This window comes from Yoonia vestfoldensis, from assembly GCF_002158905.1.
In the GTDB taxonomy this organism is placed as follows: domain Bacteria; phylum Pseudomonadota; class Alphaproteobacteria; order Rhodobacterales; family Rhodobacteraceae; genus Yoonia; species Yoonia vestfoldensis_B.
Map to the genome: position 1 here is coordinate 2,067,241 of NZ_CP021431.1, position 108,531 is coordinate 2,175,771.

Here is a 108,531-nt window from a genome sequence, read left to right on the forward strand (position 1 = left end):
GCTGGCCACGCTGGATGCGGCGGGTCTGCTGGGCGCGGTCCAGCGCTATGAACAGATCGACGTGATCGCGGGGCGGATCATGTCCTTTGCGGGCCTGCGCTATTACCAGATCACCACCGATAGCGACCGGACCAAATTCATGGCCGATTGTCAGGACAAGATCACCCGTTTCACCACGCCTTTGGTGTTTTACGGGCTGGAATTCAACAGGCTGGAGGATGCGCATCTGGCAGGGCTTTTGGCGGGGAATGCCGATCTGGCGCGCTATAAACCCGTGTTCGACCGGATGCGCGCGATGAAGCCGCATCAATTATCCGACGAGCTGGAAAAATTCCTGCATGACCAATCCACCGTCGGGGCCGCCGCCTGGAACCGGCTGTTTGACGAAACCATGGCGGGGCTGGAATTCGTGGTGGATGGCGATCTGCTGAACCTGGAAAGCACGCTGAACCTGTTGACCGACCCCGACCGCAGCAAACGCGAGGCCGCGACCCATGCGCTGACGTCCGTGTTCCGCGAAAACATCAAGATCTTTGCCCGCGTCCACAACACGCTGGCCAAGGAAAAAGAGATCACCGATCGCTGGCGCAAAATGCCCAGCCCGCAGGCCGCGCGCCATCTGGCCAACCATGTCGAACCCGAGGTGGTCGAGGCTTTGCGCAACGCCGTTGTCGCGGCCTACCCCCGCCTGTCGCATCGCTATTACGCGCTGAAAGCGAAATGGCTGGGGCTGGACCGGATGCAGGTCTGGGACCGCAACGCGCCTTTGCCCATGGACCAGCCCCGCGTGATCGGCTGGCAAGAGGCGCGCGACACCGTGATCACCGCCTACGCCGGTTTCGATCCGAAAATGGCCGAGATCGCGGGGCGGTTTTTCGACAAGGGCTGGATCGATGCGGCAACGAAACCCGGCAAGGCGCCGGGCGCTTTCGCACATCCGACCGTGACGACAGTGCATCCTTATGTGATGCTGAACTACCTTGGCAAACCGCGCGATGTCATGACGCTGGCGCATGAATTGGGCCATGGCGTGCATCAGGTGCTGGCCGCCGAACAGGGCGAACTTTTGTCATCCACCCCGCTGACGCTGGCGGAAACGGCGTCGGTTTTTGGCGAGATGCTGACCTTCCGGCAGCTATTGGACAATGCCAAGACGCCACAGGACCGCAAGGTGCTGCTGGCGGGCAAGGTCGAGGATATGATCAACACCGTCGTGCGCCAGATCGCGTTTTATGATTTCGAATGCAAACTGCATGCGGCACGCGCGGAAGGCGAATTGACGCCGGACGATATCAACGCGCTCTGGATGTCGGTGCAGGCGCAAAGCCTTGGGCCGGTGTTCGATTTCGCGGATGGCTATGAAACCTTCTGGGCCTATATCCCGCATTTCGTCCATTCGCCATTCTACGTCTATGCCTATGCGTTCGGCGACGGGCTGGTGAACGCGCTTTATGCCGTATTCGAAGAAGGCGATGCCGATTTCCGCGACAAATATTTCGCGATGCTGCGCGCGGGCGGGTCCAAGCATCACAAGGAATTGCTGGCCCCTTTCGGGCTGGATGCTTCGGATCCTGCGTTCTGGGACAAGGGGCTGGCCTTGATCGAAAGCATGATCGACGAGCTAGAGGCGCTTTAGTGCCAGCGCCTCCGGCGGGGGAGTATTTTTGGAAAAAAGAAGGTGAAAGGGCGCGCTTTCAGCGCTGCGCGCCCGCCGCAAAGGCCATATCCATCATCACCTGCGTGCCGCGCGAGAATTCCAGCGGACAGGGGTAAGCGGCGGCACCGCGCAGGGAAGCGCCGAAGTTTTCGACTTGCAGGCTGTATTGGTTCACGCCGGGCCAGCGTTCGGTGATCATGCTGCTGCCATCGGTTTCCAGCGTCAGCTGCGCCATGTCAAAGATATTGGCGTTGAACGGGCAGGTCAGGCGCAGGATCCCTTTGTCGCCGTGAAAGGTCATCTGCTGGCGCGGATGCATGCGCATCGATACCAAAGCGGTGCAGGTGAAATCGGGGAAGCGGGCGGCGACCTGGGCGAAGACATCGACATCATTTTCCAGCCGCAGATCGGCATGGCTGATGCTGACAGGGTCCTGCCCGCTGACAAAGCGCGCCGCGCCAAATGGATAGACCCCGATGTCGCGCAGCGCCCCGCCTGCGGTTTCGGGCCGGTTGCGGATATTGGTCGGATCCGCGGCATTGTTATAGGTGAATGTCCCATCGACATGTGTCAGCCGGCCGATCGCGCCTTGCTGGACAAGGGCGCGCGCACGGATGAATTGGGGGTGATGCACGATCATGAAAGCCTCGGCCGCAAGCAGCCCCGCCGCATCGCGCGCGGCGATCAGCCGGTCGTAATCGGCGGCTGCCAGCCCCATGGGTTTTTCGCAAAGCACCGGCTTGCCCGCCGCCAGCGCCTTGAGCGACCAATCCACATGCAGATGGTTGGGCAGCGGGATATAGACCGCATCCACAGCCGGGTCGGCCAAGAGCGCGTCATAGCTATCATGGACCGTGATGCCGGGGGCGAAATCCGCGAAACCCGCCGCCTTGGCGGGGCTGGATGTCGCCAGCGCGTAAAGCTCGGCCCCATTGGCGGCATGGATGGCGGGGCCCATGAAACGGCGGGCGAATTCGGCGGCACCCAGGATGCCCCAGCGGATTGGTGTCATGGTCATCTCCCTTTTGGGGATGGTAGCGCTATCATCCAGCCACCGCCACGCCCCTTTCCCATCTTCCGAGCAAAAAATATCCCCGCCGGAGGCTCCGACGGGGATCATAAGGATGACGGGTTGCAGGAAAGCTCAGGCGCTTTCCAGCATGCCTTTTTCGCGCGCCAGCTGCGTCATGCGTGACTGCAGCTTTTCAAACGCCCGCACCTCGATCTGGCGGATCCGTTCGCGGCTGACATCGTAGCGCGCGCTGAGATCCTCAAGCGTGACGGTTTCATCGGCCAGGCGGCGCTGCACCAGAATGTCCTTTTCACGGTCATTCAGCACGGTCATCGCTTCGGCCAGCAGGGCGCGGCGGGCGTCCATTTCGTCATGTTCTTCGTAGTCGGCGGCGGTATTGGCGCTGTCGTCTTCGAGCCAATCCTGCCATTGCATCGACCCTTCGCCATCCGACCCGATCTGCGCATTCAGCGAGGCATCGCCCCCCGACAGGCGGCGGTTCATCGAGATCACCTCATCCTCGGTCACACCCAGATCATTGGCGATCTGCTTGACATTCTCGGGGCGCAGATCGCCTTCTTCCAGCGCGCCGATGCGGTTTTTCGCCTTGCGCAGGTTGAAGAACAGCTTTTTCTGCGCCGATGTCGTGCCCATTTTCACCAGCGACCAGGACCGCAGGATATATTCCTGGATCGAGGCGCGGATCCACCACATCGCATAGGTCGCCAGGCGAAAGCCTTTCTCGGGATCAAAGCGTTTGACCGCCTGCATCAGGCCGACATTCGCCTCGGAAATCACCTCGGCCTGCGGCAGGCCATAGCCGCGATAACCCATGGCGATCTTGGCGGCCAGGCGCAGATGCGATGTCACCATCTTATGCGCGGCCTCGGTGTCTTCATGGTCCACCCAGCGTTTGGCCAGCATGTATTCTTCTTCGGGTTCCAGCATCGGGAATTTGCGGATTTCCTGCATATAGCGGTTCAATCCGCCTTCCGGGGTAGGTGCGGGAAGATTTTTATAGTCGCTCACTGTCGTGCCCTCCGTTATGTATAAAGGCTTAACATGGATATGATAGCACTTCGGCTGGTTTCAAGTATCGGTGTTTCCTTATCGTCAACTTAATATGAACCAATCGGTTCAGTTTTACGAGTGGGCTTTGCGTGCGTTCACGCACATGGGATTGAGTATTTCAGACCTGACCGCCCATCGCGGTCAGCAGGTCCTGCATATCGGCGGGGATAACAGCTTGAAATTCAAGGAATTCCTTGCTTACCGGATGCACAAAACCCAAAGTCGCCGCATGCAGCGCCTGGCGCGGGAATGCGGCGACAGCGGCGACGCCAGCCTCGCCCAGGGCTTTCGGCGACATCTTGCGCCGCCCGCCATAGGTGGGATCGCCGATCAACGCATGGCCGCAATGGGCCAGATGCACCCGAATCTGGTGGGTGCGGCCGGTTTCAAGCCAGCATTCGATCAGTGCCGCAACCGGCGGCGTGCCCAAAGGTTCCAGGATTCGCGTGCGTGTGACGGCATGGCGCCCGGCGCTAAAGGACACGGCCTGCCGCTGCCGGTCGGTCCGGTGCCGCCCCAGCAGGGTCTGGATTTTCAGGATATTACCGGGCTCGAAACTGGTGCCCTTGATGCCGCGCAGACGTGGGTCATTGGCATCAGGCACGCCGTAACAGATCGCGAGATAGCGGCGTTCGACGGTATGGGCGGCGAATTGATCGGCCAGATGGTGATGCGCGCGGTCGGATTTGGCGACAACCAGCAGCCCCGATGTGTCCTTGTCGATCCTATGCACGATGCCCGGGCGTTTCAGCCCGCCGACGCCGGACAGGCTGTCGCCGCAATGATGGATCAGCGCATTGACCAGCGTGCCATCCGCCGTGCCGGGGGCGGGATGCACGACCATGCCGGCGGGTTTGTTGATGACGATCAGATCGTCATCCTCGAACACCACGTCAAGCGTGATATCCTGCGCGCCGATATGGCTTTCGACGGCGGCGGCGACGGTGACGGCGACCTGCGCGCCCTCGGCGATGCGGAAACGCGGATCGGTCACGACCATTCCGTCCACCGCCACAGCGCCATCCGCGATCAGCCGCGCCAGACGTGACCGGCTGAGCGCGGCATCATCAGGCACATCGCGGCCAAGCGCCTTGTCCAGCCGCGGCGGCGGGTTGGCGGCGATGGTAAAGGTGATCAGGCTCGGCCCCATCTGGTTCTCCGTCATCATCTGCGGCCTGAAAAGGGGGTGGTACCACCTGCTGGTCTCGAACCAGCGACCTCTTGATCCACAATCAAGCGCTCTAACCAACTGAGCTAAGGCGGCACTGGCGCCGGATTTAGCCGCATGACCACATGATTGCAAGGGGCAGTCGCGGCTTTTCGCGCGCGGCACTTGCCAAGCGATCACGCGGCGCTGTAGGCAGGCGCAAGACAGCAAGGAACAAAGATCATGGGTATCAACAGCGAACGCGATATCGAGGCCAATATGCAGATCGGCCCGACCGAACTGGGCATGGTGCGGATCTTCATCGAGGCCGGCGATACGGAAATCCCGATGGATTTCGACCCCGAGGAAGCCGAGGAAATCGCCGATGAAATCCGCGCCGCCGCCCAGGCCGCGCGCGCTGTCAAAACGCGCTGACGCAGCCCGGATCGCGCGCCATCTGCGCGCGGATCGCGGCGTGGCGGGCGAATTTCTGTGTCAGCATCTTGCGCCGCGCGGGGGCCAGCCGCTGTTCCGGCCCAAGGCGCAGGATTTCGGCATCATAGCTATCGGCGATGATCAGCCCGGTATCATCGGGCAAAAGCGTGACCGGAAAATCGGCATCGACCGCCCAGAAAAACCGGTCGCACCATGCCAGATAGCCCTGCCATTTGCGGTCGGTCTGGAAATCGGCGCGGCTTGATTTGCATTCGATCACCCAGATTTCACCTTTCGGCCCCAGCGCCATGACATCAACGCGCAGGCCCGATGTCGGCACCAATTCCTCGACGCTGACGAAATCATGGCCGCGCAAATGACGACAGACGCCCCGCGCGAGGCTCTGGCCGGGTTGCAAGGCGGAAGAGGCAAAGCCGGAAGACATGGCGCGATATTGAACAAGAGGGGAACAGATTGCAATCGCGCGGCGGCTGGCCTGCGTTATCTACCGCCCGACAGCGGGCGATCTTTAGGATTTGGTCAGGTTTCGCTGCTATCCTGCACCCCAGTTACAAAGGGCACTGACATGTCACTGATCGCCAGTATCACTTTTTTCGAAACCTGCATGGCGCTGCTGACCATCGCTCTGGCTGAACGGGTGCTGCTGGGCTATGCCCCCGCCGCCATGGTCGGCCGTGATGGCTGGTTGATCCGCGGTGATATCGAAGAATAAGATCACGCCACTTGTGGAACCCCGCATTGCGCCCTAATTGGAAAGCAGACGGGTTTCTGCGCTGCATGTATACCATCGGTACAAATCCAGTGGCCTTAAGCAACTCCGAGGGAGCTGGCTCTGTTCTGGCCCTGGTCAGTCTATCTGGCGCCCACCTGTAAAAACAGGTCCTCGGGATTAGCTACCGCTACGGCAGAGGTGGTGCCCGTCGCCTACCGCCCGCGCCGCGACCCGGCGGTTACACGGATCGGGATCAATTGCCCGCCCGATTGGTCGTCGTCATCATCATCCTGCGCATTCAGCATGATCGAGATCGCGAATTGCACGCTGCCGAAAACCGTGCCGTGAAAGAACCACAGCAAGAACAGCGCCAGCCAGCCGATATCGGAATTGGCCACAAGGCTGCCAAGGCGCGCCACATCATACCAAAGCAGCATCGCCACAAAGACCGCCGCGATCACAAAACCCACCGCGCAATGGCGCAGGTAAAGCCGCATCAGATCTGGTTCTTGGTCATGTGTCATGGCAGCGCCCCCTATCATCTTTAGCTAAGCCATGCGCGCCGAAAAACAAGCCATGGCCTGATCGCGCGCCCTGTTGTTCAGGCCCTTTGCCGCCTGGCAAGACACGGCAGGCACAGCGCCGCCTGCGATGATCTTAATCACTTGTTCATATTAATGTCCGCCATCAGCCCCAGAATGGTCTGATTTCAACACCATATCCGGCGCTGACGTGACGATAAGGTGACGTCACGGTTCACCAATAAACGAGGGAATGAGTATCATGAAAAGCATTACCAAGCGCCTGTCACGCGCCAGCGCACCAAAACAGGTAGCCTGTGCCATCAGCATCGCCATGATGATGGCCGCAGCACCGGCATATGCCGATCCGACCATCGGGTTTGGCCTGTCGGTCAGCTATGGCCCGCAGAGCATCGATACAGGTCTCGGCGTCAGGATCTTTTCGGATAACGAAGATGACAGCAACGTGGCCACGATCGGTCTGGATTACATGCTGGTCAGCCAATCCTGGCGCGCCACCATCGGTGCGGCACGTCTATATGATGAAACCTATTTCGGCCTTGATCTGGGGTTTGACGGGACTTTCGATTTCGGCGTCTCGGCAGGGTTGCTGAGAGAGGAAACCGAGCAAGTCTTTGCGCAGCAGACTGGCCTTGTACCGGTCATCCCGGACCAGCAGCCGCGCTAAGGGCTCGTAACGACAGATTGGCTTTGACGCCAAGCTTTGACGCGCGGCCTCGGGATCATGGCGGTCCGGATGCCGCGCAAGCGCCGCATATCCAACGCCCTTGCCCGGCGGTCGCAGGCAGGCTCAGAACGCCTCTGGCTGTGCTTGGCGGGCCATATGGTCCAGCACGGCATTGACGAATTTGGGTTCCTTGCCGTCATGCGAAAACGCCTCGGCCACGGCGACGAATTCGCTGATCACCACCTTGGGCGGCGTGTCCTTGTCCAACAGCTCTGCCCCTGCCGCGCGAAACAATGCGCGCCATGTGGGGTCGATCCGCGCAATCGGCCATTTGGCCACCAGCGCGCGGTCGGTCATCTGGTCGATGCTGGCTTGCAGATCGACAGCGCGGTCCATCATCCGGCGGAAAGTGTCAACATCGCCTTCGACCAGTTCCACATCGTCGATCACCTCGCCGAAACGGTGGTCTTCGAATTCGCGCACAATCCCTTCGACGGTCTGGCCAGTGGCTTCCATCTGGAACAGGGCCTGCACCGCGTAATAGCGGGCGGCGGATTTCATCTTGCGACGCTGGTTATTGGAAATCGTCATCGAATCGTATCACCTGCCATCAAGATGTCGCGGGTAAAGCCCACGCCTTTTTCAGCCTTGCCCCATTTGCGCGCCAAAGCGACCAGATGCAATGCCGCCGCAGCCGCGCCGCCGCCTTTGTTCATCTGCGCGGGATCGGCGCGCACCGCCGCCTGCGCGTGGTTTTCCACCGTCAGGATGCCATTGCCGATGCACAGCCCCTGTAGCCCCAAGAGTTGCAGCGCGCGGCTGCTGTCATTGCAGACAGTGTCGTAATGCGTCGTCTCGCCCCGGATCACGCAGCCCAGCGCGACATAGCCGTCAAAATCGCCCATCCGCGCCGCGATGCCGATGGCGGTGGGAATTTCCAGCGCGCCGGGGACATGCACGATCTCATGCGTGGCACCGGCCTTTGCGATCTCGGCCAGGGCACCGGCGATCTGGTGATCGCTGATATCCTTGTAATAGGGCGAGGCGACGATCAGGATCTTCACCGGCTTGTCGAAATCCGGCAGCGGCAGGATATGGTGGGTAGGTCCGGCCATCAGCCAATCTCCGAGATTTTGCGGGTGCCGACGATTTCCAACCCATAGGCGTCAAGGCCGACAACGCGCGGCTTGGGGGAATTGGTCAGCAAGGTGATGTCATGCAGGCCCAGTGCCGACAGGATCTGCGCGCCCAGCCCATATTGGCGCAGGGTCTGGGGGGTCGCCTCTTCGCTTGGGTCCAGCTTCATATGCAGGTCGCGCAGCAGCACCAGCGCGCCGCGCCCTTCATCGGCGATCAGCTGCATCGCATCGCCGAATTCATTGCGCCGCCCCTTGGGGCCGACACCGACGACATCCAGCATCGGGTCCATCGCATGCATCCGCACCAGCACCGGATCAGCCGTGGTAATATCACCCTTGATCAGCGCGATATGTTCGGCCCCTTGGGTTTCATCGACAAAAATCCGCATTTCCCAATCGCCGCCGAATTCCGAGGTGATGGTCTGGCTGTCGCGCAACACGACCAGATTGTCATGGCGGCGGCGATAGGCGATCAGATCGCTGATCGTGCCGATTTTCAGCCCATGCAGCTGCGCAAAGGCGACCAGATCGGGCAGACGCGCCATTTCGCCGTCTTCCTTCATAATCTCGCAGATCACACCAGAGGGGTTCAGCCCCGCCAGCCGCGCGATATCGACCGCCGCTTCGGTATGGCCCGCACGGACCAGCACGCCACCATCGCGCGCGCGCAGCGGAAAGACATGCCCCGGCGTCGCGATATCGGCTGCGCCCTTGGCTGCATCGATAGCCACCGACACGGTGCGCGCGCGGTCAGCGGCGGAAATCCCGGTGCTGACGCCTTCGCGGGCCTCGATACTGACGGTAAAGGCGGTTTCATGGCGCGAGGAATTGTTGGACGCCATCAAGGGCAGGCCCAGCGCATCGATGCGGCTGCCGGGCAAGGACAAACAAATCAGCCCGCGCCCGTGTTTGGCCATGAAATTGATCGCATCGGGTGTCGCCATCTGGGCGGGGATCACCAGATCGCCTTCGTTCTCGCGGTCTTCGTGATCGACAAGGATGAACATCCGCCCGTTGCGGGCATCGTCGATGATGTCTTCGATCTTGCTGATCGCGTCGGACCAATCCAGTTCAACCGGACCCGGCGTTTCGAAAGTGATGGACATTGGCGACCCCGCAGCTTGGTTGTCTGCCAGATAGCCCAGCCTCCTGCATTTGAAAAGGGCTGCAAGGCGTAGGGTGGGTCTTGACCCACCTTACCCAAAGAACGCCTCGGCGCTGACATAGCCTGCCAGACGGGCCGCCGCGACCCATTCGCGTTCGAAATCGGTATCGCCCACCAGCACAAAGCGGTCGGCAGGCTGGCGCAGCGCGGCTGTCACCCCCTCCAGATCGCGGCGCATCGCCGACCAGCTGTCGGCAAAGCGTGGGGCGGCAAAGGCACGGTCTATCCCCGACAGCCCCGCCAGATGCGTGGGCGTGACAGGCCGATGCGCAAGGCCGTGGCGGGCGGTATTGACCAGCGTTTGCAGCCGCGCGGCACGGTCCGCAGGCATCGCCTGCCCGTCGCGCAAGACCCGCAAGGCATTGCTGGAAAACAGAAATCCGATCAGGTCATGCCCGTTACTGGCGCGGATACCGGCATAGGTCTTATAGGGCAGGCCCAGTTCGGCGGCGCGTTTGACACGCAGGCGCACGACCTCGATCGGCAGGACGGGCAGCAGGTCAGCCCGCGCCTTCGCCCATGCGAATTTGCGCCAGCTATGGCCGGGTTCCTGCGACAGGCGCGAGTTGTGCCCGATCCCCGCGATCACGCGTAATCCTGCAACCGCGCGACATAGCGGGCCATCGTGTCGATCTCGATATTGATCAGATCGCCCACCGCAACCTCGCCCCAGGTCGTCGCGGTCTTGGTATGGGGGATGAAATTGATCCCGAAATCGCGGCCTGCGACCTCGTTCACGGTCAGCGATGTGCCATCCAGCGCCACCGATCCCTTGGGCGCGATGAACCGGGCCAGCGCCTCTGGCGCGCGAAAGGTGACCCGCGTGCTGTCGCCTTCATCGCGCATCGCCACCACCTCGGCCACACCGTCCACATGGCCCGAAACGATATGCCCGCCCAATTCATCGCCCACTTTGAGCGCGCGTTCCAGGTTCAGCCTTTTGCCGACGCGCCAGCCGCCGACATTGGTGGCCCCCACGGTTTCCGCCGAAATCTGCACATCAAACCAATTCTGCGGCGCGCGGCCCAGGGCGATCACCGTCAGACAAACGCCATTGCAGGCAATCGAGGCCCCGATCTCGATCCCCGCCACGTCATAGCCGGTGCCGATCCGCGCGCGCAGATCGCCGCGCTGGTCGAGCTCTAGCACCTGCCCGATATCGGTAACAATTCCTGTGAACATGCGCTTTCCTTTCCGCTTGATCCTGACCTAGCGGCTTGCAGGCTGGCAAGCAAGACAGGCGGTTTGCCGCATTGCCGCCAGAATTGCGGTGTTAAGCTGGTGTTCAGTCTATTCAGTCAGTTCCATGGTATGAGTTCCCAGCGTCACTTCCTTTTCCTGCAAGGGCCGCATGGCCCGTTCTTTCGCCAGATCGCGGCGGCGCTGCGCAAATCCGGCGCAAGGGTCTGGCGCGTGGGTTTCAACGCGGGCGATGCGGCTTTCTGGTGGGGCAGCCCCGGCTATCTGCCGTTTCGTGACAGCCCCGACGCCTGGCCCGCCGCGCTGGCGCGCATCCTGCAAGACAAGCAGATCACCGATATCGTGCTCTACGGCGACACCCGCCCGATCCATGCCGAGGCTGTCCGCCAGGCCCGCGCCGCCGGCCTGCGCATCCATGTCTTTGAAGAAGGCTATCTGCGCCCCTATTGGGTCACCTATGAACGCGGCGGCAGCAATGGGCATTCGCAGCTGCGCGCCATGACCCTGGCCGAGATGCGCGCGCATCTGGCCCAGCCAGGCCATGACCAGCCGACGCCGCCTGCGCATTGGGGCGACATGCGCCAGCATATCTTTTACGGCGCGCTTTATCATTGGTTCGTGATGTTCCGGAACGCGCGCTATCCGCTGTTCCGCCCACACCGCGCCCTGCCCGTCCGGATCGAGGCGCAGCTTTACACCCGCCGCCTGCTGATGATGCCCTTCATGGCATTGCTGCGCGGGCTGGCCACGCTGCGCATCAAGGCGGGCGGCTATCCCTATCACCTGGTGTTGCTGCAACTGGAACATGATTCGAGCTTTCAGATCCATTCGCCCTTTCACGACATGGACAGCTTTATCGAGGTGACCATCGCGGGTTTCGCCAAAGGCGCACCGGCGGGGCATCACCTGGTGTTCAAAACCCATCCGCTGGAAAACGGGCGCAAACCGCTGCACCGGCTGATCCGGCAGGCCGCCGCTGCACGCGGCATCGCCCATCGCGTGCATTTCGTGCGCGGCGGCAAGCTGGCGCGGCTGCTCGATTCCGCACGGTCGGCGGTCACGGTCAATTCAACCGCAGGCCAGCAGGTGCTCTGGCGCGGCATCGCGCTGCGGATTTTCGGGGCGGCGGTCTATGACAAACCGGATTTCGTGTCCGACCAGCCCCTGCCCGCCTTTTTCGCGGCCCCGCGCCCCCCCGACGCGCAGGCCTATCGCGATTTCCGGCAATTCCTGCTGCAAACCAGCCAGGTGCCCGGCGGGTTCTATTCCGCCAAAGGCCGGCGCAACCTGATCCGGCAGCTTGCGCCGATGATGCTGGCGGATGCGGATCCCTATGCAGCGCCGCGCCTTAAGGGGCAGGGCTGCGATCTGCCCGCCCCGCCGCTGGCCAAGATCCAGCGCGTCGCATAGCCTGACGCGATGCCGGGTGAAATGCGCCAGAACCTCTATGTCTATTCAGGCGGCTTCCTGACCCAGCCGCGCATCCGGCGCATCCTGACTTTGGCGGGCTATGACATCCGGATCGGCGCGCCCGGTCCCGATGATCTGATCGGCGTCTGGGGCCATAGCCCCACCGCCCCGCGGGGCGAGGCCGTGGCGCGGCACAAAGGCGCGGGCCTGATCCGGGTCGAGGATAGCTTTCTGCGCTCGGTCCGGCCTGGACGGTCGGGTGATCTGCCCATCGGGCTGAACATCGACCGGCGCGGCGTGCATTTCGACCCGACAATGCCCTCTGATCTGGAAATGATCCTCGCCCATGATCCGCTCGATGATACCGCCCTGCTGACCCGCGCCAAGGCGGGGATCGCGGCGCTGCAAGCGGATCATCTGTCAAAATACAGCTGTTTTGATCCCAAAACCCCCACCCCAGAGCCGGGCTATGTGCTGGTCATCGACCAGACCCGCAAGGATGCCAGCATCACCGCCAGCGGTGCCGACAGCAACACATTCCGCGAAATGCTGTTTTACGCGCAGACCGACCATCCCGGCCAAAGGATCGTGATCAAGACCCATCCCGAAACCATCGCAGGCGATAAGGCGGGCTATTTCACCGCCGCCGATGCCAGCAACCGGATCAGCCTCTGCACGGCACCGGTCTCGCCCTGGGCGCTGTTGGCGGGGGCCACCGCCGTCTATACCGTCACATCGCAATTGGGGTTCGAGGCGATCCTTGCCGGGCATAAACCTGTGGTCTTTGGCGAGCCCTTCTATGCAGGCTGGGGGCTCAGCTGTGACCGCAACCCGGTGCAACGCCGCCAGCGGCGGCTGACGCGGGCGCAATTATTCGCAGGCGCGATGATCCTTTATCCGACATGGTACGACCCCTATCACGACCGGCTGTGCAGCATCGAAGAAGCCACCGCCACTCTGTCCGCCCTGACCCGCGCATGGCGTGACGACCACCAGGGCTGGGTCGCCGCCGATATGCGGCTGTGGAAACGCAAACCCCTGCAACAGGTCTTTGGGCAATATCAAAAACTGCGCTTTGCAGGCGGGGCCAAGGCCGCGGCACAGGCCAGCCAGACCAACCGCCGGCTGATGCGCTGGGCCAGCACCGATGCGCGCGACGCCGTGCTGGTCGAGGACGGGTTCCTGCGCTCGCGCGGGCTGGGCGCCGATCTGGTGGCGCCGCTCTCGCTCGTGCTGGACGATCTCGGGATCTATTACGACGCCACCCGGCCCAGCCGGCTGGAAAGCTTGATCGCCGGATCAACCAGGCTGCCCGCCGCCAAACGCGACCGGGCAGAGGCGCTGATCGCCCGGATCAGGGCGGCAGGCCTGTCGAAATACAACCTCCAAGCCCGCCGCCCGCTGCCCGCCTTACCCCAGGGGCGGCGGATTCTCGTCCCCGGCCAGGTCGAGGATGACGCCAGCCTCCGGCGCGGCGCAGGCGAGATCTGCACCAATGCGGCCCTGCTGCAAGCGGCGCGCGCGGCCAATCCCGCCGCCGTGATCCTCTATAAACCGCATCCCGATGTGCGCGCAGGCCTGCGCCCCGGCGCGGTGGCGAACGCGCGTGACTGGGCCGATCTGGTGCTGGAGGACGCCGACCCGATCGCCGCCATCAACGCCTGCGACAGCATCTGGACCATGACCTCGCTGCTGGGGTTCGAGGCTTTGTTGCACGACCGCCCCGTCACCTGCCTTGGAATGCCGTTTTACGCCGGCTGGGGGCTGACCGATGACCGCGCCATGCCGATTGCGCGGCGCAACAAAACGATAGACCTGACAGCGCTGGTCCATGCCACGCTGATCGCCTATCCGCGCTATCACGACCCCGTCAGCGGCCTGCCCTGCCCGGTCGAGGTGATCGTGGACAGGCTCACCCATGGCGATATCCCGCCCGCCACCCGGCTCAACCGCGCCACGGCGAAATTGCAAGGGCTCTTCGCCAGCGCAGCCCCCTTGTGGCGTTAACTTCTTTTTTCCAAAAATACTCCGGGGGTCGGGGCAGCGCCCCGTGCAAAGCTAGACCCGCCGCCACCGCGCCATGACATCATCGCCCAGACGCGCCAGATCATGCAGCGCAAAACGCGGCGCATCGGCCAGCGGGCCAATCCCCATCGCGGCCAGCGCGGGCGTGCCTTCGGCCCCGATGGCACAGCCTGCGGTCATGACCACCAGCTCGTCGACCAGCCCCGCCCCCAGCAAAGAGGCCGCCAGCATCCCGCCGCCTTCGCAAAAGACCCGCGTCAGCCCCGCACCCGCCAGCACCTGCATCATCGCCTCGGGCGCGACCTGTCCCGCGCGCAAGGCGCAAGGCAGGCTGACAGCGCCCAGCGCCACCCAATCGGCGACATCGGCGCGCGGGCCGTGACAGATCCAGACCGGCGATTGTTTCGCCGTTTGCGCCAATTGGCTGGTCAGCGGCAGTTTTGCCGCGCGCGAGACGACGATGCGCACAGGCTGGCGGGTGATGCCAAGGCCGCGCACATTCAGCGCCGGATCATCGGCGCGCAATGTCCCGGCCCCCACCAGCACCGCATCATGGCGCGCACGCATCATATGCACCGCGCGGCGGGCCTCTGGCCCGGTGATCCATTGGCTGTCACCGCTGGCCGTGGCGATCCGGCCATCGAGCGAGCCCGCCAGCTTGAGCGTCACAAAAGGCCGCCCCGCGGTGATCCGCGCCAAAAACCCGGCATGATCGGCGCGGGCCTGATCGGAGAGCAGCCCCGTTTCCACCACGATCCCCGCCTGTTCCAGCATCGCAATCCCGCGACCGGCCACGCGCGGATCAGGATCATCCAGCGCCACCACCACCCGCGCCACGCCCGCCGCGATCAGCGCCTGCGCGCAGGGCGGGGTTTTGCCGTGATGGGCGCAGGGTTCCAGCGTGACATAGACCGTGGCACCACGCGCGGCATCACCCGCCTGCGCCAAGGCCATGACCTCGGCATGGGGCCGTCCGCCATCCTGCGTCCAGCCGCGCCCAAGAATGCGGCCATGGCCCACAATCACGCAGCCCACGGCCGGATTGGGCCAGACACGGCCCATCCCGCGCCGCCCCAATTGCAGCGCCAAGGCCATGTAGCGGGCGTCGGTCACTCGTCTTCTTTGGCGACTTGCGGGCGCAATTCACTGACGAATTTGTCGAAATCATCCGCCGCCTGGAAATTCTTATAGACGCTGGCGAACCGCACATAGGCCACCGTGTCGATCCTTGCGAGGCTTTCCATCACGATCTCGCCGATGGTGCCTGACGGGATATCGGTATCGCCCAGGCTTTCGAGCCGGCGCACGATGCCGCTGATCATCTGATCCATGCGTTCAGGTTCCACGGGGCGTTTTTGCAGCGCGATGCGGATCGAGCGTTCCAGCTTCTGGCGGTCGAAATCCTCGCGCCGACCGTTGGATTTGATCACCACCAGATCGCGCAGCTGCACGCGTTCATAGGTGGTGAACCGCCCGCCACAGGCCGGACAGAACCGTCTGCGCCTGATTGCGACATGATCCTCGGCGGGGCGGGAATCCTTGACCTGGGTATCGACATTTCCGCAAAAAGGGCAACGCATGAAGGGTCCTTTGGGTCTATGTGTTGGGGCAAGACCCCACTTATCCACAGCCACTATAAGAACCCGGCTTGGTTTTGGGTAGGGGGGAATTTAGACCGCTAGATGCGGTGGCAAATGCCAGGCCCACCGCGCGGCACCGGCAAGACAAAGCCCGCGTCAATCGCCGTTGCAACGATCCCGCGGGCCATGAAGATCTGCATGCGCGACGCAGGCGGTTTGGGCAACCTGCGCCCTGCCGATCACAACCGGCAAGGCGGGTATGGCCGCGTTACTGGTCGAGGAAGGACCGCAATTTGCGGCTGCGGCTGGGATGCTTGAGCTTGCGCAGCGCCTTGGCCTCGATCTGGCGGATACGTTCGCGGGTCACGCTGAACTGCTGGCCGACCTCTTCGAGCGTGTGATCCGTGTTCATCCCGATCCCGAACCGCATCCGCAACACGCGTTCTTCACGCGGCGTCAGCGAGGCCAGCACGCGGGTCGTGGTTTCCTTGAGGTTTTCCTGGATCGCGCTGTCCAGCGGCAGGATCGCATTCTTATCCTCGATGAAATCGCCAAGCTGGCTGTCTTCTTCATCGCCGATCGGCGTTTCCAGCGAAATCGGCTCTTTGGCGATTTTCATCACCTTGCGAACCTTTTCCAAAGGCATTTGCAGCTTTTCGGCCAATTCCTCGGGCGTGGGTTCGCGGCCGATTTCATGCAGCATCTGGCGGCCGGTGCGGACCAATTTATTGATCGTCTCGATCATATGCACCGGAATCCGGATCGTGCGCGCCTGATCCGCGATGGACCGGGTGATCGCCTGCCGGATCCACCATGTCGCATAGGTGCTGAATTTATAGCCGCGGCGATATTCGAATTTATCGACGGCCTTCATCAGGCCAATGTTACCTTCTTGAATAAGATCAAGGAATTGCAGGCCACGGTTGGTGTATTTCTTGGCAATCGAGATGACCAGACGCAGGTTCGCCTCGACCATTTCCTTTTTCGCCTGCCGCGCCTCTTTTTCGCCCTTCTGGACCTGTTGGACGATGCGGCGGAATTCGGTGATATCAACGCCGACATATTGGCCGACCTGGGCCATATCGTTGCGCAATTCCTCGATCTTGTCGGTCGATTTCTCAACCAAAGCCTGCCAGCCACGGCCCGATTTCGCCGCCATCTGTTCCAGCCAGTTCGGGTCCAATTCGCGACCGCGATATTCGTCGATGAATTCGCGGCGGTTGATCCGGGCCTGATCGGCCAGTTTCACCATGGCGCTGTCAATCGACATGATCCGGCGGTTGATCCCATAAAGCTGGTCGATCAGCGCCTCGATCCGGTTGTTGTGCAGATGCAGCGAATTGACCAGTACCACGATTTCAGACCGCAGCGTCTGATAGCGTTCTTCCTCTTTCACCGAAAAGGACGAATCCTCGTTCAAGGTCGCGGACATCCGCGCATCCTGCATGTCGGACAAATCGGCAAAGCCACGCGCGATGATTTCCAGCGTTTCAAGAACGCGCGGCTTGAGCGCAGCCTCCATCGCGGCCAGCGACATATTCGCCTGATCGTCGTCCTCGTCGTCGTCATCCTTGCTGATCGGGTTGCCATCGGCGTCCAGCTCGGTGCCGCTATCGGCCTTGTCCTCGGATACAGGCGCAGAGGTGACGACGGATTCGACATCGCCATCCTCGCCCAATTGGTTGCCAAAGGTGGTTTCAAGATCGATCACATCGCGCAGCAGAATATCCTCTGACAGCAATTCGTCGCGCCAGATGGTGATCGCCTGAAAGGTCAGCGGGCTTTCGCAAAGCCCCAGGATCATCGTGTTGCGCCCGGCCTCGATCCGCTTGGCGATGGCGATCTCGCCTTCGCGCGACAAAAGTTCGACCGAGCCCATTTCGCGCAGATACATGCGCACAGGGTCATCGGTGCGGTCCAGCTTTTCCGCCTCGGCCCCGCCGATGGCCACATCGCGCGACCCCGAAACGGTGGCGATATCCGTGCCGCCGGCGCCATCATCGGTTTCTTCTGATTCTTCTTCCTCGGTGACCTGGATGCCCATTTCGGACAGCATCGACATCACATCCTCGATCTGGTCAGAGGACACCTGTTCAGGCGGCAGGACGGCATTCAGCTGGTCATAGGTGATATAGCCGCGTTCGCGTGCATCCGCGATCATCCGCTTGACCGCGGCCTGGCTCATATCAAGGCTGATATCCCCATCCTGGTCGTTGTCCTTGCGATCATCGGTGTCTTTCGCAGCCATCAAAGGGACCCTTCCAAGTCGTCGTTACGCAGCCAGGGTGATTCGGCTGATTCGGTCATTCCCGAATCAACCCTGCATCGGCGTGAACCGCAAGCAGGCGACCGCGTGTTTTTCTGTTCTGTTGCCATGTCATGACCTAGGCCGGTCCTGCCGCTTGGCAAAATTGATCTGGTCGAGCAATTGGTCCAATGCACTGCGCTCGTCCTTCTTCATTCGCGCCCCGTTGGGGCCAACCGCATATTCGGCGCGGTCCTCGTTATCGCCGCGACCGGCCTTGTCCACCGCCGCACTGGCCTGCGCCAGCCGCCATGTCAGCCCCTCATCGGCCAGCCCGCCAAGGTCTTCGACCGCATCCTCGATCTCGCGGGCATGGCCGCGTCGGGCGGTCAGTTTCGCGAATTCCTCGGCCAGGCAGAGCCGCGCAACCTCGCCCTGCCCTTTGCGGCGCACGGCGGGGCTGATTGCGACATGGCTTTGCGACAGCAGCTTTTCAAGGGCTTCCGCCCCCAGATCCTGTGAAATAGCGGTTTCCAGATCGGCATGGCCAAGATGACGCAAAATCGCCGCCTGCAGGTCACGATGGGCCGGATCGCGGCAATCGATCCGTTCCAGCGCATCGCCGAATTCGACCGCAACCTGCGGCGCGACAATCATCGTGGCCAAAATCACCGCCTCGCGCAGATGGTCCTGATTGACAGCCCCCGCCCCCAGCACCGAATTGCGGGCGGTGGCGACGGGGCTGATCGCGCGTTTCCACGGATCGGCATTGCGCGACCATGTCCCCGCCTGCGCCTGGCGCGCGGCCGGGCGGCGGGTGCTGAACAAGGCCCAGCGCATCTCCTTGATCGCCTCGCCGTAATGCGCCCGGATAGAAGGATCAGCGATCAGCTTGATCTTGTCGCGCAGGGCCTTGTCCAAGGCGGCCTTGCGTTCGGGGCTGTCGAAACTCTTGCCTTCGGTCTCGCGCTGCCACAGCAATTGCACCATCGGGATCGCGGCATCCAGCAGCTTTTGCATCGCGCCCGCGCCTTGGGTCTTGATCACATCATCAGGGTCCAGCCCCGGCGGCATCAGCGCGAAACGCAAGCTTTGCCCCGCCTCCAGCAGCGGCAGCGCGATATCGATCAGGCGCATCGCGGCGCGCAGACCTGCGGTATCACCATCCAGCGCGATGATCGGCTCGGGGGCGATCCGCCACAACAAACGCAGCTGATCCTCGGTGATCGCAGTGCCAAGCGGGGCGACCGTGGCGGTGAACCCCGCCTCGACCAGCGCGATCACATCCATATAGCCCTCGGCCACGACCAAGGGCTTGCCCTTGCCCGCCGCCTCGCGGGCGGGGCCATGGTTGAACAGGCTGCGGCCCTTGTCGAACAGCGGCGTTTCGGGGGAATTGTAATATTTGGCCGGATGGTTGGGGTCCATCGCACGGCCGCCCATGCCGATGGCGCGGCCGCGCGCGTCGCGAATCGGAAAGATAATCCTGCCCCGAAACCGGTCATAAGGCGCGCCACCGCGGTCACTTTCCGCGGCAATCCCGGCGGCGATCACCAGCTTGGGGTCCACCCCCTGGCCGGTCAGATGGGCAAAAGCCCCGCCATTGGCCGGGGCAAAGCCGATATCCCAACGCGCCTGCGCCTGCGCGCTCAACCCGCGCCGCGCCAGATAGTCGCGCGCCTCGGCGGCGGCACCCGTCTGCAATTGCAAGCGGTGCCATTGGATCACCTTTTCCACGACATCAACCAGCTGGCCGCGCAGATCGGCCTTTTGCTGGGCCTGCGGATCACGCTGGGGCATCGGCATCCCGGCCTCGCCCGCAAGGATCTTTACCGCTTCCATGAAATCGACATTCTCGGTCTCGCGGACAAAGGAAATCGCATCGCCCTTGGCATGACAGCCAAAGCAATAATAATAGCCCTTGCGGTCATCGACGTGGAAACTGGCGCTTTTCTCTTGGTGAAACGGGCATGGCGCCCAAAGATCGCCCTTGCCGGGGTTGGATTTGCGGCTATCCCACATGACCTTGCGCCCGACGACCTGTCCAAGCGACAGCCGGTTGCGCAATTCGTCCAGAAATCCGGGTGGCAAGCTCATGCGCGCAGTATCCGCCTTTTGCAGGCAAAGGCCAATCCCATCTTCCGAGTAAAAATATCCCCGCCGGAGGCCTCGGTCAGACGCGCAGCGTCAGGCCGATCCGCGCGCCGCCACACCAGTCATCGCCTGCTGCAGATCATGCACCAAGGACGCCGCCATGGACCGCATCACCATCACCTCGAAGGCCTGCGCGCCCGTGCGGGTGATGGCGACCGGCAGATGGCCCAGCAGGCTGCGGGCGCTGTGATTGACCTTGAAAGTGGCGGCGCGCAGATCCAGCGGCACCAGACGCGCCAGCACCGCCTCGACCGACGGCCCTGCGATTTCCAGCGTGGCATAGCCGTCGGATTGATCCGTCACCGCCGCCAGCCCCGCCAGCGTCACAGGGGCGCTGACGATCCATGCGTCATGGCCGATCCATTGGCAAATCACATCACCCGCCGCCTTGCGCCGCCCGACAGCGGGCAGGCGCAGCCCAAGCTGGACCTTCAAAGCTGCCGATACCGCCTGTTGCTGGCCGCGATAGGGCGCGATGCAAAACAGCGCATCACGCATGACCTCGGTGCAGGTCACATCGCCCAGCTGCAAGGGCAAACGATCGCCAAAGGCGCCAAGTGCGATCAACCTAGCCACGGGCGCGTCCTCCCTCTGGGTCAAAAAACACCGGATCGCAAACCTCTGCCAATGTGTCCACACCGCGCAGATGGTCGACCATGCGGATCACCTCGCCATGCCGGTCGGGGCCGTTTTTCAGGAAAGCCAGCCCCAGATAGCAATCCAGCGTCGGCGAATAACAGGCCGATGTGACATAGCCCTGATCATTGGCGGTGACCGCCTTGGCCTCTTTGGGGAACAGATGTGCACCGGCCGTCAGGCGGCGCCCCTCTTCCACGGCGCGCAGACCGACCAGCCTTTCGCGGGCCGGGTCCAGCAGACCGGGGCGCTGTGCTGCGGCCTGTCCGATGCAATCTTTGGCATTGCTGAACATCCCCGCCAGCCCCAGATCATAGGCCGTGCTGCGCCCGTGCAATTCGGCATGGGTCAAAAAGCCTTTTTCGATGCGCAGCACATTCAGCGCCTCTATCCCGTAAGGGCCGCCCCCCAAAGTGCGCGCCTGTGCGGCGAGCTGCCGGAACAGGCTTTCGCCATAGCGCGCGGGCACGGCGATCTCGAAGGCGGTTTCACCGGAAAAGGAAATCCGGAACATCCGGCCCGCCACGCCACCGATCCCCACCGCACCGCAAGCCATGAACGGCCAGTCGTCATTGCTGATCTGGTCGTCCAGCACGGTATTCAGCAACATCTGCGCCCGTGGTCCCGCGACCGAGAATTGCGCCCAATGATCCGTGACCGACACGATCCGCGCGTCAAGATCGGGACGCAGGGCCTGGGTGACAAATTCCAGATGGCGCATCACCTGCCCTGCGGCGGCGGTCGTGGTGGTGATCACGAAATGATCCGGTGCCAGACGCGCGGCGGTGCCGTCATCCATCACGAACCCATCCTCGCGCAGCATCAGCCCATAGCGCACCCGCCCCACCTGAAGCGTGGACATGCGATTGGTATAGACAAAATCGAGCAGCGCCGCCGCATCCGGCCCCTGCACATCGATCTTGCCCAAGCTCGACACATCGCAGATGCCGACCGCATTGCGCACATAGCCGACCTCGCGGTCGCAGGATTGCCGCCAGCTGACCTCGGCTTCCAGCGGGAAATAGCTGGGGCGATACCACAGCCCCGCCTCGATCATCGGCGCGCGTGCGGCGACACTTGCATGATGCGAGGTCATCAGGCGCGAAGGCGCAAACCCCTTGCCCTGCCCGCCTGCGCCCATCGCGGCGATGCTGACCGGCACGAAAGGCGGGCGGAATGTCGTGGTCCCGGTCTCGGGGATGGCGCGCCCGGTCAGATCGGCCAGCACTGCCAGCGCCAGCACATTGGATGATTTGCCCTGATCAGGCGCCATGCCTTGGGTGGTATAGCGTTTCATGTGTTCGACGCTGCGCATGTTTTCCTGTGCCGAGAGCGCGATATCCTTGATCGTCACGTCATTCTGGAAATCGACCCATTTGCGCCCCTTGCCTGCCACTTCCCACAAAGGCGCGATCGCATAGGCGCGGGACTCGGCATTGGGCAGCGTCACCTCGGGTGTGAACCCCAGATCGCGGGCGATGGCTGCGGCCACCTCTGCCCCGTCGCGCAGACAGCCCGCTGTGTCAAAGGTGCCGTTGCAAGCCCCCGCCACGGCCATGCCGGGGATCGCATCGGGCGTCGGCACAAAGGCCGCGATATCCTCGCGCCAGGCGGGCCGCCCGTTCATGTGACAGGTCAGATGCACCGCAGGGTTCCAGCCGCCGGATATGGCCAGACAATCGGTCTGGATCACCCGCGTGCCGCCCTGATGGGTTACGGTGATGCTGGTCAACCCGCGCCGTCCGGTTGTCGCCGTCACGCTGCCGCCGCGATAGACCGGATAATCCGCCGTGACCTGCACATCGGCGCGGGCATCGATCAGCCCCGCGATCTTGATCCCCGCCGCCGCCAGATCGCGCGCGGTGCGATGCGCATCATCATTATTGCCAAAAACCGTGACCGCGCGGCCGGGCGCCACGCCCCAGCGGTTGACATAGGCGCGCACCGCCCCCGCCAGCATGATGCCGGGCCGGTCATTGTCAGGGAAAGCAATAGGCCGTTCCAGCGCACCGGCGCAAAGCATCGACCGCTTGGCCACGATCCGCCAGAAACATTCAACCGGCGCGCCCGCAACCGTGATCCGTTCCAGCGCGCCGTAAGTGCCCTGGTCATAAGCGCCGGTCACGCTCGTGCGCGGCATCAGACGCACATTGGGCATGGCGCGCAATTGCGCCAGCATATCGGCAACCCAAGCGCTGCCGGGCTGGCCATCGACATCCTCGATCTCGCGCAGCAGACGGCCGCCCATGGCGCTGTCTTCATCGGCAAGGATCACGTCCACACCTGCCCGCCCTGCGGTCAGTGCCGCCATCAGCCCCGCAGGCCCCGCGCCAATCACCAACAGATCGCAAAAGGCGAATGCCTTTTCATAGCTTTCGGCAATGGCCTGCCCGCTTAACCGGCCAAGCCCTGCCGCGCGGCGGATCACCGGCTCATAGAGCTTTTCCCAAAAGGACGCGGGCCACATGAAGGTCTTGTAATAGAACCCCGCCCCCAGAAACGGCGACAGAAGGTCATTCACCGCCAGCGCATCATGGCGCAGGCTGGGCCAGGCGTTCTGGCTGAACACCTCTAACCCTGCGGCCACTTCGACCATTGTGGCGCGCTGGTTGGGGTCCTGCGCCGCGCCGCGCCCTACGGTGACCAGCGCATTGGGTTCTTCGGACCCGGCGGTCAGCACGCCGCGCGGGCGGTGGTATTTGAACGACCGTCCCATCAGCCTGATCCCGCTGGCCAGCAGCGCGGCAGCGACAGGTTCACCCGGCACGCCTTGCACGGGTTTGCCGTCAAAGGTGAAGGTCACGGTCTGGCCGGGGTTGCGCAGCCTCATGATGCGGCCTTTTGCGCAAGTTTGGTGCCATGGACCGCATGGGTCAGCGTGTTGCGCGACACGACGATCCACGCGCCGCACCCGGCCTCATGATACCACAGATCGCTTGTGTCGCCTGCGGGGTTGTCGCGGTTATGCAGGTAATCATCCCAGGCGTCAGGCCCCGCATCGGATGCGGGGCGGGTCAGCGCTGTGGCATCGCCCATATAGTAAAATTCGCGCCGGTCCCTTTCGCCGCAATGGGGGCATTTAATCCGCATGTGCTCTGTCGCTCATCTGATCTGTCCTAATGCAGGTTATGCTGCGATCCGGTGCCTTCTTCATCCATCAGCCCGACGCCGCTGCGGAACCGGTCCAGCCGGAATTTCGCAGCCGTGGCATGGGGTTGGCCGGTCGCCATCAGATGCGCAAAGGCAAAGCCAGAGGCGGGCACGGCCTTGAACCCGCCATAGCACCAGCCACAATCAATAAACAAACCCTTGGTCGGGGTGGTGTCGATGATCGGGCTGCCGTCGGGGGTCATATCCATGATCCCGCCCCAGGACCGCAAGACACGCGCCTTGCCGATCATCGGCATCAGGGTCATCGCGGCCTCCATCACATGTTCGGCCATCGGCAGGTTGCCGCGCGCGGCGTAAGAGGCATAAAAATCCAGATCGCCGCCAAAGACCAGCCCGCCCTTGTCGGATTGGCTGATATAGAAATGGCCCATGCCGAAACTGACGACATGGTCGATCACGGGTTTCAGCCCTTCGGTGACAAAGGCCTGCAAAACATGGCTTTCGATCGGCAGGCGCATCCCCGCCATGGCCGCGACCTGCCCCGACCGGCCTGCGGTGACGATGCCCACCTTGCGCGCCTTGATCGCGCCGCGCGTGGTCTGCACGCCGGTGACGACGCCGTTTTCGATATCGATGCCGGTGACTTCGCAATTCTGGATCAGATCGACGCCGCGCTGGTCGGCCGCGCGCGCATAGCCCCAAGCCACCGCATCATGGCGCGCCGTGCCGCCGCGCGGGTGATAAAGGCCGCCATAGATCGGAAAGCGCGCATTGTCGAAATCGAGATAGGGCAGATGGCTGCGCAGATTGTCGCGGTCCAGCAGGATCGCATCATCGCCCTGGTTGATCATCGCATTGCCGCGGCGCACGAAAGCATCGCGCTGGCCGTCGGAATGGAACAGGTTGATCAGCCCACGCTGCGAATGCATCACGTTGTAGTTGAGGTCGCGCTCCATCCCTTCCCAGAGTTTCAGCGAATGGGAATAGAATTCCTGATTGCCCGGCAGAAAGTAATTGGCGCGCACGATGGTCGTGTTGCGCCCGATATTGCCGCTGCCGATATGGCCTTTTTCCAGCACGGCGATATTGGTCATCCCGTGTTCGCGGGCAAGGTAATAGGCCGTGGCCAGACCATGCCCACCACCGCCGATGATGATCGCGTCATAGCGCGGTTTGGGGGCGGGATCACGCCAAAGCGGTTTCCAGCCTTTCTGGCCGAACACCGCTTCCTTGATGATCTGAAACCCCGAATAGCCCATGCTATGCCCCTTGCCGCGCAAGCCCAACTCTAGCCGATTGGCGGCGGACCGAAAGGGCAAATGCGGCTGTAGGGTGGATCATGATCCACCTTACATTTCAGCCCCTACAGCCCTTTGGCGCGGTAGCTGTCGGCGACCTTGCGGATCGATACCAGATAGGCCGCCGTGCGCAGATCATGCACATCATCGCGGCCATGCCAGACCGCGCGCATCGCCTGATAGGCGGCGCGCATCGTATCATCGAGCCCCGAACGCACCAGTTCCAGCTCATCCGCGCCGCGCAGGTATTTTTCCTTGAAATCAGGCGACAAGGTCCAGCCAAGCCCTTTGTCGGCGGACAGCCGTTCCAATTCATCCACGACCAGCTGGTGGCGCGATTCTTCCTGCCGGCGCTGCATCCGGCCAAAGCGGATATGCGACAGGTTCTTGACCCATTCGAAATAGGACACCGTCACGCCGCCCGCATTGGCATACATATCGGGGATGATCACGCAGCCCTTGTCGCGCAGGATTTCATCGGCACCGGCGGTCACCGGGCCATTCGCGGCCTCGATGATCAGCGGGGCCTTGATGCGGTCGGCATTCGTCAGATTGATCACCGCCTCCAGCGCGGCAGGGATCAGGATGTCGCATTCCGCCTCGAGCATCGCGGCACCGTCGGGGATATGCTTGGCATGGGGGTAATTGGCAACGCCGCCATTCTTGGTGATCCAGGCGCGGACAGATTCGACATTCAGCCCTTTTTCATCATGCAGCGCCCCGTCGCGTTCGATGATCGCGGTGATCCGCGCGCCATCTTCTTCGGACAGGAATTTGGCGGCGTGATAGCCGACATTGCCCAAACCCTGCACGATGACGCGCTTGCCATCAAGCGTGCCGGTCATCTGCGCCTTGGCCACATCCTCGGGATAGCGGAAAAATTCGCGCAACGCATATTGCACGCCACGCCCCGTCGCCTCGACCCGGCCGGCGATGCCGCCTGCATTGGTGGGCTTGCCGGTGACACAGGCGGCGGCGTTGATATCGGTGGTGTTCATGCGGCGGTATTGATCCGCGATCCAGGCCATTTCACGCTCGCCCGTGCCCATATCGGGGGCGGGCACGTTCTGGGCGGGGTTGATCAGGTCGCGCTTGATCAATTCATAGGCGAAACGGCGGGTGATCAATTCCAGCTCATGTTCATTCCAATCGGCGGGATTGATCCGCAACCCGCCTTTGGAGCCGCCAAAAGGCGCCTCGACCAGCGCGCATTTATAGGTCATCAGCGCGGCCAGCGCCTCGACCTCGTCCTGGTGGACGTTGATGGCGAAACGGATGCCGCCCTTGACCGGTTCCATATGTTCCGAATGGACCGAGCGATAGCCGGTAAACGTGTGCAGCGCGCCGCGCAGGCGCACACCGAAACGCACCGTATAGGTTGCATTGCAAACCCTGATCTTTTCTTCCAGCCCGGGGCTGAGATCCATCAGGGCAACGGCACGGTTGAACATCAGATCGACGGATTCGCGGAAACTGGGTTCCTGCGCGGGATCGTGGGCGTTCATTGTCTTTCCTTCCTTGCCCGGCGCTGCGCCGGGTCTGTTCGGGCGCGTCACGGCCCAGCGCCAGCATAGGGACGATTCGCTAAAACTGGATGAGAAAATAGGCAATTTTGAAAAAACAGACGATTTGCCCGCCAGTATGCCTCGGCTCCGGACAATCGGCTGCAGGCCTTTGTTTCGCCATAATGAACAGTCATGTGCGTTTAACCAGACTGTCCCCAAATCGTTCCTAAACAGCGCATTTCATTCCACAAATCTTAACATTCACATCCCCGACCGCGCGGTGGCTGTGATAAATGGAAAGTGAACGCTGTCATGATCAGGACGCGATGCAGATCGCCTACTGAGAGGATTCCGAATGCAAATTCCAAAGACGCAGGTCACAGCCATTGCGCACAACCCCAGCTGGCGCGCCCGCTATCTGCGCCGTTTCGGGCGCGACGAGGATGGCAGCATCATCATCCTGACCATCCTGCTGTTGATCACCATGCTGATCCTGGGCGGCATGGCCGTCGATTTCATGCGCTACGAGGCCCGTCGCGCGACGCTGCAATCGGTGTCTGATCGCGCCGTTCTGGCGGCGGCCAGTTTGAACCAACAGATTGATCCCGGCCTGATCGTCGAGGATTACTTTGCCAAGGCGGGCTTTGCCGATGCTTTGCGCGACGCCCCCGTGGTTGTCGATAACGGCAATTCGCGCAGTGTGACGGTCCGGTCGGCCCTTGATGTGGACACGTTCTATCTGCGGCTGGCAGGCATGGACAGATTGACCGCCCCGGCCCAAGCGAGCGCAACCGAAGGTGTCGGCAAGGTCGAGATCGCGCTGGTGCTGGATATTTCCGGCTCGATGCGGTTCAGCAACCGCTTTGCCAATATGCAGGCCGCAGCCATCGCCTTTGCCGAGGAAGTGCTGGACCCCGCCAATGGCGGCACCGTGTCCCTGACCATCATCCCCTATGCGGGCGCAACGAATCCGGGGCCAGAAATGTTCGCCTATATGGGCGGGGTCCGCTATCCGGATACGTTGCTGCCGGGGGATGACGGTATTCTGGGGACGGAAGATGATTACTTTTTCCCGCAGGTATCATCCTGTGTCGAAATGGAAGGATCGGATTGGTCCACCACGGGATTGCCGGCTGCCGGACGGCCGCAAGTGCCCCATTTCCAGACTTGGGATATCGCCCCGCAGGTGATGGATTGGGGCTGGTGTCCGCAGGACAAATCTTCGATCCAATATGCGCTGGCATCCGCCGCGCAAGCCCGGACTTTCATCAACAATCTGCGGATGCATGACGGCACCGGCACCCATTACGCGATGAAATACGCGCTTGCGGCGCTTGACCCGTCAAGCCAGCCCGCTTTCCAGCATCTCAGCCACCCCAGCAGAGGACTCGTGCCGCCGGAATTCGCGAACCGCCCCGCCGCCTGGGATGATCCCGAAACCAAGAAGATCATCGTTCTGATGACCGATGGCCAGATAACGGTGCAGGAAAGGCCGCGCATTCCCCAGCAGGAAAGGGATATCGACAGGACCATCTTGCAATCCATCCATGGCAAGAACAACCGCGGCACTGTCATTGGCGAGAGCACCAATGTCGCCCGGTTCGAGGCGATCTGCACCCTTGCAAACGAACCGGCGCGCCATGTGGATGTCTATACCGTCGCCTTCGAAGTGCCCCGGAACAGCCCCGCCGACCGGCAGATGCGCGGCTGCGCCAGCGATCCATCCATGTTTTTCCGCACCAGCGGCGCCGAGCTGATCGAGGTCTTTTCCGGTATTGCAGAGCGGATCACCGATCTGAGGCTGAACCTGTGACCCTCACCCGCTGTTTTTGTGATTTTCTGCGTCGGTTCCGCGACAATGAGGATGGTGTCGTCACGGTTGAATTCGTGATCGTATTTCCAGTCTTCATGACATTCTTTCTGATGACCTATGAAAGCGGGATGATCTCTTTGCGGCATTTCGCGCTGGAACGGGCCGTTGATGTTGCCGTGCGCGATGTGCGGATCGGGGCGATCGCGAACCCGACCCGCAACAACCTGCGCGCCAGAATCTGCGCGGCGGCGCAGCTGTTGCCGGATTGCGAAAACCAGCTGCAGCTGGAAATGATCCGCCGCGACCCGCGCAATTGGGTTGACGTGCCCGGCCAGGTGCAATGCATTGATCGCGGCGCATCGGTCCAGCCTGTCGTCACCTTCACCAATGGCGGCAATAACGAATTGATCTTTCTGCGCGCCTGTATCCGGCTGGACCCGGTCTTGCCGACCAGCCTGTTGGGCCGCACCATCGTCGAGGCGAATACAAGCAGCGCGGCGGGCGGGTCTTATGCGCTGGTCGCCACCACCGCTTTCGTGGTCGAGCCGTTCCGGAACACGCCATGACCCGCATGAAAGATCTGATCCCCCGTTTTTGGCGCAACGAGGATGGCACGGCCGCCATCGAACTGGTGCTGGTGACGCCCATCATCACCTGGGTCTTGTTGTCCACCTTGGTCTATTTCGACGCGTTTCGCGCGGAAACCCGCAGCGCGCGCGCAGGCCTGACCATCGCGGATATGTTCAGCCGCGAAGTGAACACGCCCGCCGCCGTTGACGCGGCCTATATCGACGCGGCGCAGGCGCTGCTGGCGACCTTGGTCGAATCCGATACCGACCCCGGCCTGCGCGTCACTTCCTATAGCTGGGACGCGGCCGCGAACCGCTATGTGGTGCGCTGGTCCGAGAGCCGTGGCATTGGGCAGGCGCTAAGCACGGCCGATCTTGCCTTGATGACCGACCGCCTGCCGCTGCTGGCGGATGGGGCGACATCGGTTCTGGTGGAAACCAATGCCATCTATCGCGCGCCCTTCGCGCTGGGGATATCGCCTTTTACAAACGGCAATCTTGGGCCGGTCGAGATGACGACCTTTACCGTCATCTCGCCGCGTTTCATGCCGGCGGTCTGTTTTGATCCGACACCGGAAGACCCCGCCAACGGCGACGAAATCTGCTGATCACTGCGCGCGCGCCGCGATCCGCTGGGCGATCTGTTCGGCCATGAATTTGGCCGGACCAGCCGCCGTGACACCGCCGACGCCGACGCGCTTGCCGATCCGCCACCACATGCCGGGCGACCAGCCGCGCGGCTGGCCTTGGCGCAGCACCAGCGTAAAGCCATTGGCCGGTTTCATCGCCAGCGCGCCCCGGTCCACCAGCACGATATCCTCGATCCGCGCCAGCAGCGTGCCTTCGGTGTCGCGCAGCGCGGTCTCGGTCAGCACGATCCCCAGCCGCGTGGCGCGGCGCATCCTTTCGCCCAGCCACAGCATCGCCGCGCCAAAGCCCAGCAGAAAGACCAGCCAGGTCAGCTGCGGCGGCTGGACCAGCGCGGTATAGATCAGCAAACCGCCCAAGCTGTAAATCACGCCGCAGGCAAAATAGCGCCGCCCCTGCGAGGCATAGACGATGGGGTGACCGCTCAGGGTGTCGGGGTTGGACATGGATGACCTTTCGCGTCAGCGCCGGACGGATTTCTGCACAAGGTTGCAATAGATTTCTTCAATCGCATCCATGCCCAGCCGCCCGCCTTCGCGGTACCAATGGCTGAGCCCGGTCAACATGGCAATGATCGCCATCGTCGCGATCCGCGTATCGGGCACGGCAAAGATTCCCGCCGCCACCCCGTCGCGCAGGATATTTTCGAGCGCGGTTTCATACTCGCGGCGCATGGATTCGAGGATCGCGAAATTCTCGGGGGCAAGATTGCGCAATTCCATATAGGAGACGAACACCTGATCGGACCTTGGCAGATGGAACCGGATGTGAAACCGCGTGAACCCGTCCAGCCGCGCAGGCGGGTCGCCTTGCAGATCAGCCGCGGCCAACGCATCAAGCACATCTTGCATATGTGCGCGCATCAGATCGAACAGCAGGCTTTGCTTGTCGGGAGTGTAATTATAAAGCGCCCCCGCCTGCACCCCGACCTCGGCCGCGATCTGGCGCATGGATACGGCCGCATAGCCATGCCGCGCGATCAGCCGCAGGGCCGTGTCCTGCACCCGTGGGCCGGTGATATCGGAATGAGAACCTTGCTTGCGCGCCATAGTGCCATGTAACTGAACAGCCGTTCAAATGAAAAGCCCGACTTGCCGCGACCTGCCGCAGCTGTCTATTGTCTGCCACATGCGCCGCGCCCTGCCCTTTGTGATCTTGCTATCCGCCTGCGCGGATATTCCCGCGCTGGATGGCACCGTGACCGAGGCTGCGCGCAACGCGCCTTATCCGCGCCTTGCACCGCTGCAGGATCAGCCGCTGCCGATGACCCAGACCGCAGATCATATGGATGACCGGCTGGCCGCGCTGCAACGCCGCGCCATTGCATTGCGCGCACGCGATCCGGGCGCGTTGCAGTAGCGGGGTTCATTCGCTACACCGCACGGGAAGCGCGACAGATATGGATTTGACAGCATGACACACCCTTTAAGGCTCGGCATTGCGGGACTGGGCACCGTTGGCCTGGGCGTCGTGCGGATCGTGCAGAAACATGCCGATCTGTTGCAGGCCCGCAGCGGCCGCGCGATCACGATCAGCGCGGTATCGGCACGCAGCCGCGACAAGGATCGCGGTGTCGATCTGTCGGGTTATGCTTGGGAGGATGATCCCGTCGCCCTTGCCCGCCGCGATGATGTCGATCTGTTCATCGAGGTGATGGGCGGCCATGACGGCCCCGCCAAAGACGCGACCGAAGCGGCCATCGCGGCTGGCAAGGACGTGGTTTCCGCCAACAAGGCGCTCTTGGCCGTGCATGGCCAGGCCCTTGCCGAAACCGCAGAGGCCGCAGACCGCGTGATCCGTTTCGAGGCCGCCGTTGCGGGCGGCATCCCGGTCGTCAAGGCGCTGACCGAAGGTCTGGCCGCCAATGAGATCACCCGCATCATGGGCGTGATGAATGGCAGCTGCAATTACATCCTGACCCGCATGGAAAGCGCGGGGCTGACCTATCAGGAGGTCTTTGACGAGGCCAATGCCCTTGGCTATCTCGAAGCCGATCCCGAACTGGATGTGGGCGGGATTGATGCGGGCCATAAATTGGCGCTGTTATCGGCCATCGCCTTTGGCACGCAGGTCGATTTCGACGCCGTGCAGCTGGAAGGCATCGGCGCCGTCAGTATCGAGGATATCCGCCAAGCCGCCGATATGGGATTCAAGATCAAGCTGTTGGGTGTCGCGCAAATGACCGGGCGCGGGCTGGAACAGCGCATGTCGCCCTGTCTGGTGCCCGATACATCACCGCTGGGGCAATTGCAGGGCGGCACCAATATGGTCGTGCTGGAAGGTGATTCCGTGGGCCAGATCGTGCTGCGCGGCCCCGGTGCGGGCGAAGGCCCGACCGCCAGCGCCGTGATGGGCGATGTGATGGATATCGCGCGCGGTCTGCGCATTTCGACCTTTGGCCAGCCTGCGACCAGCCTGCGCCGCGCCCGCCCGGCACGCGCGGCGGTGCCCGCCCCCTATTATCTGCGGCTGCAATTGCTGGATAAACCCGGTGCTTTGGCCAAGGTCGCGCGCGCGCTGGGCGATGCGGGCATTTCCATCGACCGGATGCGCCAATATGGCCATGCCGCCCCGACCGCCCCCGTGTTGATCGTCACCCATAAGACAACCCGCACCGCATTGGACGAGGCTCTGGACGCGTTCAAAGATACCGGCGTCGTGTCCGGTGATCCCGTCGCGATCCGGATCGAGGCGGTTTAGCGCAAACAGCCTTGCGAGAGTGACCCAAGCAGGGTTTACCGTCAGGCACATATCCCGAAGGAAAAGCCCCATGCCCAGCCCCGCCGATTTCAACGACCGTAACCTGTCTCTGGGTCTGGCCCGCGTCTCGGAAGCCGCGGCAATTGCCTGCGCGCCCCTGATCGGGCGCGGTGATGAAAAGGCCGCCGATCAGGCCGCGGTGGATGCGATGCGCAATCAGCTGAACAAGCTTGATATCGCCGGTGTCGTGGTGATCGGCGAAGGCGAGCGCGACGAAGCCCCGATGCTGTTCATCGGCGAAGAGGTCGGCACCGGCAAGGGGCCGGGCGTGGATATCGCGCTTGACCCGCTCGAAGGCACGACGCTGACCGCCAAGGACATGCCCAATGCGCTGGCAGTGATCGCCATGGGGCCGCGCGGATCGATGCTGCATGCGCCCGATGTCTATATGGACAAGCTGGCCATCGGGCCGGGGTTCCGGTCGGGGGTGGTGACGCTGGATATGTCGCCTGCCGAACGGGTCTCCGCGCTGGCGGCAGCCAAGGGCTGTTCGACCAAGGATATCACCGTCTGCGTGCTGGAACGCCCGCGCCATGAAGATATGATCGCCGAATTGCGGGACACAGGCGCTGCGATCCGGCTGATCACCGATGGCGATGTGGCCGGTGTCATGCATTGCGCCGAACCCGATATCACCGGTATCGACATGTATATGGGATCCGGCGGCGCGCCCGAAGGTGTGCTGGCGGCAGCCGCGCTGAAATGTATGGGCGGGCAGATTTTCGGCCGGCTGGTGTTTCGCAATGATGATGAACGCGCCCGTGCGACCAAGGCCGGCATCACCAATTTCGACCGCGTCTATACCCGCGACGATATGGTCACCGGCGATGTGATCTTTGCCGCAACAGGCGTGACCGACGGCTCGCTGGTGCCGGGCATCAAGCGCGAGGTCGGTTTCGTGACCGCCGAGACGATCCTGATGCGGTCCAAGACCGGATCGGTGCGGCGGATGATCTATCGCAACCCCGTGCGCTGAGGCAGGGCTTGCGCTGAGGCGCTGGCGCGCCGCCTCCGGCGGGAGTATTTTTGGAAAAAAGAAGTCAGGGCGTGGCGCGGCGGCCATGGCGCTGATAGTATGAATGCATGAATAAACCACAAGATCATGCGTTTTTGGGGGTGAGTACCTCTCTGACAAGCCGCCGCTGGGTTGGCCCGAGCCTGCAGGAAGATCGCGCCGCCGAGGCCATGGTGCAGGCGACCAACCTGCCCCCGGCGCTCTGCCGGACGCTGGCGCGGCGCGGGGTACAAGCGCAGGAGGCGGCGCTGTTTCTGGCCCCCACCCTGCGCGATCTGCTGCCCGATCCGCGCAGCCTGCGCGACATGCAAAAGGCGGCGGCGCGATTTTTGCAGGCGGTTGTCCAAAAGCAGCGGATCGCGGTTTTTGCCGATTATGACGTGGATGGCGGGGCCTCGGCCGCGCTGCTGATTGTCTGGCTGCGCCAGCGCGGTATCGGCGCGACGCTTTATATTCCGGACCGGATCGACGAGGGCTATGGCCCCAATGATGCCGCCATGATGGCGCTGGCAGCCGCGCATGATCTGATCATCTGCGTTGATTGCGGCACCCTGTCCCATGGGCCGATCGCGGCGGCGCGCGGCGCGGATGTGATCGTGCTGGATCACCATCTGGGCGGCGAGACCCTGCCTGCCGCCCATGCCATCGTGAACCCCAACCGGCAGGACGAAAGCGGTGATCTGGCGCATCTTTGCGCAGCGGGTGTCGTGTTCTTGATGCTGGTCGAGGCGAACCGGCAATTGCGCGAGACCGGTATTGCCGGGCCGGATCTGATGGCGATGCTGGATCTGGTCGCATTGGCCACGGTGGCCGATGTGGCACCGCTTGTCGGGGTCAACCGCGCCTTTGTGCGCCAGGGGCTGGCGGTCATGGCGCGCCGCCAGCGCGTCGGGCTGACCGCGCTGGCGGATGTGGCGGGGCTGGATGCGGCCCCTGCGGCCTATCACCTGGGGTTTTTGCTGGGGCCAAGGGTCAATGCGGGCGGGCGGATCGGCAAGGCCGATCTGGGCGCGCGGTTGCTGGCCACCGATGATCCCGCCGAGGCGCGCGACCTGGCGGATATGCTGGAGCAGCTGAACACCGACCGGCGCGCCGTGGAACAGGCGGTGCGTGATCTGGCCACAGCGCAAGCGCTGGCGCGCGGCACCGATGGCCCGCTGGTCTGGGCCGCGGGCGAGGGCTGGCATCCCGGTGTCGTGGGCATTGTCGCGGCGCGGCTGAAAGAGGCCACCAACCGCCCCGCCATCGTCATCGGTTTCGAGGATGGAATCGGCAAAGGATCAGGCCGGTCGGTGTCGGGCATCGATCTGGGGGCCGCGATCCAGCGGCTGGCCAGCGAGGGGCTGTTGCTCAAAGGCGGCGGGCATAAGATGGCTGCGGGGCTGAGCCTGACGCAGGACCAGCTGGAACCGGCGATGGCACGGCTGGCGCAATTGCTGGACAAGCAGGGGGCGGGCGCGCTGGGGCCGGCTGATCTGCGGCTTGACGGTATCTTGATGCCCGGGGCGGCGACGGTCGATCTGGTGACGCTGCTGGATGATGCCGGCCCTTTCGGGGCGGGCGCCCCCGCGCCGCGTTTTGCCTTTCCTGATTCCCAGATCCTCTTTGCCAAACAGGTCGGTGAAACCCATCTCAAGATCAGCTTTGGCGACGGGCTGGGCGCGCGCATCGACGCGATCTGTTTCGGGGCGATGGAGGGGCCTTTGGGGCCTGCGCTGTTGCATCATAACGGCAGCCGATTCCACCTTGCCGGGCGGATCGAAGTCAATGTCTGGCAAGGCCGCCAATCGGTGCAATTGCGCCTGGAAGACGCCGCCCCCGCACATTGAGATGCGTTCGGAAAAAAGCGTAGATTCCCCCTTGCGCGCGCTGCGGGCTTTGCCTAAAAGCGCGACACCAAGTGCGGTCCCTTCGTCTATCGGTTAGGACGCCAGGTTTTCAACCTGGAAAGAGGGGTTCGATTCCCCTAGGGACTGCCATGGTAAAAACCCCGTAAATAGTGGCCTGTGATCAAGCGGTTAGCCGCCGTGATGCGGGTCTTTGCCGGGCCATGGCCAGCGCGGCGCGGCATCTGGCGGCTTTGTGATCCGGTCTGTTGTTTCGCCGCCGGTCCCGCCGCGTTAGGCTGGCGTGAAAATGACAGAAGGATTGCACCAATGCCCCTGACCTACCTGCACACGATGGTCCGCGTGAAAGACCTAGAGGCGTCGATGGCGTTTTACGCCCTGCTTGGCCTGCGCGAGACGCGGCGGATCGACAATGACAAGGGCCGGTTCTCGCTGGTGTTCATGGCACCGCCGGGACAAGAGGAATGCCCCGTCGAGCTGACCTATAATTGGGATGGCGATGATGGCTTGCCGTCGGACAGTCGCCATTTCGGGCATCTGGCCTATCGCACCAGCGATATCTATGCTTTGTGCCAGCATCTGATGGACAATGGCGTGACGATCAACCGTCCGCCCCGCGACGGGCATATGGCCTTTGTGCGGTCGCCCGACAATATTTCGATCGAATTGCTGCAGGAAGGCGACAACCTGCCGCCCGCTGAACCCTGGGCCAGCATGGAGAACATTGGCCATTGGTAAAGCGCGCATTCCCGCGTCAATAGATATAGCGGATCTGATCGCTCCAATACCGTTCGACCCGGCGCAGCGCGGCAGAGATATCATCAAGACCGGCATGGTCCAGCACCTGCCGGTCCAACAGGCCATCGGCATGGGTGGCAAATAATTTCGCCACGATCAGACGCACATTGCGCCCCTTTTCGGTCAGGCGCACCCGTACCGACCTGCGGTCGATTTCGCTGCGCTGGTGGTGCATATAGCCAAGGTCGACCAGTTTCTTGAGATTGTAGGACACGTTTGACCCCTGGTAATAGCCACGCGATTTCAATTCGCCTGCCGTCACCTCGTGATCGGCGATATTGAACAATAACAACGCCTGGACCGCGTTGATTTCAAGAATCCCGACGCGTTCGAATTCATCCTTGATCACATCCAGCAATAACCGGTGCAACCGTTCCACCAAGGTCAGGACATCCAGATAGGATGCCATGAAGGATGCGCTGCGCGCCTCCGACAAGCCGGATTTGTCCTGCTTGCCCAGATTGGTGTGAACGCTCATCCCGCCGCTCCGTCTGCTGTCATGCAGAGGGTCTAGAGCCAACAAGACAAGATAAGGTTAATGCGCTGACGCCCCGGGCCGCGTGACCCCATGCGCGCCGGCGGCGATCCGGGCGATCATGTCGGCATAGACATCAGGCACGGCAAATTGCCCGCCGACCCAGCCGTAAAGATCATGGTCGTTTTCGGACAAAAGCGCATCGTATAGCGCCAGTTCCGCATCATTCATCTCTGCCAGATGAGCGGCGGCAAAGGCCGACAGGATCAGGTCCATTTCCTTGATGCCGCGCCGCATCGACCGCATGTGCAGCCGCTTGCGGGTGTGTTCGATGGTTTCTGTCATAATGTCCTGCGCAAAGCTGTCTGAAGCTGTTTTTCGACCTGCCCCATCTTGTCAAGCAGCTGCACCATCTGGGCGCGCAGGCGGCGGTGGTCCTGCATCAAGGCTGCGACATCGGCGGGGATTTCGGTCGCATCATCGGGGGCGGCCAATCCGTCGCCCTGCCCTGTCATCAGCCAGCCCAGCGATACGCCCAGCATACCCGCCAGCATCTGGAGCCGGTTGGCGCGCGGCTCGCCAGTGTCGTTTTCCCACGAAACCAGCGTCGTCAATTTGACGCCCAATGATTTGGCAAGCTGTTTCTGGGTCAGACCTGCGGCTTCGCGCGCCCCTGCAAGCCTGTCGCCGAATGTCGCGGCCTCGGGGCTGTACCAGTCACTGTCGGTTTCGGTCACGGCGGACTCCTTGGTTCTTGCTATGCTCGGTCGGGTCGTCTTATGTCACGGATAGTGTAATTTGACCACCGGACATCCTCATGGCTTTTCTGTCTGCGACGCTTGACCGCGTCAAACCATCCCCCACCATCGCCGTCACCACCAAAGCGGCCGAGCTGAAAGCCGCAGGGCGCGACATCATCGGCCTGGGCGCCGGAGAGCCGGATTTCGACACGCCGGCCAATATCAAGGCCGCCGCCGTGCAGGCGATTGCCGATGGCCGCACGAAATATACCGCCGTCGATGGCATCCCCGAATTGAAACAGGCGATCTGTGCCAAGTTCAAGCGCGACAATGCGCTCACCTATGATCCCGCGCAGGTCACCGTCGGCACCGGCGGCAAGCAGGTGCTGTATAATGCCTTCATGGCGACGCTTGATCCGGGTGACGAGGTGATCATCCCCGCGCCTTATTGGGTCAGCTACCCCGATATGGTGCTGCTGGCAGGCGGCACGCCGGTCACGGTCGCAGCCACGCTCGAGGCCGATTTCAAGATCACCGCCGCGCAGCTGGAGGCCGCGATCACGCCTGCCACCAAATGGTTCTTGTTCAATTCGCCCTCTAACCCCACGGGCGCGGGGTATTCTTGGGATGAATTGAAGGCGCTGACCGATGTGCTGCTGCGCCATCCCCATGTCTGGGTCATGACCGATGACATGTATGAACATCTGGCCTATGGCAATTTCAAATTCTGCACGCCAGCGCAGGTTGAACCCCGCCTTTATGACCGCACCTTGACCGTCAATGGTGTATCCAAGGCCTATGCGATGACAGGCTGGCGGATCGGCTATGCGGCGGGGCCGGAGATGCTGATCAAGGCGATGCGCAAGGTGCAGTCGCAATCCACATCCAACCCCTGTTCGGTCAGCCAATATGCCGCCGTCGAGGCGTTGAACGGCACGCAGGATTTCCTTGCCCCCAACAACGCGCTGTTTGAACGCCGCCGCGATCTGGTGGTTGATCTGCTGAATAGCGCGCCCGGCGTGATCTGCCCGCGTCCCGAAGGCGCGTTTTATGTCTATCCGTCCATCGCGGGCTGCATCGGCAAGACCAGCGCGGGCGGTGTGTTGATCGACAATGACGAAACCTTTGCAGCGGCCTTGCTGGAAGAAACCGGCGTCGCGGTCGTGTTCGGCGCGGCCTTTGGCCTGTCACCCAATTTCCGCGTCAGTTACGCGACCTCGGATGCAGCACTTGCAGAGGCATGCCAGAGGATCATCACCTTCTGCAAAGGCCTGACATGATCGCCTTGCCCGAATATTATTTTCGCATCCGCGACAACGGGGCGGCCGTGTTCCGCGTCGATGTCGAGGACCGGCACCGCCGGATCGACATGCAACAGATCGCCGTGGTCCATACCAACCGCGGCGATTTCAAACCCTATGGCGACCATGTCCTGACCGCCGCAGATGAAACCGTGATTCTTGATTGGATCGCCGCGCGCAAGACATTGCAGGCGCGGCGTGAACTGGAAGATCTGCACCGCACGATCGAGCAATTGAACCTGACCGCGCATTGGGCGCAAACCCATGCCAGTGACGCCGATCTAGAGGCGGTCACAGACGACCTGCTGCTGGCGATGCATGATCTGCGCTCTGTGCTGGTGCGCAAGAAATCCGACCGTCTGGCCAAGCCTGATTGATTTAATCGCGGCTCAGACCGCCTGCGGCAAGGCGCGCCCTTCGTCCCATGCGATGATATTATCCAGCGCCATCTGACCCATCGCCTCGCGCACTTCCAAGGCAGCGGTGCCCAGATGCGGCAGGATCACGACATTTTCCAAAGCGCGCAAAGCCTCTGGCACGAATGGTTCCTTGGCAAAGACATCCAACCCCGCCCCCGCGATCTGCCCTTTTTGCAGGGCGGCGATCAGCGCGTCTTCATCCACCACATCACCGCGTGCGATATTGACGAATATGCCAGTGGGCTTCATCGCGGCCAAGGCGGCGGCGTCGATCAGCCCGGTATTGGCCCCGCCGCCGGGCACGGTGACGACGATGATATCGGCCTGCGCCATCAGATCATGCAGGCTGTCCACCTGCCGCGCGGGCATATCGACCATCTTGGGCGAACGGTTGAAATACAAAACCGGCATGTCAAAGCCGTAAAGACAGCGCCGCGCCACGGCCTGCCCGATCCGGCCCATGCCGATGATGCCCACGGTCTTGCCGGTGACATGGGTGCCCAGCATCTGTGTGGGCTGCCAGCCGGTCCAAAGACCTGCGCGCACCAGCCGTTCGCCTTCGCCCGCACGGCGGCAGGCGGACAGGATCAGCGTCAGGCCGATATCGGCGGTGGCATCGGTCACGGCGTCAGGCGTGTTGGACACGGCGACACCGGCGGCGCGGGCGGCGGCCACGTCGATATGGTTATAGCCGACCCCGAAATTGGCCAGCACACCGCAGCGGATATCGCCCGTAAAGGCCTCGGCGGTGAAACCATCGCCCAAGGTCGGCAGGACCGCGTCGTAATCGCGCAGGGCGGCGGCCGCCTCGGCCACACTGAGCCCAGCGGTTTCGGTGCGCAGGGTCACGTCAAACCGCGCGCGGGCGGCGGCCAGCACGGAATCCGGCAAGGCGCGGGTGATCAGAAGTTTCTTCAATGCAAACGCCCTCCCAAAGGCACATCCTGGTCAGGTCCGACCAACACCACCGCACCGCCCGCATCGGGCATGCCCAGCACCAGCACTTCGGACATGAATTTGCCGATCTGGCGGGGCGGGAAATTCACCACCGCCAGCACCTGTTTGCCGACCAGCGCCTCAGGCGCGTAATGCACCGTGATCTGGGCGGATGTCTTTTTCTCGCCGATCTCGGGGCCGAAATCGATCCAGAGCTTGATCGCGGGCTTGCGCGCCTCGGGGAAAGGTTCCGCGCGGGTCACGGTACCGACGCGCACATCGACCTTCATGAAATCGTCAAAGCTGATCTCACTCATTGGCCAATTCCCTGGCACGGTTGGCAGCGGCCGCGACGGCGCGGCGCATCAGATCGGGCAGGCCCTTGTCCTTGTCCATCAGCACATCAAGCGCGGCCTGCGTCGTGCCATTGGGCGAGGTGACGTTGATGCGCAGCTGCGCGGGGTCTTCATCGGCGGTTTCGGCCAATTCGCCCGCGCCGCCGACCGTGGCCTTGGCCAGATCCATCGCCATTTGCGGGGTCAGCCCTTGGGCCACACCGGCGGCGGCCAGCGCCTCGATCATGTGAAAGACATAGGCGGGACCGGACCCCGATACGGCGGTGACGGCATCCATCTGGGATTCGTCCTGCAGCCGGACGGTCTGGCCCACCGCCCAAAGCAGCGCCTCGGCCAGATCAAGATCGGCCTCTGTCGTCTTGGCATTGCCGATCAGCGCGGTGATTCCCCGCCCGATGGCGGCAGGCGTGTTGGGCATCGCGCGGATGATCGGGGTGTCGGGGCCAAAAGCCGCCTCGAACGTGGCGATGGGGGTGCCTGCGGCGATGGAAATGACCAAGGTCTTGCCAGAGCCAAGCGCCTTTACATCGGGCAAGGCGGTCATCATCATCTGCGGCTTGACCGCGATCACCGCGATGGCAGGGCTTTCGGGCAATGTGCCGCCAATATGGACGCCCTGCTGTTTCAGCCAGTCGGATGGATGCGGATCAATGACCCAGACCGAGGTCGGCGGCAGCCCATTGCGCAGCCATCCCGCCAGCATCGCCGATCCCATCTTGCCGCAGCCCAACAAAACCAGACCACGCACGGCAACTTCGTTCATATTCATACAGGTCACCTCTTGTCGGAATTCCAAGAGGTTACGCCACGCCAAGGCGAAGGAAAAGCCACCTTGGCGAAATTTTCAGGCGCGGCCGTAGGCGCCGGCGATGGCGACTTCCAGCGCCTGTTTGGGGCTTTTATCGGCCCAGGTGACCAGCTGGATCGCGGGGTAATATTGTTCGCAGGCATTGACCGCCGCCCCGATCATCGTGTCGATCTGATCGGGTCCGGCGACCTGATCGCCCGCCAGGACCAGCCCGTAACGGTACACCATCAGGTTCTGTTCGTCCCACCAGGTCAGCGACCCGGCCCAGAGCCGGTCATTGATCGCATTCAACGCCTCGTAAAGCGCGGGTTTGCGCGCGACGGGGGGTTCCATCTCGAAGGTGCAGATCAGGCGCAGGGTTTCGTCATAGGCCGACCAGGCCAAAGTGATCGAATAGGTGCGCCACTGACCTTCGACCGCCATGGCGATCTGGTCATCGTGGATTCGGTCAAATTCCCAATCATGGTGTTCGGCGATATGTTCCACCAGGTCGATCGGATGCAGATCATCGGCTTCGAGGTAGTGTTCGGACAATGCCATATGCTTGGCCTCACTGTGTTGGCGCGGGGAATGGGGGATGCCCCTAGCGCTAGCTGCCTGCTCTAGGGGCGGTAGAGTTCTGGTTTAGCCCCTACCACATATCGTGTGGCAGGATCGGCCACCTGTAAAGCAATTTCTTGGGGATAACCCTGCTGTAGCAAAAAATTCACGCCGTCGATTGCCAAGCCGCGCGCCCCGTCACAGATTGCAATCAACAAAGGAGCCTTCCCCATGAATCTCGATCTGCTGAAACGACTTTGCGAAATGCCCGGCGTGCCGGGCCATGAACACCGCATCCGCGATCTGATCACATCCGAGATCAAGGGAATGTTCGACGCCGTCACCACCGACCCGATGGGATCGCTGCTCTGTCGGCGGGATGCCAAGAAAAAGGATGCCACGCGCATCATGCTGCTGTGCCATATGGATGAAATCGGCTTTCTGGTCAGCCATATCACCAAGGACGGCTATCTTTACCTGCAACCTGTCGGCGGGTTTGATCCGCGCAACCTGTTTTCGCGCCGCGTGCTGGTCTGCACCGATCAGGGCGATTTCAAAGGCGTGATGAACCCCGGCGGCAAGCCGATCCACATCTCATCGGCCGAAGATCGCAAGAAAGTCCCCGAAGTCACGGAATTCTTTGTCGATCTGGGGATGGGCAAGGCCGCCCGCGACAAGGTCAAGATCGGTGATTTCGTGGTCATGGACGAGCCTTTCATCGAAATAGGCGACAAGATCGTGTCCAAGGCGCTGGATAATCGCATCGCCTGCTGGCTGGGGATCGAGGCGATCCGCGCGCTGGGCAAGAAAGGGCGCGGCGCGGAAATCCATGTCGCTTTCACCTGTCAGGAAGAGGTCGGTCTACGCGGCGCACGCACGGCAGCCTATGCGATCAAGCCCGATATCGGGCTGGGCATTGACGTCACGCTGGCCTGCGACACCCCCGGCATCCCTGAAAAAGACGCCACCACCACCCAAGGCGCGGGGTTCGGGCTGCATGTGCGCGATTCGTCCTTTATCGCCGACAAAGCGCTGGTCGCCGAAATCGAGGCTTTGGCGATCCGCAAAAAGATCCCCTATCAGCGCACCATGCTGGCTGCAGGCGGCCAAGACGGGGCCGCAGCCCAGCAGGCCGCAGCGGGGGCGCGCGCGGTCGGGATCGTGGTTGGCACCCGCTATATCCACACCGTCACCGAAATGATCGACAAGGGCGATCTGCAGGCGGCGCTGGATATTCTGGTGGCCTATCTGTCGGAATATTGACGCCCCGGCGGGCAGCGCGGCAGCCTTGCCCTCCCGCCACGATACGGGCTGGCAAGCGGGCAAGACATCACAGCGGCGCGCAGTGCTATCCGCGCGCCGCTGGGCCGATCACTTGGTCTTTTTGGCTTCGAGTGCGGCAATCCGCGCTGACAAAGCCTCGTTTTCCTCGCGGGCTTTCTGGGCCATGGCGCGGACGGCGTCGAATTCTTCGCGGGTGACGAAATCGCGGTCGGCCAGCCAGCGGTCCATCATGGATTTCATCGCTGTCTGCGCCTCGTCGCGCGCGCCCTGGGCCACGCCCATCGCATTGGTCATCAACTGGCTCAGATCGTCGAACATCTTGTTACGGTTCTGCATGGCTCTCTCCAATCCTGTTCAGCTCTATATGGGGCCAAGCCCGGTCACAGACAAGCGGTTCACCCTGCCTTGACATCGCCGCGCGCGCGCATCACCACTTGCGCCATGTTCGCAGCGATCCCCTTTCCCAATATCTCGCCCGAGATTTTCAGCATCGAGCTGTTCGGCATGACGCTGGCGCTGCGCTGGTATGCGATGGGCTATATCGTCGGCATCGCGCTGGGCTGGATGATCGTCAAAGCCGCGCTGCGCCGTCCGCATCTGTGGCGCAATGGCGCCCCGATGGACCCGGCACGGCTCGAGGATCTGCTGACCTATATCGTGCTGGGCGTGATCGGCGGCGGGCGGCTGGGCTATGTGTTTTTCTATCAACCCGCCACATTCCTTGCCGATCCGGCCAGCATCATCCGCATCTGGGAAGGTGGGCTGTCATTTCACGGCGGCTTTGCGGGCGTGGTCGTGGCCGTCTGGCTGTTCAGCCGCCGCCATAACGTGCCGCTGCCCGCGCTGGCCGATATCATCGCCGTGGCCGCCACACCGGCCATCCTGCTGGTGCGGATCGCCAATTTCATCAATGCCGAGCTTTGGGGCCGCCCGACGGATGTGCCTTGGGGCGTGATATTTCCGGGCGAGGCCGCGCAATCCTGCGCCACGGCGACAGCGCCTTGTGTGCGCCATCCCTCGCAGCTTTACGAGGCGGGGCTTGAAGGGCTGCTGCTGGGTGCGGTCTTGTTGCTGCTGGCGTTCCGGTTTGGCGGGCTCAAGAAACCCTGGCTGCTGTCGGGTCTCTTTTTCGCAGGCTACGGCATGGCGCGTTTCATCGTCGAATTCGTCCGCCAGCCCGATACGCAATTTGTCAGCGCGGGCAATCCGCTGGGCTGGGCCGTGCAATTTGGCGATTACGGGCTGACCATGGGGCAGGTGCTGACGCTGCCGATGATCCTGACAGGTCTTGTCGTCATCATGGCGACCACCCGACGCAGATGACCGCATTGGCCGATCTGATACGGGCCCGGATCGCGCGCGACGGGCCGATCAATATCGCAAGTTTCATGGCCGATGCGCTGATGCATCCGCTGCATGGCTATTACGCCACAAACGACCCGTTCGGCGCGGCAGGCGATTTCACCACCGCCCCCGAAATCAGCCAGATGTTCGGCGAGCTGATCGGGCTGGCGCTGGCGCAGGCCTGGCTGGACCAAGGCGCGCCCGATCCGGTGACCCTGGCCGAACTTGGCCCCGGTCGCGGCACGCTGATGGCCGATATCCTGCGCGCCACCGCCGCCGTGCCCGGTTTTCACGCCGCTTTGACGGTGCATTTCGTGGAAACATCGCCGCATCTGCGCGCGCTGCAGGCCGCGCTTGTGCCGCAGGCCACATGGCATGACCGGATCGACACGCTGCCGCAAGCGCCGCTGCTGCTGGTCGCGAACGAGTTTTTCGACGCCCTGCCGATCCGGCAATTCATCCGCGCGGGGACAGGCTGGCGCGAAAGGATGGTCGGCGCGCAGGATGGCGCCTTATGCTTTGGGCTGTCGGAACCCGCGCCGCTGGCGCTGCTGGCGGCGCGTCTGGCCGATACCCAAGACGGCGATCTGGTGGAACATTGCCCCGCCCTGCCCGGCATCATCACCAGCATCGCGCAAAGGATCGCCACAAAGGGCGGTGCCGCGCTGATCATTGACTACGGAGATTGGCAGTCTTTGGGGGATACGTTGCAGGCGCTGGCGCGCCATGCCCCCGCCGACCCGCTGGCCGCCCCCGGACAGGCCGATCTGACAGCGCATGTCGATTTCGCCGCCATCGCCGCCCATGCCGCCCCCGCGCGCCATAGCCGCCTGACGCCGCAGGGCCTGTTTCTGGAACGGCTGGGGATCACGGCGCGTGCGCAAAAACTCGCCACAGGGTTGACTGGACCGGCGCTGGATGCCCATATCGCCGCACATCGCCGCTTGACCCACCCGGCCGAAATGGGTGAGCTGTTCAAAGTGATGGCGCTTTACCCTGGGACAGCCATGCCCCCACCCGGACTGGACGCATGACGCTCGAAATCATCACCGACACGGCACTTGGCACCGCGCGGCACGGGTTCTTTACCCGCAAGGGCGGCGCATCCTCGGGGGTCTTCGCAGGGTTGAATTGCGGGTTCGGCAGTTCGGATCAATCCGATATCGTGGCGATCAACCGTGACCGGGTGGCAGGCGCGCTCGATCTGACGGCAGAGCAGCTGGTCGGCGTGCATCAGGTGCATTCCGCCGATGTCGTCACCGTCACCACCGCAGGCCCGCTGCTGCAAAAGGCCGATGCTTTGGTCACCCGCACCAAGGGGATCGCGCTCTCGGTGCTGACGGCCGATTGCCAGCCTGTGTTGTTCTATGACGATCAGGCCGGGGTGATCGGGGCCGCCCATGCGGGCTGGAAAGGCGCGCTGGCCGGTGTGCTGGAACAGACCGTGCAGGCCATGGAACAGCTGGGCGGCACCCGCGCCAATATCGCAGCCGTGATCGGCCCCGCGATCAGCCAGCGCAATTACGAGGTGGGCAGCGATTTCCGCGACCGTTTCGTCGCTGTCGATCCGGGCTATGACAGGTTCTTTGCCGCTGGCGCGCCGGGGCGGTTCCAGTTCGATCTGCCCGGATTTGGCCTGATGCGGCTGCGCGCTTGCGGCATCGGACAGGCGCATTGGACGCGGCATTGCACCTATGGCGATCCGCTGCGTTTTTACAGCTATCGGCGCAGCGTGCATCTGCAAGAGGCCGATTACGGCCGGCTGATCGCGGCGATCCGGCTGTAATCAGGGCAGCAATGCGGCGACAGCGGGACCGCGCCATGGCATGGCCCCTGCCCCGGCGCGCGATGGCGTGGAAAATGCCTGATTTCAGCGCATTACAGGTTGCAGACCGATACCTGTTTTCTTGCCGCCGCGCCTGCGACCGCCAAAGTCCTGCCAGTTTGATCGCGCATATTGCCCCGACCTCATGCGCCACAGCCGCCTGCCCCAAGCGGGCAAATCACTTGTGGCGCGACCAGCCCATTAAAGGATCCGCATGCCAAGCCGTTCCAATACCGCCTCGGCCTATTCTGATCCGCGGGGGCCTGATCCACAGGGGCCTGATCTACCGGGGCCTGATCCGGCACGCCCCCCGCAAGACAAGGCGCTGCGCCACAGGCCAGAGCGCAAATACACGATCACCTGCCTTGCAGGCGGGCGGCTGATCCAGACCAGCGCCATGGCCCCCGCCACCGCCGCCTTCGAGGATGCCTTTGCCGCCTTGGGGCGCGGCACGATCGTGCAAACGCGTCACGGCCCGGTCGCGGTCGAAGACCTGTTGCCGGGCGATGGCCTGCGGCTGATCGACGGCAGCTATGCGCCGCTGTTATGGCGCGGGATGATCACGATCACACCTTGTGATGCGGGGCCAGCGCGGCACAGCCTGACGCGGATCACCGCCGATGCGCTGGGGATCGGGCGGCCCTTGCAGGATCTGGTGCTTGGGCCTGCGGCGCGGCTTTATCACGCGACCAGCAATGTGGCGAAACTGACCGGCAAAAAGGCAGCCTATATTCCGGCGCATGATTTCGTGGATGGCGAGCAATTCATCGCCCTGCGCCCCGCCGCCCCGGTCGATCTTTATCAGCTGGGCTTTGGCGCGCAGGAAACGCTGATGGTCAACGGCATCGGCGTCGAAAGCCTGCATCCGGGCACCGCCTTTAGCCTTGGGCTGCGCGGCGCGGCGCTGGCGCAATATCTGGCGCTGTTTCCGCATCTGCGCAGGCTTGATGATGTGGGATTGTTCCGGCATCCGCGCCTGCGGCTGCGCGATCTGGACCGACAGGCCTAGCCCAGCGCGGCGCTGATCCGCACCGAGCGGCCCCAGAACCGCCACATCAGCAGGATCGCCGCGACCAGCAGCCCCAACACCAGCCCCAGCCAGATGCCGACACCGCCAAACCCCCAGTAAAATGCCAAAAGATAGCTGGCCGGCAGACCGATTCCCCAATAGCTGAACGCCGCCATCACCATGGGCACGGTGGTATCCTGCACCCCGCGCAACAGCCCCAGCACAACGACCTGCACCCCATCGACCAGCTGGAACAGCCCCGCGATCATGACCAGCAGGATGCCGACCTCGATCAGCCGCAGCCGGTCCGGCTCTGCCGGGTCGATGAACAAGGACACCAACAGGCCCGGGATCAGCAAAAAGACCGCCGAGGTCACCGCCGCATAAAGCGCCGACAGCCCGATGGCGGTGATCCCGCCGCGCCGCAGCCCTTGCTCGTCGCGCCGCCCCAGCGCGCGGCCTGCGCGCACGGTTGCCGCCTGCGAAAAGCCGATATGGACCATGAAGGTCAGGCTGGCCAGCTGGATCGCGATCCCATGGGCGGCCAGCGCAATCGGCCCGATCCAGCCCATCATCACCGCAGAGGCGCTGAACAGCCCGCCTTCGGCCAAAGATGTCAGCCCGATGGGCCAGCCCAGCATGAAGACCCGGCGCATGATCGGCGCATCGGGGCGGTGGAAATTGCGGAACAATTCATAGCGCGGCAGCTTGCGCAGGATATAGCCCACCAGCAGCGCCACGGTCAGCAGGTTCACCAAGACCGAGGCGATGGCCGCCCCTGCGATCCCCAGTTCCGGCGCGCCCCAATTGCCAAAGATCAGCGCATAATTGACCAGCCCGTTCAGCACCGCCGTCCCGACCGTCGCCCAAAGGATAAAGGCGGTATGTTCCAGCGCCACCAGAAAGGATTTCAGCGCCATCACCAGCAAGGTCGGGATCATCCCCCAGATCACGATCCGCAGGTATAGATGCGCCTCGGCCGCGACAATCGGGTCCTGCCCGATGGCCAGCAGGATCTGCTCGGACCAGAAGAAGGGCAGCATCACGATCACCCCATAGATGATCGACAGCCAGAGCCCCATGCGGGTGACACGCCGCACCTGCACATGGTCATTTTGTTCATTGGCCGCCGCCACCAAAGGCGTGATCGCCTGCGCAAAACCTGCGCCCACGATGAAAACCACGAAAAACAGCGATGTGGCGATGGTCGCCGCCGCCAAGGCGGTGACATCATACCAGCCCAGCATCAGCGTATCGGTCATATGGATCGCGAATTGCGCCATATTGCTGAGAATCAGGGGAAGTCCCAGTTTCCAGATCGCGCGCGCGTGGTCGGGATATGTGGTGGCGATCTGCTGCATCCGGCCAGCTTTAGGCGCGAAGCCGCGGTGCGTAAAGCGCAATCAGATGCTGCGCAGCACCAACTGCAAGGCGAGCAGCGTGACCAGCGCGCCGGCGGCAATCTCGACGCTGGCCATCATCCGCGCGGTGCCGCGATTGCTGACCAATTGCAGGGTAGTTTCGCGCAGACCGACAGCGGCAAAGGCGACCAGCATCGTGATACTGGCGGTGCCCAGCCCCATCACAAAGGCCCCGATGATCCCCGCCCAGTCCAGACCGAACCGCCACGTCAGGATCAGCAGGAACACCGCGCCGGTGCAGGGGCGCACCGCGATGGCCGCGATGATCGCGACGGCATCGCGCCATGACCGCACGGCGGCGGCCTCTGCGACGCTTGGCCCATGGGCATGGCCGCAGCTGGCGCAGACGGCGTCATGTCCATGGACAGGCTGGCGCAAGCCGCGCAGATGGCGCGCACCGCGCAGCACCAGCCACAGCCCGACACCCGCGATCAGCGCATAGCTCAGAGGTTCCAGCACATCATCGGCCAGCCCGGTCATCTGCGCGCGGCCCCAGCCCAGCGCCCAGACAGCACCGTAAACCAGCGCCACCGCCGTCATCGCCTGCGCCAGCGACGCGGCCAGCGCCAGCCCCGCCAGCCGCCCCAAGGGCACCCGCGCGCCAAGCCCGTAGCCGCCAATCACCAGCTTGCCATGCCCGGGCCCGGCCGCATGGACAAAGCCATAGGCAAAACACAGCCCCCAAAGCGTCAGCACCGCCGCCCTGTCGCCTTGTTGAAGCGCGCGCAAGGCCGCTGCCATCGCATTTTGCACCTGCATCTGCGCGGCACCGGCCTGCCGCGCGATCTGATCCGCCCCGCCAAAGACCCAAAGCCATAGCGCCGCCGCCGCGATCACGGCCAGCAGGATTACAGCAAGCCGGCGCATGTCACGACCACTTTATCGGCAAAGGACCGGCCAACCTCGGGAAAGTCCTCATCGGGGCCGACATCGCTGGCAGGGCGGCCATAAAGCAATTCCTCGACCAGCGTATAGGCGGCGTCCAGATTGGCGGGGATGATATCGACCGTGCAATCATCGCGGCCCGTGACACTGACAGGACCGGCCAGCGTATAGGCGACGTAATAGCTGGGATCATAGGGCAGGATCGTCAGCGGTGCTGCGCGATCGGCAAGCTGCGCCACGGGGCGCAGATGGGTTTCGCGGATGATCCCGTTTTCATAGACCATCGCATGGTCGCGCTTTGGCGCCAGCGGCAAGATAGTGTCGCCCTGCGCCACCTCTAGATCGCCATCGAAATCGGCGGGCCATGCGGCCACCTGCGCATCCAGCAGCGCCTGTTCATCAGGTGTCAGTTGCAGATCGCCATCGATATCAATGCCCAGATCCGCCGTGACAAGCATCGAGAAATAGGCGTCATAAACCCAGTCAAGCCGGACCGCGACGCCACCCTGCGCGTCAAAGGCCACCGCCATTTCCACCTGCACAAAGACATGCGGATGGGCCAGCGCAGGCGCAGGCAGCAACAAGCCGATCAGGGATAATTTGCGCAACATGGCCTTTGCTACCGCAGGGCGCGCCATGCCGCAATCATGCTGTGGGGGCGCAGGCCACACTTGGGCGTGATCCGGCCCTGACGCAGACCGGCCCATCACAGGCCGCAGGCGGGGCCGGTCAGCCGCTAGCCCAAGACATCGCGCCAGGCATGTTGCGGGGCGAAACCGACCATGCGCTTGGCCTTGGCATTGCTATACATTGTTTCGTTTTCCGACATCGTGCCGCGCTGTGCGACCCCTTGGTAAAAGCGGTCGATTACCTGCTGCGCGGTGATGCCCACGCTGAGGTCGTCGTTGGAAACGTTGAACAGCTGATAGCCCAGCCCGTCGGTTTTCAGGCAGCACTCGACCATATGGCCCAGATCGCGCGCGTCGATATAGGCAAAGATATTGCGCCGCCGGGTTGCAGGATCAGCGATGAAGGCGGGAAATTTTTCCGCATATTCATGTGGTTCTATGACATTATTGATGCGCAGACCATAGATATCTATGCCAGAGCGCGCCTGAAAGCTGCGCGCCGTCGCCTCGTTGCAGACCTTGGACATCGCATAGCTGTCATGCGGCACGGTGGGGTGATCTTCATCCACCGGCACATAATCCGGGTTGACCTCGCCATGGGCGAAACAGATGCCATAGGTGGTTTCAGAACTGGCAAAGATCACTTTGGGCACGCCGAGCTTCACCGCCGCTTCGATCACATTATAGGTGGATTGCGTGTTGATCCGGAAACATTCCGCATCGGTGCCGATCATCACGCGCGGCACGGCGGCGAAATGCACCACGGCATCGAAACGCGGCACGCCTGTGCCGGTCTCCAGCTCGTCGAAATCGGCATATTGCGACATCGCGCCGATCACCTGCCCCGCGTCGGTCAGATCGACCAGCAATTCGGACATATCCAGCCCCGATGGCACCAGATCGATATTGACCACGCGGTGCCCCTGCGCTTGCAGATGGCGGATCGCATGTTTGCCCGCCTTGCCGCTACCACCGGTAAAGAAAATGCGCATCATCGTTCCTTTCGCGCTAGGTGCTGTCCTTGCGCGCCTGCCTATTTGCGCGGGCGCGAAAAGACCATCTTTTGCCCGGCCAGATCGGCGGGCTTGCCCAGCCAGGCATAGGCCAGCAATGCGGGTTCACGGTCGCCCACGGTGATCCTGTGCAGATGATCCGGCGGGTTAAAGATCATCGAGCCGGGCACATAGACGCCTTGGTGATTCTCGGACACGGCGCCCGACAGGCAGACATAGCTTTCGGTGATCCCCTGATGCGCATGGGCTGGATAGGTGCAGCCGGGCGCGAATAACACCACGCCCAGGATGATCTCTGAGGTGATGACCGGCCCGTTCGGCCCTGCGATTTCGGCATAAGCATAGGAACCGGCCAGCGACGGGGGGACCTTTTCATAGCCATATTGCCAGGAAAAATCCACGCTGAGCGTATCAAGCGCCCGGATCGTCGAGGCCATGATCCCCGAGCGCCCCTGATCCAGCGCCCGGCGCAGATGCGCGGTGACAGGTTTCTGCGCGGCGGGCTGCAATTGCACGGGCGCATGTGCCTTGATCACGCGGTTGATCGCCTCGCGCACCTGGCGTTGATGGCTGCGGATGCGATCGCTGCCGCCCGCGGGGATCGCGCGGTAAAGCTCGTAGAATTCCGCCAGCAGATAGCGCCAATCCGGCAAGCCCTTGATCGTGGTCATTGTGTTGGTCATCGCGCCCCCCGTTTGGTGGAACCTGCCACAGCACCAAGGCCATGACAAACACGATCTGCGGGGTCTTTCATGGACGCCCCCCCTCTGCCATAAAGGCGCAAACCACAAGAAAAGAGCAGCCAATGGCCGACGACCTTTTGTCCACCACAGGACCCGATGATTACAATGCCAGCAGCATCGAAGTGCTGGAAGGTTTGGAACCGGTCCGCAAGCGCCCCGGCATGTATATCGGCGGCACAGATGAACGCGCTTTGCATCATCTGGTGGCCGAGGTGCTGGACAATTCCATGGACGAGGCTGTCGCAGGCCATGCCAACCGGATCGAGGTGGAATTGCACGCCGATCATTCGGTCACCATCCGCGATAACGGGCGCGGCATCCCGGTTGATCCGCATCCGAAATTCCCCGACAAATCCGCGCTAGAGGTGATCCTTTGCACGCTCCACGCGGGCGGTAAATTCTCGGGCAAGGCCTATCAGACATCGGGCGGGTTGCACGGGGTCGGCGCATCGGTGGTCAATGCGCTGTCGGATTCGATGATCGTGCAGGTCGCGCGCAACAAGGAATTGTTCGAACAGCGCTTTTCGCGCGGTATCCCCCTTGGCCCGATCCAGAAACTGGGACCCACGCAAAACCGGCGCGGCACGACCGTCACATTCCATGCAGATGAACAGATTTTCGGGTCACAGAAGTTCAAACCTGCGCGGCTTTATAAATCCATCCAGTCCAAGGCTTATCTGTTTTCCGGCGTTGAAATCCGCTGGAAATCGGAAATCAACGACGGCGAAACCCCGCTGGAGGCGACATTCCATTTTCCCGGCGGTCTGGCCGATTACCTGAAAGAAACCTTGGGCAAATCCGCGACCTATGCCGAACGGCCCTTTGCGGGCAGCGTCGATTTCAGCGACAAATTCAACGAACCCGGCAAGGTCGAATGGGCGATCAACTGGACGCCGGTGCGCGACGGGTTCATCCAATCCTATTGCAACACGGTCCCCACCCCCGAAGGCGGCACCCATGTCGCGGGCTTCTGGAACGCGATCCTCAAGGGCATCAAGGGCTATGGCGAGCTGGCCAATAACAAGAAAGCCGGGCTGATCACCCGCGAAGACCTGATGTCGGGCGGCTGCGCGCTGGTGTCCTGTTTCATCCGCGAACCGGCTTTCGTGGGCCAGACCAAGGACAGGCTGTCATCCGAAATCGCCGCCCGCATGACCGAAGGCGCCGTGCGCGACCATTTCGACAATTGGCTGGCGGCAGATACCAAATCGGCGGGCGCGATCCTTGATTTCCTGGTCCTGCGCGCCGAGGAACGCCTGCGCCGCCGTCAGGAAAAGGAGACCGCCCGCAAATCCGCGACCAAGAAACTGCGCCTGCCCGGCAAGTTGACCGATTGCACATCCAAGGACCGCAGGGGCACGGAATTGTTCATCGTCGAGGGGGATTCCGCCGGTGGCTCTGGCAAGGGCGCGCGCAACCGCGTCAATCAGGCGCTGTTGCCGCTGAAGGGCAAGATTTTGAACGTGCTGGGCGCGGCATCGAACAAGCTGACCACCAATCAGGAAATCAACGATCTGTGCGAGGCCTTGGGCGTCGGCATGGGCACCAAGTTCAACGTCGATGATCTGCGCTATGAAAAGATCATCATCATGACCGATGCCGATGTGGATGGCGCGCATATCGCCAGCCTCTTGATGACGTTCTTTTTCACCCAGATGCGCCCGCTGATCGACCACGGGCATCTCTATCTGGCCTGCCCGCCGCTCTATCGGCTGACCCAGGGCGCGCGGCGCATCTATGTGGCGGATGACGCCGAAAAAGAACGCGTGCTGGCCAAGGGTCTGGGCGGCAAAGGCAAGATCGACGTGCAACGCTTCAAGGGTCTGGGCGAAATGGACGCCAAGGACCTGAAAGAAACCACGATGGACCCCGCCACCCGCAAACTGATCCGCGTGACCGTGCATGATGAAGTGCCCGGCGACACCGCCGATCTGGTCGAGCGGCTGATGGGGAAAAAGCCAGAACTGCGGTTCCAGTACATTCAGGAAAACGCGCGGTTCGTGGAGGAGTTGGACCTGTAGGGTGCGCATCCTGCGCACCTGTTAGGAACCACATCGACCACATCGACCACATCGGTGCGCAAAATGCGCACCCTACCCTTGGGTTAACGGCGCCCTATATTCTCCTCATGCGCCAGCTGATCCTTGCCCTCTTCCTCGCCGGGCCTGCCTTTGCCCAGCAGATCGAGACCGACCTTGAACTGGTCCTGCTCGCCGATGCCTCGGGGTCCATCGACGCGGAAGAACTGCTGTTCCAGCGGCAATCCTATGCGACCGCGATCACCGATCCGGCGGTTGTCGCGGCGATCCAGAACACGCTTTACGGGTCCATCGCGGTCACTTATGTCGAATGGGCCAGCAATCAGGCGACGGTCGTGGACTGGACCATCATCGCCGATATGGACAGCGCCACCGCCTTTGCAGGCGCGCTGATCGGCCCGCCACGGCAGGCCAGCGGCAGCAATGCCATCGGGGCGGCGCTGCTTTACGCGATGGACCAGATCGAGGGCAATGACATCCGTTCGCTGCGCCGCGTGATCGATTTTTCGGGTGATACGATGGCCAATACGCTTGGCCCCGCGATCACCACCTCACGCGATCAGGTGGTGGCGGCGGGCATCACGATCAACGCCCTGCCGATCCTGCGCAGCAATGATTTCCGCAGCAATAGCGGGCTGGTCAATCTTTATGAACAAAACATCATCGGCGGCCCGAATGCCTTTGTCATGCCCGCGATGGATGGCGCGGAATTCACCGATGCCATCCGCCGCAAGCTGATCCTGGAAATCGCAGGCACAAGGCCCGACACGCCGCTGGCCACAGCGCTGTTGCAGCAGATCCCGTAGGGCGGGGTTCACCCCGCCGCCCGCAAATCAGCGTTGCAGGCTTTCCAGATAATCCGTCAGCACCAGCAATTTCCACGGCACCGGCGTGCCCAGCCCGTCGTTTTCCACGATCACCGTATCGCCCAGATCACCGGCACCGAATTCGGGCATCGCCCCTGACAGATGCTGGCCCGCCTGATAGCCGTCAATCGTGCTCATCACCGCGTCACGCGGGAAAGTGCCGCCATTGCGCGCCGAAATCTGCGTCAGATCGGGGGCAGTGACGCCCAGATCGCGCGCCATTGGCCCGTTGCCAGTCCCGTCGACACCGTGGCAGGCGGCGCAATTTTCCAGATAGACGCTGCGCCCGTCGATCGGCTGCTCGTCAACGCAGGCCGCCAGCGCCAGCGCCGCGCCAAGAATGAATATCCGCATGATTTGCCTCCTCGTTTTTTATCAGACTAGCAAAGTCGCGCGCGGCAAGCCATGCTCCAGATCATATCGCCCCCCTCAGGACAATCGAAAGGGCTGCAATGTTCCATTACGCGCTGATCATGCTGGCCGCAGGCCTTGGTATTCCGGTGCTTGCAGCCTTGAACGCGGCGTTGGGCCGGCAGATCGGGTCACCGGCGATGGCGGCGGCGGTGCTGTTCGTGGTGGCCTTTGGCGTGGCGCTGATCGCGGCCCTGCTGACCCAGCCACAGGCGGCGGCACGGCTGGCATCGGCGCCCAAATACCTGTTTCTGGCAGGCACGCTGGTCGCCTTTTACATCCTGTCGATCACATGGATCGCGCCGGTGATCGGGCTTGGCAATGCGGTGTTTTTCGTGCTGCTGGGGCAATTGATCTCGGCGGCGGCCATCGACCATTTCGGGCTGTTTGCCGCACAGGTCACCCCGCTGACCGGCACCCGTGCCGCCGGGATCGCGCTGATGGCCGCTGGCGTGGTCTTGACCCAGAAGGTCTAAACCGGCACCAGAACGCCCGCTTGCAGCCGCAGCTGCCGATCCATCCGCGCGGCCAGATCAAGGTTATGCGTCGCAATCACCGCCGCCAGCCCGGTATCGCGCACCAGCCCGATCAGGGTCTCGAACACGCGGTTGGATGTCTCGGGGTCCAGATTGCCGGTTGGTTCATCCGCCAGCAATAATGCAGGCTCGTTCGCCAGTGCCCGGCAAAAGGCGACGCGCTGCTGTTCGCCCCCCGACAGCGCCGCAGGCCGGTGCGCGGCCCGTCCCGCGATGCCGACGCGGTCCAGCAGCCCCATTGCGCGGGTATGGGCGGTTTTTTCGCTGACACCATTGGCCAGCTGCGGCAGCACGATGTTTTCCAGCGCCGAAAATTCCGGCAGCAGATGGTGGAACTGGTAGATGAACCCGACCTGCCCCCGCCGCACGCCGGTGCGTTTGCGATCCGATAGCCGCGTCATATCCACGCCCGCGATGCTGACCCGACCGCTGTCGGGCGTATCCAGCAGCCCCGCGATATGCAGCAAGGTCGATTTGCCCGCCCCCGATGGCGCGACAAGCGCCACGATCTCGCCTGCGCCGACGCTCAGATCCACGCCTTGCAGCACGCGCACCTCGTTGGGTTTGCCCGCGTGATAGGTCTTGTGCAGATCATGCAGCGACAGGATCTCATTCATAGCGCAGCGCCTCGACCGGATTCATGCGCGCGGCGCGGCGGGCGGGAAAGATCGTGATGATCCAGGACAGGCCCAGCGACAGCGATACGGCCTTCAGCACATCGGACAGATGCAATTCGGCAGGCACGTTATAGATCCCCCGGATCGACGGATCCCAGACACCGCCGCCCGCGACATAATTCACCAGGCTGAAAATCTGGTCGATATAGATCGCGAAGAGACAGCCCAGGATCACGCCCAGCGCCGTCCCGATCGTGCCGATCCCGGCCCCGCAGATAAAGAAAATCCGCAGGATCGACCCTTCGGTCAGCCCCATCGTGCGCAGGATGCCCACATCGCGGCCCTTGTTTTTGACCAGCATGATCAGCCCGCTGATGATATTCATCGAGGCCACCAGCACCAGAATGGACAGGATGATGAACATCACATTATCTTCAATCGTCAGCGCGCGCAGGAACCGGCCCACGCGGTCCTGCCAGCTATAGGCCCAGACATTGGGGCCTGCGGCATTGGCGATATCCTGTTTCAAAGCCTCGGATTGGTTGATGTCGTCCAGCCGCACATCCAGCTCATCCGCCACAGAATCGCGGTTAAAGATGCTTTGCGCCACATCAAAGGGCAGATAGGCGCGCACCTCGTCGATCTGATAGCGGCCGGTGGAAAAGATATAGACCACCTCATAGGCATTGCGCCGTGTCGATTGACCCATCGGCGTGGCCGCGCCGGACCGTGTGGTGATCTCGATCCGGTCGCCAAGCCCAAGCCCGAGGTTCGCCGCCAAGGCAGAGCCAAGGGCTATCCCGTTCGGCAGGTCGTCGATATCGCCGATGGTGCGTTCGCTATCCACGATAGCCTCGGAGGCCTTAAGGTCATCCAGATGGATGCCATAGATATCGGCAAGCGCGATCTGCCCGAAAGCCCCCGCCATCGCCTGCCCGCGCACCAAGGGCGCGACACTGGCCACACCGGGCACTTGCATGATCCGCTCGGCCATTTCGGCGTAATCCGCGATCACGTCACGCGGGCGCACCACGGTGACATGGGCATTGGCCCCCACAATCGTATCGATGAATTCAGCGCGAAAGCCCGACCGCACGGCCAGCGTCGCAATCAGCGCGAAGACGGCCAGCGTGACACCGATCAGGCTGATCCATGTCATGACGCTGACGCCACCCTCGGCGCGTTTGGCGCGGATATAGCGCCAGGCGATCATCCATTCGAATTTGGCAAAAGGGCGCGGTGTATTCATGGCCTGCTACATAGCGCGCAGGCCAAGGCTGCACCAGCACCCTTTGGTTGTGGTCGCGCGGATCAGCGCGATCATGCGATCCCGTCATAGATCTTGGCGATCTTGGCCACCGCATCCACGGGCGGCAATTCCTCGCTTTCGCCCGTGCGCCGGCAGGTCAGTTCGACCACGCCGTTTTTCAGCCCGCGCGGGCCAACGGTGATCCGCCAAGGCAGGCCGATCATATCCATCGTGCCGAATTTGGCCCCCGCCCGTTCGTCGCGGTCATCATAAAGCGGTTCCAGCCCCAGCGCGGTCAGGCTGTCGTAAAGCGCCTGGCAGGCGGCATCCGCCTCTGCGTCGCCTTGCTTGAGGTTGACGATCCCGCAATGGAACGGCGTCACGCCTTCGGGCCAGATGATGCCCTTGTCGTCGTGGCTGGCCTCGATGATCGCGCCCAGCAGACGCGACACGCCGATCCCGTGGCTGCCCATATGGACCGGCACTTTGCCACCCTTGCCGTCATCGACCATGGCGCCCATCGCCTCGGAATATTTGGTGCCGAAATAGAAAATCTGGCCCACTTCGATGCCGCGCGCAGTGCGGCGGCGGTCCTGAGGGATCTGGTTGAACAGCGCCTCGTCATGGGTTTCATCGGTGCGCGCATAGCGGCTGGTGAATTCATCCAGCACAGCGGCACAGGCGGCGTGATCATTGTAATCGATCTGCCGGTCCCCGAATTTCAGATCGGTGATCTGGCTGTCATAGAACACTTCCGATTCGCCGGTGTCGGCCAGCACAAGGAATTCATGCGTGTCATCGCCGCCGATGGGGCCAGAATCCGCGCGCATCGGGATCGCTTGCAACCCCATGCGTTCATAGGTGCGCAGATAGCTGACCAGATGGCGGTTATAGGCGTGCAGCGCGTCTTCTTTGGTCAGATCGAAATTATAGCCGTCCTTCATATAGAATTCGCGGCCCCGCATGACGCCGAAACGGGGGCGGACCTCGTCACGGAATTTCCACTGGATCTGATAAAGCGTCAGCGGCAGATCCTTGTAGCTGGTCACATGGGCGCGGAAGATGTCGGTGACCAATTCCTCGGCCGTGGGGGTGAACAGCATGTCACGCCCGCCACGGTCCTTGATACGCAGCATTTCTTCGCCATAAGCATCATAGCGCCCGCTTTCACGCCAAAGGTCCGCCGATTGGATCGTCGGCATCTGGATCGCGATATGGCCCGCGCGTTCCTGTTCCTGATGCACGATATTTTCGATCTTGCGCAGCACCTTGAACCCCAAGGGCAGCCAGGAATAAATCCCCGCGCTGGCCTGTTTGATCATCCCGGCCTGCAACATATAGCGATGCGACACGATCTGCGCCTCGCGCGGGGTTTCTTTCAGGACGGGCAGGAAATATCGGCTGAGGCGCATGGGGGTAACCTTTGTGACAGGCGGAAATTGATTTTGACGTGTAATCGCGCAACCATGCCCCCGCAAGCATTGTGATTGACAGCGCTCGAAAATGCGCAGGCCCCTTGCACGCAAGGCCGGTTTGCCGCATCACGGCAAGAACCAAAACGGAGCGACCGATGGCCCTGCCCATCAAGGACCAGATCAAATATTGGGGCATCGCCACGGCGCTGTTTCTGGCCGTGCTTTGGGTCTTGGGCGATGTGATCCTGCCTTTCGTGCTGGGCGGGGCGATCGCCTATCTGCTGGACCCTGTCGCCGACAGGTTGCAGCGCGCGGGCCTAAGCCGGGCGCTTGCGGTCAGTATCATCACCCTGGCCGCCGCTATGGTGTTCATCCTGCTGATCCTGCTGGTGATCCCGACGCTGGTCAAACAAACCACCGCGCTGATCGATACCGCCCCTGCCCTGTTTGAACGGCTTCAGGCCGGATTGACCGCGCGTTTTCCCGAATTGATCGAACCGGAAAGCACGATCCGTCAGCAATTGCAGGCTATCGGAGAAACGATCCAGGCCCGCGGCGGTGAATTGATCAACAGCCTGCTCAGCTCGGCCATGGGGCTGATCAATATCCTTGTGCTGCTGGTGATCGTACCGGTTGTCGCCTTTTATCTGCTGCTGGATTGGGACAAGATGATCGCCAAGATCGACGGGCTGCTGCCGCGCGATCATGTCGCGACTGTCCGTCACCTTGGCAGCGAAATCGACCGCACGCTGGCGTCTTTCATCCGTGGGCAATTGACGGTCTGCCTGATCCTTGGCAGCTATTACGCGCTTTTCCTGATGCTGGCGGGGCTGAATTTCGGGCTGATCGTCGGGTTTATCGCGGGGCTGATCACCTTCATCCCCTATGTGGGCGCCTTGGTCGGCGGGGCTTTGGCGCTGGGATTGGCTTTGTTCCAGTTCTGGGGCTCGGTCGAGATCGCGGATGGGGAAACCGTGACCTATGCGACCAATTGGCTGCGGATCGGGATCATCGCCGTGATCTTCGGGGTGGGCCAGTTCCTCGAAGGTAATATCCTGACGCCCAAATTGGTTGGGTCTTCGGTGGGGCTGCATCCGGTCTGGCTGATCTTTGCACTATCGGTTTTCGGGTCGCTGTTCGGCTTTGTCGGCATGTTGGTTGCCGTGCCGGTCGCCGCCGTGATCGGCGTGCTGACCCGCTACGCGTTGGGCAAATACCGCGACAGCCTGCTGTATCAAGGGCAGTCCAAGGCCCCATGATGGCACAACAGCTGAGTTTCGACTGGCCCAACGGGGTGGCGCTGGGGCCGGATGATTTTTTCGTCTCGACCGCGAATGCGACCGCCTTTGGCATGGTGACCGATCCGGACCGCTGGCCACTGCGCAAGCTGGTTGTCGCGGGGCCGATGGGCTGCGGCAAAAGCCATCTGGCGCGGATTTTCGCAGGGGGGCAGCGCACGCAGATCATCGCGGCCGCCGATCTGACCGCCGATTTCCAACCCACAGCCGCGGCCTTGGTGGTCGAGGATATGGACCGCCTGCCTCAGACCGCCCAAGAGGCGATGTTCCATCTGCACAACCACCTGCAACACAGCGGCGGGCTGTTGCTGATGACCGCGCGCCAGACGCCGGGGCATTGGCCGCTGACCCTGCCCGATCTGGCCAGCCGGATGCAGGGCAGCGCCGTGGCACAGGTCGCCGATCCCGATGACGCGCTGTTGCAGGCGGTGATGATGAAGCTTTTCGCCGACCGCCAATTGCTGCCGCCCCCCGATCTGGCCGCCTATCTGGCGCCCCGGATCGAGCGGTCCTTTGCCGCCGCCGCCGCCATCGTGGCCGCATTGGACAGCGCCGCCTTGGCAAGCGGCCACAAGATCAACCACAGGTTGGCTGCACGGCTGCTGGACAAGCCCGACTAGCCGCTGCATCATTGTCACAAAACCGCAACCTTCGCGGGACAAAAGGCAGCATGAACAACGCAAATTTCCTGACCGGCGACTTTCCCGCCGCCACAGCCCTTGAGACGGATATCGCCAGCAGCGCCCGGTTTGTGAACCGAGAGCTAAGCTGGGTCGGCTTTAACTGGCGCGTGCTGGAAGAGGCTGAAAACCCGCGCGTGCCGCTGCTGGAACGGCTGCGCTTTTTGTCGATTTCGGCAACCAATCTGGATGAATTCTATACTGTCCGGGTCGCGGGCCTGCGCGAATTGGCCATCGCCGGCAATGTGACGCCCGCGCTGGACGGGTTGACCCCCGCCGAACAGCTGGTCGAGATCGACCGCGAGGCGCGCGCCTTGATGACCCGCCAGCAAGTCGTGTTCAGCGCGCTCGAGGCGGAAATGAAAGACAATGGCATCGCCATCCTGTCGCGCAAGGATGTCACCGCCGCCGATAATGATTTCTTGCAGGATTATTTCCTCGATCAGGTGTTTCCGGTTTTGTCGCCCTTGGCGATCGACCCTGCGCATCCGTTTCCGTTTCTGCCCAACGAAGGGTTTGCACTGGCGCTGCAACTTGAACGCAGCGCCGATAAACGCAGCCTGCGCGCGCTTTTGCCGATCCCCGCCCAGATCGCGCGGTTCATTTCGCTGCCCAGCACCACGGGCCACCGGTTCCTGCCGCTGGAAGAATTGCTGCTATTGCATATTCCGCGGCTGTTTCCGGGCTATCAGGTCAAGGGCAATTGCGGCTTCAAAGTGCTGCGCGACAGCGATCTGGAACTGGAAGAAGAGGCCGAAGACCTTGTGCGCGAGTTTGAAACCGCCCTCAAACGCCGCCGCCGGGGCGAGGTTGTCCGGCTCAAGATTTCGGCCAATGCGCCGCCTGCGCTGCAATCGCTGATCATGTCCGAATTGCATGTCGCCAGCGATGCCGTGGTCGAGGTGGACGGGCTGATCGGCATTTCCGACCTAGGCGAACTGGTGTTGGATAGCCGGCCTGATCTGCTTTGGCCCAGTTTCACCCCCCGGGTGCCCGAACGGGTGCAGGACCATGACGGCGATATGTTCGCCGCGATCCGGCAAAAGGACATGCTGCTGCATCATCCTTATGAAACCTTCGACATGGTGGTGCGGTTCCTGACACAGGCCGCCCATGACCCCGATGTCGTGGCGATCAAACAGACGCTTTATCGCACGTCGCAGAAATCGCCCATCGTCACCGCCCTTTGCGAGGCTGCCGAGAACGGCAAATCGGTCACCGCCTTGGTCGAATTGAAGGCCCGTTTCGACGAGGCCGCCAATATCCGCCAGTCGCGCCGTCTGGAACGGGCGGGCGCGCATGTGGTTTACGGCTTTGTGAATTACAAGACCCACGCCAAGATCAGCACCGTGGTCCGCCGCGAGGGCGACAGGCTGGTGACCTATACCCATTTCGGCACTGGCAATTACCATCCGATCACGGCGCGGATCTATACCGATCTGAGCTTTTTCACCTGCGATCAGGATCTGGGGCGCGATGCGACCAAGGTGTTCAACTACCTGTCCGGCTATGCCCAGCCAGAGGGGCTGAAAAATCTGTCGATCTCGCCCATCTCGCTGAAACAAACCCTGATCGACCGGATCGGGATCGAGGCGGATAACGCCCGCGCCGGCAAACCCGCGATGATCTGGGCCAAGATGAATTCGCTGGTCGAACCCGATGTGATCGATGCGCTTTATGCGGCGTCACAGGCGGGGGTCAAGATCAGCCTTGTGATCCGCGGCATCTGCGGGCTGCGCCCCGGTGTGGCAGGGCTGTCCGACAATATCCGCGTCAAATCCATCGTGGGCCGGTTTCTGGAACATTCGCGCATCGTCTGTTTCGGCAATGGCGCAGCGCTGCCATCCAAAAAGGCCAAGGTCTATATCAGTTCGGCCGATTGGATGGGGCGCAACCTGAACCGGCGGGTCGAAACGCTGGTTGATATCCAGAACCCGACCGTCAAGGCGCAGATCGTCAGCCAGATCATGGCCGCCAATATGGCTGACGTTGCGCAAAGCTGGGTCATGGCACCCGATGGCCATTTCACCCGTGCCACCCCGCCCGAGGGTGAATTTGCCTTCAATTGCCACCGCTTTTTCATGGAAAATCCATCGCTTTCAGGGCGGGGATCTGCCGGTGCCTCGGATGTTCCGCAATTGACCCATACCGACGATTGACCGATACGGGTCAGACGTCGCATACGGGGACATCATGACTCAGCAATCCGAGCCTGACAGCATCGACTGGGGGCCATTTGGCCGCCCTTTGTTCGAAGACCCCGCCGCACAGGCCTTGGCGCGGGTCGGCGTTGTCGATGTGGGGTCCAACTCTGTCCGCATGGTGGTCTTTGACGGGGCGGCACGCTCGCCTGCCTATTTCTATAACGAAAAGATCATGTGCGCGCTGGGGGCGGGCATGTCGCAAACCGGCCATCTGAACCCCGAAGGACGCAAACGCGCGATTTCCGCGATCCGCCGTTTCGCGGCATTGGCCCAAGGTATGGGCATCCCGCCGCTGACCGCTGTCGCCACCGCCGCCGTGCGCGATGCCAGCGACGGGCAGGATTTCCGCGACGAAGTCCTGCGCGAAACCGGCGTCAAGCTTTGGGTCATCGACGGGCGCGAAGAGGCGCGGCTGTCCGCCCAGGGCGTGTTGCTGGGCTGGCCGGGCAGTTACGGCCTTGTCTGCGATATCGGCGGGTCGTCCATGGAACTGGCCGATCTGGCCGAAGGCCGCGTCGGCCAGCGCGTGACCTCCGCGCTTGGCCCGCTGAAACTGCGCGAAATCAAGGGTGGCAAAAAGGCGATCAAGGCCCATGTCCGCGCGACCATGCAGGATCTGCACAAAGAGATGAACCTTGAAACCGGGATGCGCCTGTTTCTGGTCGGCGGGTCATGGCGGGCCATCGCGCGGATCGACATGGAACGGCGCGGCTATCCGCTGACGGTGCTGCATGAATACCGCATGTCCTCGCGCCAGATCAGCATGACCGCCGAATATATCCGCAACTCTGACCTGGCGGAATTGCGCAGCCGCTGCCATATCTCGGACAGCCGGATGTCGCTGGTCCCGCTGGCGGTGATCGTGCTGAAGGAATTGATGCGCAGCTTCAAGCCCAAGGATGTGGCGGTGTCATCCTATGGTATCCGCGAAGGGATGCTTTACGAACAGATGCCGCGCGCGCTGCGCGAACGCGACCCGCTGATCGAAAGCTGCCGTTTCGCCGAAAACAAGGATGCCCGCCTGCCCGGTTTCGGACGGATCCTTTACGATTTCGTCAAACCGCTGTTTCCGCGCGCCAATTGGCAGCGCAAGCGGATCATCAAGGCCGCCTGCCTGCTGCATGATGTCAGCTGGCGCGCGCATCCCGATTACCGCGCCGAGGTGACCTTTGACAACGCGACCCGCGCCAATCTGGGCGGGTTGAAACATTATGAACGGGTCCTGTTGGGGCTGGCGCTGATGAACCGCTATTCCAGCAAGACCGCGAACAGCCGCTTTGATCCGCTCTTCGCCATGCTGACCCCCGAGCAGATCAAAGAAGCCGAGATCCTGGGCAAGGCGATGCGGCTTGGCGCGATGCTCTGGCTGACGGCGGATGAACAGCCCGGCACGCTGAAACTGAACCGCAAGACCAATGAAGTCACCCTGCGGCTGACCGACCATGCCCGCCCGCTTTACGGCGAGGTCGCAGAGGTCCGGTTCAACGCTTTGGCAAATGCGCTGAACGCGACAGGGATCGTCACTTTCGGCAAATGACTCGGCGGCAAATGACTGGGCGGCAAATAACCCGGCGGCAAGTAACCCGGCGCGCTGCTTTGGCGATCAGCGCGCGGCGCGGATCTCTTCCCAGGCGCGGTTGATCGCAACCATGCGCCGCTCGGCCAGCTTGACCGCCTCGGGGGGCAGGCCGCGCGCGATCATCTGGTCGGGATGGGTGTCGCGAACCAGCTGCGCCCAGGCGGCGCGGACCTGCGGCATCGGCGCATCGGGATCAACGCCCAGCACGGCAAAAGGGTCACGTTCGGCATCGGGAACGAATTGCGCGCGGATCCGCTGGAACCGGCGATCGTCAAAACCAAAGATCGCCGCGACCTCGCGCAGAAAGGCATCTTCGCTCTGGTGATAGCGGCCATCCGCCAGCGCGATATGGAACAACCCTTCCAGCAGGTCACAAAGCGGGCCGTCCTGATCGCCAAACATCGCCTTGATACGGCGCGCATAGATGTCATAGCCCGCCACATCCTGCCGCGCGAGATCAAAGACACGGGCGGCATTGTCTTCCTCCTCGGGGGTGATGACAAAGACATCGCGAAAGGCGCGGACCTCGTTGCGCGACACATGACCATCGGCCTTGGCCATCTTGGCCCCCAGCGCGATCACCGCGATGGTAAAGGCGACAGACCGGTCCGGCGGCGTGCGCAGCCGGTCAAAGACCGCCAGCAAGCCCTCGCCCTTGGCCAGGGCGGCCAGCGCTTCAGCGATGCGGGTCCAGATCGACATGTGGGTCCTTTGATCAAAACGATGCCCGACCTTGAACCCGACCTGCGCGGCTGTTGCAACCTCTCGCTGCAACCGACCGCGCGAAATTACCCTAGCAAAGCCTGCGGCGCCCCTGCTTGGTGTCGAAATCGGCGGCAAATCCGGCTGGCCCCACGACAAACCGGACCCTGTCATCGGCCAGCGGCAGCATCGCGCGCAGATCATCCGCCTGCGGGTGACTGACGGTCAGTTCCAGCAGACGACAACCGCTCTCCGCCAGCCGGCGCGCCGGGTGATGCGTGCCAGCCGCCCATTGGATCAATGTCGGATAGGCCCCGTCATAAGGTTTGCTGCCATCCTCCGGCACGGTGATGCGCCAGGCCAGATCGCCGCGCGACAGATCGCGGGGCAGCCCCACGGCAGCGGGCGCATCGCGCAGCAGGCCGTCCAGATCATCGGTCTGGCAAATCCAGTTGCCAAGGCGCGGCGCGCCGGTAAAATCATCCAGCCCGAACCATGTCGGCCCGTCATAGGGGGAAGCCTCGGGATCCTTGGCAATCACCTCCAGATAAAGATCATCGCCCAGCCCCAACAGTGTGTTATGCGTGCCGTACCGGGCATGTTTGCCGCCGGGCTGCAGGGTGACGCCCAAAGCAGCCTCGACCCAGGCCGTCCCCATGGCCAGATCCGGCGCAACAACAGCAAGATGGTCAAGCCTCAGCATGGTGCGTCCTCATCTTCCGAGCCGAAATATCCCCGCCGGAGGCATCCAGCCCCGCAGGGGCCGGATCAGCCGCGCGCCGCCCGGATCAGATGCAGGATATCTTCGGCCGCCTTGGGGATATTGGTGCCGGGGCCAAAGATCGCCTTGACCCCGCTATCATAAAGGAACTTGTAATCCTGCTGCGGGATCACGCCGCCGCAGATGACGATGATATCATCCGCCCCCGCATCTTTCAGCGCCTGCACCAATTTGGGGGCCAGCGTCTTGTGGCCAGCCGCCTGTGACGAAATCCCGATCACATGCACGTCGTTGTCGATGGCATCCTGTGCGGCCTCGGCGGGGGTCTGGAACAGGGGGCCGACATCGACATCGAACCCGATATCGGCAAAGGCGGTGGCGATCACCTTGGCACCACGGTCATGCCCGTCCTGCCCCATCTTGACGACCAGCATGCGCGGGCGGCGGCCTTCATCATTGGCAAAGGCCTCGACACTGGCCTGAATGGCCGCGAAACCGGCATCGCCCTCATAGGCGGCGCCGTAGACCCCGGCCAGCGTCTTGACCTCCGCACGGTGGCGGCCGAACACTTTTTCCATCGCCATGCTGATTTCCCCCACGGTGGCGCGTGCGCGCGCGGCAATGACCGCCGCTTCCAACAGATTGCCGCCCTCGCCTGCGCGGCGGGTCAGTTCGGCCAGCGCCGCATCGCAGGCTGTGGCATCGCGGGCGGATTTGGTGCGGTCGATCCGCGCGATCTGCGACAGGCGCACGGCCTCGTTGTCGATATCAAGGATGTCGATGGGATCCTCGTTATCCTTGCGGTATTTGTTGACGCCGACGACAACCTCGGTGCCACGGTCGATGGCGGCCTGCCGTTTGGCGGCGGTTTCCTCGATCCGCAGCTTGGGCATGCCGGAGGCCACGGCCTTGGTCATGCCGCCCATTTCCTCGACCTCCTGGATCAATTCCCAGGCTTTCTCGGCCAGATCATGGGTCAGGCTTTCGACGTAATACGACCCTGCCAGCGGATCGACGACTTTCGTCACGCCGGTCTCTTCCTGCAAGATCAACTGCGTATTGCGCGCGATCCGCGCCGAAAACTCGGTCGGCAGCGCAATCGCCTCGTCCAGCGCATTGGTATGCAGCGATTGCGTGCCGCCCAGCACCGCCGACATCGCCTCATAGGCTGTGCGGATCACGTTGTTATAGGGGTCTTGTTCCTGCAAGGACACGCCCGAGGTCTGGCAATGGGTGCGCAGCATGGAGGATTTGGGGTCCTTGGGATCGAATTCCGCCATGATCCGCGACCACAGCAGACGGGCCGCGCGCAGTTTCGCGGCCTCCATGAAGAAATTCATCCCGATGGCGAAAAAGAAACTTAGCCGCCCTGCGAATTGGTCCACATCCATGCCCCGCGCGATGGCGGCGCGCACATATTCGCGCCCATCGGCCAAAGTATAGGCCAGTTCCTGCACAAGGTTCGCGCCGGCCTCTTGCATGTGATAGCCGCTGATGCTGATCGAATTGAATTTCGGCATCTCGGCGGTGGTATATTCGATGATATCCGCGATGATCCGCATCGAGGGTTCGGGCGGATAGACGTAAGTATTCCGCACCATGAATTCCTTGAGGATGTCGTTCTGGATCGTGCCCGACAGCACATTGCGCGGATGGCCCTGTTCTTCACCCGCGACGATGAAATTGGCCAGGATCGGGATCACCGCGCCATTCATGGTCATGGATACGGACACTTTATCCAAGGGAATCCCGTCAAACAGGATTTTCATATCCTCGACGGAATCGATGGCGACACCGGCCTTGCCCACGTCCCCTTCGACGCGGGGATGGTCGCTGTCATAGCCGCGATGGGTGGCCAGATCAAAGGCGACAGAGACACCCTGTTGCCCTGCCGCCAGCGCCTTGCGGTAGAAATTGTTGGATTCCTCGGCTGTCGAAAACCCCGCATATTGCCGGATCGTCCAGGGGCGGCCGGCATACATCGTGGCCTTGACGCCGCGCGTATAGGGGGCCGCACCGGGGATGCCGCCCAGATGCGGCAGCTCTGCGGTATCTTCGGCGGTATAGAGCGGCTGGACGGGAATACCTTCGAGGGTGTGCCATGTCAGCGCATCCAGCGGCTTGCCGCGCAATTCACCACTGGCCAGCTTTTCCCATGTTTTCTTGTCGGTCATCGCAGGCTCCTGTTGGCTGTGTCACATCCGGTCGCAAAAAAGGTGTTGTCCTTGCGCCTTTGGGACTTAGCTTTGTGGCGTGGTCGGACTATATTGGTAGCTATGAAAAGAATGTTCTGTATCGCGCTTGTCGCGCTTATTGCCACCACCAGCCTGTCAGCGGATGAGGCTGTGGTTGACCAATCGATCATCGAGCGCTGGGAAACCGATCCAACGCAGGTTTTCGATGCCTCCGAGGTCAGCCTGGCCGAATTGCAATGGCTGGCCCGCGCGGTGGTGATTTTTGCCGACACGCCCAATGATCCAAGGTTCCGCCAGCAGATGGATTTGCTTTTGGCAGATATCGACCGGCTGATCGAACGCGACGTGATCTTGATCACCGACACCGATCCGGCGGCGCGCACATCGGTGCGCATCGCGCTGCGCCCGCGCGGATATGCGCTGACCGTGGTGGATAAGGATGGCCGCGTCCTGCAACGCAAGCCCGAATTATGGAGCGTGCGGGAATTGACACGGTCGATCGACCGCACCCCGCTGCGCCAGCAGGAAATCGAGGACCGGCGCGGCGAAAATCTGCGCTGACCGGTCATTCGAATTCCATGATCACATCATCAACGGCCAGGCTGTCCCCGGCGTTGGCGTTGATCTTGGCGACCACGCCTTTGCGTTCGGCGCGCAGGATGTTTTCCATCTTCATCGCCTCGACCGTGCAAAGCGCCTGACCTTCCTGCACCTCGTCACCCACGGCCACATCGACCTTCACGATCAGGCCGGGCATCGGGCAGAGCAGCACTTTGGATGTATCGGGCGGCAGCTTTTCGGGCATCAAGGCCGCCAGTTCCGCCTGACGCGGGCTGCGCACATGCACCTTCAGATCAGCCCCGCGATAACGCACACGGAACCCGCCTGAAATCTTGCCGATCTTCAGCACCAAAGGCGCGCCATCCACGTCAAGCCGCGCCAGCGGCTGGCCGGGTGTCCATTGGCTGGTCACGCGCAGGGTGCGATCCGCGATGGTGACATCGGCCCCTTTCTTATCGGCGCTGATATGGACGCGGTGATGCGCGCCCTGGATCGAGACGACCCAATCTTCGCCAACATGCCTTTCATGGTTGCCCATCCGCCCGCTGATCCGCGCGCGCCGGATTTCGGACACGCGGTGCATGGCGGCGGCAGAGGCCGCGATTTGCAGGCAAGTGTCATCCGGCAGGGTCGTGCCGTTGAACCCGTCGGGGAATTCCTCGGCGATGAAGGCGGTGGTCATCGTGCCGGATGTGAATTTCTCGTGGTCATAGACCGCTGCAAGGAACGGCAGGTTATGGCCGATCCCTTCGACCTCGAACGCATCCAGCGCCAGCCGCATTTCCGCGATGGCCGAGGCACGGTCCGGCCCCCAGGTGCAGAGCTTGGCAATCATCGGGTCATAGAACATGCTGATCTCGCCGCCCTCGAACACGCCGGTATCATTGCGCACGGCCCGTGTGGGTGTCGCCTCTTCCACGGGCGGGCGATAGCGCGTCAAACGGCCGATGGATGGCAGGAACCCGCGATAGGGGTCTTCGGCGTAAAGCCGGCTTTCCATGGCCCAGCCGTTGATTTTCAGATCACTTTGCACAAAGGGTAACTTTTCCCCCGCCGCGACGCGGATCATCTGTTCGACCAGATCGACACCGGTGATCAGCTCGGTCACAGGATGTTCCACCTGCAAACGCGTGTTCATTTCCAGAAAGTAAAAGTTCCGGTCGCCATCGACGATGAATTCCACCGTGCCTGCACTGGTATAGCCCACGGCCTGCGCCAGAGCGACGGATTGTTCGCCCATCGCCTTGCGGGTGGCTTCGTCCAGAAACGGGCTGGGGGCTTCTTCGATGACTTTCTGATTGCGGCGCTGGATCGAACATTCGCGTTCATGCAGATAGACCGCATTGCCATGCTGGTCGGCCAGCACCTGAATTTCGATATGGCGCGGCTGGGTCACGAATTTTTCAATGAAAATCCGGTCATCGCCGAAACTGTTGGCAGCCTCGTTCTTGGAGGATTGAAACCCTTCGCGGGCCTCTTGATCATCCCAAGCGATGCGCATGCCCTTGCCACCGCCACCGGCACTGGCCTTGATCATCACCGGATAGCCGATCTGGTTGGAAATCTTCACCGCCTCATCGGCATCCGCGATCAGGCCCATATAGCCCGGCACGGTCGAGACATTGGCCTCTTGCGCCAGTTTCTTCGAGGTGATCTTGTCGCCCATCGCCTCGATCGCGCCTTTGGGCGGGCCGATGAAGGCAACGCCTGCGGCCTCCAGCGCCTCGGCGAATTTGGCATTCTCGGACAGGAAACCGTAACCGGGATGCACGGCCTCGGCACCGGTCGCCTTGATCGCGGCCATCACCTTGTCGATGACGATATAGGATTGGTTGGCGGGGGCCGGGCCGATATGCACCGCCTCATCAGCCATTCTGACATGCAGCGCATGGCGGTCGGCGTCGGAATAGATCGCCACCGTCTGGATGCCCATCTTGCGCGCCGTCTTGATGACGCGGCAGGCGATTTCGCCCCGGTTGGCGATCAGAATTTTCTTGAACATCAATGGTCTCCCCAAGAACGCAAAACCGCCGCCGGAGAATATCCCCGACGGCGGCAATGGTGACTGACAGCCCTGTTGCGGGCTGCGAAATTAGCGGCGGACGGGACGGCAGACGCCGACGTCGTCACAAAATACGCCTGCGGCGGCACCGGCCAGAACCGTACCGGTGCGGTCAGTGCCCAGCAATTCCGCCGCGACCAGACCTGCGCCCGCGCCTGCGACGGCACGTTCGGTGTCGCTTTCCAGACAAGCGGACAAAGCGAAAGCAGCAAAGGCCGCCAAGATGATGGATTTCTTCTGCATGGTGTTCTGCCTTTATTGGGTTTGGTGGAAACAGCGCCAGAATCGCTGTTCGTGCCTGATAACTCAATACCCTTAAGCGTGTGATATCCAATATCAGCCGATTTTTTGCCGCCGCCCGCCGCCATAGGGGAAACCGGCCCGCCAAGGGAATAGGCAGGCCGGTCAAGGGAAGGGTCGGCGTGGTTCAAGGATGCAGCTGCGCGCAGGCCAGATCGCGGCCCCAATCGCGCCACCGCATATCTCATCATGCCGCAGCTTTGCCCCGCGCCAAAGCCCGCAGATATCCGCGCCCCGAAATCGGCGGTTTCCTGCCTTGTGGCATGGCGGACGGCATGGGCAAGCGCGCTGATCATGGGTTCAGGCCGGGAATGTCGGGAAAGCTCTGCCGTGCCAGCTTGACGTCGATCCGCAGCATCGCCTCATAGCTGGCAGGGTCGAACGGGTCTTCGGCGGGGATCACCTCGCGGCCGAAAAGCCAGCTCAACCGGCCCGCATCCAGATTGCCGCGCACGAATGGCTCTTCGCCAAAAGCCTCCCACAGCGCCTGCATGAAACCGGCATCCGCGCGTTTGTCGGCGGGGCGGCGGTCGGGATAGCGGATGCGTTCGGTCAGCGGTGTCGCGCCGTCCTTATTGGCGCGGCGAATCACGAATTGGAAATCCGTGCCCGGCAAGCGGCCCGGAAAGCCGCGGTGTTTGTCCATATATGGCAGTGCCATCAATCTGACCTTTGGTTCAAAGCGGAATATTGTCGTGTTTTTTCCACGGCATCTGGGTTTTCTTGGATCGCAGCGACGCGAAGGCGCGGCAGATCCGCTTGCGCGTGGAATGGGGCATGATCACCTCGTCGATGAACCCCTTTTCGGCGGCCACGAACGGATTGGCAAATCGCGCCTCGTATTCAGCGGTGCGTGCGGCGATTTCCTCGGGGGATTTGCCACGATGGATGATTTCGGTCGCACCCTTGGCACCCATCACGGCGATTTCCGACGTGGGCCAGGCATAGTTGAAATCGGCCTGCAAATGCTTGGACGCCATCACGACATAGGCCCCGCCATAGGCTTTGCGGGTGATGACAGTGACCTTTGGCACCGTCGCCTCGCCATAGGCATAAAGCAGTTTCGCGCCGTGTTTGATAACGCCGCCATATTCCTGTGACGTGCCCGGCAGAAAGCCCGGAACATCAACCAGCGTCAGCACGGGAATTTCGAACGCGTCGCAGAACCGCACGAAACGCGCGGCCTTGCGGCTGCTGTCGATATCCAGACAGCCCGCCAGCACCATCGGCTGATTGGCGACAACACCCACGGTCGCCCCTTCCAGCCGGATGAAACCGGTCAGGATATTCTTGGCAAATTCGGCCTGAATCTCGTAAAAATCACCCTCATCCGCGATTTTCAGGATCAGTTCCTTCATGTCATAAGGCGTGTTCGGATTGGCGGGGACCAAAGTATCAAGGCTTTCCTCGATCCGGTTCACATCGTCAAAGAACGGGCGCACAGGCGGCTGGTCGCGGTTGTTCAGCGGCAGGAAATCGAACAGACGGCGGGTTTCGGCCAAAGCCTCGACATCATTTTCAAAGGCACCATCGGCGACCGATGATTTGCGGGTATGGGTGCTGGCCCCGCCCAATTCCTCGGCGGTGACGATTTCATTGGTCACGGTCTTGGCCACATCGGGGCCGGTGACGAACATATAGCTGGAATCCTTCACCATGAAGATGAAATCCGTCATCGCGGGGCTATAGACAGCGCCCCCCGCACAAGGCCCCATGATCAGGCTGATCTGCGGCACGACACCCGATGCGGTGATATTGCGCTGGAACACATCGCCATAGGCGGCAAGGCTGGCGACACCTTCTTGAATGCGCGCGCCACCTGAATCGTTGATCCCGATCACCGGCGCGCCGTTTTGCATCGCCAGATCCATGATCTTGCAGATCTTCTTGCCATGGGTTTCCGACACCGACCCGCCCATGACGGTGAAATCCTGCGAAAAGACATAGACCATGCGCCCATTGATCGTGCCCCAGCCCGTCACGACGCCATCGCCTGCGGGCCGGTCCTTGTCCATGCCGAAATCGGTGCAGCGATGCGCCACGAACATGTCGAATTCTTCAAACGAGCCTTCGTCCAGCAGCAGATCGATCCGTTCGCGCGCGGTCAGCTTGCCCTTGCTATGCTGCGCCGCGATCCGTTTTTCGCCGCCGCCAAGACGTGCATCGGCGCGCCGATCCTCGAGTTCCTGCAGAATGTCCATGCCAGCCCCTCCCCTTCAGGTTTCGCCCTGCATAGCATGTTCGGGGCACGAATGAAGCGGGATTAAGAAAATTTGCAAATACCATAGTTCGCAAAGTGAAATTTCTGCAAATTAGCAAATTACCGCACCTTCGGTTCACCCACGCACAGAGCTTTGGGCTGTCTTGCGCATGGACATCGCGGCCAGCGGGTTCTAACTCATCACCATGACCACATCGCCAGTGATCCGGTTTCTGGACCGGACGACCCCGCCCCATATCCTGACGCTGATCCTGATCACCGGTATTTCGGCGCTGAACATGTCGATTTTTCTGCCCTCGCTGGCGGCGATGACGGCCTATTTCGACACGGAATATGCGGTCATGCAGGTGTCGCTGTCGGGCTATCTGGCGGCAACGGCGGTGCTGCAAATCTTTGTCGGCCCGCTGTCAGACCGGTTCGGGCGGCGGCCGATCCTGCTGGGCTCGCTGACGATCTTCATTCTGGCGACAATCGGCGCGCTGTTTTCCACCACGGTCGAGGCCTTCTTGTTCTTCCGCATCCTGCAAGCGGCGGTCGCCACCTGCATGGTGCTGGGCCGCGCCATCGTGCGCGATATCGTGCCGGATGCGCAGGCCGCCTCGATGATCGGCTATGTGACGATGGGCATGGCGCTGGTGCCGATGGTCGGGCCGATGATCGGCGGCGCGCTGGAACAGGCCTTTGACTGGCACGCGACCTTTGTCTTTCTGGTGCTGGCGGGGATCGGCACGCTGGCGCTGGTCTATGTCGATCTGGGCGAGACTTTGGCCAAAGGCGGCATGGGCTTTCGCGCGCAGGTGCGGTCCTACCCCGAACTGCTGCAATCCCCCCGTTTCTGGGGCTATGTCATGTGCGCGGCCTTCGGATCGGGGGCGTTTTTCGCGCTGCTGGGGGGCGCGTCTTTCGTCGGCACCACGATTTTCGGCCTGTCGCCGGTCTGGAACGGCGTGGCCTTGGGCGCGCCTGCCGTTGGCTATGCTTTGGGCAATTTCCTGTCGGGGCGGTTTTCAGTCCGGCTGGGGATCAACAAGATGGCGCTGATCGGCACCGGCGTCACGATTGCGGGGCTGGGCACCTCGGTCCTGCTGACGCTGGCGGGGATCATCCATCCACTGGTATTTTTCGGCTTTTGCACCTTTCTGGGGCTGGGCAACGGGCTGACCCTGCCCAATGTGATGGCAGGCTCGATTTCCGTGCGCCCGCATCTGGCAGGCACGGCCAGCGGGCTGGGCGGGGCGATCATGATCGGCGGCGGGGCGGCCCTGTCGCAATTCGCAGGCAGCATCCTGACGGTGGATTCGGGCACCCTGCCCTTGCAGATGCTGATGCTGGGCACATCGGTGCTGGCCTTTTTGTCGGTGGTCTTTGTGGTCTGGCGCGAAAACCGGATCGCTTGACGCGCGCTTTGCAGCGGCTAATCATGGGCCGCAAAGTTGCAAAGGTGCGCGATGGCGATCCAGAAACTCTATGCCGGCGCCAAGCTGCGCGAATTGCGCGGTCGGCTGGCGATGACGCAAAAGGCCTTTGCCGATAAGCTTGGCGTGTCGCTGCCCTATCTCAACCAGATGGAAAACAACAACCGCCCCGTTTCCACGGCGGTGGTGCTGGGGCTGGCGCAGGAATTCGGTTTCGACGTGACCGAGCTGCAATCGGGCGACGAGGCGCGCCTTGTCGGTGACCTGCGCGAGGCGCTGGCCGATCCGGTCTTTACCGGCTCCGCCCCCGCGCTGGCCGATCTGCGGCTGGTGGCCGCCAATGCCCCCGCGCTGGCGCGCGCCTTTCTGGACCTGCACCGGGGCTACCGGCAGACCCATGAAAGACTGGCATCGCTGGACGAGGCTTTGGGCCGCGAAGACGCCCGCCTGCGCCCCAGCCCCTGGGAAGAAGTGCGCGATTTCTTTCATTATTGTGACAATTACATCGATGCCGTGGACCGCAGCGCCGAACGGATGGCAGGGCTATGCGCGCCCGATGAGACCATCGCGCAAGCCGCAACCCGCCTGCTGGGAAAGGCGGGGATCAATGTCAGCTACGCGCCCAGCGACACATTGCGCGCCTTCGATCCGGCCACAAAGCTGCTGACGCTCTCCGCTGCGGCGCATCCCGCGACACAGAGCTTTCAGCTCTTGCTGCAACTGGCGCTGGTGACGCAGGGCGCCTTGCTGGATGCGACGCTCGATCTGGCACGGTTCCAATCCGACGAGGCGCGCAGCATCGCCAAGGTCGGTCTGGCGAATTATTTCGCCGGTGCCGCGCTGATGCCCTATCATGCCTTCCTGCTGGCCGCACAAGAGACACGGCATGATCTGGAATTGCTGGCCGCGCGGTTTGGCGCATCGCTGGAACAGGTGGCGCATCGGCTGTCCACGCTGCAACGGCCGGGTGCCAAGGGCATCCCGTTTTTCTTTGTGCGCGTCGATCAGGCCGGCACGATCACCAAACGGCATTCCGCCACCACGCTGCAATTCGCGCGCTTCGGCGGCGCCTGCCCTTTGTGGAACGTGCATCAGGCATTCGAGCTGCCGGGGCAATTCCTGCGCCAACTGGCCGAAACCCCCGATGGTGCGCGCTATTTCTGCCTCGCCCGCGATGTCAGCAAATCGGGCGGATCCTATCACGCCCCCACCCGCCGCTATGCCATCGGGCTGGGCTGCGAAGTGCGCCATGCCGATGCCATCGTCTATGCCGATCACATGGATATCGCAGCGCCTGACGCCTATGCGCCCATCGGGATTTCCTGTCGGATCTGCGAGAGGCGCAATTGCCACCAACGCTCGGTCCCGCCCCTGGAACGGCATCTGCGCGTCGATCCCAACACCCGCGGGCTGCTGCCCTATCAGCTGGATTGACCACGACTTCTTTTTTCCAGAAATACTCCGGGGTGAGCGCCGGACAGCGTCCGGCGCGAGGGGCTGCGCCCCTTTTTGCGGCGCAGCCGCAAACGCTCCGCGGGGGATATTTAGGCTCGGAAGATGCGCAAGAGGGGGATTGCAAATCATGCGATCCCCCCCGAAGATCAGTCCAAAGGGGAGGACCATCATGGAATTATCGGGCAGCCGCGTGATCGCAGCGGATATCGATGCGGTCTGGGCGCATCTGAACAACCCTGACACTTTGCGCGCCTGCATTCCGGGCTGCGAAGAGCTGACGGGATCGCCGCAGGACGGCTTTGCCGCGACCGTCAAGCAAAAGGTCGGCCCGGTCTCGGCCACGTTCAAAGGCGAGGTCACGCTGGAAAACGTGATCCCCGGCCAAAGCTATACGATCGTCGGCGAGGGCAAGGGCGGTGTCGCCGGTTTTGCCAAAGGCAGCGCCGATGTGGTGCTGGTCCCCGTCGAAGGCGGCACCGAGTTGACCTATAACGCCACCGCCAAGGTCGGCGGCAAGCTGGCGCAGCTGGGCAACCGGATCATCGGTGGCTTTGCCAAGAAGATGGCGGATCAGTTTTTCGAGCGGTTTCAGCAGAAAGTCGAAGACCCCGACGCCTAATTGCGCGCGGCGCGCCAGCCTGCGGCGCGGGCCTCGGCCTCGGAACAGAACCAGCGCTCGCCCTGTGCCTCATTGATCACCGTGCGGTCGTAATCGCGGTTGCCGGGGCGGTGATAGATCCGCCCATTGCCCGAGATGTTGCCCTTGATATTGCAGGCCGGATCAGGGGCTGCGGGGGCGATGCTGCGGCTGGCGCGATAGGTTTCGGGGTCTTGCATCACGCTGGCCCAAAGCCCGCGCCCGGCCACGGCGGCGGCTTTTTCATCAAGATCATAGCGCATCGTATAGCGCCGATAGGCCACGGCCCAGCCTGCGGCCACGATCACCTGCCCGATATCCGCACCGCCCACATCGCAGGTCGCGACCTGTCTGCCATAGCGGTCGATATCGCGCGTGATGCAGCGGGCATATTGCCCCTCGAAACGCGCGCGCACCAGATCAGCCGCCCAGCGCCCGCAATCGATACTTTGCCCGTCCAGCAGGCAAGGCTGCCCCATTTCGGGCGCATCCAGCCCGTAAAGCCGCACCCGCGCGCCGCCGATATCCACCGTATCCGCATCAATCACCCGCAGCGTTCCGCTGGGGTCGGCATGGGCGGGAAAGGCCGCAATGAGGCCAAGCAGGATCAAAGCTTTCAACATGCCCCGACCTAGCGGCGCGGAGCGGTTGAAGGCAATGGATTTTGTTAACGAAGGTTAATAATTCGTTAACATCACCTTTGATTGTTCTGCCAATCGGGGTGAATCCAAGGCTGGTCATTGGCGGGCGGCAGCGGATTGCGCTGCAAGATATGATCCGCCGCCTTTTCGCCGACCATGATCGAGGGCGCATTGAGGTTGCCATTGGTGATGCGCGGAAAGATCGAACTATCCGCCACGCGCAGCCCCTGCACGCCGATCACGCGGGTTTGCGGGTCGACCACGGCCATCGGATCATCAAGCGCCCCCATCTTGCAGGTGCCGCAGGGATGATAGGCGCTTTCGGCATGATCGCGGATGAAAGCGTCAAGATCCGCGTCGGTCTGGGCGGCGTCACCGGGCTGGATTTCATGGCCGCGATAGGCGTCAAAGGCAGGCTGGGCGAAAATCTCGCGCGTCAGGCGGATGCATTGGCGGAAATCGATCCAATCCTGCGGGTCGGACATATAGTTGAACTGGATCCGCGGATTGTCGTCGGGATTGGCAGACCGCAGCGTAACTTGCCCGCGTGATGCCGACCGCATCGGCCCGACATGGGCCTGAAACCCGTGGCCCTCTGGCGCGACCTTGCCATCGTAGCTGACCGCGATGGGCAGGAAATGGAACTGGATATCGGGGTAATCGACGCCCGCACGCGACCGGATGAACCCCGCGCTTTCAAACTGGTTGGATGACCCAAGGCCGGTTTTCCAAAGCAGCCATTCCGCCCCGATCCGCGCCTTGCCGCGCAGGTTCCAATAGGCGAACAGCGTGACAGGCTTGGTGGCGGCCTGCTGGATATAAAGCTCTAGATGGTCTTGCAGGTTCTGGCCCACGCCGGGGCGGTCGGCGACGACGGGGATGCCATGTTCGGCCAGATGCGCGGCAGGGCCAATGCCTGACAGCATCAGCAATTTGGGCGAATTGAGCGGCGAGGCGGCGATGATCACCTCGACATTGGCGCGAATGACCTCGATCTTTTTGCCGCGCGATACCTCGACGCCCACGGCGCGGCCGTTCTCGATCACGATGCGGCGGGCAAAGGCGCGGGTCAGCGTGCAATTGGGCCGCGTCAGCGCGGGCCGCAGATAGGCGCTGGCGGCGGACCAGCGGTGGCCTTTGTAGATCGTGGCGTCAAAGGGGCCGAAGCCTTCTTGTTGTTCGCCGTTGTAATCAGGCGTGATGGGATAGCCCGCCTGTCGCCCCGCGTCGACAAAGGCGCGGGTCAGCGGGTTTTTGCGCGGCCCACGGGTGATATGCAACGGGCCATCCTTGCCGCGCCAATCGGGGTCGCCGCCATGGCCGCCATCGTGCCAATGTTCCATCCGTTTGAAATAGGGCAGCACATCGGCATAGGACCAACCCTGCGCGCCAGTGTCAGCCCAATGGTCAAAATCGCGGGCATGGCCGCGCACATAGATCATCCCGTTGATCGAGGATGACCCGCCGATCACCTTGCCGCGCGGTGTCACCAATTGCCGCCCGCCCAAGTGTGGCTCGGGGTCCGATTTCAGCCCCCAATCATACATCTTCATATTCATCGGATAGGACAAGGCCGCAGGCATCTGGATGAAGGGGCCGCGATCCGACCCGCCATGTTCGATGACCAGCACGTTTTTGCCCGCCTCGGCCAGACGGTAGGCGATGGCGCAACCGGCAGAGCCCGCACCGACGATGACATAATCAGCCTGCATCAGAAAGGTGCCTCGCATCGGTCCATGCGGACGAAGACGCTTTTGATCTGGCTATAATGGTCGATCGCCGCCTTGGAATTTTCGCGCCCCACGCCGGATAGTTTCATACCGCCGAAAGGGGCCTCGACCGGTGCGTCATTATAGGTGTTGATATAGCAGGTGCCGGCCTGAAACCCTGCTGCCATGCGGTGCGCGCGGGCGAGGTCAGCGGTGAACACGCCTGCCGCCAGCCCGTAGGGCGTGTCATTGGCGCGGCGCAGCGCCTCAGCCTCGGTGTCGAAATCGAGCACGGACATGACGGGGCCAAAGATTTCCTCGCGCGCGATGGTCATGTCGTCTGTGACATCGGCAAAAACCGTGGGGGCCAGGAAAAAGCCCGCCATATCGGGCCGCGTGCCGCCGGTGACCAGACGCGCGCCTTCGGCCTGCCCCTTGGCGATGAAACCTTCGACGATATCGCGTTGGGCTGCGCTGACCATGGGGCCGTAATGCGTCGCGGGGTCTTGGGGGTCGCCCATGACCACGGCTTGCAGACGGTCGGTCAGCCGGGCGAGAAACGCGTCCTTGATCCCTTTTTGCACGAAAACCCGCGTGCCGTTGGAGCAGACCTGCCCCGCCGAATAGAAATTCCCCAGGATCGCGCCAGAGACCGCGGCCTCCAGATCGGCATCATCGAAAATGACAAGCGGCGATTTGCCCCCCAGTTCCATCGTGACATGGCGCAGGCCTTCGGCGGCGGCGGCATAGACCTTGCGGCCCGTGGCGACGGATCCGGTCAGTGACACCTTGTCCACCCGCGGATCCGTGACCAGCGCAGCCCCGACGGCCCCATATCCCTGCACCACATTGTAAAGACCTGCCGGCGCGCCCGCCTCGGTCAGGATTTCGGCGATTTTCAGCGCGCAAAGCGGGGTGGTTTCGGAAGGTTTGAAGACCAGAGCATTGCCGCAGGCCAGCGCGGGCGCGCCTTTCCAGCAGGCGATCTGCGTCGGATAATTCCATGCGCCGATGCCCACGCAAACGCCCAAAGGTTCGCGGCGGGTATAGACGAAATTTTCACCCAATGGGATGTGTTCGCCCGTGATGCTGCCCGCCAGCCCGCCGAAATATTCGAACGCATCGGCGCCGGATGTGGCATCGGCGACGGATGTTTCCTGATAGGGTTTGCCGGTGTCATAGGTTTCCAGCACCGACAGGTCATGGTTGCGTTCGCGCATGATATCGGCGGCACGGCGCAGCACGCGGCCGCGCTGCGTGCCGGTCCAGCCTGCCCATTCCTTTTGCGCGCGTTTGGCGGCATTCAGTGCCTGATCCACGATGGCGGGCGTCGCGGCATGCAGCCTGGCGATGACCTTGCCGGTATAGGGATAGATGACCTCGATCAGGTCACCTGCTGTGTCCTCGACATAGGCCCCGTCGATGTAATGGCTGGCGATAGGTTGGATATTCATGACTTTTATGCCTCCGGCGGGGATATTTTTACTCGGAAGAGGATCATTCACCGCGCGGAAAGCGCTGGTTTTCTTCGAGTATGTTGAGGTCCATATGGTTGCGCATGTAGCGTTCGGATGCCTTTTGCAGCGGCTGGTAATCCCAGGGGTAATAGCTGCCGTTGCGCAAAGCCTGATAGACGACCCAGCGGCAGGCCTGGCTTTGGCGCACATCGGCGTCAAAACGCGCAAGATCCCAACGGGCGTCGGCCTTGGCGCGCAATTGCGTTAGCGTGCCTTGATGGGCGGGGTTTTCCGCCAGATTGGTCAGTTCCTGCGGGTCTGCGTCCATGTCGAACAGCTGGTCAGGGTCCAGCGTGCAGCGATTGTATTTCCATTTGCCATAGCGCAGGCTGACCAGCGGGGCCTGTGACGCTTCGGCGGCATATTCCATGACGACGGGGGTGTCGCGGGTGCCGCCCTGGCCCAAGGGCACAAGGCTTTCGCCGCTGGTCCATGGCATGACCTCGGACATGTCCACACCTGCCAGATCGCAGAGCGTCGGGGTCACGTCGATCGTGCTGACGGGGACTTTATGCAGGCCGGGTGCCATCGCCGGGCTTGCGATCATCAGCGGCACGCGGGATGACCCGTCATAGAAACACATCTTGAACCAGAGACCCCGTTCCCCCAGCATATCGCCATGGTCCGAGACGAAGAGGATCGTGGCCTCTTGGCGCGTGTCGTCCAGCACTTGCAGGATGTCGCCGATCTTGTCGTCCAGATAGCTGATATTGGCGAAATAGGCGCGGCGCGACCGGCGGATGTCGTCATCACTGATGGTGAAATTGTCGCGGTCATTGGCATCCAGAATGCGCTGGCTATGCGGGTCCTGATCGGCGTAAGCGATCGGGCCTGTCTCCGGCATCAGATGGGCGCAGTCTTCGTAGAGATCCCAGTATTTGCGCCGTGCCACATAGGGATCATGCGGATGGGTGAAACTGACCGTCAGGCACCAGGGCCGCGCGTCATGGCCGCGCGCGAGGTCATAGAGTTTCGCCGTCGCGTGATAGGCGACCTCGTCGTCATATTCCATCTGGTTGGTGATCTCGGCCACGCCAGAGCCGGTGACGGACCCCATATTGTGATACCACCAATCGATCCGTTCACCCGGTTTGCGATAGTCCGGTGTCCAGCCGAAATCGGCGGGGTAGATATCGGTGGTCAGCCGTTCCTCGAAGCCGTGCATCTGGTCGGGGCCGACGAAATGCATCTTGCCCGCAAGGCAGGTCTGATAGCCCGCGCGCCGCAGGTGATGCGCATAGGTGGGAATGCTGGAGGCGAATTCGGCCGCATTGTCATAGACCCCATTGCGCGACGGCAATTGCCCCGACATGAAGGCCGCCCGCGCCGGTGCGCAAAGCGGCGAGGCCGTATAGGCATTGGCAAACCGGGTAGAACGCGCCGCCAGCGATTTGAGGTTGGGCGCATGCAGCCAATCCGCGGGCCCATCGGGGAACAGCGTGCCGTTCAGCTGGTCGACCATGATGATCAGGATATTGGGCCTTGTCATTGCGTGATGTCTTTCAATTCCATCGCCAGCAGCGCCAGCACCTGTTCGGTGGCATCCGCAGGCACCGCCCGCCCGCGCGCCAGCCCCTGGCGCAGATAGGACCCGTCGATCAGCCCCGCGATACGGGCGGCGGCGTTTTCGGCGCGATCCCCGATCAGGGGGCGCAAATCATGCACCAGATTGCTGTGCAGCCGGCGCTGGTAGATCCGCAACAGGCGGTTGGCATCCTCGGATGTCTGGGCAAGGACGTAGAAATTCAGCCAGGCCGCGATCACATCGGTCTGGAAATTGGTGGAACTGAACCCCGCGCGGATCACCGCCTCGACCCTTGCGCGCGGTGCTTTTGCGCAGCGCAGCGCGGCGCGGACCTCGGCCCCATAGGCGCGCAGGACATGGCGCATCGCCGCCAGAAAGATCTGTTCCTTGCCGCCGAAATAATGATGCGCCAGCGCCGATGACATGCCTGCCCTTTTGGCAATGGCGCTGACCGTCACATCAAGGTTGCCCACAGCGCCGATTTCGTCAATCGTGGCCTGCATCAGGGCAGCGCGGCGGATCGGTTCCATTCCTAGCTTGGGCATGTGATCCTCTTTACGGTTGCACCAGACACCTAATTCGTTCTTTATTGACTCGTCAATCAAGAAAAACCACAGGGAGTAAAACCATGAAGCTGAAAACAAGCCTGTCGGCCCTTGCGATCTTTGCCGCAATGCCCGCCTTTGCCGAATGCGATCTTGTGACCTTTTCCGATGTCGGCTGGACCGACATCACCGCCACCACCGCCGCCACAAGCGTCGTGCTAGAGGCGCTGGGTTACGCGACCGAAACCAAGATCCTGTCCGTGCCCGTGACCTATATCTCGCTGGCCGAAGGTGATGTTGACGTGTTCCTGGGCAATTGGATGCCCACGATGGAGGCCGATATCGCCCCCTATCGCGAGGCGGGCACAGTTGACACCGTGCGCACCAATCTGACCGGCGCGAAATACACGCTGGCCGTCAATCGCGCCGCCGCCGATCTGGGGATCGACAGTTTCGACGACATCGCCGCCAATGCCGATGCCTTGGGCAACCGCATTTACGGGATCGAGCCGGGCAATGATGGCAACCGCCTGATCATCGACATGATCGCGGCGGATGCCTTTGGCCTGTCGGGGTTCGAAGTGCTGGAAAGCTCTGAACAGGGGATGCTGGCGCAGGTGGACCGTGCGTCCAGCCGGTCTGAACCCATCGTATTCCTTGGCTGGGAACCGCATCCGATGAACGCCAATTTCGATATGGAATATCTCGAAGGCGGCGATGATTGGTTCGGCCCGGACCTTGGCGGTGCGACGGTCGCGACCAATACGCGTGCGGGCTATGTCGAAAGCTGCCCCAATGTGGGCCAGTTCCTGCAGAACCTGGAATTCACGCTGGCCATGGAAAACGAGATCATGGGCGCGATCCTGAATGACGGGGCCGATCCTGCGGCCGCCGCCTCTGCATGGCTGACCGCCAACCCCGCGATCCTGTCGGGCTGGCTGGACGGTGTCACAACCCGTGACGGCGGCGATGCGATGGACGCCGTGAACGCCGCACTCGGCCTTTGATCTGACAGGTGAGGCCCGCATCAGGGCCTCACCCCCAAGCCGCAGGAGGCCGCGTGGACTGGCTGACCGACAACAAAATCCCGATAGGGCCTTGGGCGAAATCCGTCTTTGACTGGCTGAACCGGAACCTTGGTTTCGTCTTTGACTGGATCGCCGAGGCGATGGAAGGGCTGATCGATTCCATCCTCTGGGCGCTGGAAACTCCGCATCCTTTCGTTGTGGTCGCGATTTTCGCCGCCCTGACATGGGTCTTGCAGCGCAGCTGGAAAACCACGCTGCTGATCGTGCTGGGCTTTTTCTTCATCCTTAACCAGGGCTATTGGCGCGAAACCATGCAATCGCTAACGCTGGTCCTGTCGGCCTGTGTCGTCTGCATGGGGATCGGCGTGCCCATCGGCATTGCCGCCGCCCACCGCCCGCGCCTTTACCGCGCGATGGTGCCGGTGCTGGACCTGATGCAGACGCTGCCAACCTTTGTCTATCTGATCCCGGCCATCGTCTTTTTCGGCATCGGCATGGTGCCCGGCCTGATCGCGACGGTCATCTTCGTGCTGCCCGCGCCGATCCGGCTGACCTATCTCGGCGTGGCCTCGACACCCACCGCCTTGCTCGAGGCCGCGCAGGCCTTTGGCGCGACCAAGCGTCAGGTCCTGTTCAAGGTCGAACTGCCCTCGGCCCTGCCGCAGATCATGGCGGGGCTGAACCAGACGATCATGCTGTCGCTGTCGATGGTGGTCATCGCCGCCCTTGTGGGTGCCAGCGGGCTGGGCGTGCCGGTGATCCGGGCGCTGAATTCGGTGAATACATCGCTGGGGTTTGAATCGGGCTTTGTCATCGTCGTGGTGGCGATCATGCTGGACCGGATGTTGCGGGTGAAACAGAAATGAATGCCGTTGAATTCGACAATGTCAGCATCGTCTTTGGCGCGCGGCCCCAAACCGCCCTGCCCCTGATGGACCAAGGGCTGCACCGGGCCGAGATCATGGAAAGCACCGATCAGGTGCTGGGGGTGCATGATTGCTCGCTTAGCGTCGCCCAGGGTGAAATCCTCGTGCTGATGGGGCTGTCGGGCTCCGGCAAATCAACGCTGCTGCGCGCGGTCAACGGGCTGAACCCGGTGGTGCGCGGCGCGGTGCGGGTCAATGACGGCGATCACAGCTATGACGTCACCCATTGCAGCGCGCATGACCTGCGACGCCTGCGGCAGAAATCGGTGTCGATGGTGTTCCAGCAATTCGGCCTGCTGCCATGGCGGAGCGTGCGCGACAATGTGGGTCTGGGGCTGGAACTGGCGGGGCTGGACAAGGGCAAATTACAGGCCCGCGTCGATCAGGAACTGGCGATGGTGGGCCTTTCCGAACGCGCGAATGCGCTGGTGGGCGAGCTTTCGGGCGGCATGCAACAACGCGTGGGGCTGGCGCGCGCCTTTGCCACCGATGCGCCGATCCTGCTGATGGACGAACCCTTTTCAGCGCTCGACCCGCTGATCCGCACCAAGCTGCAAGACGAATTGCTTGATCTGCAAAAACAGCGCGGGCGCACGATCATCTTTGTCAGCCATGATCTGGACGAGGCCTTCAAGATCGGCAATCGCATCGCCATCATGGAAGGCGGCCGGATCGTGCAATGCGGCACGCCGCGCGATATCTATACCAACCCCGCCAATGGCTATGTCGCGGATTTCGTGGCGCATATGAACCCGCTGGGCGTGCTGACCGCGCGCGACGTGATGATCGCAGGCCCCAGCGACGGGGCGCTGATCGACGTGGACCTGCCGGTGCAGGCCATCTTGCAACAGATCGGCACGGGGTCACTGCAAGTCATGGAAAACGGCCGCGCCATCGGGCAGATCACGCAAAGCTCGCTCATCACGCGGCTCGCCCCCGCATCTTCCGAGTAAAAATATCCCCGCCGGAGGCGCGCCGGCAGGCGCTCTTTACACTTTGGTCTGGGTGACCACGGGTGTGACCTGCCTGCGCGCTACCGCCTCGCGCCAGGTGATGAAACTGACCGAGCCCATGATCACCACCCCGCCCAAGACAACCCAACCATCCACCGGCTCGCCGAACATGACCGCACCCAGAACCACGGCCCAGACCAATTGCAAAAACGTCACCGGCTGGGTGACGGTCAGCGGCGCTGCGGCAAAGGCCAGCGTCATCGTGTAATGCCCCGCCGTGGCAAAAGCGGCGACCAGAAACAGCCAGCCCAGCTGCGCAAGCGTCGGCGTGACCCAGACGGCATAGGCGAAAGGGGCCAGCCCGATGGTGACCGTGATCGACAACATGCCAACAACCACCGCAGCCGAAACCTCGCCCGACAGGCGCTTGGCCAAAAGATAACCCACCGCGAATAAAACAGCCGTGCCCAGCATCGCGATATGGCCGCTTTCCACCGCCTTCACACCGGGGCGCAGGATGATCACAGCGCCCACCAGCGCCAGCAGCACCGCGATCAGGCGGCGGGGTGGCAATTTCTCACCCAGAAACAGCGCCGCCCCGATCGAGACATAGACCGGCGAGAGGTAATTCATCGCCGTCACCTCTGCGAGGGGGATGCGCGTCATGGCGTAGAACCACAAGATCACCGCCAAAGCATGCACCACGCCCCTGATCCCGAACATCTTCATCTGGCGCGCCGTCAGCCGCGCCGCAAGGATCGGGCGGATCATCGGCAGCAAAAAGACCAGCCCCAGCACATAGCGCAAAAACGCAGCCTGCGCGGCAGGCACATCATCGCCCACATGTTTGACGATGGCGGTGACGGCCACGAACATCAGGCCGGTCAGCACCATCCACAAAACACCCGCGACAGGGTTCGGCGCAGCGCGCGCTGGTTGCAAATCACTCATGCCTTTGGGTCGCACCAAAAAACGCCGGATGCCAGCGACATTTTCGCACTGGCACCGGCGGCGATCCGCGCTTACCAACGGGGCATGAAGATACTTTTCCTCGGCGATGTCATGGGCCGGTCAGGCCGGACCGCGATCACCACCCAGCTGCCACGGTTGCGCGCCGAATGGCGGCTCGATTTCGTCGTGGTCAATGGCGAGAATGCGACATCCGGCATGGGCCTGTCCGCGCCCCATGCCAAATTGCTGCTGGATGCCGGGGCCGATGTCATCACGCTGGGCGATCATGCTTTCGATCAAAAGGACATGCTGACCTTTGCCGCCAGCGAGCCGCGCATCATCCGGCCGCTGAACTTTTCCAAAGCCGCCCCCGGCGTCGGCGCGCGGGTCTTCAACGCCACCAATGGGCGCAAGGTGCTGGTGGCGCAGGCCTTGGGTCAGGTGTTCATGAAACGGCCCTTTGACGATCCGTTTTCAGCGCTGGATGCGGTGCTGCGGCAATATCCGATGGGCGGGCAGGTGCAGGCCAGCCTGATCGATGTGCATTGCGAGGCGACATCGGAAAAGATGGCGCTGGGCCATTTCTGCGACGGGCGCGCCAGTATCGTGGTCGGCACCCATACCCATGTGCCCACCGGCGATGCGATGATCCTGGGCGGCGGCACCGCTTACCAGACCGATGCGGGCATGTGCGGCGATTACAATTCGGTCATCGGCATGGACAAGGCCGAACCCCTGCGCCGCTTTATCACCGGCATGCCCAAGGACCGGTTCACCCCTGCGGAATCCGAGGCGACATTGTCAGGCCTCTATGTCGAAACCGACGACCGCAGCGGCAAAGCTGTCCGCGTCGTGATGGTCCGCCAAGGCGGCAGGCTTGCACAAAGCGGGCCTGCATGAACCGCGATCACGGGCTGCTGACGCTGGCGCTGGTGGCTCTTGGGGCGGGATGGGGGCTGACCCAACCGCTGACCAAGATTACCGTCACCGGCGGCTATGAACCCTTTGGGATGATCTTTTGGCAGATGCTGATCGGCATGTTGCTGCTTGGGGCATGGCGCTGGCGGCGGCTGGGGCACTTGCCTGTTACGCCGCGCAGGCTGGCGTTCTGGCTGATGATCGCGACGCTGGGCACGCTGATCCCCAATGCGGCCAGCTATCGCGCGGCCTTTCATCTGCCCGCAGGGGTGATGTCCATCGTGATCTCGACCATCCCGCTGATCGCCTTTCCGATGGCGCTGGCACTGGGCAATGACCGGTTTTCTTGGCGGCGCATGGCGGGGCTGGCTTTGGGGCTGATCGGTGTCGCCCTGATCGCCCTGCCCGAGGCCAGCCTGCCCGAGCGCGCCATGGTCGTCTTTCTGCCCTTGGCACTGATCGCGCCGTTTTGTTATGCGCTTGAAGGCAATATCGTCGCCAGATGGGGCACGGCGGGGCTTGATCCGGTGCAGGTGCTGTTTGGCGCCTCGGCGGTTGGCGTGGTGATCGCGCTGCCCTTGGCGCTGGCCACCGACCAGTTGCGCGTGCCGACCGCGCCCTTCATGCTGGCGGATATGACAATGCTGCTGGGGGCCATCATCCATGTCGTGGTCTATACCGGCTATATCTGGCTGGTCGGGCGCGGCGGGGCGGTTTTTGCCGGGCAGATCAGCTATCTTGTGACGGGATTCGGAGTGATCTGGGCGATGCTGCTGTTGCGCGAACATTATAGCTTGTGGGTCTGGGCCGCCCTGGCAGCGATGCTGGTGGGGCTGACATTGGTGCGCCCACGTCTTGCCGAAGCGCCCGTGACAGCCAAGGCTTTGGCCCATGAATGACCTGATCGCGCTGTCCCAGACCCAAGCGGCTTGGCTGACCCTGGCGGTGGTTCTGGGCATGTTCGTGCTGTTCTTGCGCGAAACCTATCCGACCGAGGTCGTCGCGATGTTCGGCGTGTCGATCCTGCTGGTCGCAGGCGTTCTGCCTTATCAGGCCGCGGTCGCGGCGTTTTCGAACCCCGCGCCCTGGACGATTGCGGCGATGTTCATCATCGTGGGGGCCCTGGTGCGCACCGGCGCGCTGGATGCGATGACGCGGCTGGCCGAACGGCAGGCCAAGGTCAGCCCCGCGCGCGCCATCGGGGGTGGTTTGCTTTTCGTGGCACTGGCCAGCGCGATCATGAACAACACGCCGCTGGTCGTGGTGATGATCCCGGTCTTTATCCAGCTGTCGCGGTCCTTGGGGGTGGCGGCCTCCAAATTACTGATCCCGCTCAGCTATGCCGCCATCGTGGGCGGCACGCTGACGCTGATCGGGACCTCGACGAACCTGTTGGTGGACGGGGTGGCGCGGGCCTCGGGGATGGAACCTTTCGGGATCCTTGAAATCATGCCCGTCGGTCTGGTCGTGGTGGGCTGGACCTTTACCTATATGTATTTCATGGGGCCGCGGCTATTGCCCGACCGGCATAGCATGGCCAGCATGCTGTCGGACCGGTCCAAGAAAAAGTTCTTTTCCGAAGCGGTGATCCCCCCCGACAGCAACCTGATCGGCCGCGAGGTCACCGGCGTGCAATTGTTCAAACGCGACGGCGTGCGCCTGATCGATGTGGTGCGGGGCGATCTGTCGCTGCGGCGTGATCTGGCGAATGTGACCTTGCAGCTGGGTGACCGCGTGATCCTGCGCACCGAAATGACCGAGCTTTTGTCGCTACAGGCCAATAAGGAATTGCGCCGCGTCGATCAGGTCTCGGCGGTGGAAACCACCACGGTCGAGGTGCTGATCACCCCCAATTGCAAAATGGCCGACCGCCGTCTTGGGGCGCTGCGGCTGCGGCGGCGCTATGCGGTCTATCCGCTGGCGGTGCATCGGCGCGATGCCAATATCAGCCAGCAGATCGACGATATGGTGGTGCGCGTGGGCGATACTTTGCTGCTCGAAGGCGCGCCCGCCGATATCGCGCGTCTGGCCGAGGATATGAACCTTGGCGATGTCTCTGCCCCGTCGCAGCGCGCCTATCGGCGGGGGCATGCGCCGATTGCTGTTGCCGTGCTGCTGGCCATTGTCGGGCTGGCCGCGCTGAATATCGCCCCGATCCTGATGCTGGCGATGATCGGCGTGACAATCGTGCTGGTCACCGGCTGCATCGACGCGGACGAGGCTTTTTCCTTCATCGAGGGCCGCTTGCTGGCCTTGATCTTTGCCATGCTGGGGATCGGATCGGCGCTGTCATCCTCGGGGGCGGTGGCGATGATCGCGGGGGCGGCCGCACCCTATATGATGGCGCTGCCACCGTTTCTGGTGGTGCTGGCGGTCTATGCGCTGGCCAGCACGTTGACCGAGATGGTGTCGAACAATGCCGTGGCCGTGGTGATGACCCCGATCGCCATCGGGCTGGCCACGGCTTTGGGTGTCGACCCGCGCCCGCTGGTCGTGGCCGTGATGATCGCGGCCAGCGCCAGTTTCGCCACCCCCATCGGCTATCAGACCAATACGCTGGTTTTCGGGCCGGGCGGGTATAGGTTCACGGATTTCCTGCGTTTCGGCATTCCGCTCAATGTCACGCTGGCGCCTGTCGTGTCCTTTGTCATCCCGCTGATCTGGCCTTTGTGAGCGGGCTTGCCCCTGCCGGTGCGCTTGCCCTATAGAGACCGGATTGACACCTGACATGACAAGAGGTTTCCGATGGCGGGCCATTCCAAATGGGCGAATATCCAGCACCGCAAGGGCCGGCAGGACAAGCTGCGCTCTAAATTGTTTTCCAAGCTGGCCAAGGAAATCACCGTCGCCGCCAAGATGGGCGACCCTGATCCCGAGAAGAACCCGCGCCTGCGGCTGGCGGTGAAAGAGGCAAAGTCGAACTCTTGCCCCAAGGATGTGATCGACCGCGCGATCAAGAAATCGCAAGGCGGCGATGCGGAAAATTACGATGAAATCCGCTATGAAGGGTATGGGCCGGGCGGTATTGCCGTGATCGTCGAAGCGATGACCGATAACCGCAATCGCACCGCATCGACCGTGCGCTCCACCTTTACCAAGAACGGCGGCAATCTGGGCGAGACCGGGTCTGTCGCCTTCATGTTCGACCGGATGGGCGAGATTGTTTACCCCGCATCCGTGGCCGATGCCGATACGGTGATGATGGCCGCCATCGAGGCCGGTGCCGAGGATGTGCAAAGCGACGCGGATAACCACGTCATCTATTGCGCCGATACCGATCTGGCCGAAGTGTCGCATGCGCTGGAACCCGCCTTGGGCGAATCGATTTCGACCAAGCTGATCTGGAAGCCCAATATGACCACCGAGGTTGATGCCGAAGGGCTGACCAAGCTGATGAAATTGCTGGATACGCTCGAAGATGACGATGACGTGCAGCGCGTCACCGCGAATTTCGAAGCCTCTGATGCGGTGATGGCAGCGTTTTCGGAGAGCTGAGGGTCAAAGGACTTTGAGGCCTCCGGCGGGGATATTTAGGCTCGGAAGATGATCAGGGGGTGATGATCCCCTGTTCTGTCACGATCAGGTCAAGCGGCTGGTCGGTGGGTTCAAGCGGCAGATCATCGTCTTGCTGTGCGCTATAGGCAAAGCCCACCGCCATGACCGGGCCGCGCGCGCGCAGCTGTTCGAGTGTGCGGTCATAGAACCCCCCGCCATAGCCCAGCCGCCCGCCTCTGCGGCTGAAAGCCACCAGCGGCACGATCAGGATCTGCGGGATCATCCAATCGCCGGTGGCGGGCACCTGCGCGCCGAAATCGCCTGGGATCATCGCGCAATCGGGGTGCCAGAGCCGAAACTGCAAGGGCTGGCCCTTGGCGACAATGACCGGCACGCCGACCGGGCCATGGGCCGCCGCCTCGACCATGGCGGGGGTCGGGTCGATTTCACTGCGCATCGCCATATAGCCCGCCAGCGGCACGCCGCGGTAACCGGCCAGAACGGCGCTGAGATGCCCCGCCATGGCCGCACCGGGCCGGTGGGCGGCGGCGCGGCGCGCAAAGGCGGCGCTGCGGGCGGCGGATTTGTCGATCACAGCAGCATCACCGAGGCCAGCCCCAGAAAGGCGAAAAAGCCGACGACATCGGTCACGGTCGTCACGAAAGTGCCCGAGGCCAGCGCGGGGTCGATCCCGAAACGTTCCATGACCACGGGCACGCCGATGCCGGCAAGCCCGGCCACCAGCAGGTTGACCACCATCGCCACCGCGATGACCACGCCCAGCATCGGCGCGCCGAACCAGATGGTCCCGACCACCCCCATCACCGCCGCAAAGGCCAGCCCGTTGAGCAGGCCAACCAGCGCCTCGCGCCGGATCACCCGCCAGATATTGGAAGGCGTCAGGTCGCGTGTCGCCAGCGCCCGCACCGCCACGGTCAGCGATTGTGTCCCCGCATTGCCCCCCATCGAGGCGACAATCGGCATCAGCACGGCCAGGGCCACCAGCCCCGCGATGGTTTCCTCGAAAACCGAGATCACCAAAGAGGCCAGGATCGCCGTCAGCAGATTGACCGCAAGCCAGGGAAATCTTTGTTTCGTGGTCTCATAGACATTATCCGACAGGCTGCCTTCGCCCACACCGGCAAGGCGCAGGATGTCTTCTTCGGCCTCTTCTTCGAGAAAGGCCATGGCGTCGTCGATGGTGATGACACCCACCACACGGCCGTCATCATCGACCACGGGGGCGGTGATCAGGTGGTAATGGTTGATCGCTTGGGCGACTTCCTCGACGCCTTGGGCGACATGGAAGGTGCGAAATGTCTCTTCGGTCAGATCACGCAAGGGGGTGCTGCGCGGATGGCTGAGAATGCGGCCCAGCGTGACATAGCCCGTGGCCTTGAGCCGCGGATCGACCAGGATGATGTGGTAAAACTGGTCCGGCAGCACGACATCCGAGCGCAGGTAATCAATCGCCTCGCCCACGGTCCAATGGTCGGGGGCGCGCACCAATTCGGATTGCATATGCCGGCCGGCCGATTCCTCGGGGTAGGACAGCGCCTGTTCGACGACGACACGGTCGCTGGCATCCAGCGCATCCAGCACGGCCTCTTGCTGATCCTCGCCCAGATATTCGACCAGATCGACCACATCGTCGCTGTCCAGATCACGCAGGGCCGTGGCCAGCTCGGCGGGTGCCAGCTGCTGGATGATCTCTTCGCGCAGGTTTTCGTCCAGCTCGGACAGGATGTCGCCGTCGATCCCGCCTTGCCAGAGCGTCAACAGATCGCGCCTTTCGCGGCTGTCGATCTGTTCGATCAGATGCGCGATATCGGCAGGGTGCAAAGGGTCCAGCAAAGCGTCGATAGCCAAGGCATCGCCCTGCATCACAGCATTCAGCACCTCGGCCACGATCCGGTCGGTGATGCCAAAGGCCTCTGCATCAAGATCGTCGTCGATATCCGCCATCTGGCCACCTCCATCCTTGCGCGGCAAGCATAGTCAAAGCGGCCGCAGGGACAACGCCATTCCCCGATTTACGCAGCCTTTTGCGCAGCCTATACAGGCGGGATGACAAAACATCTGCTTCTTGGTCGCACGCTTGGGTTTTCCGGTCATCCCTTGACGCAGGATTGGGCCGATGCGGTGCGATATGACCCCGCAGGCGGGGTGCTGATCGCGGCTGGCAAGATCACGGCATTGGGTGATGGGGCGGCCTTGCGTGCTGCGCATCCCGATGCGCGGCTGGTCGATTATGGCGACAAGCTGATCAGCGCGGGCTTTGTCGATGCGCATATGCACTACCCCCAGACCGGCATCATCGCAAGCTGGGGCAAGCAGCTGATCGATTGGCTGAATACCTATACTTTCCCCGAAGAGGCCCGTCTGGCCGATCCCGCCTATGCCGCGGCCATCGCCAATCGCACGATTGATCTGGCCGTCGCCCATGGCACCACGACGCTGACCAGTTTCTGCACGATCCATCCCGCCAGCGTGGATGCGTTTTTCACCGCCGCCGCCGCGCGCGACATGGCCGTGGTTGCAGGCAAGACCTGCATGGACCGCAATGCGCCTGATAATCTGCGCGACACCGCACAGGCGGCTTATGATGACAGCGCCGCGCTGATCACCCGCTGGCACGGGACGGGCCGCGCGACCTATGCGATCACGCCACGGTTTTCGCCCACCTCGACGCCGGATCAGCTGGCCGCCCTCGGCGCGCTCTGGGCCGCGCATCCGACCTGCCTGATGCAGACCCATCTGAGCGAGCAATTGCCCGAAATCGCCTGGGTCCGCGATCTGTTTCCGCAGGCCCGCGACTATCTGGATACATACGAGGCTTTCGGCCTTTTGGGCGCGCGCGGCATCTATGGCCATGCGATCCATCTGGAGCCGCGCGAGATTGCCCGGCTGGCCGAGGTCGGTGCCGCCGTGGTGCATTGCCCGACATCGAATAGTTTCATCGGCTCGGGGCTGTTTGACCTGATCGGGCTGGCGCGGGCGGGGCTGACCATCGGGCTGGCCACCGATACGGGCGGCGGATCATCGTTTTCGATGCTGCGCACGATGGCTGCGGCCTATGAAATCGGCCAGCTGCGCGGGGTGGCGCTGCATCCTGCACAGCTGATGTGGCTGGCGACCGAAGGATCGGCACAGGCGCTGCATATGTCAGGGCAGATCGGGCATCTGGGCCTGGGGGCTGCGGCGGATATCACCGTGCTGGACCTCGCCTCGACCCCTGCCATCGCGCAGCGCAGCGCGCGGGCGGATGACATCTGGGACGCGCTGTTTCCGACGATCATGATGGGCGACGACCGCGCGGTTGCCGATGTCTGGATCGCGGGGGTGCGGCAGGGCATCGCCTGAAAGCACCGCGTCCTGCGGGCCTTACCCGTGCTTGCGCAGGATATCCAATGCAGCGGCATGAATGTCGGGATTCGCGGCGGCCAGCACCTGTCCACCCTGATGCACCGGCGCGCCGGACCAATCGGTGACGATCCCGCCTGCGGCCTTGATCACGGCGATAGGGGCTTGGACGTCATAGGCGTTCAGCCCGGCCTCGATCACCAGATCGACCTGCCCGGCCGCCAACAGCGCATAGCCATAGCAATCCATGCCATAGCGCGTCAGCCGGACCTGCCGCGCCACATCCTGAAACGCGGCCATTTGCGCCGGGCTGCCGATTTCGGGAAAGGTGGACAGCAGGATCGCCTGATCGAGTGCGCGCGGCGCAAGCGTCGCCAGCGGCACGGTGCCCATCGGCCCGGTCACATCCGCCTGGCCGAACCCGCCCGCAAAGCGTTCGCCGATATAGGGCTGGTCGATGATCCCGTAGACAGGGCCATCGGCCGTGCCCACGGCAATCAGCACCCCCCAGGTCGGCGTGCCACTGATATAGCCGCGCGTGCCATCAATCGGGTCCAGCACCCAGGTCAGACCAGTGCTGCCCGGGGTCTGGCCAAATTCTTCGCCAAAGATGCCGTCATCGGGGCGTTCTTGCGCCAGCACGGCGCGCATCGCCTGTTCGGCGGCGCGGTCGGCGATGGTCACGGGGTCAAAATGGGCTGCGGCCTTGGTATCGGCCACCAGTCCGGATGTGCGGAAATGCGCCAGCGTCACAGGGCGCGCCGCATCGGCCAAAAGATGGGCGACCCGGATCAGGTCGGCCTGCGTTGCTTGATCCACTTTCCCTGTCACCCGTGCTGATTGCGCAGCATTGCGGTACCCCAGCACAGGCGGACAGGCAAGTTGGTTTAGGCCGCTTCGCTCAGCACGCGGGCCAGGTCGAACAACCGGCGGCGCTGGTTTTCAGGGATCGCGTAATAGGACCGCAGCAATTCCAGCGCTTCCTTGTCGGTCAGGATGTCACCCGGCATATCGCTGGTCCGCGTTTCTGCCGCAGGTTGCGCATCATAGCCTTCGAAAAAGAAAGACACAGGCACGCCCAGAACATTCGCAATATCCCAAAGCCGCGACGCGCTGACGCGGTTCATGCCGGTTTCATATTTCTGGATCTGCTGGAACTTGATGCCGACATTTTCCGCAAGTTGTTGTTGCGTCGTCCCATTCATCCAGCGCCGATGCCTGATCCGCTTGCCCACATATACGTCGACAGGATGTTTCATTGTTTTTTCCTATTCAGAAAGAGGCCCACTGTTTGTGATCAGAAAGGCCCGATTAAAAACGTAAAATTGGAACTGACGAGCGTTCACTATGTGCCTCGAAAATGCCACTATTCAGATCTGACACGCAACGGTTGCAGGTATCATCCTACCCTTAAGTACAGGTAACGCGCGCAAAGCGCTACCTGAGAGACAGCAATAGGCGGTCGCCTTGCGCCTTGCTGCGATGCTGCGATGCTGCGATGCTGCGATGCTGCGATGCTACACTTTTGATTGATATCGTCAAAAGGGATTCGATCCAATGCGTGCATTTCAGGTCTCATCCTTCAGCCAGCCGCCCGCGCTTGTTCAGATCGCCCCACCCGCTCCCGGACCGGGCGAGGTTTTGCTGGATATCGCGGCTTGCGGGTTGAACTTTGCCGATCTGCTGATGGCCAAAGGATCGTATCAGGACACGCCACCCCCGCCCTTCACGCTGGGCATGGAGGTTTGCGGCACGGTCGCGGGTTTGGGGGCGGGCGTCACCAGCCCCGCCATCGGGACCCGCGTTGCCGTTTTCGGTGGCCAGGGCGGGATGGCGGAACAGGGTGTCTTTCCGGCAAATCTGTGCCGTCCAGTCCCTGCCGACATGACCGCCGAAACCGCTGCGGGTTTCATGGTCGCCTATGGAACATCGCATCTGGCCCTGACCCAGCGCGCGCGTCTGCAACAGGGCGAGACGCTGCTGGTGCTGGGGGCAGCGGGCGGTGTCGGGCTGACGGCAGTGGAAATCGGCAAGGCGCTGGGCGCGCGGGTGATCGCCGTCGCACGCGGCGCAGACAAGCTTGCGGTGGCGCGCGCTGCCGGGGCCGATCATGTGATCGACAGCCAGAGTGACGACATCAAGGCCGCAGTCAAGGCATTGGGCGGGGCCGATGTGGTTTATGATCCGGTCGGCGGCGCCGCGTTCAAAGCCGCCCTTGGCGCATGCAAACCGCTGGCGCGCTATATCGTCATCGGCTTTGCCAGCGGTGATGTCCCGCAGGTGCCCACCAATATCCTGCTGGTCAAGAATATCGATCTGATCGGGTTCTACTGGGGCGGCTATCTGAAATTCAGCCCCGATATCCTGTCGGACTCGCTGGCCACATTGCTGGGCTGGCTGGCCGAGGGCCGGCTGAGCCCGCATATCAGCCATGTCCTGCCCCTGGATCAGGCGGCAGAGGCGCTGGAATTGATGCGCAGCCGCGCCTCGACCGGCAAGGTGGTGGTCACACCATAGAAGGGGCCTGCAAGGTATAAAATCCGTCGCGGATGAACCCCGCCAGATCGCGCAGCGCCGGATTCTGGGTGTCGGCATGGTAAAGATTGACGTTGAAATCGCGCAGATCAGGCAGCGCGCCGCCATGGGCGATCCGTTCGAAATGGCGCGGCTCTGCCCCTGCCAGCATCGTATGCACCGCCAGATCGGCGCTGACCGTCGCTTCTATCGTGCGGCTGGAATGGCTTTCGACGGCCATTTCCCAAGGGATGCCCGCCTCGTCCAGACGGCGCTGCACGAAACCGCGAAAGATGCAGCGATGTTCATAGGCCAGCCGCAGGGGGCGTTCCTTCCAGACCTGCCCGCCCGGCGCGCCCAGCCAGACCAGCGGGATCGCGGTCAGCGTCTCGCCATCCTGGCCGACGCTGTCTTCGGTCGTCAGGATCATGTCGATCGCCCCGCGCCGGTATTCGTCCAGCAGCTTGCTGGTGAAAGATGACGACAGCTGCACCCGCATGCGCGGATAAGCGGCGGCAAAGCGGCGCAGCACCTGCGGGATCACCGGATAGATGATGTCATGCGGCACGCCCAGCGTCACCTCGCCTTCATAGGCGATGGATGTCAGCTTGCCATAGATTTCATCGTTCAGCACCAGCATCCGCCGCGCATAGCTGAGCAGCTGTTCGCCCTGCGATGTCAGCGCCACCCCCCGGCCGTTGCGGTCCAGCAGCGCGGCATCCAGCGATTCCTCTAGCCGCTTAAGCTGCATCGACACCGCCGATTGGGTCAGATGCAAAAGCCCCGCCGCCTTGGTCACGCCGCCGGTATCGGCGACCGCCACAAAGGACCGCAGGGCCGTCAGGTCCAGATTACGCGCCATATCACAATTCCTGATGCATTAACTATCAAACATTCATTTTTCTTATGCGTCATGTGCGGCTACATATCAAGCATGAAGATGCAAACCACGCCATCCATCACGAAAGGACATATCATGGCCAGTTTCACCCAAGCGGGTCTCTGCACCCAGCCCCACCACCGCCTGTCTTTATGGTCACGGATCATGCAAGCGGTCAGCCTTGCACGCCAACGCCGCGCGCTGGCGCGGCTTGACCGACATATGCTCTGCGATATCGGGATCACACCGGACGCGGCACAGCAAGAGGCGGCCAAGCCGATCTGGGACGTCCCGCGCCATTGGCGCCAATAGGGCAATCGTGCCAAGGGTGCGACATTCTTGCGCAAAACACTCGGAATAGGGGCGGAACCGGGCGGAAACTCTTGAATATCGACATCAGCCTGCCAATATGGGCAACAAGGATGCCGCACCTGGCGCCGCTGTCTTTTTTTGGAGGAAAACATGGCTCAATACGAGACTATTCGCACGGCCGGTGGGGTCCGCACGGCCGCAATCGACGAGGGTCTTCGCGCCCATATGAGCAAAGTTTACGGCACGATGTCCGTAGGCATGCTGATCACTTTCGCCGTGGCCTGGGCCGTGGGCACTGCCCCTGCCCTGCTGGGCATGTTCCGTGACCCGATCACGCTGCAACCCAATATTCTGGGCTGGATCGTGATGTTCGCGCCATTGGGGATGATCTTTGGCTTTGGCGCCATGATCAACCGTTTCTCGGCTGCGGCAGCGCAGACGTTTTTCTATGCTTTCGCCGCCGTCATGGGCCTGTCGATCGCCTGGATCTTCGTGGCCTTCACCGGCATGTCGATTGCGCAGATCTTCCTGATCACCTCGATCGCCTTCGCCAGCCTGAGCCTTTATGGCTACACCACCAAAAAGGACCTGTCCGCATGGGGCACGTTCCTGATGATGGGCGTGATCGGGATCGTGGTCGCGATGATCATCAACCTGTTCCTGCAATCCCCTGCGATCATGTTCGCCGTATCGATCCTGGGCGTGCTGATCTTCGCAGGTCTGACCGCCTATGACACCCAGCGGATCAAGTCCGAATATGTGGCGCATGCCGCACATGGCGACAGCGAATGGCTGGGCAAATCGGCCATCATGGGCGCGCTGAGCCTCTATCTGAACTTCATCAACATGTTCATGTTCTTGCTGCAATTGTTCGGCAACCGCGAATAAGCGCAGACATGACGATCACAGGGGCCGGTGGAAACACCGGCCCTTTTTTGTTGCGCATCGCCGCGTGATGCAAACAAAAAGGCCGCGCAGATTGCGCGGCCTTTTGTTCTCCGAAGAGGGAAAGATCACTTACTTGATCTTGCCTTCCTTATATTCGACATGCTTGCGCACAACGGGATCATATTTCTTGATCGCCATCTTTTCGGTCATCGTGCGTGCGTTTTTCTTGGTCACATAGAAATGCCCGGTCCCCGCGGTGGAGTTCAGGCGGATCTTGATCGTGGTTGGCTTCGCCATGTTCACTTCTCCGGCTTCGCGGGGCTTGGCCCACGGGTGTATGATTGAAGATGCCTTTTACCGCGAAGCAGGGCCGAGTCAACCGCAAAGGGGCGATTATCGGGGCGAAGTTGCCGCGGATACCCGCCGCCCCCCGTAGGGCGGGGTTCACCCCGCCGCCCCCCTTTGCGCGCGCGACCCCCTTGGTCAGTGCAAACCCCGCCCGATGCAACATTGTATCCTGCCAATGCCATCGCTAGCCTGACTGCAAGCCCCGCCATCGCCCCGGCAGAAAGATCGCATCATGGACTTATTCCGCGCTATCTATACGTCCCAGCCCTTTGGGTTTGACGAAACGATCCTCAGCAGCATCCTGATGCAGGCCCGCAAGGCCAATGCGCGCGACGATATCACCGGCGCGCTGATCTGCCGGGCGGATATCTATCTGCAATGGCTTGAAGGGCCGCAGGACAAGGTCCGCGACGCGCTGGACCGCATCCGCCGCGATGACCGCCATCTGGCGGTCAAGGTCCATGTCGCCGAACCCACAGATGCCCGCGTGTTCGGCGCTTGGGCGATGCTGCATGACCCTGCCAAGACATGGATCTGGTCACAGGCCGAGATCGCGGCTGGCGCGCTGGACCGCGCCACAGCCGCAGAAATCACCGGTTTCTTTCTGCCCTTGGCCCAAAACGGCGCGGCCGATCCCGCCAAGACCTGACCGGTCAAGGCCCCTGCACCCAATCGGCGGCAGGCCTGTCTGTCAGATGCATTGAAATTGCGCGGATGGCCTGTAAGCCGGATTCTGTCCAGGTGGCGAACCACCCTGGATGACCATTCATCTGGAACGCCTGTTGCCAGACGCCCTCTAGCTGCCAACCCGGACCGCTCGGGCTCAAGCCTCCCTGCGGCTGATATCCTTTGCAGGATCAACACCGCGCGCGGTCCCTATTTGGCATTGCTCCCGGTGGGGCTTGCCGTGCCGGTCCGGTTGCCCGTCCCGCGGTGGGCTCTTACCCCACCGTTTCACCTTTTCCCCGCTATACGGGGTAGTCTGTTCTCTGTGGCGCTTTCCCTGGGGTTACCCCCGCCGGGCGTTACCCGGCACCGTGCTTTGTGGAGTCCGGACTTTCCTCGAACCCATAACAGGCCCGCGGCCATCCAGCCATCCGCGCACAGGCCAGTTAGGCAGCCTGCCCGCCCGCGTCAACGGGGAAACGGCGCGCAAGCGCGGCAATCAATCCCGCATCGGTGCTATCAAGCGCACCGCGCGCCCAAGGGCGGAACCGCAGCCGGAAGCATTGCAACAGCAGATCAGGGTCATCCGTGGCGGTATAGCCAAAGGCGCGCATCGCGGGCGCGAAATCGGCAGGGTCCGCCTGTGCCGCATCCGGCCAGACCGCCAGCCCCTGCAAGGCCAGCCTGCGCCAGTCAAAACGCGGGCCGGGGTCGATCTTGCGCTGCGGGGCCATGTCCGAATGCCCGATCACCCGTTCGGGGCGGATATCCCAGCGCTGCATGATCGCGCGCAAAAGATCCTCCAACGCATCCATCAGGGGCGCGGCAAAAGGGCTGGTCCCGTCATTGGCCAGCTCGATCCCGATGGAATGGCTGTTCACATCCGTGATCCCGCCCCAGCGCCCTGCGCCGGCATGCCAGGCGCGCAGATCCTCGGGGACCAGCGACATCACGGTGCCATCCTGCGCGATCAGGTAATGCGCCGAGACTTGGGTTTCAGGGTTGCACAAAGTGTCGCAAGCAGCAGCGGCACTGGCCATGGCGGTGTAATGGATCACCACCATATCGGGGCGCGCGTCATCCCGGCGCGGCCCGCAATTGGGCGATTGCCGCGCGGCCCGGATCAGTTGCCGACGGCCCGGCGGAACGGCGCAGGGTCCCAGCCACAGGCAAAACCGTCGCCATCGGGATCGATCCCCAGACGGTCACGTTCCGGCCCGCCGCGCGCCAGGAAATCGCGCTGCGCATCATCCGCCGTGGCATAGGCCGCGCAATTGCGCTGGAACCGTGCCTGCCCGGACAAGAGCGACCGGCTATACCATTCCTGCCCTTTGGCATTGGGCGCGGTCAGCGCATATTCCACGATATTGGGGCCGGTGGCTGCGGGGCGTTCGGGCAAGGGTTGCGGCGCGATCTGGGTCTGCGCGGCGATGGCCGCCTGACGGCGTTCGGCATCGCTTTCGATGGTTTCGCGCCCGGCCACCGCGTCGAAATCCTGTTCGTCGGAAATGCCGGTGTTGCTGGTGATCACCGGGGTCAGGCCGGGCTGCAGCGCTGACATCGGCGGCGCAGCGGCCGCGCCCTGGCCGATGCCTGCGGCGGCAAGCTCGCTTGCGGGGATCGCCCCACCGACGGGGCCGACGGGGTCGATCGTGGCCGTCTGCACGGCAGGTGGCGGCGCGAAAGGATCAACCGTGCCGGTCAGCGCGGCCTCGCGGCGGGCGCGTTCGATCTCGAAATTCGACATATCATCAAAGCCGACACCGCGCGGCCGGTCGGTTCCACGCGGCGCACAGGCAGCAAGAACAAGCGCAGCGGCCAAGATCAAGACACCTGTTTTCATGCGGTCTGCACCCATATCAGCTGATTTCATTCACGCGAAACTACCACCACTTGGCAGGCTTGGCTACAAAGCCCGCCGCCGTTTCCAGCCGATAGGCAATGTTGAGCAATTCCGCCTCTTCCCAAGGCCGGCCGATCAATTGCAGCCCCAAGGGCAGGCCCTGCGCGTCGCGCCCTGTCGGCACGGCGATCCCCGGCAGACCGGCAAGGTTGACCGTCACGGTGAACACATCGTTCAGATACATCTTGATCGGATCGGCATCCGCCATTTCCCCGATACCAAAGGCCGCAGAGGGCGTCGCGGGCGTCAGGATCGCATCGACACCGGCGGCAAAAGCATCGTCAAAATCTTTCTTGATCAAGGCCCGCACCCGGCGTGCGCGATTGTAATAGGCGTCATAGAACCCCGCCGACAGCACATAGGTGCCAACCATGACGCGGCGCTGAACCTCGGGGCCAAAGCCTTCGGCGCGGGTCTTTTCATACATCTGCGTGATCCCGTCGCCGGCCGCCAGCTTGGCGCGGTGGCCGAAACGCACGCCGTCATAGCGCGCAAGGTTCGATGACGCCTCTGCGGGGGCGATGACGTAATAGGCGGGCAGCGCGTATTTGGTATGCGGCAGGGTGATATCGACGATCTTGGCGCCTGCGTCTTTCAGCATCGCGGTCCCGTCGGACCACAGCTTTTCGATCTCGGCGGGGGTGCCCTCCATACGGTATTCGCGCGGGATGCCGATGGTCTTGCCCTTGATATCGCCGGTCAGGGCTGCCTCGAAATCCGGCACCGGCAGATCGGCGCTGGTGCTGTCACGGGCGTCATGGCCGCACATCGCCTGCAACATGATGGCGCAATCGCGCACATCCTTGGTCATCGGACCCGCCTGATCCAGCGAGGAGGCGAAGGCCACGATCCCCCAGCGCGACACCCGCCCATAGGTGGGTTTCAGCCCGGTGATACCGGTAAAGGCCGCAGGCTGGCGGATTGACCCGCCGGTATCAGTGCCAGTGGCCGCAAGGCAGAGATCAGCCGCGACAGCGCTGGCCGACCCGCCGGACGATCCGCCGGGCGTCAGCTGACGGTCATCAACCTTCCACGGGTTGATCGCGGGGCCATAGACGGAGGTTTCATTGGACGAGCCCATGGCGAATTCATCCATGTTCAGCTTGCCCAGCATCACCGCACCGGCATCGAACAGCTTGGCCGTAACGGTGGATTCATATTCCGGCTTGAACCCTTCCAAGATGCGCGAGGCCGCCTGCGACGGCACATTCTTGGTGCAGAACAGATCCTTGATCCCCAGCGGGATGCCGCACATCGCGGGCGCATCGCCGGATTTGATCCGCGCATCAGCGGCACTGGCCTGGGCCAGCGCGATCTCGGGGGTTTTATGCACGAAAGCGCCCAGCGCATCGGCCCCGTCAATGGCGGTCAGGCAGGCCTGCGTGATCTCGGTGCTGGTCACCTCGCCTTTGCGCAGCGCGTCGCGGGCAGCAGCAATCGTCAGTTTGGTCAGATCATTCATTATTCCACCACCTTCGGCACGGCAAAAAACCCTTCGCGCGCATCGGGCGCATTTTTCAGCACGGCGGCCTGCTGGTTGCCGTCGGTCACCACATCATCACGGCGTTTGAGCCGCTGCGGCGTGACCGAGGTCATCGGCTCTACCCCGTCGACATTCACCTCGTTCAATTGTTCGATGAATCCCAGGATCGCGTTGAATTCAGAGGCCAGCGCCGGCAGCGCGTCTTCGGCGACCTCGATGCGGGCGAGCTTGGCCACGCGGCGGGCGGTTTCGGTATCAATCGACATGGGCAGAATTCTCCGGTGCAATCTTCCTGCGCGTTTAGCGGTCTCGGGCCGCGCCCGCAAGCATATGGCGGCGGTAAACAAGGATCATCCATGCCAGCATCACCGCATTGAAGATATGCCACAGAAAATGCGTCCCGAAGGGCAGCATAGCGCAGAGCATTTCATCAACAGACCGCGCGCTGATCGACAGCGCCAGCAGCGCCGCCCCGATCATGAACCCCCGCCTGATATGGGGCAGTTTGCGCAAGGCCAGCCCGTAGATCACCAAAAGGATCGGCACGGTCCAATAAAAGGCCGAAATCCCGAAAAACGGCAGCCTCCCCAACAGCGGCACCGTGATCGCGGCAAAAGGCACAAATAGCGCCGTGGCCCCCAAGGCAGACCAAAGCCGCAGCCCGATCACATCGCGGTGCACACCAAAAAGATACAGCAGGATAAAGGCCCCGATGGGGACCACATCCAGTAGCGCGGCCCAAGGTGTCGCAAAAGTGTGAAACAGGAAACTGCCCAATCCGATGCTGAACAAGATCGCGGCCAGCGCGCGCGCCAGCGGCAGCCCCGCCACGCGTGGCCAGACCCAGATGGCGGCGATGATGAAGGCCAGATTGGTCACCGCATTGATCGGTTCGGACCAGAAACTGGGGTCGATCCGTTCGCAATAGGCGTCGATATGGCTGTGCCAGTCCATGGGGGCCTCTTGAGGGGTTTGAAAAACTCTTATGCCTCCGGCGGGAGTATTTTTGGAAAAAAGAAGATGTGATCAGCGTTTTGCGGCGAAGAAATCGCGCAACAGCTGTTCGGCCTGCGCGGCACTGATGCCGTCATAGATTTCGGGGCGGTGGTGGCATTGCGGATGGGCGAAGATCCGCGGCCCTTGGGCCACGCCGCCCGATTTGGGGTCGGCTGCGGCATAATAGAGCCGCGCGATGCGTGCATTGCTGATGGCGGCCGCGCACATCGGGCAGGGTTCGAGGGTGACGTAAAGATCGCAGCCCGTCAGCCTTTCCTGCCCCAAGCTCGCACAGGCGGCGCGGATGGCCAGCATTTCGGCATGGGCGGTGGGGTCGTTCAATTCCCGCGTCCGGTTGCCCGCCTGCGCGATGATCGCACCGTCCTGCGTGATCACGGCACCGACAGGCACCTCGCCGCGGGCGGCGGCGGCGCGCGCCTCGGTCAGCGCGATATCCATATGCGAGCGAAAAACCATTGCCGAGTGATGCCTGCGCGCGCAATCTCTGGCAAGGGCCGATCAAAGCGGCTAAGGGTGCGCGATGAGCAATGATACACCCCAGGGCGACCGGATCGCCAAAGTCCTGTCGCGCGCAGGCGTCGCCAGCCGCCGCGATGCCGAACGCATGATTGCCGAAGGCCGCGTCAGCGTGAACGGCAAGGTCATCACCAGCCCCGCGCTGAATGTCACCGAGGCGGACCGGATCGTCGTGGATGGCAAGGCGATGCGCGCGCCCGAGGCGCCGCGCCTGTGGCTTTATCACAAGCCCGCGGGCCTGGTAACGACCGAGCGCGATGAAAAGGACCGCCCAACGGTTTTTGCCGCGCTGCCCGCGGATATGCCGCGGGTGATGTCGGTGGGCCGGCTTGATCTGAATTCCGAAGGCTTGCTTTTGTTGACCAATGACGGTGGCGTCAAGCGCCGGTTGGAGCTGCCCAGCACCGGCTGGCTGCGCCGTTACCGTGTGCGCATCAACGGATCGGTCAGCGAGGCCAAGCTGGATGTCTTGCGTGCGGGGATCACCGTAGAGGGCCTGCGTTATCAGCCGATGATCGTGACCTTTGACCGCCAGCAGGGCGCCAATGCCTGGCTGACCGTCAGCCTGCGCGAAGGCAAGAACCGCGAGATCCGCCGCGCGATGGAGGCGATCGGCGTCACCGTGAACCGCCTGATCCGTGTCAGTTACGGCCCGTTCCAATTGGGCAACCTGGAGGCCGGTGCCGTCGACGAGATCAAGGGCCGCGTTCTACGCGACCAGCTGGGATTGCCCGATAAAGAGCCGGGCAATACGGCTGCCAAACCCACCCCCACACGGGTGCGCAGGCCGGTCAACCGCCCCGTCGCAGGCAAGAAACGCCAGGGCTGAGCGTTTCGCGCCGCGATTTGACGCGCCGCCCTCGCAATCCACTGCGATGCTTCCTATCTGGTAGTCAACCATGACAGGAGTGCCTTTCCCATGCTGCGTCTGATCCTGCTGCTAAGCTTTGTCGCCGTGCTGGCGCTGGGCTTTCTGGCTGTGCTGGGGGCTGTGCGCGTGCTGGCAGGGGATCGCGCAGACAAGGAGCCAGACCCGATGCCCCCGCCTTTTCGCCGGATAAGTTACATCGTCTTGATCATGCTGATGCTGGGCGTGACAAGCGGCTGGCTGGGCGCTGCCTGATGGCGCGGCGGTTTGGTGGCAAGTTCAGCCCCGAGGGGGCCGGTTCCCACCCGCGCGCCGCAGCGGTCAATCCGCAGCGGATCAAGGCGGCCGGATCGCGCGGGCGTCTGCTTTATATCCCGGCCATCGTGCTGGTCCTGACCTCTTTGGGTGCGGGGCCGGGGGTGCTGGTCACGGCACTTGCCGGGGCGGGCATTTTGACGCTGGCGGCCTGGCTTTTGCAAGACGGGCTGCGCGCCGAGGCGGCCTATGACGCGCGTCAGGTCGCGCGCCGTCCGGCCCTGCCCCGCAAGATGCTGGCCTCGGCGCTGACTGGTCTTGGCGTGGCGATTGCCGCTTTGACCGGCGATAGCGATCTCACCGGCGCGGCGCTTTATGGGCTGGCCGCGCTGGCGCTGCATGTCGCGGCTTTCGGGATCGATCCTTTGCGTGACAAAAACCACGCGGGGCTGGACCGGTTTCAACAGGACCGCGTCGCGCGGGTGGTCGATGAGGCAGAGGCGCATCTGACCCAGATGGCCGCCGCCATCGCCAGCCTGAATGACCGCGCGCTGATCGCGCAGGTCGCCGGGTTCCAGCAGATCGCGCGCCGCATGATCGCCACCGTCGAGGCGGACCCGCGCGATCTGAGCGCGGCCCGCCGGTTTCTGGGAATCTATCTGATGGGCGCGCGCGATGCGACGGTCAAATTCGTCGAGATCACCCGCCGCGGTCCCGATGAAGCCGCACGCCGCAAATATCAGGCGCTTTTGTCCGATCTTGCGCAGAACTTTGCCGCCCGCACCGAAAAGATGCTGGTGGATGACCATGCTGATATGGATATTGAGATCAATGTGCTGCGCGACCGTTTGCAGCGAGAGGGCGTCAGCCTGAAAACGAAAGGGAACGAGTGATGTCCGAGACGACCCGTGCAAAGGCGGCCCAGGCTGTGGCCGAGATCGAGAAAGTAACAGCCGTGGTCCTGGCCGATCCATCGCGTGATCTGGTGGTGCTGGACAGCGCCGATGCGCCGACCAAGGCGGAAATCACCCGCCGCATGGCCCAGATCAATATCGGCGATACCAATTCCATCGTCTCTTTTGGCGCCTCTGCCCAGACCGACTTGCAAGCGATCAGCCAGACCATGCTGGCGGGGGTGCGCAACAAGGATGTCGGCCCCGCCGGTGACAGCCTGCGCAATATGGTCACGACGATCCGGGGCTTTGCAGTGTCCGAGCTTGACATGCGCCGCGACCGCAGCTGGTGGGAAAAGCTGATCGGCCGCGCCGCCCCGATCGCCAAATTCACCGCCCGTTTCGAAGAGGTCCAAGGCCAGATCGACAAGATCACCGATGATCTTTTGCGCCATGAACATGTGCTGCTCAAGGATATCGAAAGCCTCGATATGCTGTATGACAAGACCTTGCAATTTTACACCGAACTGGGGCTTTACATCGCCGCCGGCGAGGCAAAGCTGGCAGAGCTGGACGCCACGACCATCCCCGCCAAAGAGGCCGAAGCCCAAGCCGCCCCCGAGGATGCGGCGATGATGCAGGCGCAGGAATTGCGCGATCTGCGCTCTGCCCGCGATGATCTGGACCGCCGTGTGCATGATCTGAAACTGACCCGTCAGGTGACGATGCAATCGCTGCCCTCGATCCGGCTGGTGCAGGAAAACGACAAATCCCTGGTGACCAAGATCAATTCGACCTTGGTCAACACGGTGCCTTTGTGGGAAACCCAGCTGGCGCAGGCGGTGACGATCCAGCGGTCCAGCGAGGCGGCAAAGGCCGTGCGCGCGGCCAATGATCTGACCAATGAATTGCTGACCGCCAATGCCCAGAACCTGCGCGACGCCAATAAGATGATCCGCACCGAAATCGAACGCGGCGTGTTCGACATCAACGCGGTCAAAGAGGCCAATGCGCAGCTGGTCGCCACGATCAATGAAAGCCTCGAAATCGCCGATGAAGGCAAGCGCAAGCGCGCCGCAGCCGAGATCGAGATGCAGAAGATGGAAGAAGAGCTGAAACAGACCTTATCGGCCGCGCGCGCGCGCAAGTCCGGCGGCGACAGCATCGGCAATGCCGCCGGTCGCGCCTAGGCCGGTATGATCGCGCCCCCGCATGTCATGGCCTTTGCCATCTGCGCGGCCTTTCTGGCCGGCTGCGGGGCTATGCCTGCGTCGCAGGTCGCAACGCCGCCCCCCAGCGCGGACATTGCCGAACCGGACCAGCCCGTGCTGCGCGACCCCAGCC

Annotated in this window: 112 protein-coding genes, 2 tRNA genes and 1 other RNA gene (2 of these 115 cut by a window edge); 50 read left to right on the forward strand and 65 right to left on the reverse strand. The window is 62.5% G+C overall.

What is annotated here, in order from left to right; all coding sequences use genetic code 11:
* Window positions 1–1,636, forward strand: the 3' portion of a protein-coding gene (locus LOKVESSMR4R_RS10220) for a M3 family oligoendopeptidase (RefSeq protein WP_087208089.1). The gene continues 170 nt to the left of window position 1, outside the view; 1,636 of the gene's 1,806 nt are visible here — the last part of the coding sequence; its start codon lies beyond the left edge, outside the window; the stop codon is at window positions 1,634–1,636.
* Window positions 1,637–1,694: 58 nt separating this feature from the next.
* Here the strand turns inward: LOKVESSMR4R_RS10220 and LOKVESSMR4R_RS10225 are convergent, their stop codons facing one another.
* The 4 genes from LOKVESSMR4R_RS10225 to LOKVESSMR4R_RS10240 all read right to left on the reverse strand — a co-directional run bounded on the left by LOKVESSMR4R_RS10225 (window position 1,695) and on the right by LOKVESSMR4R_RS10240 (window position 5,004).
* The gene (locus tag LOKVESSMR4R_RS10225; RefSeq protein ID WP_087213017.1) at window positions 1,695–2,669 is read right to left on the reverse strand and encodes a Gfo/Idh/MocA family protein; all 975 of its coding nucleotides are present in this window, start codon (window positions 2,667–2,669) and stop codon (window positions 1,695–1,697) included.
* Between the two features lie 132 nt (window positions 2,670–2,801).
* Window positions 2,802–3,698 (reverse strand): RNA polymerase sigma factor RpoH, encoded by an 897-nt coding sequence (rpoH, locus tag LOKVESSMR4R_RS10230; RefSeq protein WP_087208091.1) that lies wholly within the window; start codon window positions 3,696–3,698, stop codon window positions 2,802–2,804.
* A 160-nt stretch (window positions 3,699–3,858) separates the two neighbouring features.
* The gene (locus LOKVESSMR4R_RS10235) at window positions 3,859–4,908 is read right to left on the reverse strand and encodes an RluA family pseudouridine synthase (protein WP_087208093.1); all 1,050 of its coding nucleotides are present in this window, start codon (window positions 4,906–4,908) and stop codon (window positions 3,859–3,861) included.
* Between the two features lie 19 nt (window positions 4,909–4,927).
* Window positions 4,928–5,004: transfer RNA gene (locus LOKVESSMR4R_RS10240), tRNA-His, on the reverse strand.
* A 126-nt stretch (window positions 5,005–5,130) separates the two neighbouring features.
* Between LOKVESSMR4R_RS10240 and LOKVESSMR4R_RS10245 the strand changes: the two genes are divergently transcribed.
* Complete coding sequence (locus LOKVESSMR4R_RS10245; RefSeq protein ID WP_087208095.1) at window positions 5,131–5,322, forward strand: DUF6324 family protein; 192 nt, start codon at window positions 5,131–5,133, stop codon at window positions 5,320–5,322.
* Here LOKVESSMR4R_RS10245 and LOKVESSMR4R_RS10250 read toward each other — a convergent pair.
* A complete protein-coding gene (locus LOKVESSMR4R_RS10250; protein ID WP_087208096.1) occupies window positions 5,309–5,767 on the reverse strand; it encodes an MmcB family DNA repair protein in 459 nt (152 codons plus the stop codon). The two genes, LOKVESSMR4R_RS10245 and LOKVESSMR4R_RS10250, sit on opposite strands and share 14 nt — an antisense overlap.
* A gap of 141 nt (window positions 5,768–5,908) precedes the next feature.
* Between LOKVESSMR4R_RS10250 and LOKVESSMR4R_RS20445 the strand changes: the two genes are divergently transcribed.
* Complete coding sequence (locus LOKVESSMR4R_RS20445; protein WP_204248661.1) at window positions 5,909–6,055, forward strand: hypothetical protein; 147 nt, start codon at window positions 5,909–5,911, stop codon at window positions 6,053–6,055.
* Window positions 6,056–6,267: 212 nt separating this feature from the next.
* Here LOKVESSMR4R_RS20445 and LOKVESSMR4R_RS10255 read toward each other — a convergent pair whose 3' ends face one another.
* Window positions 6,268–6,579: a hypothetical protein gene (locus LOKVESSMR4R_RS10255; RefSeq protein WP_087208098.1), complete on the reverse strand. Its 312-nt coding sequence runs from the start codon at window positions 6,577–6,579 to the stop codon at window positions 6,268–6,270.
* 259 nt (window positions 6,580–6,838) lie between these two features.
* Between LOKVESSMR4R_RS10255 and LOKVESSMR4R_RS10260 the strand changes: the two genes are divergently transcribed.
* The gene (locus LOKVESSMR4R_RS10260; protein ID WP_157898185.1) at window positions 6,839–7,264 is read left to right on the forward strand and encodes a hypothetical protein; all 426 of its coding nucleotides are present in this window, start codon (window positions 6,839–6,841) and stop codon (window positions 7,262–7,264) included.
* Between the two features lie 123 nt (window positions 7,265–7,387).
* Here LOKVESSMR4R_RS10260 and nusB read toward each other — a convergent pair whose 3' ends face one another.
* The 5 genes from nusB to LOKVESSMR4R_RS10285 all read right to left on the reverse strand — a co-directional run bounded on the left by nusB (window position 7,388) and on the right by LOKVESSMR4R_RS10285 (window position 10,750).
* Window positions 7,388–7,855 (reverse strand): transcription antitermination factor NusB, encoded by a 468-nt coding sequence (gene nusB, locus LOKVESSMR4R_RS10265; protein ID WP_087208102.1) that lies wholly within the window; start codon window positions 7,853–7,855, stop codon window positions 7,388–7,390.
* Window positions 7,852–8,379: a 6,7-dimethyl-8-ribityllumazine synthase gene (locus LOKVESSMR4R_RS10270; RefSeq protein ID WP_087208104.1), complete on the reverse strand. Its 528-nt coding sequence runs from the start codon at window positions 8,377–8,379 to the stop codon at window positions 7,852–7,854. The genes nusB and LOKVESSMR4R_RS10270 overlap by 4 nt, the downstream gene beginning before the upstream one ends.
* The gene (gene ribB / locus LOKVESSMR4R_RS10275; protein WP_087208106.1) at window positions 8,379–9,509 is read right to left on the reverse strand and encodes a 3,4-dihydroxy-2-butanone-4-phosphate synthase; all 1,131 of its coding nucleotides are present in this window, start codon (window positions 9,507–9,509) and stop codon (window positions 8,379–8,381) included. The genes LOKVESSMR4R_RS10270 and ribB overlap by 1 nt, the downstream gene beginning before the upstream one ends.
* A 90-nt stretch (window positions 9,510–9,599) precedes the next feature.
* On the reverse strand, window positions 9,600–10,157 hold the full coding sequence (locus tag LOKVESSMR4R_RS10280; protein WP_420645887.1) for a hypothetical protein: 558 nt from the start codon (window positions 10,155–10,157) through the stop codon (window positions 9,600–9,602).
* Window positions 10,154–10,750, reverse strand: a complete 597-nt coding sequence (locus LOKVESSMR4R_RS10285; protein ID WP_087208109.1) for a riboflavin synthase — start codon at window positions 10,748–10,750, stop codon at window positions 10,154–10,156. Before LOKVESSMR4R_RS10285 ends, LOKVESSMR4R_RS10280 begins: the two co-directional genes overlap by 4 nt.
* Window positions 10,751–10,879: 129 nt before the next feature.
* Between LOKVESSMR4R_RS10285 and LOKVESSMR4R_RS10290 the strand changes: the two genes are divergently transcribed.
* Both LOKVESSMR4R_RS10290 and LOKVESSMR4R_RS10295 read left to right on the forward strand, forming a co-directional pair.
* On the forward strand, window positions 10,880–12,178 hold the full coding sequence (locus LOKVESSMR4R_RS10290; RefSeq protein ID WP_087208111.1) for a capsule biosynthesis protein: 1,299 nt from the start codon (window positions 10,880–10,882) through the stop codon (window positions 12,176–12,178).
* A 9-nt stretch (window positions 12,179–12,187) separates the two neighbouring features.
* Complete coding sequence (locus LOKVESSMR4R_RS10295; RefSeq protein ID WP_087208113.1) at window positions 12,188–14,185, forward strand: capsular polysaccharide biosynthesis protein; 1,998 nt, start codon at window positions 12,188–12,190, stop codon at window positions 14,183–14,185.
* A gap of 51 nt (window positions 14,186–14,236) precedes the next feature.
* Here LOKVESSMR4R_RS10295 and ribD read toward each other — a convergent pair whose 3' ends face one another.
* From ribD to LOKVESSMR4R_RS10340, 9 genes are all read right to left on the reverse strand, one after another.
* Entirely contained in the window at window positions 14,237–15,316 is a 1,080-nt protein-coding gene (ribD, locus tag LOKVESSMR4R_RS10300) for a bifunctional diaminohydroxyphosphoribosylaminopyrimidine deaminase/5-amino-6-(5-phosphoribosylamino)uracil reductase RibD (RefSeq protein WP_087208115.1), read from the reverse strand.
* Window positions 15,313–15,783 carry a transcriptional regulator NrdR gene (nrdR, locus tag LOKVESSMR4R_RS10305; RefSeq protein ID WP_087208117.1) on the reverse strand — a complete coding sequence of 157 codons (471 nt, stop codon included), beginning with the start codon at window positions 15,781–15,783 and terminating at the stop codon, window positions 15,313–15,315. Before nrdR ends, ribD begins: the two co-directional genes overlap by 4 nt.
* A gap of 268 nt (window positions 15,784–16,051) precedes the next feature.
* The gene (gene rpoD, locus LOKVESSMR4R_RS10310) at window positions 16,052–18,031 is read right to left on the reverse strand and encodes an RNA polymerase sigma factor RpoD (RefSeq protein WP_087208119.1); all 1,980 of its coding nucleotides are present in this window, start codon (window positions 18,029–18,031) and stop codon (window positions 16,052–16,054) included.
* A gap of 129 nt (window positions 18,032–18,160) precedes the next feature.
* Complete coding sequence (gene dnaG, locus LOKVESSMR4R_RS10315; protein ID WP_087208121.1) at window positions 18,161–20,125, reverse strand: DNA primase; 1,965 nt, start codon at window positions 20,123–20,125, stop codon at window positions 18,161–18,163.
* Between the two features lie 90 nt (window positions 20,126–20,215).
* The gene (locus LOKVESSMR4R_RS10320; RefSeq protein ID WP_087208123.1) at window positions 20,216–20,758 is read right to left on the reverse strand and encodes a sarcosine oxidase subunit gamma; all 543 of its coding nucleotides are present in this window, start codon (window positions 20,756–20,758) and stop codon (window positions 20,216–20,218) included.
* Entirely contained in the window at window positions 20,751–23,648 is a 2,898-nt protein-coding gene (locus LOKVESSMR4R_RS10325) for a sarcosine oxidase subunit alpha family protein (RefSeq protein ID WP_087208125.1), read from the reverse strand. The genes LOKVESSMR4R_RS10320 and LOKVESSMR4R_RS10325 overlap by 8 nt, the downstream gene beginning before the upstream one ends.
* Window positions 23,645–23,908 carry a sarcosine oxidase subunit delta gene (locus LOKVESSMR4R_RS10330; RefSeq protein WP_087208127.1) on the reverse strand — a complete coding sequence of 88 codons (264 nt, stop codon included), beginning with the start codon at window positions 23,906–23,908 and terminating at the stop codon, window positions 23,645–23,647. The genes LOKVESSMR4R_RS10325 and LOKVESSMR4R_RS10330 overlap by 4 nt, the downstream gene beginning before the upstream one ends.
* A gap of 26 nt (window positions 23,909–23,934) precedes the next feature.
* A complete protein-coding gene (locus tag LOKVESSMR4R_RS10335; protein WP_087213023.1) occupies window positions 23,935–25,188 on the reverse strand; it encodes a sarcosine oxidase subunit beta family protein in 1,254 nt (417 codons plus the stop codon).
* Window positions 25,189–25,292: 104 nt separating this feature from the next.
* The gene (locus LOKVESSMR4R_RS10340) at window positions 25,293–26,732 is read right to left on the reverse strand and encodes a Glu/Leu/Phe/Val family dehydrogenase (RefSeq protein WP_087213027.1); all 1,440 of its coding nucleotides are present in this window, start codon (window positions 26,730–26,732) and stop codon (window positions 25,293–25,295) included.
* 355 nt (window positions 26,733–27,087) lie between these two features.
* Between LOKVESSMR4R_RS10340 and LOKVESSMR4R_RS10345 the strand changes: the two genes are divergently transcribed.
* From LOKVESSMR4R_RS10345 to LOKVESSMR4R_RS10355, 3 genes are read left to right on the forward strand one after another with little or no spacing between them, the layout of a single operon-like run.
* Entirely contained in the window at window positions 27,088–28,545 is a 1,458-nt protein-coding gene (locus tag LOKVESSMR4R_RS10345) for a pilus assembly protein TadG-related protein (RefSeq protein WP_087208128.1), read from the forward strand.
* Window positions 28,542–29,111 (forward strand): TadE/TadG family type IV pilus assembly protein, encoded by a 570-nt coding sequence (locus LOKVESSMR4R_RS10350; RefSeq protein WP_087208130.1) that lies wholly within the window; start codon window positions 28,542–28,544, stop codon window positions 29,109–29,111. Before LOKVESSMR4R_RS10345 ends, LOKVESSMR4R_RS10350 begins: the two co-directional genes overlap by 4 nt.
* Entirely contained in the window at window positions 29,108–29,722 is a 615-nt protein-coding gene (locus LOKVESSMR4R_RS10355; protein ID WP_237331761.1) for a TadE/TadG family type IV pilus assembly protein, read from the forward strand. The genes LOKVESSMR4R_RS10350 and LOKVESSMR4R_RS10355 overlap by 4 nt, the downstream gene beginning before the upstream one ends.
* On the opposite strand, the gene LOKVESSMR4R_RS10360 is transcribed toward LOKVESSMR4R_RS10355, so the two are convergent.
* Both LOKVESSMR4R_RS10360 and LOKVESSMR4R_RS10365 read right to left on the reverse strand, forming a co-directional pair.
* The gene (locus LOKVESSMR4R_RS10360; protein WP_087208132.1) at window positions 29,723–30,208 is read right to left on the reverse strand and encodes a hypothetical protein; all 486 of its coding nucleotides are present in this window, start codon (window positions 30,206–30,208) and stop codon (window positions 29,723–29,725) included. It lies immediately after the preceding gene.
* 15 nt (window positions 30,209–30,223) lie between these two features.
* The gene (locus LOKVESSMR4R_RS10365; RefSeq protein ID WP_087208134.1) at window positions 30,224–30,811 is read right to left on the reverse strand and encodes a TetR/AcrR family transcriptional regulator; all 588 of its coding nucleotides are present in this window, start codon (window positions 30,809–30,811) and stop codon (window positions 30,224–30,226) included.
* Between the two features lie 28 nt (window positions 30,812–30,839).
* Between LOKVESSMR4R_RS10365 and LOKVESSMR4R_RS10370 the strand changes: the two genes are divergently transcribed.
* The 6 genes from LOKVESSMR4R_RS10370 to LOKVESSMR4R_RS10395 all read left to right on the forward strand — a co-directional run bounded on the left by LOKVESSMR4R_RS10370 (window position 30,840) and on the right by LOKVESSMR4R_RS10395 (window position 36,122).
* Window positions 30,840–31,121 (forward strand): hypothetical protein, encoded by a 282-nt coding sequence (locus LOKVESSMR4R_RS10370; RefSeq protein ID WP_237331762.1) that lies wholly within the window; start codon window positions 30,840–30,842, stop codon window positions 31,119–31,121.
* A 54-nt stretch (window positions 31,122–31,175) separates the two neighbouring features.
* Window positions 31,176–32,462, forward strand: coding sequence for a homoserine dehydrogenase (locus tag LOKVESSMR4R_RS10375; RefSeq protein ID WP_087208136.1), 1,287 nt, complete (start codon window positions 31,176–31,178; stop codon window positions 32,460–32,462).
* 70 nt (window positions 32,463–32,532) lie between these two features.
* Window positions 32,533–33,498 carry a class II fructose-bisphosphatase gene (glpX, locus tag LOKVESSMR4R_RS10380; protein ID WP_087208137.1) on the forward strand — a complete coding sequence of 322 codons (966 nt, stop codon included), beginning with the start codon at window positions 32,533–32,535 and terminating at the stop codon, window positions 33,496–33,498.
* 107 nt (window positions 33,499–33,605) lie between these two features.
* Window positions 33,606–35,366, forward strand: coding sequence for a single-stranded-DNA-specific exonuclease RecJ (gene recJ / locus LOKVESSMR4R_RS10385; RefSeq protein WP_087208139.1), 1,761 nt, complete (start codon window positions 33,606–33,608; stop codon window positions 35,364–35,366).
* A gap of 75 nt (window positions 35,367–35,441) precedes the next feature.
* Window positions 35,442–35,516: transfer RNA gene (locus tag LOKVESSMR4R_RS10390), tRNA-Glu, on the forward strand.
* Window positions 35,517–35,693: 177 nt separating this feature from the next.
* Window positions 35,694–36,122 carry a VOC family protein gene (locus tag LOKVESSMR4R_RS10395; protein WP_087208141.1) on the forward strand — a complete coding sequence of 143 codons (429 nt, stop codon included), beginning with the start codon at window positions 35,694–35,696 and terminating at the stop codon, window positions 36,120–36,122.
* A gap of 16 nt (window positions 36,123–36,138) precedes the next feature.
* Here the strand turns inward: LOKVESSMR4R_RS10395 and LOKVESSMR4R_RS10400 are convergent, their stop codons facing one another.
* From LOKVESSMR4R_RS10400 to LOKVESSMR4R_RS10410, 3 genes are read right to left on the reverse strand one after another with little or no spacing between them, the layout of a single operon-like run.
* Window positions 36,139–36,660 (reverse strand): MarR family winged helix-turn-helix transcriptional regulator, encoded by a 522-nt coding sequence (locus LOKVESSMR4R_RS10400; protein ID WP_204248662.1) that lies wholly within the window; start codon window positions 36,658–36,660, stop codon window positions 36,139–36,141.
* 57 nt (window positions 36,661–36,717) lie between these two features.
* Window positions 36,718–37,002, reverse strand: coding sequence for a succinate dehydrogenase assembly factor 2 (locus LOKVESSMR4R_RS10405; protein ID WP_087208143.1), 285 nt, complete (start codon window positions 37,000–37,002; stop codon window positions 36,718–36,720).
* Window positions 36,999–37,394 (reverse strand): helix-turn-helix domain-containing protein, encoded by a 396-nt coding sequence (locus tag LOKVESSMR4R_RS10410; protein WP_087208145.1) that lies wholly within the window; start codon window positions 37,392–37,394, stop codon window positions 36,999–37,001. The genes LOKVESSMR4R_RS10405 and LOKVESSMR4R_RS10410 overlap by 4 nt, the downstream gene beginning before the upstream one ends.
* A gap of 80 nt (window positions 37,395–37,474) precedes the next feature.
* Here LOKVESSMR4R_RS10410 and LOKVESSMR4R_RS10415 point away from each other — a divergent pair, with 80 nt between their 5' ends.
* Both LOKVESSMR4R_RS10415 and LOKVESSMR4R_RS10420 read left to right on the forward strand, forming a co-directional pair.
* The gene (locus LOKVESSMR4R_RS10415) at window positions 37,475–38,677 is read left to right on the forward strand and encodes a pyridoxal phosphate-dependent aminotransferase (protein WP_087208147.1); all 1,203 of its coding nucleotides are present in this window, start codon (window positions 37,475–37,477) and stop codon (window positions 38,675–38,677) included.
* Entirely contained in the window at window positions 38,674–39,075 is a 402-nt protein-coding gene (locus tag LOKVESSMR4R_RS10420) for a hypothetical protein (protein ID WP_087208149.1), read from the forward strand. The genes LOKVESSMR4R_RS10415 and LOKVESSMR4R_RS10420 overlap by 4 nt, the downstream gene beginning before the upstream one ends.
* Before the next feature lie 12 nt (window positions 39,076–39,087).
* On the opposite strand, the gene LOKVESSMR4R_RS10425 is transcribed toward LOKVESSMR4R_RS10420, so the two are convergent.
* From LOKVESSMR4R_RS10425 to LOKVESSMR4R_RS10440, 4 genes are all read right to left on the reverse strand, one after another.
* Window positions 39,088–40,035: a 2-hydroxyacid dehydrogenase gene (locus LOKVESSMR4R_RS10425; protein WP_087208151.1), complete on the reverse strand. Its 948-nt coding sequence runs from the start codon at window positions 40,033–40,035 to the stop codon at window positions 39,088–39,090.
* The gene (locus LOKVESSMR4R_RS10430; protein WP_087208153.1) at window positions 40,032–40,370 is read right to left on the reverse strand and encodes a tRNA-binding protein; all 339 of its coding nucleotides are present in this window, start codon (window positions 40,368–40,370) and stop codon (window positions 40,032–40,034) included. The genes LOKVESSMR4R_RS10425 and LOKVESSMR4R_RS10430 overlap by 4 nt, the downstream gene beginning before the upstream one ends.
* Window positions 40,363–41,178 carry a pyrroline-5-carboxylate reductase gene (proC, locus tag LOKVESSMR4R_RS10435; protein ID WP_087208155.1) on the reverse strand — a complete coding sequence of 272 codons (816 nt, stop codon included), beginning with the start codon at window positions 41,176–41,178 and terminating at the stop codon, window positions 40,363–40,365. The genes LOKVESSMR4R_RS10430 and proC overlap by 8 nt, the downstream gene beginning before the upstream one ends.
* 75 nt (window positions 41,179–41,253) lie before the next feature.
* A complete protein-coding gene (locus LOKVESSMR4R_RS10440; protein WP_087208158.1) occupies window positions 41,254–41,757 on the reverse strand; it encodes a YbjN domain-containing protein in 504 nt (167 codons plus the stop codon).
* A 231-nt stretch (window positions 41,758–41,988) separates the two neighbouring features.
* Between LOKVESSMR4R_RS10440 and LOKVESSMR4R_RS10445 the strand changes: the two genes are divergently transcribed.
* Window positions 41,989–43,020 carry a M42 family metallopeptidase gene (locus LOKVESSMR4R_RS10445; protein ID WP_087208159.1) on the forward strand — a complete coding sequence of 344 codons (1,032 nt, stop codon included), beginning with the start codon at window positions 41,989–41,991 and terminating at the stop codon, window positions 43,018–43,020.
* A 108-nt stretch (window positions 43,021–43,128) separates the two neighbouring features.
* On the opposite strand, the gene LOKVESSMR4R_RS10450 is transcribed toward LOKVESSMR4R_RS10445, so the two are convergent.
* Window positions 43,129–43,377, reverse strand: coding sequence for an accessory factor UbiK family protein (locus tag LOKVESSMR4R_RS10450; protein WP_087208161.1), 249 nt, complete (start codon window positions 43,375–43,377; stop codon window positions 43,129–43,131).
* A 105-nt stretch (window positions 43,378–43,482) separates the two neighbouring features.
* On the opposite strand from LOKVESSMR4R_RS10450, the gene lgt reads away from it, so the two are divergent.
* The 4 genes from lgt (at window position 43,483) to LOKVESSMR4R_RS10470 (ending at window position 47,219) form a co-directional block, all read left to right on the forward strand.
* Window positions 43,483–44,364, forward strand: a complete 882-nt coding sequence (gene lgt / locus LOKVESSMR4R_RS10455) for a prolipoprotein diacylglyceryl transferase (RefSeq protein ID WP_087208163.1) — start codon at window positions 43,483–43,485, stop codon at window positions 44,362–44,364.
* Window positions 44,361–45,419, forward strand: coding sequence for a class I SAM-dependent methyltransferase (locus LOKVESSMR4R_RS10460; RefSeq protein WP_087208165.1), 1,059 nt, complete (start codon window positions 44,361–44,363; stop codon window positions 45,417–45,419). Before lgt ends, LOKVESSMR4R_RS10460 begins: the two co-directional genes overlap by 4 nt.
* A complete protein-coding gene (pgeF, locus tag LOKVESSMR4R_RS10465) occupies window positions 45,416–46,171 on the forward strand; it encodes a peptidoglycan editing factor PgeF (protein WP_087208167.1) in 756 nt (251 codons plus the stop codon). Before LOKVESSMR4R_RS10460 ends, pgeF begins: the two co-directional genes overlap by 4 nt.
* 253 nt (window positions 46,172–46,424) lie before the next feature.
* Entirely contained in the window at window positions 46,425–47,219 is a 795-nt protein-coding gene (locus tag LOKVESSMR4R_RS10470; RefSeq protein WP_087208169.1) for a Hint domain-containing protein, read from the forward strand.
* On the opposite strand, the gene LOKVESSMR4R_RS10475 is transcribed toward LOKVESSMR4R_RS10470, so the two are convergent.
* From LOKVESSMR4R_RS10475 to LOKVESSMR4R_RS10495, 5 genes are all read right to left on the reverse strand, one after another.
* Window positions 47,216–48,580, reverse strand: coding sequence for an MATE family efflux transporter (locus LOKVESSMR4R_RS10475; RefSeq protein WP_087208171.1), 1,365 nt, complete (start codon window positions 48,578–48,580; stop codon window positions 47,216–47,218). The genes LOKVESSMR4R_RS10470 and LOKVESSMR4R_RS10475 overlap by 4 nt on opposite strands.
* Before the next feature lie 42 nt (window positions 48,581–48,622).
* Window positions 48,623–49,507, reverse strand: coding sequence for a nickel/cobalt transporter (locus LOKVESSMR4R_RS10480; protein WP_087208173.1), 885 nt, complete (start codon window positions 49,505–49,507; stop codon window positions 48,623–48,625).
* A complete protein-coding gene (locus LOKVESSMR4R_RS10485) occupies window positions 49,489–50,163 on the reverse strand; it encodes a DUF1007 family protein (protein ID WP_237331763.1) in 675 nt (224 codons plus the stop codon). Before LOKVESSMR4R_RS10485 ends, LOKVESSMR4R_RS10480 begins: the two co-directional genes overlap by 19 nt.
* Window positions 50,164–50,261: 98 nt before the next feature.
* Complete coding sequence (locus LOKVESSMR4R_RS10490) at window positions 50,262–51,146, reverse strand: NAD-dependent epimerase/dehydratase family protein (RefSeq protein ID WP_087213039.1); 885 nt, start codon at window positions 51,144–51,146, stop codon at window positions 50,262–50,264.
* A gap of 41 nt (window positions 51,147–51,187) precedes the next feature.
* A complete protein-coding gene (locus tag LOKVESSMR4R_RS10495) occupies window positions 51,188–51,850 on the reverse strand; it encodes a dimethylsulfonioproprionate lyase family protein (RefSeq protein WP_087208177.1) in 663 nt (220 codons plus the stop codon).
* A gap of 122 nt (window positions 51,851–51,972) precedes the next feature.
* Here LOKVESSMR4R_RS10495 and parE point away from each other — a divergent pair, with 122 nt between their 5' ends.
* Together parE and LOKVESSMR4R_RS10505 are read left to right on the forward strand one after the other, a co-directional pair.
* Window positions 51,973–53,931, forward strand: a complete 1,959-nt coding sequence (gene parE / locus LOKVESSMR4R_RS10500; protein ID WP_087208179.1) for a DNA topoisomerase IV subunit B — start codon at window positions 51,973–51,975, stop codon at window positions 53,929–53,931.
* Between the two features lie 107 nt (window positions 53,932–54,038).
* Entirely contained in the window at window positions 54,039–54,755 is a 717-nt protein-coding gene (locus LOKVESSMR4R_RS10505; RefSeq protein ID WP_087208181.1) for a DUF1194 domain-containing protein, read from the forward strand.
* Window positions 54,756–54,782: 27 nt separating this feature from the next.
* On the opposite strand, the gene LOKVESSMR4R_RS10510 is transcribed toward LOKVESSMR4R_RS10505, so the two are convergent.
* The gene (locus tag LOKVESSMR4R_RS10510) at window positions 54,783–55,169 is read right to left on the reverse strand and encodes a c-type cytochrome (RefSeq protein WP_087208183.1); all 387 of its coding nucleotides are present in this window, start codon (window positions 55,167–55,169) and stop codon (window positions 54,783–54,785) included.
* A 98-nt stretch (window positions 55,170–55,267) separates the two neighbouring features.
* On the opposite strand from LOKVESSMR4R_RS10510, the gene LOKVESSMR4R_RS10515 reads away from it, so the two are divergent.
* Window positions 55,268–55,702, forward strand: a complete 435-nt coding sequence (locus LOKVESSMR4R_RS10515) for a DMT family transporter (protein ID WP_087208185.1) — start codon at window positions 55,268–55,270, stop codon at window positions 55,700–55,702.
* On the opposite strand, the gene LOKVESSMR4R_RS10520 is transcribed toward LOKVESSMR4R_RS10515, so the two are convergent.
* The 3 genes from LOKVESSMR4R_RS10520 to proS all read right to left on the reverse strand — a co-directional run bounded on the left by LOKVESSMR4R_RS10520 (window position 55,699) and on the right by proS (window position 59,040).
* Window positions 55,699–56,379: an ABC transporter ATP-binding protein gene (locus LOKVESSMR4R_RS10520; protein WP_087208187.1), complete on the reverse strand. Its 681-nt coding sequence runs from the start codon at window positions 56,377–56,379 to the stop codon at window positions 55,699–55,701. The genes LOKVESSMR4R_RS10515 and LOKVESSMR4R_RS10520 overlap by 4 nt on opposite strands.
* Window positions 56,372–57,628 (reverse strand): ABC transporter permease, encoded by a 1,257-nt coding sequence (locus LOKVESSMR4R_RS10525; RefSeq protein WP_087208189.1) that lies wholly within the window; start codon window positions 57,626–57,628, stop codon window positions 56,372–56,374. Before LOKVESSMR4R_RS10525 ends, LOKVESSMR4R_RS10520 begins: the two co-directional genes overlap by 8 nt.
* A 71-nt stretch (window positions 57,629–57,699) precedes the next feature.
* Window positions 57,700–59,040: a proline--tRNA ligase gene (gene proS, locus LOKVESSMR4R_RS10530; RefSeq protein WP_087208192.1), complete on the reverse strand. Its 1,341-nt coding sequence runs from the start codon at window positions 59,038–59,040 to the stop codon at window positions 57,700–57,702.
* A 158-nt stretch (window positions 59,041–59,198) separates the two neighbouring features.
* Here proS and LOKVESSMR4R_RS10535 point away from each other — a divergent pair, with 158 nt between their 5' ends.
* The 4 genes from LOKVESSMR4R_RS10535 to LOKVESSMR4R_RS10550 are packed head-to-tail and all read left to right on the forward strand — an operon-like array spanning window position 59,199 to window position 64,762.
* The gene (locus tag LOKVESSMR4R_RS10535) at window positions 59,199–60,302 is read left to right on the forward strand and encodes an AI-2E family transporter (protein ID WP_087208194.1); all 1,104 of its coding nucleotides are present in this window, start codon (window positions 59,199–59,201) and stop codon (window positions 60,300–60,302) included.
* Window positions 60,299–60,961: a DnaA ATPase domain-containing protein gene (locus LOKVESSMR4R_RS10540; protein ID WP_087208197.1), complete on the forward strand. Its 663-nt coding sequence runs from the start codon at window positions 60,299–60,301 to the stop codon at window positions 60,959–60,961. The genes LOKVESSMR4R_RS10535 and LOKVESSMR4R_RS10540 overlap by 4 nt, the downstream gene beginning before the upstream one ends.
* 50 nt (window positions 60,962–61,011) lie before the next feature.
* Window positions 61,012–63,180, forward strand: a complete 2,169-nt coding sequence (locus LOKVESSMR4R_RS10545; protein WP_157898186.1) for an RNA degradosome polyphosphate kinase — start codon at window positions 61,012–61,014, stop codon at window positions 63,178–63,180.
* A 34-nt stretch (window positions 63,181–63,214) separates the two neighbouring features.
* Window positions 63,215–64,762, forward strand: coding sequence for a Ppx/GppA family phosphatase (locus LOKVESSMR4R_RS10550; protein ID WP_087208199.1), 1,548 nt, complete (start codon window positions 63,215–63,217; stop codon window positions 64,760–64,762).
* A 66-nt stretch (window positions 64,763–64,828) separates the two neighbouring features.
* Here LOKVESSMR4R_RS10550 and LOKVESSMR4R_RS10555 read toward each other — a convergent pair whose 3' ends face one another.
* From LOKVESSMR4R_RS10555 to scpA, 3 genes are all read right to left on the reverse strand, one after another.
* Window positions 64,829–65,506 carry a molecular chaperone DjiA gene (locus tag LOKVESSMR4R_RS10555; protein WP_087208201.1) on the reverse strand — a complete coding sequence of 226 codons (678 nt, stop codon included), beginning with the start codon at window positions 65,504–65,506 and terminating at the stop codon, window positions 64,829–64,831.
* Window positions 65,507–65,597: 91 nt separating this feature from the next.
* Window positions 65,598–66,209 (reverse strand): VOC family protein, encoded by a 612-nt coding sequence (locus LOKVESSMR4R_RS10560; protein ID WP_087208203.1) that lies wholly within the window; start codon window positions 66,207–66,209, stop codon window positions 65,598–65,600.
* Between the two features lie 65 nt (window positions 66,210–66,274).
* The gene (scpA, locus tag LOKVESSMR4R_RS10565; protein ID WP_087208205.1) at window positions 66,275–68,401 is read right to left on the reverse strand and encodes a methylmalonyl-CoA mutase; all 2,127 of its coding nucleotides are present in this window, start codon (window positions 68,399–68,401) and stop codon (window positions 66,275–66,277) included.
* A 102-nt stretch (window positions 68,402–68,503) separates the two neighbouring features.
* Here scpA and LOKVESSMR4R_RS10570 point away from each other — a divergent pair, with 102 nt between their 5' ends.
* Complete coding sequence (locus tag LOKVESSMR4R_RS10570) at window positions 68,504–68,983, forward strand: DUF4174 domain-containing protein (protein ID WP_087208207.1); 480 nt, start codon at window positions 68,504–68,506, stop codon at window positions 68,981–68,983.
* A 4-nt stretch (window positions 68,984–68,987) separates the two neighbouring features.
* Here LOKVESSMR4R_RS10570 and LOKVESSMR4R_RS10575 read toward each other — a convergent pair whose 3' ends face one another.
* The 4 genes from LOKVESSMR4R_RS10575 to LOKVESSMR4R_RS10590 all read right to left on the reverse strand — a co-directional run bounded on the left by LOKVESSMR4R_RS10575 (window position 68,988) and on the right by LOKVESSMR4R_RS10590 (window position 73,546).
* Window positions 68,988–70,985 carry an acetyl-CoA carboxylase biotin carboxylase subunit gene (locus LOKVESSMR4R_RS10575; RefSeq protein WP_087208209.1) on the reverse strand — a complete coding sequence of 666 codons (1,998 nt, stop codon included), beginning with the start codon at window positions 70,983–70,985 and terminating at the stop codon, window positions 68,988–68,990.
* Window positions 70,986–71,075: 90 nt separating this feature from the next.
* Window positions 71,076–71,288, reverse strand: a complete 213-nt coding sequence (locus tag LOKVESSMR4R_RS10580) for a hypothetical protein (RefSeq protein ID WP_087208211.1) — start codon at window positions 71,286–71,288, stop codon at window positions 71,076–71,078.
* Window positions 71,289–71,637: 349 nt separating this feature from the next.
* Entirely contained in the window at window positions 71,638–71,991 is a 354-nt protein-coding gene (locus LOKVESSMR4R_RS10585; protein ID WP_204248777.1) for a hypothetical protein, read from the reverse strand.
* A 31-nt stretch (window positions 71,992–72,022) separates the two neighbouring features.
* Window positions 72,023–73,546 carry an acyl-CoA carboxylase subunit beta gene (locus LOKVESSMR4R_RS10590; protein ID WP_087208215.1) on the reverse strand — a complete coding sequence of 508 codons (1,524 nt, stop codon included), beginning with the start codon at window positions 73,544–73,546 and terminating at the stop codon, window positions 72,023–72,025.
* A gap of 205 nt (window positions 73,547–73,751) precedes the next feature.
* Between LOKVESSMR4R_RS10590 and LOKVESSMR4R_RS10595 the strand changes: the two genes are divergently transcribed.
* The 3 genes from LOKVESSMR4R_RS10595 to LOKVESSMR4R_RS10605 all read left to right on the forward strand — a co-directional run bounded on the left by LOKVESSMR4R_RS10595 (window position 73,752) and on the right by LOKVESSMR4R_RS10605 (window position 77,055).
* On the forward strand, window positions 73,752–74,963 hold the full coding sequence (locus LOKVESSMR4R_RS10595) for a multidrug effflux MFS transporter (protein WP_087208218.1): 1,212 nt from the start codon (window positions 73,752–73,754) through the stop codon (window positions 74,961–74,963).
* Window positions 74,964–75,014: 51 nt separating this feature from the next.
* Window positions 75,015–76,415, forward strand: coding sequence for a helix-turn-helix domain-containing protein (locus LOKVESSMR4R_RS10600; protein WP_087208220.1), 1,401 nt, complete (start codon window positions 75,015–75,017; stop codon window positions 76,413–76,415).
* A 190-nt stretch (window positions 76,416–76,605) separates the two neighbouring features.
* Window positions 76,606–77,055 carry a CoxG family protein gene (locus LOKVESSMR4R_RS10605; protein ID WP_087208223.1) on the forward strand — a complete coding sequence of 150 codons (450 nt, stop codon included), beginning with the start codon at window positions 76,606–76,608 and terminating at the stop codon, window positions 77,053–77,055.
* Here the strand turns inward: LOKVESSMR4R_RS10605 and LOKVESSMR4R_RS10610 are convergent.
* The 5 genes from LOKVESSMR4R_RS10610 to betI all read right to left on the reverse strand — a co-directional run bounded on the left by LOKVESSMR4R_RS10610 (window position 77,052) and on the right by betI (window position 83,010).
* Window positions 77,052–77,696 carry a thermonuclease family protein gene (locus LOKVESSMR4R_RS10610; RefSeq protein WP_087208225.1) on the reverse strand — a complete coding sequence of 215 codons (645 nt, stop codon included), beginning with the start codon at window positions 77,694–77,696 and terminating at the stop codon, window positions 77,052–77,054. The two genes, LOKVESSMR4R_RS10605 and LOKVESSMR4R_RS10610, sit on opposite strands and share 4 nt — an antisense overlap.
* 71 nt (window positions 77,697–77,767) lie before the next feature.
* Window positions 77,768–79,426: a choline dehydrogenase gene (betA, locus tag LOKVESSMR4R_RS10615; protein WP_087208227.1), complete on the reverse strand. Its 1,659-nt coding sequence runs from the start codon at window positions 79,424–79,426 to the stop codon at window positions 77,768–77,770.
* Window positions 79,426–80,877: a betaine-aldehyde dehydrogenase gene (gene betB / locus LOKVESSMR4R_RS10620; protein WP_087208229.1), complete on the reverse strand. Its 1,452-nt coding sequence runs from the start codon at window positions 80,875–80,877 to the stop codon at window positions 79,426–79,428. The genes betA and betB overlap by 1 nt, the downstream gene beginning before the upstream one ends.
* A 43-nt stretch (window positions 80,878–80,920) precedes the next feature.
* Complete coding sequence (gene betC / locus LOKVESSMR4R_RS10625) at window positions 80,921–82,429, reverse strand: choline-sulfatase (protein ID WP_087208231.1); 1,509 nt, start codon at window positions 82,427–82,429, stop codon at window positions 80,921–80,923.
* Entirely contained in the window at window positions 82,426–83,010 is a 585-nt protein-coding gene (gene betI, locus LOKVESSMR4R_RS10630; RefSeq protein WP_237331764.1) for a choline-responsive transcriptional repressor BetI, read from the reverse strand. Before betI ends, betC begins: the two co-directional genes overlap by 4 nt.
* Window positions 83,011–83,093: 83 nt before the next feature.
* On the opposite strand from betI, the gene choX reads away from it, so the two are divergent.
* Genes choX through choV form a run of 3 tightly spaced genes read left to right on the forward strand, consistent with a single transcriptional unit; the run spans window position 83,094 to window position 85,917 of the window.
* Window positions 83,094–84,017, forward strand: coding sequence for a choline ABC transporter substrate-binding protein (gene choX, locus LOKVESSMR4R_RS10635; protein ID WP_087208235.1), 924 nt, complete (start codon window positions 83,094–83,096; stop codon window positions 84,015–84,017).
* A 53-nt stretch (window positions 84,018–84,070) separates the two neighbouring features.
* Entirely contained in the window at window positions 84,071–84,904 is an 834-nt protein-coding gene (gene choW, locus LOKVESSMR4R_RS10640; protein WP_087208237.1) for a choline ABC transporter permease subunit, read from the forward strand.
* On the forward strand, window positions 84,901–85,917 hold the full coding sequence (gene choV, locus LOKVESSMR4R_RS10645) for a choline ABC transporter ATP-binding protein (RefSeq protein WP_087208239.1): 1,017 nt from the start codon (window positions 84,901–84,903) through the stop codon (window positions 85,915–85,917). The genes choW and choV overlap by 4 nt, the downstream gene beginning before the upstream one ends.
* Before the next feature lie 36 nt (window positions 85,918–85,953).
* Here the strand turns inward: choV and LOKVESSMR4R_RS10650 are convergent, their stop codons facing one another.
* Window positions 85,954–86,868 (reverse strand): DMT family transporter, encoded by a 915-nt coding sequence (locus LOKVESSMR4R_RS10650; protein ID WP_087208242.1) that lies wholly within the window; start codon window positions 86,866–86,868, stop codon window positions 85,954–85,956.
* 84 nt (window positions 86,869–86,952) lie between these two features.
* Between LOKVESSMR4R_RS10650 and LOKVESSMR4R_RS10655 the strand changes: the two genes are divergently transcribed.
* From LOKVESSMR4R_RS10655 to LOKVESSMR4R_RS10670, 4 genes are all read left to right on the forward strand, one after another.
* The gene (locus tag LOKVESSMR4R_RS10655) at window positions 86,953–87,768 is read left to right on the forward strand and encodes a TIGR00282 family metallophosphoesterase (protein ID WP_087213044.1); all 816 of its coding nucleotides are present in this window, start codon (window positions 86,953–86,955) and stop codon (window positions 87,766–87,768) included.
* Window positions 87,765–88,685: a DMT family transporter gene (locus LOKVESSMR4R_RS10660; RefSeq protein ID WP_087208244.1), complete on the forward strand. Its 921-nt coding sequence runs from the start codon at window positions 87,765–87,767 to the stop codon at window positions 88,683–88,685. The genes LOKVESSMR4R_RS10655 and LOKVESSMR4R_RS10660 overlap by 4 nt, the downstream gene beginning before the upstream one ends.
* Window positions 88,678–90,459 carry an SLC13 family permease gene (locus LOKVESSMR4R_RS10665; RefSeq protein WP_087208246.1) on the forward strand — a complete coding sequence of 594 codons (1,782 nt, stop codon included), beginning with the start codon at window positions 88,678–88,680 and terminating at the stop codon, window positions 90,457–90,459. The genes LOKVESSMR4R_RS10660 and LOKVESSMR4R_RS10665 overlap by 8 nt, the downstream gene beginning before the upstream one ends.
* A 72-nt stretch (window positions 90,460–90,531) precedes the next feature.
* Window positions 90,532–91,281 carry a YebC/PmpR family DNA-binding transcriptional regulator gene (locus LOKVESSMR4R_RS10670; protein ID WP_087208248.1) on the forward strand — a complete coding sequence of 250 codons (750 nt, stop codon included), beginning with the start codon at window positions 90,532–90,534 and terminating at the stop codon, window positions 91,279–91,281.
* 52 nt (window positions 91,282–91,333) lie between these two features.
* Here LOKVESSMR4R_RS10670 and LOKVESSMR4R_RS10675 read toward each other — a convergent pair whose 3' ends face one another.
* Both LOKVESSMR4R_RS10675 and mgtE read right to left on the reverse strand, forming a co-directional pair.
* Complete coding sequence (locus LOKVESSMR4R_RS10675) at window positions 91,334–91,876, reverse strand: 5-formyltetrahydrofolate cyclo-ligase (protein WP_087208249.1); 543 nt, start codon at window positions 91,874–91,876, stop codon at window positions 91,334–91,336.
* The gene (gene mgtE, locus LOKVESSMR4R_RS10680; protein ID WP_087208251.1) at window positions 91,873–93,246 is read right to left on the reverse strand and encodes a magnesium transporter; all 1,374 of its coding nucleotides are present in this window, start codon (window positions 93,244–93,246) and stop codon (window positions 91,873–91,875) included. The genes LOKVESSMR4R_RS10675 and mgtE overlap by 4 nt, the downstream gene beginning before the upstream one ends.
* Window positions 93,247–93,348: 102 nt before the next feature.
* Between mgtE and guaD the strand changes: the two genes are divergently transcribed.
* Complete coding sequence (gene guaD / locus LOKVESSMR4R_RS10685; protein WP_087208253.1) at window positions 93,349–94,644, forward strand: guanine deaminase; 1,296 nt, start codon at window positions 93,349–93,351, stop codon at window positions 94,642–94,644.
* Window positions 94,645–94,665: 21 nt separating this feature from the next.
* Here the strand turns inward: guaD and LOKVESSMR4R_RS10690 are convergent, their stop codons facing one another.
* Together LOKVESSMR4R_RS10690 and LOKVESSMR4R_RS10695 are read right to left on the reverse strand one after the other, a co-directional pair.
* Window positions 94,666–95,463, reverse strand: a complete 798-nt coding sequence (locus LOKVESSMR4R_RS10690; RefSeq protein WP_087213047.1) for an inositol monophosphatase family protein — start codon at window positions 95,461–95,463, stop codon at window positions 94,666–94,668.
* A gap of 68 nt (window positions 95,464–95,531) precedes the next feature.
* Window positions 95,532–95,903 (reverse strand): helix-turn-helix domain-containing protein, encoded by a 372-nt coding sequence (locus LOKVESSMR4R_RS10695; protein WP_087208254.1) that lies wholly within the window; start codon window positions 95,901–95,903, stop codon window positions 95,532–95,534.
* 298 nt (window positions 95,904–96,201) lie between these two features.
* Between LOKVESSMR4R_RS10695 and LOKVESSMR4R_RS10700 the strand changes: the two genes are divergently transcribed.
* Window positions 96,202–97,161 (forward strand): NADPH:quinone oxidoreductase family protein, encoded by a 960-nt coding sequence (locus LOKVESSMR4R_RS10700; RefSeq protein ID WP_087208256.1) that lies wholly within the window; start codon window positions 96,202–96,204, stop codon window positions 97,159–97,161.
* On the opposite strand, the gene LOKVESSMR4R_RS10705 is transcribed toward LOKVESSMR4R_RS10700, so the two are convergent.
* Window positions 97,151–98,020 carry a LysR family transcriptional regulator gene (locus LOKVESSMR4R_RS10705; RefSeq protein WP_087208258.1) on the reverse strand — a complete coding sequence of 290 codons (870 nt, stop codon included), beginning with the start codon at window positions 98,018–98,020 and terminating at the stop codon, window positions 97,151–97,153. The two genes, LOKVESSMR4R_RS10700 and LOKVESSMR4R_RS10705, sit on opposite strands and share 11 nt — an antisense overlap.
* Before the next feature lie 114 nt (window positions 98,021–98,134).
* Here LOKVESSMR4R_RS10705 and LOKVESSMR4R_RS10710 point away from each other — a divergent pair, with 114 nt between their 5' ends.
* Together LOKVESSMR4R_RS10710 and LOKVESSMR4R_RS10715 are read left to right on the forward strand one after the other, a co-directional pair.
* A complete protein-coding gene (locus tag LOKVESSMR4R_RS10710) occupies window positions 98,135–98,350 on the forward strand; it encodes a DUF1127 domain-containing protein (protein ID WP_237331765.1) in 216 nt (71 codons plus the stop codon).
* Between the two features lie 150 nt (window positions 98,351–98,500).
* A complete protein-coding gene (locus LOKVESSMR4R_RS10715; protein WP_087208260.1) occupies window positions 98,501–99,238 on the forward strand; it encodes a Bax inhibitor-1 family protein in 738 nt (245 codons plus the stop codon).
* 129 nt (window positions 99,239–99,367) lie between these two features.
* On the opposite strand, the gene rpmG is transcribed toward LOKVESSMR4R_RS10715, so the two are convergent.
* On the reverse strand, window positions 99,368–99,535 hold the full coding sequence (rpmG, locus tag LOKVESSMR4R_RS10720; RefSeq protein ID WP_007204264.1) for a 50S ribosomal protein L33: 168 nt from the start codon (window positions 99,533–99,535) through the stop codon (window positions 99,368–99,370).
* Window positions 99,536–99,818: 283 nt separating this feature from the next.
* On the opposite strand from rpmG, the gene LOKVESSMR4R_RS10725 reads away from it, so the two are divergent.
* Entirely contained in the window at window positions 99,819–100,235 is a 417-nt protein-coding gene (locus LOKVESSMR4R_RS10725; RefSeq protein ID WP_087208263.1) for a BLUF domain-containing protein, read from the forward strand.
* 57 nt (window positions 100,236–100,292) lie between these two features.
* On the opposite strand, the gene rnpB is transcribed toward LOKVESSMR4R_RS10725, so the two are convergent.
* From rnpB to LOKVESSMR4R_RS10760, 7 genes are all read right to left on the reverse strand, one after another.
* Window positions 100,293–100,687, reverse strand: an RNA gene (gene rnpB / locus LOKVESSMR4R_RS10730) — RNase P RNA component class A.
* Window positions 100,688–100,698: 11 nt separating this feature from the next.
* On the reverse strand, window positions 100,699–101,316 hold the full coding sequence (locus LOKVESSMR4R_RS10735) for an N-acetylmuramoyl-L-alanine amidase (RefSeq protein WP_087208265.1): 618 nt from the start codon (window positions 101,314–101,316) through the stop codon (window positions 100,699–100,701).
* 59 nt (window positions 101,317–101,375) lie between these two features.
* Window positions 101,376–102,095, reverse strand: a complete 720-nt coding sequence (locus LOKVESSMR4R_RS10740; RefSeq protein ID WP_087213054.1) for a hypothetical protein — start codon at window positions 102,093–102,095, stop codon at window positions 101,376–101,378.
* Window positions 102,096–102,135: 40 nt separating this feature from the next.
* On the reverse strand, window positions 102,136–103,617 hold the full coding sequence (gene gatA / locus LOKVESSMR4R_RS10745; RefSeq protein WP_087208268.1) for an Asp-tRNA(Asn)/Glu-tRNA(Gln) amidotransferase subunit GatA: 1,482 nt from the start codon (window positions 103,615–103,617) through the stop codon (window positions 102,136–102,138).
* Window positions 103,617–103,904, reverse strand: coding sequence for an Asp-tRNA(Asn)/Glu-tRNA(Gln) amidotransferase subunit GatC (gene gatC / locus LOKVESSMR4R_RS10750; RefSeq protein ID WP_087208270.1), 288 nt, complete (start codon window positions 103,902–103,904; stop codon window positions 103,617–103,619). The genes gatA and gatC overlap by 1 nt, the downstream gene beginning before the upstream one ends.
* A gap of 34 nt (window positions 103,905–103,938) precedes the next feature.
* Window positions 103,939–104,592, reverse strand: coding sequence for a ceramidase domain-containing protein (locus tag LOKVESSMR4R_RS10755; RefSeq protein WP_087208272.1), 654 nt, complete (start codon window positions 104,590–104,592; stop codon window positions 103,939–103,941).
* A 72-nt stretch (window positions 104,593–104,664) separates the two neighbouring features.
* The gene (locus LOKVESSMR4R_RS10760) at window positions 104,665–105,111 is read right to left on the reverse strand and encodes a nucleoside deaminase (protein ID WP_087208274.1); all 447 of its coding nucleotides are present in this window, start codon (window positions 105,109–105,111) and stop codon (window positions 104,665–104,667) included.
* Between the two features lie 64 nt (window positions 105,112–105,175).
* Between LOKVESSMR4R_RS10760 and LOKVESSMR4R_RS10765 the strand changes: the two genes are divergently transcribed.
* The 5 genes from LOKVESSMR4R_RS10765 to LOKVESSMR4R_RS10785 all read left to right on the forward strand — a co-directional run.
* Window positions 105,176–106,000 carry a pseudouridine synthase gene (locus LOKVESSMR4R_RS10765; RefSeq protein ID WP_087208276.1) on the forward strand — a complete coding sequence of 275 codons (825 nt, stop codon included), beginning with the start codon at window positions 105,176–105,178 and terminating at the stop codon, window positions 105,998–106,000.
* A gap of 90 nt (window positions 106,001–106,090) precedes the next feature.
* Complete coding sequence (locus LOKVESSMR4R_RS10770; protein WP_087208278.1) at window positions 106,091–106,294, forward strand: hypothetical protein; 204 nt, start codon at window positions 106,091–106,093, stop codon at window positions 106,292–106,294.
* Window positions 106,294–107,187: a 5-bromo-4-chloroindolyl phosphate hydrolysis family protein gene (locus tag LOKVESSMR4R_RS10775; protein WP_087208280.1), complete on the forward strand. Its 894-nt coding sequence runs from the start codon at window positions 106,294–106,296 to the stop codon at window positions 107,185–107,187. The genes LOKVESSMR4R_RS10770 and LOKVESSMR4R_RS10775 overlap by 1 nt, the downstream gene beginning before the upstream one ends.
* On the forward strand, window positions 107,187–108,377 hold the full coding sequence (locus tag LOKVESSMR4R_RS10780; protein WP_087208283.1) for a toxic anion resistance protein: 1,191 nt from the start codon (window positions 107,187–107,189) through the stop codon (window positions 108,375–108,377). The genes LOKVESSMR4R_RS10775 and LOKVESSMR4R_RS10780 overlap by 1 nt, the downstream gene beginning before the upstream one ends.
* A gap of 6 nt (window positions 108,378–108,383) precedes the next feature.
* On the forward strand, window positions 108,384–108,531 hold the start of the coding sequence (locus tag LOKVESSMR4R_RS10785; protein WP_087208285.1) for a DUF2927 domain-containing protein. 806 nt of this gene lie beyond the right edge of the window; the window shows 148 of its 954 coding nt (coding positions 1–148); the start codon lies at window positions 108,384–108,386; the stop codon falls past the right edge of the window.

Coding starts and splice junctions, on each gene's coding strand:
- betA (WP_087208227.1), bottom strand. CDS start 79,426: ATGCAGGCTGATTATGTCATCGTCGGTGCGGGCTCTGCCGGTTGCGCC.
- LOKVESSMR4R_RS10250 (WP_087208096.1), bottom strand. CDS start 5,767: ATGTCTTCCGGCTTTGCCTCTTCCGCCTTGCAACCCGGCCAGAGCCTC.
- LOKVESSMR4R_RS10650 (WP_087208242.1), bottom strand. CDS start 86,868: ATGAGTGATTTGCAACCAGCGCGCGCTGCGCCGAACCCTGTCGCGGGT.
- LOKVESSMR4R_RS10335 (WP_087213023.1), bottom strand. CDS start 25,188: ATGGGCTATTCGGGGTTTCAGATCATCAAGGAAGCGGTGTTCGGCCAG.
- betI (WP_237331764.1), bottom strand. CDS start 83,010: ATGCCCAAGCTAGGAATGGAACCGATCCGCCGCGCTGCCCTGATGCAG.
- LOKVESSMR4R_RS10405 (WP_087208143.1), bottom strand. CDS start 37,002: ATGACAGAAACCATCGAACACACCCGCAAGCGGCTGCACATGCGGTCG.
- LOKVESSMR4R_RS10670 (WP_087208248.1), top strand. CDS start 90,532: ATGGCGGGCCATTCCAAATGGGCGAATATCCAGCACCGCAAGGGCCGG.
- LOKVESSMR4R_RS10270 (WP_087208104.1), bottom strand. CDS start 8,379: ATGGCCGGACCTACCCACCATATCCTGCCGCTGCCGGATTTCGACAAG.
- LOKVESSMR4R_RS10760 (WP_087208274.1), bottom strand. CDS start 105,111: ATGGTTTTTCGCTCGCATATGGATATCGCGCTGACCGAGGCGCGCGCC.
- LOKVESSMR4R_RS10765 (WP_087208276.1), top strand. CDS start 105,176: ATGAGCAATGATACACCCCAGGGCGACCGGATCGCCAAAGTCCTGTCG.
- LOKVESSMR4R_RS10535 (WP_087208194.1), top strand. CDS start 59,199: ATGGCCCTGCCCATCAAGGACCAGATCAAATATTGGGGCATCGCCACG.
- LOKVESSMR4R_RS10470 (WP_087208169.1), top strand. CDS start 46,425: ATGCCAAGCCGTTCCAATACCGCCTCGGCCTATTCTGATCCGCGGGGG.
- LOKVESSMR4R_RS10510 (WP_087208183.1), bottom strand. CDS start 55,169: ATGCGGATATTCATTCTTGGCGCGGCGCTGGCGCTGGCGGCCTGCGTT.
- LOKVESSMR4R_RS10605 (WP_087208223.1), top strand. CDS start 76,606: ATGGAATTATCGGGCAGCCGCGTGATCGCAGCGGATATCGATGCGGTC.
- LOKVESSMR4R_RS10770 (WP_087208278.1), top strand. CDS start 106,091: ATGCTGCGTCTGATCCTGCTGCTAAGCTTTGTCGCCGTGCTGGCGCTG.
- LOKVESSMR4R_RS10715 (WP_087208260.1), top strand. CDS start 98,501: ATGGCTCAATACGAGACTATTCGCACGGCCGGTGGGGTCCGCACGGCC.
- LOKVESSMR4R_RS10700 (WP_087208256.1), top strand. CDS start 96,202: ATGCGTGCATTTCAGGTCTCATCCTTCAGCCAGCCGCCCGCGCTTGTT.
- LOKVESSMR4R_RS10365 (WP_087208134.1), bottom strand. CDS start 30,811: ATGGCGCGCAAGCAAGGTTCTCATTCCGATATCACCGGCCCACGGGTG.
- LOKVESSMR4R_RS10415 (WP_087208147.1), top strand. CDS start 37,475: ATGGCTTTTCTGTCTGCGACGCTTGACCGCGTCAAACCATCCCCCACC.
- LOKVESSMR4R_RS10450 (WP_087208161.1), bottom strand. CDS start 43,377: ATGCAGAACCGTAACAAGATGTTCGACGATCTGAGCCAGTTGATGACC.
- betC (WP_087208231.1), bottom strand. CDS start 82,429: ATGACAAGGCCCAATATCCTGATCATCATGGTCGACCAGCTGAACGGC.
- LOKVESSMR4R_RS10710 (WP_237331765.1), top strand. CDS start 98,135: ATGGCCAGTTTCACCCAAGCGGGTCTCTGCACCCAGCCCCACCACCGC.
- gatC (WP_087208270.1), bottom strand. CDS start 103,904: ATGTCGATTGATACCGAAACCGCCCGCCGCGTGGCCAAGCTCGCCCGC.
- LOKVESSMR4R_RS10460 (WP_087208165.1), top strand. CDS start 44,361: ATGACCGCATTGGCCGATCTGATACGGGCCCGGATCGCGCGCGACGGG.
- proS (WP_087208192.1), bottom strand. CDS start 59,040: ATGCGCCTCAGCCGATATTTCCTGCCCGTCCTGAAAGAAACCCCGCGC.
- gatA (WP_087208268.1), bottom strand. CDS start 103,617: ATGAATGATCTGACCAAACTGACGATTGCTGCTGCCCGCGACGCGCTG.
- LOKVESSMR4R_RS10430 (WP_087208153.1), bottom strand. CDS start 40,370: ATGAGTGAGATCAGCTTTGACGATTTCATGAAGGTCGATGTGCGCGTC.
- LOKVESSMR4R_RS10740 (WP_087213054.1), bottom strand. CDS start 102,095: ATGAAAACAGGTGTCTTGATCTTGGCCGCTGCGCTTGTTCTTGCTGCC.
- LOKVESSMR4R_RS10590 (WP_087208215.1), bottom strand. CDS start 73,546: ATGGACATTCTGCAGGAACTCGAGGATCGGCGCGCCGATGCACGTCTT.
- rpmG (WP_007204264.1), bottom strand. CDS start 99,535: ATGGCGAAGCCAACCACGATCAAGATCCGCCTGAACTCCACCGCGGGG.
- LOKVESSMR4R_RS10485 (WP_237331763.1), bottom strand. CDS start 50,163: ATGGCGCGCCCTGCGGTAGCAAAGGCCATGTTGCGCAAATTATCCCTG.
- scpA (WP_087208205.1), bottom strand. CDS start 68,401: ATGACCGACAAGAAAACATGGGAAAAGCTGGCCAGTGGTGAATTGCGC.
- LOKVESSMR4R_RS10515 (WP_087208185.1), top strand. CDS start 55,268: ATGTTCCATTACGCGCTGATCATGCTGGCCGCAGGCCTTGGTATTCCG.
- nrdR (WP_087208117.1), bottom strand. CDS start 15,783: ATGCGTTGCCCTTTTTGCGGAAATGTCGATACCCAGGTCAAGGATTCC.
- LOKVESSMR4R_RS10580 (WP_087208211.1), bottom strand. CDS start 71,288: ATGCAGAAGAAATCCATCATCTTGGCGGCCTTTGCTGCTTTCGCTTTG.
- LOKVESSMR4R_RS10525 (WP_087208189.1), bottom strand. CDS start 57,628: ATGAATACACCGCGCCCTTTTGCCAAATTCGAATGGATGATCGCCTGG.
- LOKVESSMR4R_RS10575 (WP_087208209.1), bottom strand. CDS start 70,985: ATGTTCAAGAAAATTCTGATCGCCAACCGGGGCGAAATCGCCTGCCGC.
- LOKVESSMR4R_RS10400 (WP_204248662.1), bottom strand. CDS start 36,660: ATGAGCGTTCACACCAATCTGGGCAAGCAGGACAAATCCGGCTTGTCG.
- LOKVESSMR4R_RS10775 (WP_087208280.1), top strand. CDS start 106,294: ATGGCGCGGCGGTTTGGTGGCAAGTTCAGCCCCGAGGGGGCCGGTTCC.
- LOKVESSMR4R_RS10345 (WP_087208128.1), top strand. CDS start 27,088: ATGCAAATTCCAAAGACGCAGGTCACAGCCATTGCGCACAACCCCAGC.
- LOKVESSMR4R_RS10495 (WP_087208177.1), bottom strand. CDS start 51,850: ATGACCAACACAATGACCACGATCAAGGGCTTGCCGGATTGGCGCTAT.
- choX (WP_087208235.1), top strand. CDS start 83,094: ATGAAGCTGAAAACAAGCCTGTCGGCCCTTGCGATCTTTGCCGCAATG.
- LOKVESSMR4R_RS10610 (WP_087208225.1), bottom strand. CDS start 77,696: ATGTTGAAAGCTTTGATCCTGCTTGGCCTCATTGCGGCCTTTCCCGCC.
- LOKVESSMR4R_RS10540 (WP_087208197.1), top strand. CDS start 60,299: ATGATGGCACAACAGCTGAGTTTCGACTGGCCCAACGGGGTGGCGCTG.
- LOKVESSMR4R_RS10225 (WP_087213017.1), bottom strand. CDS start 2,669: ATGACACCAATCCGCTGGGGCATCCTGGGTGCCGCCGAATTCGCCCGC.
- nusB (WP_087208102.1), bottom strand. CDS start 7,855: ATGACGATTTCCAATAACCAGCGTCGCAAGATGAAATCCGCCGCCCGC.
- LOKVESSMR4R_RS10545 (WP_157898186.1), top strand. CDS start 61,012: ATGAACAACGCAAATTTCCTGACCGGCGACTTTCCCGCCGCCACAGCC.
- LOKVESSMR4R_RS10370 (WP_237331762.1), top strand. CDS start 30,840: ATGAAAAGCCCGACTTGCCGCGACCTGCCGCAGCTGTCTATTGTCTGC.
- LOKVESSMR4R_RS10600 (WP_087208220.1), top strand. CDS start 75,015: ATGGCGATCCAGAAACTCTATGCCGGCGCCAAGCTGCGCGAATTGCGC.
- recJ (WP_087208139.1), top strand. CDS start 33,606: ATGAATAAACCACAAGATCATGCGTTTTTGGGGGTGAGTACCTCTCTG.
- LOKVESSMR4R_RS10585 (WP_204248777.1), bottom strand. CDS start 71,991: ATGGACAAACACCGCGGCTTTCCGGGCCGCTTGCCGGGCACGGATTTC.
- LOKVESSMR4R_RS10375 (WP_087208136.1), top strand. CDS start 31,176: ATGACACACCCTTTAAGGCTCGGCATTGCGGGACTGGGCACCGTTGGC.
- LOKVESSMR4R_RS10480 (WP_087208173.1), bottom strand. CDS start 49,507: ATGCGCCGGCTTGCTGTAATCCTGCTGGCCGTGATCGCGGCGGCGGCG.
- LOKVESSMR4R_RS10290 (WP_087208111.1), top strand. CDS start 10,880: ATGAGTTCCCAGCGTCACTTCCTTTTCCTGCAAGGGCCGCATGGCCCG.
- lgt (WP_087208163.1), top strand. CDS start 43,483: ATGTTCGCAGCGATCCCCTTTCCCAATATCTCGCCCGAGATTTTCAGC.
- LOKVESSMR4R_RS10705 (WP_087208258.1), bottom strand. CDS start 98,020: ATGGCGCGTAATCTGGACCTGACGGCCCTGCGGTCCTTTGTGGCGGTC.
- guaD (WP_087208253.1), top strand. CDS start 93,349: ATGACAAAACATCTGCTTCTTGGTCGCACGCTTGGGTTTTCCGGTCAT.
- LOKVESSMR4R_RS10520 (WP_087208187.1), bottom strand. CDS start 56,379: ATGAATGAGATCCTGTCGCTGCATGATCTGCACAAGACCTATCACGCG.
- LOKVESSMR4R_RS10255 (WP_087208098.1), bottom strand. CDS start 6,579: ATGACACATGACCAAGAACCAGATCTGATGCGGCTTTACCTGCGCCAT.
- LOKVESSMR4R_RS10295 (WP_087208113.1), top strand. CDS start 12,188: ATGCCGGGTGAAATGCGCCAGAACCTCTATGTCTATTCAGGCGGCTTC.
- LOKVESSMR4R_RS10355 (WP_237331761.1), top strand. CDS start 29,108: ATGACCCGCATGAAAGATCTGATCCCCCGTTTTTGGCGCAACGAGGAT.
- LOKVESSMR4R_RS10555 (WP_087208201.1), bottom strand. CDS start 65,506: ATGTCGATCTGGACCCGCATCGCTGAAGCGCTGGCCGCCCTGGCCAAG.
- LOKVESSMR4R_RS10325 (WP_087208125.1), bottom strand. CDS start 23,648: ATGAGGCTGCGCAACCCCGGCCAGACCGTGACCTTCACCTTTGACGGC.
- LOKVESSMR4R_RS10570 (WP_087208207.1), top strand. CDS start 68,504: ATGAAAAGAATGTTCTGTATCGCGCTTGTCGCGCTTATTGCCACCACC.
- LOKVESSMR4R_RS10235 (WP_087208093.1), bottom strand. CDS start 4,908: ATGATGACGGAGAACCAGATGGGGCCGAGCCTGATCACCTTTACCATC.
- LOKVESSMR4R_RS10780 (WP_087208283.1), top strand. CDS start 107,187: ATGTCCGAGACGACCCGTGCAAAGGCGGCCCAGGCTGTGGCCGAGATC.
- dnaG (WP_087208121.1), bottom strand. CDS start 20,125: ATGAGCTTGCCACCCGGATTTCTGGACGAATTGCGCAACCGGCTGTCG.
- LOKVESSMR4R_RS10490 (WP_087213039.1), bottom strand. CDS start 51,146: ATGCGCATTTTCTTTACCGGTGGTAGCGGCAAGGCGGGCAAACATGCG.
- LOKVESSMR4R_RS10655 (WP_087213044.1), top strand. CDS start 86,953: ATGAAGATACTTTTCCTCGGCGATGTCATGGGCCGGTCAGGCCGGACC.
- ribB (WP_087208106.1), bottom strand. CDS start 9,509: ATGTCCATCACTTTCGAAACGCCGGGTCCGGTTGAACTGGATTGGTCC.
- proC (WP_087208155.1), bottom strand. CDS start 41,178: ATGAATATGAACGAAGTTGCCGTGCGTGGTCTGGTTTTGTTGGGCTGC.
- LOKVESSMR4R_RS10330 (WP_087208127.1), bottom strand. CDS start 23,908: ATGCGGATTAAATGCCCCCATTGCGGCGAAAGGGACCGGCGCGAATTT.
- LOKVESSMR4R_RS10560 (WP_087208203.1), bottom strand. CDS start 66,209: ATGCTGAGGCTTGACCATCTTGCTGTTGTTGCGCCGGATCTGGCCATG.
- LOKVESSMR4R_RS10695 (WP_087208254.1), bottom strand. CDS start 95,903: ATGAAACATCCTGTCGACGTATATGTGGGCAAGCGGATCAGGCATCGG.
- pgeF (WP_087208167.1), top strand. CDS start 45,416: ATGACGCTCGAAATCATCACCGACACGGCACTTGGCACCGCGCGGCAC.
- parE (WP_087208179.1), top strand. CDS start 51,973: ATGGCCGACGACCTTTTGTCCACCACAGGACCCGATGATTACAATGCC.
- LOKVESSMR4R_RS20445 (WP_204248661.1), top strand. CDS start 5,909: ATGTCACTGATCGCCAGTATCACTTTTTTCGAAACCTGCATGGCGCTG.
- LOKVESSMR4R_RS10245 (WP_087208095.1), top strand. CDS start 5,131: ATGGGTATCAACAGCGAACGCGATATCGAGGCCAATATGCAGATCGGC.
- LOKVESSMR4R_RS10550 (WP_087208199.1), top strand. CDS start 63,215: ATGACTCAGCAATCCGAGCCTGACAGCATCGACTGGGGGCCATTTGGC.
- LOKVESSMR4R_RS10260 (WP_157898185.1), top strand. CDS start 6,839: ATGAAAAGCATTACCAAGCGCCTGTCACGCGCCAGCGCACCAAAACAG.
- LOKVESSMR4R_RS10395 (WP_087208141.1), top strand. CDS start 35,694: ATGCCCCTGACCTACCTGCACACGATGGTCCGCGTGAAAGACCTAGAG.
- LOKVESSMR4R_RS10475 (WP_087208171.1), bottom strand. CDS start 48,580: ATGCAGCAGATCGCCACCACATATCCCGACCACGCGCGCGCGATCTGG.
- rpoD (WP_087208119.1), bottom strand. CDS start 18,031: ATGGCTGCGAAAGACACCGATGATCGCAAGGACAACGACCAGGATGGG.
- LOKVESSMR4R_RS10595 (WP_087208218.1), top strand. CDS start 73,752: ATGACCACATCGCCAGTGATCCGGTTTCTGGACCGGACGACCCCGCCC.
- glpX (WP_087208137.1), top strand. CDS start 32,533: ATGCCCAGCCCCGCCGATTTCAACGACCGTAACCTGTCTCTGGGTCTG.
- LOKVESSMR4R_RS10440 (WP_087208158.1), bottom strand. CDS start 41,757: ATGGCATTGTCCGAACACTACCTCGAAGCCGATGATCTGCATCCGATC.
- LOKVESSMR4R_RS10660 (WP_087208244.1), top strand. CDS start 87,765: ATGAACCGCGATCACGGGCTGCTGACGCTGGCGCTGGTGGCTCTTGGG.
- LOKVESSMR4R_RS10285 (WP_087208109.1), bottom strand. CDS start 10,750: ATGTTCACAGGAATTGTTACCGATATCGGGCAGGTGCTAGAGCTCGAC.
- choV (WP_087208239.1), top strand. CDS start 84,901: ATGAATGCCGTTGAATTCGACAATGTCAGCATCGTCTTTGGCGCGCGG.
- mgtE (WP_087208251.1), bottom strand. CDS start 93,246: ATGGCGGATATCGACGACGATCTTGATGCAGAGGCCTTTGGCATCACC.
- LOKVESSMR4R_RS10505 (WP_087208181.1), top strand. CDS start 54,039: ATGCGCCAGCTGATCCTTGCCCTCTTCCTCGCCGGGCCTGCCTTTGCC.
- LOKVESSMR4R_RS10420 (WP_087208149.1), top strand. CDS start 38,674: ATGATCGCCTTGCCCGAATATTATTTTCGCATCCGCGACAACGGGGCG.
- betB (WP_087208229.1), bottom strand. CDS start 80,877: ATGAATATCCAACCTATCGCCAGCCATTACATCGACGGGGCCTATGTC.
- LOKVESSMR4R_RS10445 (WP_087208159.1), top strand. CDS start 41,989: ATGAATCTCGATCTGCTGAAACGACTTTGCGAAATGCCCGGCGTGCCG.
- LOKVESSMR4R_RS10755 (WP_087208272.1), bottom strand. CDS start 104,592: ATGGACTGGCACAGCCATATCGACGCCTATTGCGAACGGATCGACCCC.
- LOKVESSMR4R_RS10665 (WP_087208246.1), top strand. CDS start 88,678: ATGAATGACCTGATCGCGCTGTCCCAGACCCAAGCGGCTTGGCTGACC.
- LOKVESSMR4R_RS10735 (WP_087208265.1), bottom strand. CDS start 101,316: ATGGTGGTGATCCATTACACCGCCATGGCCAGTGCCGCTGCTGCTTGC.
- LOKVESSMR4R_RS10725 (WP_087208263.1), top strand. CDS start 99,819: ATGGACTTATTCCGCGCTATCTATACGTCCCAGCCCTTTGGGTTTGAC.
- LOKVESSMR4R_RS10360 (WP_087208132.1), bottom strand. CDS start 30,208: ATGTCCAACCCCGACACCCTGAGCGGTCACCCCATCGTCTATGCCTCG.
- LOKVESSMR4R_RS10340 (WP_087213027.1), bottom strand. CDS start 26,732: ATGAACGCCCACGATCCCGCGCAGGAACCCAGTTTCCGCGAATCCGTC.